This is a genomic window from Rubripirellula lacrimiformis, assembly GCF_007741535.1.
In the GTDB taxonomy this organism is placed as follows: domain Bacteria; phylum Planctomycetota; class Planctomycetia; order Pirellulales; family Pirellulaceae; genus Rubripirellula; species Rubripirellula lacrimiformis.
On record NZ_CP036525.1, the window covers coordinates 2,710,558 to 2,825,900 of the forward strand.

Genomic DNA, 115,343 nt, shown 5'->3' on the forward strand with positions numbered 1-115,343 from the left:
ACGTTGTCGTGAGCGGTCGGGAATCCCGCGTTGCGCTGTTGCCCGTGGCATCAAGGCCAGCGGCTCACCATTGCCGTTGGATGTTCGACCAAATCAACAGAACACTAGCCCGCGGTTCTTGGGTGACGAAACCGAGGCTAGCGCCTAAACGCTAGCGCTGCGAAGCATTTCGTAGCGGAAGTCGTCAAGACTTTCGGTGATCTCACATCCGAGGCCGAAACTCTTGACGAGTTCCGCTACGAAAAAACGCCCCTAGCATGGGGAATGAATGCTTCACAGCGTTCGCCTAAACGGCTCACTACATCAACAGGCGGCTAGTGCTTCGTTCTAGTTTTTCAGAGCCATGATCACGTCGTCGGGTTCGGCGCGACTTCGATAGTCGACGTTGACGTATCGCCAGATCACCACGCCGTCGGCGGAAAGCACGAAAGTTGCCGGAATGGGCAGCACCGCAGCGTTGCCGTTGTTGATTTGTGCCAGATCAAGGCCACGGTCTTTTCGCATATGATCCAGGATCAGTTCGGGCACCTGCCATGCAACGCCAAACTGTGCGGCCACGCGAGCATCCTGGTCGGACAAGACAGGGAATTCCAGTTCGGCTTTTTCAATCATGCTTAAAGACTGTTCGGGAACTTGGGGGCTGATCGCCACCAGCTCGGCACCGAGTGCATGGATCTCGGACAGCCGCGTTTGCATCGCGCGCAATTGCAGGTTGCAATAGGGGCACCATCCGCCGCGATAGAACATCAACACCACTGGCCCTCGCCGCAGCAGTCCGGATAACTTCGTCGGATCTCCGTTGGAATTGGGCAGTTCGAAATCAGGTGCACGCTGCCCGACTGCGATTGCTTGGCCGCCTTGTTTGAATTGCGTTGCTTGAACCATCAATTCATCGATCCGATCCATGAATTCAGGTTTGGCTTGCCGCGTCTTTTCGATCTGGGCCTGGGTTTGCTGTTGAAGGCTTGTCACGGGAACTCTCCGATATTGTTTGGCAATCTCTGAATTTGGATTCGAAACGGCACTGGGACAGAAGTCCACCGTTGCCCAATAGTGACCAGGTCAGTGGGGGCGTTGCCCAAATGAGCGCAGTCCAAGGCATGCCTGACCCGCGCGGTCAGAGGATGATTGAGGCGAGTTTTGCGGTCGGTTGAGGACGTCAATCCACCGTTACAGGGGGGCTGCAACCACATTCTTGATTGCAGCATCCAGATCCGGCCCGCTGACCGGTTTGGTGAGGAAGGCCTGGATGAACTCAGAATCCTGTTCGGTGGGCCTTTCGCGTGCCGAGACGACGATGATCGGAATCGTCTGCGTCTGCCGAATCTGCTTGGCAGCGTCCAAACCGGACAACTCGGGCATGCGAATGTCGGTAATCACGACATCGGGCAATTCCGTCCGGCATAGTTCGACCAGTTCTGCACCGCTGGCCGCTTCGCCAACAACATTGCAGCCGAGTTTCCCCAACAGACGGCGGAAACCATCTCGAATATCAAGTTCATCATCAGCGATTACGATTCGAAGACGTCCTGTCATGTTGGCTTTCGTGGCAACTCAATGATGAATTCGGCACCAATGATCGATTCGTCTCGGATCTTGATAGTACCTTGATGCGCTTCGACGAACCTACGGGCAATTGCCATGCCAAGACCGGTGCCTTTGACCTTTGTCGTATGGAAAGCTTCGAAAACCTTCCCGCGAATCTCCTCGGGCAATCCGGGCCCATTGTCGCGAACGCTGATTCGCAGGTGGGGCGATGAAACGTCGTACAGATTTTGGCTCTGTACGGTTTCGCAGGACACGGTGATCTGGAGCGGATCTTTGCCGGCCGCCAGCGAGTTTTCGAACAGGTTTCGAAACACCTGCTCGATTCGGAACGCGTCGATTGGGCAGGTCAGATCGACATCCGCAATCTCTTCGACCAGTTGGGCATTGCGATCTTTCCTGGAAACCTGCAGGTTCGACCATGCTTGACGCCAAATTTCCGCGATATTGCACGTGGTGATGTTCAGCTGAATGGGACCGGCAAAACTGCGGAGTTCGTCGTGCAATTGCTGTAGGTCAGCTTTGGCCCGGCTGATTCGATCCAGGTCGTCGCGGGACTCGTTCTCTGGTTTGATTTCGTACTGCAGCATGTCCACGCCGACTTGGATTCGCTGAAGCGCGTTGCGGCTTTCGTGTGCGATCGCCGAGATCATCTGGCCCATCGCGGCTAGCCGCTCGGCCTGAACCAATTTAACTTGGCTGGCGGCAAGCTCAGCTTCGGCGGCCTTCCGATCGGTGATATCGCGAATCAGTCCCAGAAAACCGATCGCTTGGCCGTCATCGTCGCGAACAACGGTGCCAACCAGTTCCCCGAAAAACGTCTCGCCCGACTTTCGCCGCCACAGGATTTCGGATGCCTCCAGGTTATCGCTGTGTTTACCACTGAACCTCACCTTTAAATTAAGGATGTAGTCTTCTCGGTTCGCGTACAGGCGTTCCGTTTTTTTCCCCAGCATCTCTTCGATGGTGTAGCCGAACAGTTCAGTGGCACCGCGATTGAAATGAGTGATTCGTCGATCAAGTGTCGTTGAAATCAACGCATCGGGCACGCTACGGATGATCGTTTTGAACATGGCGCGTTCATGTTCGACTTGGAACTGATAGCGAACGCGTTGGATCGCCAGTGCGGCCAGGCTGGCGCCATTGGACACAAACGCCAATTCGTGTTCGTTGGGCGCACGCGGGCTCCGGTAGTACATCGCAAACGTGCCCAGCACTTCGCCGCTTGCACTGATGATCGGTTCGGACCAGCAAGCGTGTAGATTGGCTCGCTGGGCCAACTGGCGAACGTCTTTCCATAGCGGGTCGGTGGATATGTCTTTGACGATGACCCGCTTTCCGGTGAACGCAGCCGTCCCGCAGGAACCCACGCTTGGCCCAGGCCGCAGGCCATCGACCGCTTTACAGTAAAATTCGGGTAGCTGTCGGGATGCACCGTTTTCCAGGCAACCGGTTTGTTGATTGATCAACAATACCGACGCGATCATGTCAGGACGTGATTCTTCAGACACTTCGACCAGCGTTTGAAGCACTTCGTCTAGCGATGCCCCCTCGGCCAATCGCTTCAATACACGTGTTTGGCAGCGCAAATCGCTCTCCAACATCGCTTGGATTTTGCTCATTTCGGGTTCCATGTCGTTTGAGATCGATCCAAAGCGTACTGACTTTTGATATTGGCGACTGGCAGTCTGACTGTGCGACCTGCATTCTCGTACAATAACGTTCTAACCGCCCGAGAACTGTTTCGACCCCCGCGAATTTGGCCATGGCCGATAAAACTTTAGACCTTTTGTTTGTCGAGGACGATCCAGACTTTGTGGCTGGCTGCATTCGTTGGTTTCAACGCAATGGCCATTCGGTCACCCATACGACCAGCGGCCAGGATGGAATTGACCAGTGTGTCAAACATGACTTTGACGTCGCCGTGCTGGATTGGAATTTGCCGGGGCTCAGCGGACTGGAACTGGTCCAACGCATGCGGGACATGAATCCCGAGACTGAAATCATCGTGCTGACCGGCGAAGCGACGATTGAAAATGCTGTCGAGTCCATGCGCCAGGGTGTGTTCGACTTTTTGTCGAAACCATTTCCGATGGGCGAACTGGAAACCCGCTGCCTAAGGGCATTGGAGCGCAGAAGTTTGCGGAGAGAGAACGCGCTGCTGCGGGAAGTCATCGATCGGGCCATCCGACCGCAAACCCAAATGATTGGTCAGTCCGAACAAATCGCCAAGGTGTTCCGCTTGGTCGATCGCGTGGCCCCGACCGATAGCCCCGTTCTGATCGAAGGCGAAAGCGGGACGGGGAAAGAATTGGTGGCCCGGGCGATTCATTTAGGGAACGCTCGCGCCGGCCGCCCCATGGTCACGGTGAACTGCGCGGCTCTTCCTGAACAGTTGGTCGAAAGCGAGTTGTTTGGGCACGAAAAAGGATCCTTCACCGGCGCGACTGCCGCCAAGCCCGGTTTGTTCGAAGTCGCCAACGGCAGCACCCTGTTTATCGATGAAATCGGCGAATTGCCACTCGCCCTTCAGCCCAAGTTGTTGCGGGTATTAGAAGATGGTTCCTTGCGACGAGTCGGATCCGAGAAAGAACGTCATGTGGATGTGCGGATCGTCGCGGCGACCAATCGAAACTTGAAACAAGAAGTCGAAGAAGGCCGTTTCCGCGAAGATCTGTATTATCGGATCAATGTGCTGACCATCGGTTTGCCGCCACTACGCGAACGAAGCGGCGACATCTCGTTGCTGGTCAACCATTTCTTGGGCAAAGGGTACGAACTCGATGACGATGCCCGGTCTGCTCTTGAATCCTATCACTGGCCCGGCAACATTCGGCAACTGATCAACGTCATCAAACGAGCCAAAATCCTTGCCGATGACGTGATCACGATGGACGACCTGCCCGAGGAATTGGATGTTCCCACGTCGGCCAGTTCAACCGAATCGGTGGACGTCGAAGGATCTCTGATCTCGCTACAACGGGATCACATCCATGAAGTCCTGGGGCAAGTCAGCGGCAATAAGTCGGCTGCTGCACGTATCTTAGGGGTGGAGCGTCGCAAGCTGTACCGAATGATGAAGCAGCACGGAATCGAAACCTGATCGGGCCGCCGACGCAGCCGCTTTCTCTCTTTCACCCCGTTTCTACGTCTGATTGTCCGCTTAGTGACAACTGTGTTCGCGAAGGTGCCCACATCTGGGCACCGCGGCGGCACCACTCCGTTGGGATGTCCCCAGACGTCGCTTTTTCACAGGTTTGTTGTCGTTTTTGCGAATTGGCACACCAGTTGCTATACGTATGCTCAGAAGCCAACGGGTGAGCTGGGAGTGACTTAACGAGACGGGGCATGGTCAAGTTGACTGTCCTGCCAGATTCACATCGAAGCAAATTCAAAGTGGATGTTCCAGGGGCAAACTTGAACCTCATCTTGTTGGCTGAATACTAATCACTGCTGCACGGGAAGCGACGCTTTGACGTACAGCGAGACTTAGAAATGCATTGTTCTAGACGCTCGGCCGCATTCGCGACCAGTGATCATGGGGCAGCGGATTTTAGGTCATCGCGACGCATCCTAAAAAGCAATCACCCTCGGGATACTTCGAAGGGCCAGCCGACAACTCTTTCTGAATTGCTCCGCAATTGCGGTGGGTAGAGTTGCGTCGGAACCTCCTGCGAATCACCTGAAAACTGGATGGTCGACAACTCTATCGGTTGTTGAACTACACAGTCGGGATCTGCATGATCGTACTAGAAATCATCATCAGCGGCGCATTCTTGTACGCCGGGGTGAGCAAACTATGGGGCGCCCCTTCACTGGCGGATCAGTTCGATGACTTTCGACTTCCCCGATTCATGATGTACGTGATCGGAAGTCTTGAAATTATCGGCTCGATTGGTTTGTTTGTGGAACCTTTGACTTTATGGGCCGCGGTGGGCCTCGCTGCTTTGATGGCTTTGGCAGTTGCCAGCCACATCAAGGCAAGGCACACGTTTGATAAAATTGCACCATCACTGTCTTTGATGATCCTCGCCACCATGCTTGCCGCGATCATCTATCGCTAGAACGCGAAGTCGGCACACATCGGAATGTGTCGCATCGAAAGCTTGTATCAGTCTTGATCTGCGATGCAGATAATCTCTCGACTGGTGCGTTGATACAGACGTCCGTTGGCGGCCGCGAAAGGGCTTAGCGTCCACGTTTTGCCCGCTTCACCGAGGTCGTTGACTGCGACCAGCGAACGTTCATCAAATCGCTCGGTCGTCGCGTCGACCACGTAGACCGTTCCCAATACGGTTGAAAAGTAGATGTGGTTGTTGACGACGATTGGTGTGGCTGCGGAAATGTGTCCGAACCCGTGACCAAGCCGACGCTGATCCCCTTTGACAGAAAATCCAGATCCCGTGTCATCGCCGGATCGAAATTCTCGCCACGATGGTTTCCGCTTGCCGTCTTCGATCACGATCTGAACGGGCACCTGCAGATAGCTGACTTCGTCCGTTTCGATATCGATGCGACCCAAGATGCCCGGCTGACCGCCCATGAAAAAGTGGTACTTGCCGACGCCGATGTTGGTGCGGTGGGTCAACAGATGCTGCGACTTCAGAATCGAAGCAGCCGGTCGCTGTTGATAGCGGCCACTGGCTTCGTCAAACATGGAAACGTTGCCGACGTCGCGGATACGAATTTGCTTGATCGTCGCGCCCGTTGCCAGATCCAAGACGAAAAAGTCTTTCTTGTCGAAACAATAGGCGTGCTTTTCGTCGATGAAGTGCGTCCCTTCGAAATACAGACCGGGCCGTTCCCAGATCAGGTCGTGCGTGGGGTTCAGACGAGTCAGCCCGATGCCATAGGGTTTTTCAGGCGGGCTGTGACCACCACCTTTGGCGTGCAGCAAAACGGGCTCGCCATTCAGGGTTCCCAAGGCGCCTTTGCTGTGAACGCTGATGCCTTCGGGTAACACCGCCGTGGGCTGGCCGGTGAACGCGTCGAAGCATCGCACATGCATCCACGGCCATCCGGTCTTGCTGTTCTTGTCGTAGTCCGTTGCTGTTTGCGGGCGCCGCATCGGATCGCTCGCGTCACGCATCATGGCGTAATACAGGTTGCCGCCGTGCAGCAGTGGTTGGAACTGTTTCGCCGAGTGCTTCGTACGAACTTCGAATTCCTTGCCCCACACTCGCTGGCCGTCGAACGTGTGACATGCCATGAAGCCGCCCGCGTTGACGAACCAAACATGTTTGCCATCGGTCACCGGCGTCGGGGTCGTCGAATCGGTGAAGGTGCCGTTGACCTGGTTAGGCCGACGTCCCGGCAGATCACAGCTCCATAAGATCGCCCCCGAATCCGCCGACAGACAGTATCCCCGGGTTTCGGACACCGATGTACCATCGGGGCCCTGGTCCCCGTCGGTCAATGTTCGAAAGCAGGTCAGGAATAACTTGTCGCCTGCGATCGCGATGCCGCTGTGACCGGTTTCCGGCAGAGGCATTCTCCAGCGAATGTTGTCATCGTTGGCAACGCTCCACGATTTCGGGTAGGGATCATCCGAGGTCAGATGATAATTTTGATTGGGGCCACGGTGTTCGGGCCATTGATCTTGGGCTACCGCTGCGGAGACGAAAGCGGCGGCAAGCACGACAAACGCCAAGGATGTGCGAGGTGTCACTTTCGTGTCTGCCTGTGTTGAAAGGGGGGGCGATCTGTCGGCGCAGAACGTCTGCATCCGACGGCCCTCTCTTAAAATACACCAACGGGCCCCCGATTTCGGTCCGCTTCATACCATCGGCATCCATCAGGGCCAGAGCAGTTCGTTTGATCCCCGTGTTCGCACCGAAATAGGGGCCCACATTGGAACCAAATCGCAGACACGTCGCCGATCGCCATCCAACTTCTCTGGCCCAACAGGATTGCCGTTACGATACCTCGACCACTCGGTCGCCTAGAACATCCAACTTGGGAACCACACCCAATCCGGGGGCGTCGCTTGTCTTCATGAAACCGTTCTCACGCTGGGGCGCCCCATCGGCGGTGCTGACCGTGACGTAGCTGTTGAAGTCCGTGCTTGTGAATCGCAGCGGTTCCGGTGTGCTGTGAGCCAGGTGAGCGATGGCGGCTGTCGTGACATCACCGCCCCAACTGTCTTCAAGCGTCATTGCGATTCCCATCGAAACGCAAAGATCGCGAGCTTGTGCGGCTTTGGTCAATCCGCCCAGTTTGCTGATCTTTAGGTTCACGACATCCATCGCGAGGTCGCCTTTGGCTCGCAGCAGCATGTCCAAGCAATCGATGTTTTCATCCAGCACGAACGGATGGTTGGTGTTGCGTCGAATGGCCAGGCATTCTTCGTAGCTGAGGCAAGGTTGTTCGATGTAGACGTCTAGGTCTGCAACGGCTCGGACCACTCGTTGGGCCTCGTGCTGAGTCCATCCGGTGTTGGCATCGGCAACCAAACGCTCTTTGTCCGAGAGGACGGCGCGGGTCGCTCGAATGCGTTGGATGTCCGTGTCGGGATCGCCACCCACTTTCAATTGAAAACGCGTGTACCCTTCGTCGCGGTAGCCCGCTAGGTTGCTGGCCATTTCGTCCGGTGCCGCCTGCGAAATCGCGCGGTAGAGCCGTACGGATTCGCCAAAACGTCCTCCCATCAAAACGCATACCGGCAGTCCACTGACTTTGCCCAGGATGTCCCAGCAGGCAATGTCGATCCCTGATTTGACGTAGGGGTGGCCCTTTAACGCCGCGTCCATTCGCAAGTTCAGAACCGACAATTGACGTGGGTCCATGCCGATCAGATGCGGAGCAAGTTCACGCATCCCAGCTCGGACGCCCTCGGCGTAGGCGGGCAGGTAAAACGGTCCCAGTGGACAGACTTCGCCATAGCCAATCAGACCGCATTCGGTTTCAACGCCCACAACCGTGCTGTCGAAAACAGAAACGGATTTGCCGCCGGACCAGTGGTAGGATCCTTCTTTAAGAGGCAGTTCGACACGATATGCAAAGATGCGAGCAATCTTCATGACGGGTAGTCTCGTGAATGTTAGGGTTTTTGTATCATCGACCGCAGTTCCCAATCAGTGTAAGAAGCCAAGCGGATCGTTTCTTGGTTCAGAAACAGCCGATTCGATGAATCCGCGCATAGCCCCCCCACACGTATCGATTTGAAATGGCGTTATCCAAGATCGACGTATCGCTGATGGGCGATCTGTTCGACCACGCCCCCGATGTCGCGTTCTTTGTAAAAGACGTCGATGGTTGCTACGTCGCAGTGAATCACTCGCTGGTCAAGCGTCACGGATTCAACGACAAGGCCGACGTGATCGGCAAGCGTCCCGATGACATTTGTTTCGGCGACTTCGGCCGGTTGCCCTGCGAACAAGACGATCGCGTCCTGCGAACCGGCCGACCATTGCTGGAACAATTGGAAATGCAGTGGTACCGTCCGAACGATCCCGTGTGGTGCATGACCACCAAGCTGCCGATTCGCGATGCGACCAATCGGGTGACCGGCTTGGTAGGGTTTTCCCGAGATGTTCGGGTGCCAGTTCAGCGAGACGAAATTCCACGGAAGTTCGCCGAAGCACTCAATGAGTTCGAACTGGGCCTGTTCGAAACGGTTACGCCCGCTTGGTTGGCGGAACGCAGCGAGATGACGTCTCAGCAACTGACGCGGTTGACCAAACGCGTGCTAGGACTGACGCCCAGCCAATTGATCACCAAGACGCGTGTCGCAACAGCGTCCCGGTTGCTACGAGAAACGGACAAATCTGTGGCGACGATTGCCCTGGATTGTGGATTCTATGATCACAGCGCGTTCACCCGCGCGTTCCGCACCGCCACCGGCGTCACGCCCATCCAATTCCGCAAGCAATAGACGTTGATAAACGGACAGTTGATTGAGTCGAACTTTCAACGGCAATGGTGAGCCGCTGGCCGTAAGGCCACGGGCAATTCCCGGCCGCTTACGAGCGGCCTCGGAGAGGCAAAGGTCGCGCCCCCTCACCCCAGCCCTCTCCCCCACGTTGAACGCGAGCGGAACTCGCGTTCAACGCGGGGGAGAGGGGGCTAAAAAGTGTGGCGGTGGTTGAGGCGGTTGGATTTTGCGTTGGACTTTTTTTGCCCCCTCTCCCCCTGGATTATCGAAGTGGAGCTTCGATTATCCAGGGGGAGAGGGTTGGGGTGAGGGGGCGGTGGTAACGCTGAATCCGTGGGGCCCGCCCACACCGCAGCATGCTTTCGCCTCTTCCGAGACTGCCGTAATCCGGACGCTCTCTGACGCTTCGCGGCTCACTCAATCGACCGGCCGCAAACGCCTTATCGGTCACTGGAATCGATTCACACCCCCAGCATGTCGCTCGTTTGTCTTCAGAGGGCCTTGGGAATTCCCCGGGCGCTAGTCATCGGAACTGGCTTCGGCAACGACTGGTCGGCTTGGCGTGCGGTATAGAAACGCGTCGGAAGTCAGCAGCGAAACCAACAGTGCATTCATGCTGCCGCCGCTATCTCGGTAAGCCCGGTGAGCTTCCTGTAAAACGGGAGCGTCGTTCAGGGTTTCGTTGCGGCCCATCCAGAATCGGAAGGCGTGGCGGACGAAGACTTGTTCGACGCGTTCGCTTTGGGCCAGTCGTTGGATCAGATCGATGGCGTTTGTGACTTTGCCGTCCAACGCCGGATCACCCGAGTCGATGATTTCCCCCGATGTATCGACTGGTTTGCCTTGTTCGATTTCTCGGTACAGACCAGCGTGGTTGTACATTTCGAACGGCAAACCAAGTGGATCCATCTTTTGGTGGCAGGTCCAGCAATAGTCTTCCCGAGTGACCCGCATCCGTTCACGCAGTGTGCTCTTGGGTTCGTCCGGCAGCATTGCGTCGACGGTAATCGGCACATCGGGAATACCGCCACCGAGCAGTCGTTCGTGGATCCAACGACCGCGGCGGATGGCGTGATTGTCCATGGCGTCGGAATGGGACACCAGCCAACTGGGGTGGGTCAGGATGCCCATGCGTTGGCCTTCGGGAGCGGTCGTCAGCATCCGTTCCGGTTTCATCGATCCTCTGCCGAAGCTGCGCCGACTCACTCGTGCAAAGATTTCGGGACCGGCAAGATGTGCTTGGTCGACGTTATGATTGACCGTCGACCGTTTCTTTTTCGTTTCCGGCGGTTCTTTCCCGGGATTGGCCAGTTTCCAGGCCTCCAGTTCGGCGGCTGCCTTCTTTGCCGCGGCGGCCAGTACCTTCTTTTCGGCGGCAACAGACGCTGCGATTTCTTCGGGGGTACGTTTGCTGCCGAAATAGACGCGATCGGTCGGGGTGGCCACGACCTTGTCGGTGGTCAGCAGTTGTTTCAGGACATCTTGGTCCTGTTGCAGAATCAGTTCAATTAGCCGGTCGGTGCTGGCTGCGGCATCGAACATCGCATTGTAGTGAGCCTGTCCGCGATTGCTGGCCCCGGTCTCGGCAAGCGCTTTCAAATCTTTGCAGATGTAACCGGCCAAGTCGTAATCGAAGTAGTCCCGAAAGAAACGCAAGATCCGAGGCTTTCGAATGCTGTCGTCGGCCAAGATTCGCTCGACTTCCCTTTTCACGTCGGCCCTGGTGCGCATGCGGCCTTGGGTCACAGCACTGCGCAGCTGTTCGTCCGGTCGGATGTATCGCAGCGCATGATTGACCGCCATGCCCAGTTCCCAGTCCTGCAGCATGACGCGGCCGTAGGAATCCGGGGTGCCCTCGTTGGCCAGTTCCGGTCGGAACAGTGCGTCGCGATCCAAGAAGATCGATGACAGTCCCAACACCACACCGTCCCGCTTGCCGATCTTTTCGATCGATTGTTTGACGATTTCTACGTACGCGTCCGATTCGTTCGGTTCAGGAGGCCGAAACGTCAATGCTTCGAACAAATAGTCGACCGCGTTTCGCAGTCCCTGGTCCGTGACGCCGTCTTGCGACATCAGGTCGTAGACAGGAGTCAGAGGCCGGACCACTTCGGTGCTGTACACCAAGCTGGTCGGCAGCCCACGAAGGTCGCCTTTCATTTTGTCCGCGATCGACTTGGGATCGTCGGTGATCTGATAAGGCTGGGCGATGCTTAGCGGACCTTCGGCCATGTATCGAAGGATGTCGCTGGCAACACCCATGATCTGGGTCGCTTCGGCGCTGTTGACGGTATAGAAATCGGGATAGTTTTCCAGTCCGTGATTTCGCGCCGACGATAGGACCGCAGGCACGCTTTTGACCGAAGTGGCATAGGCAACCGTTCCCCCTTGCCACTGGATGATGCGATCGGTGCCGAAGTACAGTTTCAGTTCGCCGCCGTGGTTGGTGGGGACGACGTCCCCGTGAGTGCGCAGGCCCGGTTTTTCTGGATCAAAATCGGGCTCTGTGTTGATCAGCTCGTTCAGCCGGGTGATGTGTTCTTGTGGGGTCACCCGCCAAATGCGTGCAGGTGACGATGTCGGTTCTAGTTGGATGCCATCGGGTAGCGAACCGAAGATCAATTCGTGATCGACGAAGTTGCCTTTGTCGGGATCCAGGTGCGCATGGAAGCCACCCTTGTCGCGCATGACCCGCGACAGCTCACTGACAATCCCATCGGAAAACTGCAGACGGTGCACGACCTCGGGCTGCGTCATATCGGGAGGCGGCATCTGTTGGATCGTGACCTGCGCCCAGACGCTGCGCCAGGTACTAGCGTTGATCTCGTCGACCGCGCCCAGACCTTCCAGCGAAAGATCGCCTTCGGGGTCCGTTTCGCCATGGCAATCGATGCAGTAGTCGGTCAGGAACGATTCCGCAAAACGATCGAAGTCCTGTGGGAACGCTTGCCCCGGCGTGTAGGTTTCGGCATGTGCGGTGGGCAGCAGCCCCAAACACTGAACCATGAACAAACCGGCGATCCGTAGGATAGGCTTCCAGCCTGTCGCTTCCGATGCATCCGATTGCAGGCTGATCCCGCCGAATTTCCGATCCCTGGTTTCGCCGGACGAAAGGCGACGCCGGGTCATGCCAACACTTCCTTCAGCGGGCCGGTGCTGTCGTCAAACTTCTTGGCCATCTTTTCGTCCATGTTGAATCGATCGACGTTCTGCCCGGCGGCCCGCAGCAGCGATGTGTACAACGCGTTGATCGGGCGCTTGCCATCCAGTTGTGTGAAGCAACCTGACTGGAAGGCGCCGTCCAAATTGCCCAACAACATGACGGGCCAGTTGGCGCCGTTGGTGTGCTGTTTGTCCGCATTGTTGCTGGTGTAAACGATCAGCGTATTGTCCATCATGGAACCATTCCCTTCCGGAACGCTTTCCAGCGTTTCCATGATCCGGACCAGCATGCGGCTGTTGTATTGGCGGATCTTGATCCAAATCGGATTGTCGGGCTGATCCATGTGGCCAAGGTTGTGTCCTTGTTGGTCGACGCCCAGTCCCTTCCAGGCACCAAAAATTTCGCCGCGGCCAGAGCCGATGGTCAGCGTATTGGTGATCCCCGAGGTCAACGCTGAAATCCCAAGGTCCAGCAGCACGTCGTGCCAATCGGTTTCAAACTTCGGCTTGGTGTATCGCTCGTCGACGGCCGGCGCGAATTTACGCAAGTGATCGGAAACGGTGTCCAGTCGGGTGCGCAGCCCGTTGACGTCCTTGAATCCCTGGACGTATTGGCCGTAACGCTGTTGGTCCGATTCCGGCAGTGACTGTCCCTTCATTGCGGCCAATTTTTCGACCTGACTGAACACACCGGATCGGGCTTCGTGTTGCTGACGAATGTTGCCAGACGAAATGCCACCGTACAGCATCTGGTACAGGTGGTTGGGGTTCGAATGCATGAAGATCGGTTGACCGGCACCGCTGGCCGACAACGTTGCGATCGTCGGCTTGGCTTTCATGTTTTCGATCGAATCCATGCCAATGCAAAGATGCGGCAGAAGCGTCTGCGGCAGAACCTTGCTCAGTTCATAATCAATCGTCGATGCACTGGGCGGCACACCATCGCTGCCGCGATAGCCACCAAGAGCACCAAAGAAAGCACTGTGTGACGGGCTGGTGTGGATGCCGTGCAATCCGTTGATGATGTGCAGTCGTTCTTTGTAAGGTTCCAGTGCGCTGATCGGTTCAGGCAGTTTTACCTTGGCAAGCGAACCGCTGTTTTTCATTCCTTCGGGGATACAGGTCTTCGGATCGAAGCCCTGGTTCTGCATGAAGAAGATGATCCGTTTCGCAGCGCCGTCCGCGGCCGGTGACGCAACGGCGCGTTCGGCAGCAATGGGGACGCCGAACGCGGCACCGGTGCTGGCTGCGATTCCTTGCAACATTCTTCTGCGGCTGAACATCATCGATCTTTCAACGTGTAAACGGTCGATTGTCTGGCGTCGGCTTGTCTGACGAACGGATGGACCCGTACAGACTCTGTTTCGGCTATTCACACCCCAGCCGCACAGGGAAATCGCCGCACAGGGAAATCGCCGCACAGGGAAATCGTCGCGGCGGGCAAACGTGGTCGCAGTGGAAGGCGGGGGTGAGGCGGGATTTGCCAGTCGATTTCGGAAACAACCGGACACAAGCATTCTACCAGTCCGGGGGGCTGCCGCAACAGAGTTTTTGGTAGGCGTGCTACGCCGCTCACGAAAGCTCGGACGCAACGCCTCGCACCGCCATACTGCGGCGGATTGGCCGCAATGTCCGCTTTTGGGGTGCTCGACACCGTACGTCCCGGTGGGATTTATCGGGGCGATCGGAGGCACTTCGCAGCAAGATTGCCCCCGATCGACCAGCATGTTTCGGCAGCCGCCCCGGATCGACTAACGGACGCAATTCGAGATTTTCTCCAGCATCGCGTCTCCGTCGCTGGCGATTGGGTTCCGCTCACTCGGCCGCAATCTCCCGCCGCAATCTCGCGCCGAACGACGTCACAGAGGGAGCGTCCCCATGCGGTTCGGGGGCGGCTACCGAACGCGTTCACGATGCAAATCGGTTTGTCTCTAGCGTCCCTGCAAGACCGCCTCGGCGATTCGTTTGCCAACTCCTTCAGCCGAAGCCGGATTTTGACCAGTGATGAGCCGACCATCCGCTACGACGCTCGATTGAAAGTTGGCTGATTTTTGCATCGTCGCACCACGTTGACTCAGCGAGCTCGACAGCAGGAAAGGAACCGTGTCGGCAAGCCCCACCGCGCGTTCTTCGTCGTCGGTAAACGCCGCTACCGTTTTTCCATCGACCAGATACCGACCGTTGGAAAGTTTGACATTCACCAGCGCTGCGGGACCGTGACATACGGCTGCAACCACACCACCGGAATCATATTGCTTCGCGAGGATCCCTTGCAACGCTTCGTTACCAGGCAAGTCCCACATCGCACCGTGGCCGCCGACGACAAAGATTGCCGAGTAGTCCGCTGGATTCACTTGCGCAATCGGCTTGGTCGATGCGAGTTGCTTGCGAACTTGCGGGTTGGTCCAAAACAGATTGACCACTGGATCTTCTAACTTCAATGCATCTGCCGGAGGTTCGCCGCCTTTGACGCTGGCGAATTCGACAGCGATGCCCGCATCGGTCAACACTTTCCAAGGATGAGCAGCCTCGGGAACGTAATAGCCGGTCTTGCGATCCAGGTCGCCCATCTTGGAATGACTCGTCAATACGAACAGGGCGGGCTGAACATCGACGCGGGCTGCATGGGGCTTCGTCGCCGGAGACTCCGCTTGAGACGAAGCAGTCAATTGAAACAACGAAAAAATCGTTACCGTGGAAAGTGCAATCAAAAGGGTGCGTTTCATCGTGGTTCCTTTGGGGGGGACTAAGTGGGTTTCAGTCGACGTGGCCTTCGATCACTGAAGCAGCGAAGTGAATGAGCGGACGATGAAGCGATCATCGATACGGAAGTGCCCATGAAGACGTTGGCCCGGTGAGGTGCCGTGCCGTGAGGTGCCGTGAGGTGCCGTGCCGTGCCGTGACACTTCGTGACCAAACCGAAGTGCTGATCCGAGTGGACGACACACCACGCTACCTCAATGCCGTCGGCGTGGTTCCGCCCGCCAAAAATTGTCAGTTTTTGTTTCGATTCGCTTGGTGGGGAGCGAATTCTGGCGAATCTCGCTGCGTGCAGTCACGCCACTTTTCGATCGCGAGTGAACCGACCGGCGCTGACGTGCGTGCTGATCGTCGGAACGCTACACCACGCGTTCGGGTTGAATTTCCACGGTCGACCGGAGGCACTTCCCCGCAACAATGCTCTCGATCGACCAGGATGTTTCGACAGCGGTCTCCGGATCGACTATTGGATGCTGTTCAGAAATTTCTCTAGCATCGTGTATCCGTCGCTGGCGATTTTGTTTCCGTCGGCGGCATCGTTGGGGTCCAGTCCGTTGGCCGTTTCCCACTGGTCGGGCATGCCGTCGTGATCGGCATCTTGCACCGCGACGGAGCTTTTCAATTCTGGCCAGCCACCAACATCATTTTGCGAATCGATGATGCCCGTGACCTTCGATGGGTCGGCCACTTTTTTCACCGTGTCGTAAATGCCCTCGTAGGTTGCTGTCCCCGTGCGTGTTTCCTCGACAATTCGTGTGTCGATTGAATCACGCCGCGGCAGGTTCGCGCCGGCAGTGGCCAGGACGGACTGAAACGCGTCGGCCGGCGTCTGCTGATGGATCGGCATCGCGTCCCACGGTTGGTCAAGCTTAACGAAGTTCCCGCCGCGAACTCCCGTCCAATTGTCGTCGGATACCGAAGGGCTGCCTTCGACGAAGTTTCCGGCAACGTACCAGCTGCCTTTGTCGTCTGGTCCGCGCGATGATGGATCGGCTATTTCGGCCTTACGCGCTGGATCCGTTGCGGGCCCAGGCTTGTAATAGTTGGCCACCATATTGATGTTCGAAAAAGTGAACTTGTCGCTGCCCTTCTGGACGGCTTCCCCGCCGTAACAACTGCGATACCCCCAGTTGTACAGAACATTGTTGCGGTAATCGGTGTTGCCACAGCCGGATGCGAAACGCGGATTACGGCTGGAGTGATTGGCGATCAGGTTGTGGTGGTAGGTGCTGTGGTTGGATCCCCAGATGCCGCCGAATCCATGCTGGCTCTTGCTGTGGTTCGAATTGAACATGCTCTCGGAAATCAAGCACCATTGCACCGTCATGTTTTCACAGTGGTAGATCGACATCGTTTCGTCGACGCTCCAGCTTGCCGAGACATGGTCCAGAATCAGATTCTTGACGTACCTAGCCGAGATGGCATCGGCGTCTTTCCCGGACTCGTCACCGAATCGCACTCGGATGTATCGAATGATCACTTCATCAGCGCTGATCATCAACGGATAACGTTTGATGCAGATGCCATCGCCCGGTGCCGTTTGCCCGGCGATCGTGATGTGAGAGTTTCGGATCCGCAGGTCGCTGTTCAAATCGATCGTGCCGGAGACTCGGAACACAACCGTCCGTGGACCCTTGGCTTCGACGGCGTCGCGCAGGCTGCCTTCGCCAGAGTCATTCAGGTTGGTGACTTCGAATACCTTTCCACCGCGTCCCCCTACCGTGTGCTTGCCGTATCCTTCGGCACTCGGGAATGCCAAAGGGCTCGCCGCAAAGCAAGCGGAACCTACCGCCGCGAAACCCATCAGCGTCATGGTCATGAAAATGGTTTTTAGAATCATTCGTTTTCTCTCGGGGTGGACTTGGTCGATGGAAGCGATCGGTCGATGAAAAATCATGGATGCTTTGGCCTGGCAATGGCGGCAAAAGTCTTGCCGATCGTTCATCGCCGGCGCTATGTTTCGCTGGCTACTGGATTTCGATCACCACGCGTTGGTATCGGGACAACGCTGGCGTGCCGTTGTCTGTCACCTCGCAAATGACATGGATGGTTTGTCCCTGTTTGCCTTGGTCGGGAACGACCACGGATGCCATTGGGGTGCCGGCATTTTGAATTTCGACTGCACCGCCGTAGGTGCCCGCTTCCTGGTACTGCCACCATCGGTAGGTCAGCAGGTCATTGTCCGGGTCGACGGTCTCTTCGGCGTTCATCGGGATCGTCGTCCCAGGCGGCGCCTGGAAGTCCAACGGATTGGTCAACGTAACGACCGGCGGATGGTTGGCACCATCGAACGGTTCGACACACCAGTCGGCCCGTGCTGCGAAGTCGTTTTGCATCGCTGCGGTCCAACGCCAAATCGGCTTCAAGTATTGCGTCAGCTCGCGGTCATCGGGGATTGCTTGACGCAGCCGAACACGCCCCCATGCCGAATCGCCATACCATCGGCCTGCGGGATACTCGTACGTTGGATCGGCCACTGGATCCAACCATGTGTTGTCTCGAACCCGGGTATAGCGACCACCCCAGCCACCCCAGTCGGGAGATTCAAGACTGCGCAACCCTGTGGGGATCGTGTGCAAGAATGCTGGCGAATCGCCTTCGGATCGGAAGTCGCCATCGACAAAATTGCCTTCGTCCGAATCGCGATTCGCCGTCGTGTGCGATTGGTACAGCGAACACAGTGGGCCGTGATCGGCCAGCACGTTTTGCTTCATCCACTGGCCCGCAAAGTATGTCTGCTGTTCGGCCGGAAGATACTTTTTCCAGTGATAGAAGATGGCGATGAATTGGTCCGAGATGATCGTCGGAATGTTGTACTTGCCCCAGTGCGGACGGATGTAGGACTGGTAAGTCGAATCCTGTTCCCAGATGAAAAAGAACCGCAGTTTTTGCGCCACGTAGGCCATCTTGTCGGGATGGTCGTCTTCGATCGTTTTCAGCGCTCGGGCGATCGTGTTGGTACCACCCCACGCTTGAATCCAGATCGGACGGTCATCGGATTCATCCAGCAAGACTCGGGCGATGTGCTGGGATCCCGGCGTGATTTCATCCATCTCGCCCTCGGTTTTTACGTTCCCCAGAAACGTTCTTGCTTGCAGGAAATCGGCTGTCGGATAGCCACTGTCATGCTGAATCAGGTTGGGGTGAACCGCGGCGTAGGCTTTCAAGTACGGCTGAACCCAATCGTCACCAGCCCATTTATGCCCATGCCAGTGATACTGAGAACTGGACGTCACGATCCCTTCGATATCCCATTGGTTGGCATACAGCAAGAATCGAACCATCGAGCATTCGTCATCAATCTCGCCGTCACTGGTAACGATGACACGCGGCTTGTCGGAAGATTTGGATGGATTCGAATCGCGAAGCAATTCAATCTTCGGGATCCAGTCACCGTCGAAGTTCACAGCGGTCGTGTTACGCGCCTTGAAGATGTTTTCCTTGGTGTATTCGGCCGCTTCTTCGTCGGTCAATTGATGAGTCCAAGGAAGGCGATTGTCGCTTTGAGACCCCGGTCCGTGGTTTTTGTATTCAGCGTAATACGCGGTTTGGTGGTTGGGGCGGCCTTTCCACGGCGACCATCCTTCGGCTCGGATATGCGATCCAAGATCGCAGTTCAAAAAGACGACTCGCGCCGCGTTTCCCCATGGTCGGCCCAGTGCCGCGCGGGTCACATCTTCGTCGGCGTGCTTTTCGATCTTGCAGTTTTGGAAGACGTACCCAAATTGATTGACGTGCTTGCCGTTTTTTAATTTTTGGCTGTGCGCCGTGATCGTCGAATTTTTGCGACAGACGATCGTGCAAGCTTCGAACATTGCGATGCCATCGCCGTAAATGAAATCCGTTGTGCCTTCGATCCGGCAATCCTTGTGGTACGACCGGTTGTTGCCACCGGTGTAGTAAGTGTCTTGGAATCCCATGATTCGGCATTGAAAAAACACCGACCGATCACCATCCATTCGCAATGCTGCCGCCTGTCCTCCATCGATGCCGGATCGACTGTCGATCGTGTTTTGAAAGGTTACGTTTTCCGCGTAGAAACCATCCGCCATCACTCGAGTGCTGGCGTAGTCGGACGTCTTTCCGCCGTAGTTGTTGAAGGTCAGGATCGTTGTTTCGGACGATTCGCCCAGCAGTGAAAGGTTGATGGCGTCCGAAGGCACACGAATCTTCTCTTTGTACGTGCCTGGCTGGATGAAGATCGTCGTGCGTATTGATTGGTTCTTTGGCACTGCGTCGATGGCGTCTTGCACCTTGCGGAAATCGCCACTGCCATCGGCGGCAACGACGAAGTCGGCAGCTTCAGCAGTGAAACCCATCAAGATGCCAAGCAATGCGAATACGGACAAACCGATCCACGCAAGTTTTCGTTTCAAGTGCGTCATGGTCATGCGATCCTGGCCAGTTGGCGTCAGTTTTTTGCTTCTCGGGGGCGAATTTTGGGGCCGCGTTTGAGGCGGGAGGCCGGGAGGGTTAACGAGAAAGAGCGATTCGGTTGGTTTGGTTCGTTGTGGATGGGAAGTTCAAGTTCAAGTTCAAGTTCAAGTTCAAGTTCAAGTTCAAGTTCAAGTTCAAGTTCAAGTTCAAGTTCGAGTTCGAGTTCGAGTTCGAGTTCGAGTTCAAGTTCAAGTTCAAGTTCGAGTTCAAGTTCGAGTTCAAGTTCGAGTTCAAGTTCGAGTTCGAGTTCAAGTTCAAGTTCGAGTTCAAGTAGGGATACAGTTCAAAAACTTAAACTCGAACTTAAACTCGAACTCGAACTTTCTTCCCCCGCACCCACTCCCGCACCTATCCGCTACCCCGGTCTACCGGTCTCCCTCGATCACCTCCTTCACCCGTCCCACGTCCGATCTAATCAGTAACATCAACGATCACGCGGCTATACCGCGTCAACGCTGGGGTCCCTTGGTCGGTCACCGCCAAGATGATGTGCATCGTTCCCGTTTTGGGTTCCATGACCAAGCGATCGGGGACGGTGAACGAAGCCTGGGGCTGATCAAAGTTGTCGATCGCCAATGGCTGACCCGAGCGCGCCGTTGAAGTCGTGAACGTGCCGACTTCGGGGTAATAGAACCACTGGAACGAAAGTTCATCCCCGTCCGGGTCCGTGCTGCCAGCGGCGCCAAGTTTGACGACGTCGTCGCGTTTGGCGGTGATGGTCGACGGGTGATCCAGCTTGACGATGGGCGGGTGATTGGCCTGGGCGTACGGCTGTGTGGTCCAGTCGATGCGGGCGGCGAAGTCATTCTGATAGGCACTTCGCCAACGCCAAATCGTTGCATGGTTGCTGGTGTGCCAGTTACCGTCAAAGCCTTTCACTTCGTCGACAGTGTTGGTCCATAGCGGCCTCGTTTCGGGTTCCTGGAACCACTTTTGCATTCGCGGTTGGTACAGTTCATAACGACCGCCCCAACTGCCCCAATCGGGATGTTCTAGGTCGTTGAGTCCATTTTGGACCAGGCCCAGAAAGCTAGGGGTATCGCCTTCCATCAAGTATTCGGTGTGGGGATGTTGTGCGCCCAACGGGCCGTGGTTTTGGCGGATGTGCTGGTCCAGCCAATCTTTGTCAACGATGCTGAAGTCGGCTCCGGTGAAACGAGCGTGAAATTGATCGCCGCTAATGCCGCTCCACGTGGCATAGTGATACGCACCGCCGGCGTGAATGCCGGGACTGGCGATGTAGAACAGGTTCGGAAAGGTTTTGCGGATCCACGGTCCGCTATTGTCCTGATCCGAGATCGTGTAGACACGCAGTTTGGCAACGAACTTGGCAAGCTGTTCCGGTGTTCGTGTGGATTGAACTTTCCACAGCGCCTGGGCCAAGACGTTCGGTCCGCCCCATACTGTCACCCATAGCGGCCGCGCGTCGTCGCGATCGACCGCTGCGATCAGCCATTCCGACCCCGTGGAATCCTGGCCTTCCCCCACCGCGTTCATGCCATAGTCAGGTCGCCCCTGGCGTATCACCGATAACAGTTTGTCGGCCGTCGGGTAGCCCGGTTCATGCAACAACAGGTTCGCTTGCACATCGCCATAAGCCTTGACGATTTTTCGGATGCGATCCGGTGCCGTGCGTTTCTGTTGATGGATGGACGTGGTGGCGACCAAACCTTCGATGTCAAATTGATTGGCGTACGTCAGAAAACGCACCATCGATTGAGCGTCGTCGGGTTCATTCTCGATATCCGTCAGAACAAACACGCGATGTTTGGACTCCTCGGCATACGAGAATTGGCCCAAGCCCAGAATGATGACGACAAACAGCCAAAAGGTCGAACAAGATTTCATCGCACGGTAACTCACGTGATAGCCGGTGACTGGTAAACGTTTCGCTTGAAGCAATCCGTGCTCTGGGGCAAACTCACAAAATGGATCGCATCGCTTTTCACTGACTTTGCCAGCGAAATCAAATTCACTCGGTCGGTTCGAAAATGATTCGGCGATAGCTGGATAGATGGTGATCTCCGTCGTCCGTCACTTCACAGATCACATGGAACGTCTTTCCTGCCGAACCATGGGGGACTTCGATGGAGGCAACGCTCTTGTCGCCGTTTGTGATTTTGACGTCGCCGGGCAAGGTGCCAGCGGCGGACAACACCCACCAATGGAACGTGAGCTTGTCGTCATCGGGATCGGAGGAACCGGATGCGTCCAGGGTGACGGTCGATCCTTGCTTTGGATTCCGGGTCAGGATTTCGATGCCTTCGCTGTCGTCGATCGTGACGTTTGGATTTCGGTTTCCGGTTCCATCATTGGCCCAGTCCATGCGAGCGGCAAAGTTATTGAACGTGGCCGGATAGAAGTGTCGGTGCAGTGATGTGCACGTTGCTTTGGCGTCGCCATCGTGGTTCGTATAGCAAAACGTCGTGCCGTCTTCACCTTTGCCCCAGGTGGAATATCCACCCCAACCGCCTTGATTGGGAACGTTGGGATCGTTCAGCCCAACGGGCATCAGATGCAGAAACGCAGGCGTATCGCCTTCGACTCCGTATTTGTATTTCGGGTACACCTTTCCCAGGTTCCCGTGGTTTTGGATGTGCTTGGCGTATTCAGGCCAGTTCTTTTTTCCAGTTCCGTTTTGGAGTTTCCAGGCGCATTCGTCCCAGATGAAAAACAGGTCGTCGGCGAATTCCTTTCGTAACCACTGATGCGAACTGTCGGAATACGGGGTGCGTTGTTCGCGATCCTGGTCCGTGATCGTATACACGCGAAGCTTGTTTAGAAACTTTTTGAACTCCTCTTCACTGCGGTCTTGCTGGACGCGCCAAACGGCTTGGGCAAGCGTATTGCCGCCACCCCAAACGGTGATCCAAACCGGGCGGTCGTCATCTTCGTCAGCCAATTCGATGATCAGTTTGCTGCCGGGGGAATCGTTTCCTTCGCCGACATGTTCTGCGCCGCGTTTTTTACTGCCTAACATCGTGCGGTCACGAAGATACTTTGGACTAGGCCAGTAACCGATTTCTTGCCGCGTTTCGTCTTTCTGGTGCTGGGTTTGGCTGGACCGTTTTTGGAGATTCGGCAGGTCCTTTTCGTACGCGTTGACCGCGTCATGGATCAGTCCGATGAAGTCATCGCGAGTCTTGTCCAGGCTCCAACCCGTGCTGAAGACCAGACCTTCGATTTCCAGCATGTCCGCATGAACCATCAACCGAACCAGGGATTCGCTGTCATCGGTTTCCCAGGTGGAAACATCGGTCAACACGACCATTCGAGGTTTAGGCGGTGCCGCATCTGACGTCTTGGCTATAGCGAAAAACGCAAACAGGACGGCGAAAGTTGTAACGGCTTTCGGCATCGATCTTACCCATCGATATCTCTCAGCGGCTTTCGCTGCGGGGTTCGGTTTCTGGTTGGTCGAAGTCTTCATTTGCTGATCCATGGGGTGAGTTCATCGGAAGTGGGAAATGACGTTTGTGTGCCGATTCGAGTGACGGAAATGGCGGCGACGATGCGGGCGATGCCGGCCGCGTCTCGTAATTCCAGGCCATCTGCCAACGACACGGCTAAGGCTGCGGTGAAGGCGTCTCCGGCGCCCGTGGTGTCGACCGCGGCTACGCTGATTGCGGGAAGGTGTGTAGGACCAGTGTCGTCCAGCACCAATGCGCCTCGACTGCCCATCGTCAGGACGACCTGCTGGACGCCTCGCCCTCGCAGACGCTGTGCAGCACCGATCGCATCGTCGAAACCTTCGAGTGTCTGAACCTCGCGTGACGGTATCTCGGGTGCCTGAATCTCGGGTGCCTGAATCTCGGGTGAAGGGCCGACCCGTTCGGTGTCAGCCGGTTTTGTGGTCGTCTGTGGACAATCGGCAAGCACTGCGATCTCCGTCATGTTCGGAACACAAACATCGCAGAGTTCCAGAAGTTCGTCGGTGACGCATCCCACCGGTGCGGGCGTTAGGACGGTCGTCACGCCCGCGGCACGCGCGATTCGCATCGCTGCTAGGGATGCTTCGATCGGGGTTTCCATCTGGCACAGAACCAAGTCGGCTTGTTCAATGAATGACGCTGCCGCCTGGATGTCGGTGGCAGTTAAGCCGTCGTTGGCACCGGCGACCACGATGATGCAGTTCTCTGCGTGATCATCGACAAGGATCGCGGCGGTGCCGGTGGGCAGATTGGCATCCTTTTGAACGAAAGATGTGTCGATGCCATCGGCTTGGTAGCCGTGGATCGCCTGATCGCCGAAGACATCGTTTCCGACGCGTGCGACGAAGGTGACTTGCGCGCCCAGTCGGGCTGCTGCGACAGCTTGATTGGCACCTTTGCCACCCATTCCCTGATGCAGCGAACGGCCGGCCAATGTTTCCCCAGGCAGCGGTAGTCGCGGTGTGCGGAACGTCAGATCAACGTTGGCCGAACCAATGACACAGATACGACTGGATCTCTTGAATTCATTCATGGGATGCTAGTCTTCCTGTTGATTCATTCGGTCAATTGCAACGGCCGCTAGAATCACAAAGCCTTTGACCACTTGTTGCCAGAACGGCGAAACGTTTAGCAGGAACAGGCCGTTATTCAGGATGCCGATGATCAAACAGCCCAGCACAGTACCGATCACACTGCCACGCCCACCCGAAAGCGAAGTGCCACCAATCACTACCGCAGCGATCGAATCGAGTTCATAGCCGAGTCCCGCGTTGGGCTGGGCGGAATCGAGTCGGGCGGTGACGATCAATCCGGCGACGGCCGATAGCATCCCGCCCAGGGTGTAGACGGCGACCTTGACCCGTTGGACCGGCAGTCCCGTCAATCGTGCTGCGCGTTCGTTACCGCCGACGGCATAGATGTATCGGCCGAACCGCGTCTTGCGTGTCAACACCACAAAGACACCGACCAACGCGGCCGTGATCCAAACCGGTACCGGAATGGAAAACAGGATCCCTGTACCAAGGAAACCGAAGGACGACCCCAGGCCCGTCACGGGGAACCCGCCAGTCCACAACATCGTCAGACCTCGAGCGATGCTGAACATGCCCAACGTCGCGACGAACGGTGGAAGCTTGAACCGGGTGATCGCCAATCCGTTGAACAAGCCACAGGCAGCACCGGCCAGTAAGCCCGCGACGATCGATCCGAATACCGTGAAGTCCAACCCCACACCCAGTGTTGGAATCGCTACACCGTTCTTCAGAAGGCCCGCGGCGATCGCACTGGAAAGTGCCAGGATGGCGCCGACGGAAAGGTCGATTCCACCGGTCAGGATGATCAGTGTCATGCCAATGGACAAACACAGATTGACGGAGATCTGGCGAAGAATGTTCAGACCATTGTCGGCCGTCAGGAATCTGTCCGACAGCATGCTGATGGCAACGACCATTAGCACCAGCGCGATCAGCGACTGGAACTTCATCAGTTGTTCGCGGTTGATCTTCAACATGGCCTGGGGATTGGTAGGGTTCGTTTTTTGGGGGGGCGAATTTGTTCGACGGTTTCGACGGGGGTGGGGTGAGTGTGGCCGAAATCCGAAGTGATTTTGGTTATGGGATTGTGGCTGAACTGCATGCCACGGATGGCGGCGGACTGGAACGGTGGCTTCCCGGCAATGCCGCACGCATGATCTTTTCTTCCGTCGCATCTTGGCGGCTGAATTCGCCGCTTACGCGGCCTTCACAAAGCACCAGAATGCGATCGGAAATCGCCATGACTTCGGGCAGTTCGGAAGAAACCGCCAACACCGTCAAACCTTCGCCGGTCAACTCGTTGATCAAGGAATAGATTTCGTTTTTGGCTTGGATGTCGATCCCGCGTGTGGGTTCATCCAACATCAACACCTTGGGCTCGGTCGCGAGCCATTTGCCGAGAATGACTTTCTGTTGGTTCCCGCCGCTTAGATTGCGGATCTTCTGGTGCAGTGACGGCGTCTTTACCCGGAACCGCTGCAGTGATTTTTCAACTTGACGAAGCTCTTTACGGCGGTTCAAAAATCCGAAACGCTGGGCACCATCAAGGCTAGCCAAGTTGGCGTTTTCGGCGACGGTCATCGGCAAGACCAACCCATCACGTTTCCGATCCTCGGGGACCAACGCCAACCCGTGCGCGATCGCGTCGCCCGGCGAACGAATCGAAACGGGATGACCACCGATCAAGATGTCGCCGCTGCAAGATCGATGGTGCAATCCAAACAAACATTCCAGCAACTCCGTTCGGCCCGCACCCATCAATCCGAAGATGCCTAAGACTTCGCCTTGCTTGACGTTCAAACAAACTCGGTTGACTAAGAAATCGCCAGGCCGTGTTGGATGTTTTAGCATCATGTTTTCGACCCGCAAAACCTCCTGGTCCGTCGCTGACGACGTCTGAATCGATGTTTTGACATCGCGGCCAGCCATCATTCGTACGATTTCATCGCGACTAATGTCACCGATCGCGGCGGTGCCGATCGTGTGACCATCTCGCATCACGGTGACTTCGTCGGCAATGTGATTCAGCTCTTCTAACCGGTGAGTGATATAGACGATGGCGACGCCCTGTTTTTTCAGGTCGGCGATTCGTTGGTACAGCACTTCGGTTTCATGTTCCGTGATCGCCGATGTCGGTTCGTCCATGATCAGAATACGGACGTCGCCGGCAAGCGCCCTTGCGATCTCGACAAGCTGCTGTTGCCCAACTCGCAGACGCCCGACCGGTGTCGTCGGTGACACATCCAAATCCAGACGCTGCAACCATTCCGCGGCATTGCGATTCATGACGCGGTAATCGATCATCCCAGTCCGCGCAAGTGGTTCCCGTCCTAGGAAGATGTTCTCTGCCACCGTCAGGTCGGGGACCAGGCTTAGTTCCTGGAAAATCATGGCGATACCGTGGTCGCGTGCATCACGCGGGGTGGTCAATCGCACAGGGTTTCCGTGAATCAGTAATTCGCCTTGATCCGGTGCCAGTACCCCCGCCATGACATTCATCAGCGTCGATTTGCCCGCCCCGTTTTCGCCCAACAGAGCTGTCAGTCGACCGCTGCGCAGCGTCAGGTCAACGCCCTCCAGCGCTTTCACACCGGGAAACGACTTCGATATCCCGCGCGCCTCGAACACGATATCGCTGATTTCCACGAACGTCATTCTTCCGAAATTGAGTGAGGGTGGGTCGTGCCAAATGCCATCACGACTCTTGGCGTCTTTGCTGAACCTTTCGGTCAAGCATCCAGCTGGGCCAAACGATCAGCCAGCCTCGATGATGAATGGGACGACACGCAACGGTTTCAAGTCCGTGTCTTCGTCGGTGATTTCCACGCAGCCAACAAAGCGAAGCTTGACGCCCGGTTTGGCAATCTTGCGAAGTCCGGGCAACACGTTGGTTTCAATGCGTCCATTGATCTGTGACGATACCGAGTTGAAATCTTGTGAATTGGCGAATCCATTCACGTCTAGTAAACCCGTTCCATCACGGACCGCATTGCCGAAAATGTTGCCCGTTTCCAACACCAGCGGAATCTGTGTCTGGTCTTCTTGCAGCGACAAACCGATCGAATTCTTGTCGACCGAAACAACGTTGCCCGTACCGGCGATGAAATAGTAATAGGTGCTACCCAGTCCCACGCTGTGACCATGCGTCTTGCGAGCCGAGTGGTGATCTTGTTGGATGATCGACACCAATTCCAACGCGTCCACGGCACCGTCCGATCCAGGAATCAAACGTGTTGTCCAAAATTCATCGACAAACGCAACCGGATCGAAGGTGGCGGCGGCCGACGACTGCTGCGGTGCGTCGCCGCGCGGGAATGGAACCACGTGGAACAGCGGCATCCAAGACAGCAAACCAGCGGTTCCCGCCGCGATGCCGACACCCCACGCCCAACGACGTCGCGACCCTGTCACTCGGAATTCTCCCGGCCATAGTCGCTGTACTTGCTGGCGTTGCCCTGATGGACCAGTTCGACTGCGACAGGAATTTTTTGAGGAAGTGTGCGGTCGCCATTCAAATATTTGTCCGCGGATTCCGCAGCGGCGCGAGCCATGACTTTGGGGAACTGCATCCCCGTGGCAACGATCTTTCCTTCGGCGATCAGCTTGACCGCATCGTCCGCCCCATCGAATCCGAACACCTTTACCTGTTTGTCTTTTCCCGCGGCCAGTAGGGCTTGATAAGCTCCCATCGCCATCGCGTCGTTGCCACAGAAGACAGCGTTGATGGTCGGGTTACCCTGCAACATCGCCTCCATCACCTCCAAAGCCTTCGCGCGATCAAAATCACCGCTCTGTTGAGCGACCATTTCCAGTTCGGGGTAACGATCGACAACACTGTGAAATCCCTTGGATCGGTTCCAGGTGTTGTTGTCGCCAACCAGTCCAAGCAGTTCGACGTATTTTCCGGATTCGCCCACCTCCTTCACGAAATGTCGCCCCAACGCGACGCAGCCAGAGTAATTATCCGAAAGGATTTGCGAGACCGCGGCATCGGTGGCGTTGATTTCTCGGTCCATGCAAAACACCGGAACGTCGGCCTCTTTGGCGCGGCGGACGTTCGCGACCGAACCATCAGCGTCGGTGGGGTTGAACAGGATGGCAGAGTATCCCGACGCGATCACGTTATCGAAGTGCGATGTTTCTTTGGCCGGATCGTTCTCGGAATCAAACACGACCGTTTCGTAACCCAGTTCGATCGAACGCTGCTTGGCGGATTCGGCCAACACGACAAACCAGGGATTGTTCAGCGTCGAAATGATGACCGCGACTCGTGGCTTTGCATCCGACGTCTCTGTGCTGTTGTTGCAACCGACCACCGTGATGACCAAGGTCAGCAACAGCGTCACGGGCAGTGAATAGTAGATCGATCTCATTCGCGTCGTCTCCGTGTACCGTTGCGAAAGCCGTCACGACTTTCGGATTGCAAAGGAACTGAAACTCGGTTCGAGTTCTGTGTTCCAAATCAATGAATCATGGTCGTCTAGAATACCACGCCCGATTTCAGCAGGACGTTGGCGTAAGGGGTGCATTCACCAGTTCGCACAATCGCTTCGCTTTGGCATGTCAGTCGCTTGAATTCATCATGCGAAACCTCGGTCACGCGAGGTGACATCTGATGCGATTTCAGTATCTGGATCATCTCTTGAAACAGTGTGTCATTCTTTTCGTGGATTTCGCTGGCCACCACGATTTCTTCTACCATCATCTCGCTAAGCATCGCATCCAGCGTTCGCAAGAAAGATGGATACCCGGATTCAATCGCAAGATCGATGCGTTTCACACCCGCGGGGATTGGCAGACCGGCATCGCACAGCGTGATCGATGCGGTATGCCCAATCCGACTGATTTCGTAGCTCAATTCGCTGTTCAATAAACGATTGCGTTTCATCGGTCAGTCGCATGCGATTTTTTGGGGGCAACGGCAGGTGTCGTGATCTCAATTAGCGTGCGGAACGACTTCGATCTTCACACACTCGTCAAACTTGGTGACCGTTCCGAACTCTTTGACCAATTGGTCTAGCCCCATGCGGTGCGTGATCAGCGATGCGAAGTCGTAGCGACCGGACTGTTGGTTCAGGACTTTCAGCACAGGCCGCCAATTGGTCCCACAGTGGAACACCGAATGAATGTGCAGGTTTTTCGAACTGATATGCTTCATCACGTCCAATGCGACCGGTTTGCCAAGATCAACCCAGTTGCCGACCTCGATGACCGTACCGCCTTTGCGCACCATCCGCAGGGCTTCGACGAACGCCTCGGGTTCACCTGCCGATTCGATCACCAAGTCGGGGCCGACTCCTTCGGTCAGATCCTTTATCTGTTCGATCCGCTGTTCCGTTGGCACCCGCGAAGCGTTGATCGTGACGTCGGCATACAGGTCTTTCGCTTTGGAAAGTCGCAGGTCTGACAGGTCCGTTGCGATGCTCAGCCCGCCACCGTGAATGCGAGTCATGATGCCGTGCAAAATCCCCAGCGGGCCATTGCCCAGCACGGCAACCGACATCCCCGGACCGAATCCTTCGTTCACTGGCGCAAACGGTGCGCAGGCGCGTCCGACCGAGTGAAATGCGACCGCCATTTCCTCGACGAACACCGCCACGTCGGTCGGCATCTCTTCAGGGATCTTGAACAGATGGGTCCCCGGGACGATGTGCATGTACTCCGAAAAACCACCGCGTAGAAACGGCGCGGTGTCGGCGTTGGGATGCAGTCCATAGGCCATCACCTGATGATCACAGGTTGTGTTGTTGTATTGATTGCGACAATAAAAACACTCTCCGCAATTCACTTCGACGGCTATCGCTACTCGGTCGCCGGGCTGCAAAAGTTGGCCGTCATAGTCCATCGTTCGTGCAGCGGTGTCACCGATCTCGACGATCGTTCCAATCACCTCGTGACCACCGACATAGGGAAAGATCGACTTGCCCCGCAACATCGGGGCTTCACCCTTGTAGATGTGACGGTCGGTGCCGCAGATGCCCGTCATTTCCACCTTCAAAATCGCGGTGTCGTGACTCATCGTCGGGTACGGATACGTCCGCATCTCGGTCTGGCCAGGCGCTGTCATCGCCACGGCCCGGACGGTTTGTGGCTTCGTCTCGGACACCGAAAGCTGTTGTTTGTCGTGGGACAATGTTGATGACGCGTCGGCCATGCTTCGTGCCTCTGTCAGGAAAGGGGGCAAGCAAATCGCTCGCTGGGTGTTCAGTCAGTTTTTGAATCTTAGCCTAAGGATTTGCGAAGTTCTTCCTGTTTGGGGCCGTTAACTAACGGTATCCTAATGCTTATGAGCCAGATCCAAACTTCGCCACCGGAATTCTCTGCTTACGGTTTTACCTGCGAACAGTGGGAACCGGCCCGCATGCAACGCCCGGACCGCCACAACGAAATTGAACTGAACCTGTTGATGGCGGGCTCGCTGACCTATTTGCTGGGCGGCCGTCGAACGACGATCGAAGCGGGAAAGCTGGCGATTTTCTGGGGCGCGATTCCTCATCAGATCGTGGAGTTCGACGGAAACGCACCGTACTTTGTCGTGACGGTGCCGCTGATCGAATTCCTGAGGATGGGGCTGGACCAAAGCGTGGTGAACCCCATTCTGCTGGGGACAGTGTTGACCGATTCCAAAGGCAACGATCTGGACGATTCCAGGTTCCGGCAATGGGAACGGGAACTACGTGGTCAGGATCTGGCGTGCAAACGGGCGACTCGTTTAGAGGTCCAAGCACGATTGCTTCGTTTCGCCAGCGGCACCTCCAACGCGCCCGATCACCATTCGATCCAACTGCTATCGAACGCCGACCAGTTGGCTTGTTACATCGCGCGGAACTACCAAGAACCGTTGACGTCGAAGTCGATCGCCGAATCGATCGGTGTTCACCCGAACTATGCAATGAATCTGTTTCGCCAAACGTTCGGCACGACGATGACGACCTTCATCACCCAGCACCGAATCTCGCACGCCCAACGCCTACTGGTCACGACCAGCGAAGCGATTCTTGACATCGCGTTGGAATCAGGTTTCCAGAGTCTCAGCCGTTTCAACGAAGCCTTCAAAGCAACCTGTGGCTGCTCGCCGCGCGACTATCGGAAGTCGCACAAAGCCAAGCCGGCCTGAATCGGTCACGGCCGCCATGACAGCGTTGCGAAGTTGTCATTCAATTCAGCGGAAGCCAGACGGTCATCTCGCCGCGCTGTCGATTGGCCCAGGCGTAATAGGGAACGAACGTTGCCGGCACGGTGGTTACGGGTTTGGGTGAGTACTGGCGATACAGCGTGCCTTTCCAATCACCTTCGGGCCGCGACGATAGGTTGCCTTCTAGGACCGTGACGCCCTGAAGCAGGTCGGCGTCGAATCGCGGTCGCAACACTACATCGGCTGGCACGCGGATGTCGGCCATCGACGTTCCATGGGGCAGATCGCTGGACTCTAGGCAATACACCATGGGGCCGCGTTTGACGGCGACGTGATTGCGAGTCTCTTCGACCATCGGATGCGTTTCGATCAACATCACAGGCATCGGGATTCGTAGGTCAATCGACATCCCCTGACGCAGACTCTGATCAATGGTCGCATAGGAACCTGGAACGGCAGCTTTACCCGTTGGTACCCCGTCGACATGGATCGTTGCTGAATTTGCCCAACCCGGGATTCGCAGCTTTAGTCCAGCCGAATCTGAATCGCACTGCATCACTGTCAAGCGAACTTTCCCGTCCCAGGGATAATTCGATTCTTGCTTCAAACGGACACGGCTGCCATCTTCCAGCGTGGTGTCCAGCGTGTTGCTGCCGTACAGATTGACCCAAACCGTGTTCGTTGACTGACCATAGGCATAGCCGTTGGTTGCCGCGATGGTCCGAGCCACATTGGGTGGGCAGCAAAATGCCGTCATGAATGGGACGCGTGAACGCGACCAACGAAGATCGACGGGGCCGCCATCGTAGTGCCGCAGCGGGTTGGTGTAGAAGAACTCGGTGCCGTCCAGGCTGACGCCCGAAAGAACGGAGTTGTAAAGCGTTTGTTCCAGCACATCGATGTATTTCGATTCGCCACTGGCAAGGAACATCCGCCAGTTCCACAGACAGTTTCCGATGTTTGCACAGGTTTCGTTGTGAGCGGTGATGTTGGGCAGTTGGTAATTGCGTCCAAACGCTTGGTGGATTCGCGTGATGGATTTTTGGTTGCGAGATCCATCGGGGGATGCACCATCAAAAAGAGCACCGCACCCGCCGGTCAGGTACATCTTCTTTTCAACCACGTTCTGCCAGATCGGTGTCAGAGCTGACCACAAGTTCGCATCACCGGTTTCAGCGTACAAATCGGCAATCCCGGCGTACAAGTAAGTCGCCCGAACCGCATGCCCCACCGCTTCGTTCTGATCGGTAAACGGAATGCGATCTTGATTGTCGTCGCCACCATCGACCACCAGATCTCGCATCTGGATCAGCCGCTTTGCGAGTTCCAGATACCGCGGTTCTTTGGTCGTTCGATACAGATCGATGATGCCCATGTAGTGCGATGGGCAAATGGCGTGTCGAGCGTTCTCTGGCGTCGGATTTCGAAACGCTTCGTCCAGGAAGTCCGCAGCCTTTCGAGCGATCGCCAGCAGATCATCCTTGCCGGTGACCTCGTGATGCAGACAGGCCGTCGTCATCAGATGCCCCATGTTGTACATCTCGAAATTGAAACGATCGCCGAACGGGATGGCGTTGAAGTCTCCGTTGCGAGCCGCCACTAGGACAGGGGTATGGAGATAGCCGTCGGCGCGCTGTGCCTTGCCGATGACCGCAATGATTTCATCCAATTGCTTGTCCCGGGCTGGATCGGGGTCGACAGCCTGAATCGCACATGCCGCTTCGATCCATTTATAGAAGTCGCCATCATTGAACTGTGCACCGTGGTACTGACCTTCGGCGAGCCCGGCGGCGATACGAAAGTGTTCTAGGTACGGCTTGTATTTGGTGCCCTTCATGATTTCCCACATGGCGGGAACCAGCTTGTCGCGGCAGGTCGAATATCGTTGTTGCCAGAATCCGTCCGTCCAATGCACACCGGACAAAGGAACGCGCGCGACCACCGAATTCGGCCGGGGTTTGTTGGTCTGTACGGTCGCATCTGGTACCACGGCGGCCATGCAGCGATCCATCCGATCGGCAAAGTCGCGAAGGAAATCTTGACGCCATCGATTGACGGTTTTGGCTCCTGGATGAACGCTCTCGGCCATCGCCGGATCGGGATCGTCAATCCACCAATGGGGGTGCACTTTCGATACAGATCGGGTGCGGGATGGCGGCGGTGCGATCGCGGTGACTTTCCCTGACTTGCCGTCAAGTTCCTTGCAATCGCTTTCAACCACATAGGACCAAACCTTGGCGTCGCGTGGTGCGAATCGGAACCGCAATGTATCGCCTTCGATCGCAGCGGCGGCGGTGGGTCTGCCCCGATTGAAGACCATTTGGGCAGTGTGGTTGGACGTGAATCCATCCGGACGAGGCAGTCGGAATTCTGTCACGCCAAAAACTTCGACGGTATCGGACGCGGTGGTCAGTCGATCGAAAATCGTTTTTCGTCCATCCCAAATCGGAACGTACTTTCCGCCCCAACCGGGTTTCGTTGGATCGTCGGAAACGCCGTTTAGCAAACGCGCAACCGAAGGCGTGTCGCCCATTTTGATGTCGGCTTTGGCGTCGACGAAGACTTTGCCAAGGTGGCCGTGCCCTGCGATGTGCTTGGCCACAAAGCCCTTGTTTCTCCATTCGCCTTGCTGCTTGCCACCGACGAACCATCCGCGATAGGTCGCGTTGGCTTCGATGATCCAAAGTTTGGGATGGTTTTGTTCGACGTAGTTGTACGCGTCGACACACCATTTTTTGTTCGGTCCACCGATAAAGTAGACTCGCAACTTTGGCAAGATGTCAGGCGCATCGTGCAGTGCTTGCGCCAGATCCTCGATGCCGCCCCAAACCAGCACGTGCAGCGGTCGCGGATCATCCGCTCGGGCTCGCTGGACGATCCACTGCGAACCTTCGGTTGGTTGTCCCACCCCTGACGCGTCGGGCGTGTCGATCGCGCCTTGTTTGCATATCCCACGCAGCGTATCCGGTGTGGGGTAGGTGCCGTCGTGTGAGTGAAGCTGCGGAAAGTCTTTGGCATATGCGTCAATGACGTTCAGGATATCCCGCTTGCGTCCGGGCCCGTACGGTGACGAAACTAAGCCTTCGATGTCGATGCAGTCGGCATAGACCAGCAGATGCACCATCGACTGGACATCGTCTGGATCCGTGCCACCGATATCGGAAGACACCAGCACTCGGTGCCGCACTCCGGTCAGTGCACCGTCGTCGGCCCTGGCTGTCAGTGCGATCGAAATCAGGAGGCAGGTTAACGCGGCGGAGGAGACAATACGACGTGCCAGCGGTCCAGGGATGATTCGTTTCATGGTCTTGGAGTCGTTCTTGGAAAAGAGGCGGTGGACGCCAGCACTGGAATGCAAGAAACCATAGTATCGATTCCCGCTGCCCCACACGTCTTCCTGGATTGGGACGCGAAGTAGCCGTATTCACAGATGCATCGATCGTGCCCGAAGCTCCATGGGGGCCCGACCGCGAAGGAAGCGGTGTCCGAGCATTCGGGGCTGACGGAATGCGGGCTGCTGATTTCGTTAACCGTTTAGTCGCTAGCCTCGGTTTCGTTGTTCAGGAACTTCGTCATCCCGGAACTGGGGCTCGCGCCCAAACCGCTAACATTCGAATTTCTGAACTGAATGTCCCCCCTCACCCCCGACCCCTCTCCCCCACGTTGGACACGAGAAGAATTCGTGTCCAACGCGGGGGAGAGGGGAGGCAGTACTCGTGTACTTTCCCCCTCACCCCCGGCGCCTCTGCCCCATGTCGGACACGAGAAGAATTCGTGTCCAACGCGGGGGAGAGGGGAGGCAGTACTCGTGTACTTTCCCCCTCACCCCCGACCCCTCTCCCCCACGTTGGACACGAGAAGAATTCGTGTCCAACGCGGGGGAGAGGGGAGGCAGTGCTCGTACTGGTGCACTCTCCGCCCCCACCTCAACCTGTCGCGTCAGCGACAAGCCGGCAGTCCGCCGTTGCTTCGCGGACTGGCCAGATCGCCCAGCGGTCTCGCTTCCTTGCATCGATTGATTTCTGGTGCATTTGCCTCTGTTACCGCCAGTCTTTAAGAAACTGGCGATTGCGCCGATAGCGGCCGACCTCCGGTCTGTTCTAGAATCGAGAGCAGCTGATCCGCCGCCTCTTTCCACGTCCAGAGACGTGACCGATTTGGCAACCAATCCAAGCTCCGACGACCCGACATCCCGAAAGACTGTCCTGATGAAATCAAAATTAGCGTCCCCTTTGCTCGTACTGGCCCTGACTATGGTTGGGTGCCCAATCGGTCGAGCGGCGGAGGTGACCCCGGCCGAAGTGACCTCCATTGCGAAAGAGGCCTACATTTATGGCTACCCGTTGGTGGACAGCTATCGCATCCAGTACGCCTACTTCGTCGATCAAGACAGCCCGTCGTTCAAGGCTCCTTGGAACCAGCTGACCAATATTCCGAACGTCTACACGCCAGCGGACACCGCGATCCAGACGCCGAACTCGGACACTCCGTATTCATGGGCAGGTTTGGACCTCAGGGCCGAGCCGATCGTGATCTCTGTGCCCAAAATTGAAAAGGATCGCTACTACAGCATTCAGTTCATCGACGCGTACACGTTCAACTTCGCCTACGCCGGCAGCCGCACCACCGGCAATGGCGCCGGATCGATTCTTGTCGCAGGGCCAAACTGGAACGGGGAAAAGCCTGATGGGATCGAGGAAGTGATTCGCTCGGAAACCGATTTCATTCTGGCGGCCTTTCGTACACAGTTGTTCGATCCAGCCGATATCGACAACGTCAAGAAAATTCAGTCGCAGTACAAAGTTCAGCCGCTGTCGACGTTTCTTGGCACAGCCGCTGCTCCGGCAGCGCCAACGGTTCAGTGGGTCAAACCGCTGACGACCGAACAACAGAAGACATCTCTGGATTTCTTCAATGTCCTGAACTTTGTGCTGGGCTATTGCCCGGTCGATCCTTCGGAAGTGGAACTTCGTCAACGCTTTGCCAAGATCGGCATCGAGGGCGGCAAAGCTTTCGACCCCGCCAAGCTGACACCTGAAATGAAGGCTGCATTCGAACAGGGGCGGTCCGAAGCGTGGAAGGCTTATGCTCAGGACGCCAAGAAGCTGCAGGAAGGCTTGATCACGTCAGGCGATATTTTCGGCACTCGTCAATTCATGGATGGCAATTACCTGGGACGTTGGTTGGCGACGATCGGCATCTATGGCAACTCGAAACAGGAAGCGATGTACCCGGTGTATCAGGTGGATTCCAGCGGCGATCCGTTGACCGGCGCCGACCGTTACACGTTGACGTTTCAACACGGTCAGTATCCTCCTGTGAAGGCATTCTGGTCGTTGACCATGTACAAGCTGCCGTCCAGCCTGCTGGTATCCAACCCCATCAATCGCTACCTGATCAACTCGCCGATGTTGCCACAGTTGAAAAAGAACGCCGACGGTGGAGTCACGATTTATGTCCAGAATGAATCGCCAGGCAAAGATCTGGAATCGAACTGGCTGCCCGCACCCAACGGACCATTTTCGATGTACATGCGACTGTATTGGCCCGCCCAAGCCGCGTTGGATGGATCGTGGAAAGCACCCAAGTTGGAAAAGGTGAACTAACCGAGTCAACCAATCTGCGGACAGCCATTCCAATCCACACGAATCCTGACAGTAGCACACTGGACACAAGCAATATGAAAACCACTCACCAACGATACGCCCCATGCTTAATCGCGGGCTTCATTACCATGCTGTCGTTGACCGCCTGCGACCAAAAGGGCGACCCGATCACCGAGGCGGCAAGTGCCGACCAACAGGCGGGCATCGACGCATCAAGCAACGCCATGCCGAGCTTCGGCGAAACCAAGGCGATCGCCGAAGAAGGCTTCATCTACGGCCTGCCGCTGGTGATGAACTATGCGGTCATGAACGAGTTTTGCGTGGACAAAGAATCCGGACAGTACAAAGCTCCGTTCAACCAGATACTCAACGAAGCTCGCGTGTTCACCTACAAGGACACCGCGGTGGTCACGGCGAATAGTGATACGCCCTATTCGAGTCTATGGTTGGACCTGCGCGCCGAACCCATGGTGATCTCTGTGCCGGCGGTCGAGAAAGAACGCTATTATTCGGTTCAGTTGGTGGACGGCAATACCTTCGTCTATGGCTACATCGGCACTCGCGCAACGGGCGTCGAACCGGGCGACTATCTAGCGGTGGGACCCGATTGGAATGGGGAGACACCGGCGGGGATCAAGAAGGTGTTTCGATCCAGCACTCCGTTCGGCCTGACCATTTTTCGCACCCAGCTGTTCAGCCCCGACGATATGCCGAACGTGGTGAAGGTGCAGTCGGGCTACAAAGCCCAGCCGCTTTCCGCCTTTCTCGGTCAACCCGCGCCACCGGCCGCCGCGAAGATCGATTTCGTCCCGGCCACGACGAAGGGGATCAAGGACAACTTTTACGAATACCTAGACGCCGCACTGCAGTTCGTGCCGGAGACGCCGGAGAACAAGTCCGTCCGGGCAAAGCTTGCCACCATCGGCATCGGACCTGGGAAAACCTTCGACTTCAAAGACCTTTCACTGGAACACAAAGCAGAAGTGCTGTTGGGCATGAAGGCCGGTTCCGACAAGGTGGACGCCTTTGTTGCCAGCGGTGGCAAGGACCAGAACGGATGGCAAGTCGGTGGACTCGCGGGCGGAGACGAAGCGTTCTTTGGCGGCAATACTCTGAAGCTTGCAGCGACCGCAAAGGCGGGGATCTACGCCAACGTGCCGGCCGAAGCCATGTATCCCGCGACCCGCAAAGATATCCATGGCGATGCAATCGAAACCAGCAAACACAACTACACGCTGACCTTCCCCGCCGGACAACTCCCGCCGGTAAACTCGTTCTGGTCAGTCACGATGTACGATGGCAAAAGCCAGTTGCTGATCCAGAATCCGATCGATCGTTACTTGATCAACGCACCGATGCTTCCCGACATGAAAAAGAATGCTGACGGATCGCTGACGCTGTACATTCAGAAGGACAGCCCGGGGGCGGAGAAAGAGAGCAATTGGCTCCCGGCGCCCAACGGCACTGCTTACCTGGTGATGCGTCTCTATTGGCCCGAGACCAAGGCACCGTCCATCCTGCCGCCTGGTGAAGGCACTTGGTCGCCGCCGGGGATTGTGAAAGCGAACTAATCGGGCCGCACGTTGGATTGCTGCCGATCTGTTCGAACACGCAGGCAAGTCGCTGCTGGACGATTCCAGTCAAGCTGCCATTCGGAATGCGGCGTCGCAAACTCGCCGCAAAGTACAGTGATGCTTCAGTGCTTGCCGCCACCGTCCGATCGGGAAGTTCCAACCGTCTAGACGATCTGTCACGATCGAACTGATCTCGGTTACTGTGAATTCACTCGATCCATTCGCTGTTTCCAGTCTTCCAAGTATTCCCGCCGCCACTGGTTGACCGTTTTGGCACCGGCCCGATTGCCGGTGGATAGTTTGCGATCGGGGTTGTCGGTCCAGTAGTGCGTGCCGTGGTCGGTCGCTATGAACGCGCCACCCCAATGCGGCGCTGTGGGGGCGTCTGGGTTGCCGCGCAGTAAGTACAGGAATGACGGGGTATCGCCCATCTTGATGTCGCGTTTTTTCTGGACGAACAGATCCCCTAGTGATCCGTGTCCCTGGATGTTCTGTTCGACGAAACTTTCGTTTCCCCACTCGCCTTGCTGCTGACCGCCCATGTACATCCCGCGAAACGTGGTGTCGTTCTCGATCCACCACAAATCCGAATGCTGATGGAATAGGTAGTCCCGTGCAGCGGTGTCCAGTTTGGTGTTCCATGATCCAATCGAATAGACACGAACTTTGCTTTTGATCGACGGGTCATCGTGGACTGCCTGTGCCACATCCGTGATGCTTCCCCAAACCAAAATCCACAACGGACGTTCGTCGTCGGCGTGAGCCTGCTGGACAATCCATCGTGACCCGTCGGTTGGTTCGCCCCAACCTTCTTGCGGCGCCTTGTCGACGGCCCCTTGCTTTGTGATGCCACGCAGTGCATCCGGACTGGGGTAATCTTTCGAATGACGTTTCAGCTGTGAGTGGTCGCTGGCGTAGGCATCAATCACTTCCAAAATGTGCTTTGATCGCCCAGCGTGTGGCGGTGATGAAATCAAGCCTTCCAAGTCGATCACGTCGGCGTAAAGAAACAGGTGGACCAGCGATTGAAAGTCGTCCGGATCGGATCCGCCCACATCCGATGAAACGATCACACGCGGTCTGTCGCCGTCTAACGCGCCGCCCGGAGGTGACGCCGAAACCACTCCTCGGTCACCCATCGCGATCACGTATAGGAAAGCAAGCAGGATGGTTTGAGTGATTGGTTTCATGTGGTTGCTTTCGTAAATGGTGGACAGGTTGGATTGCGGAAGGGTCACGCTGGCTACGGTCACGCAATGCGTGGCGATGGAAATGAAAGCGGCGAACCGAGGTTCGTGTTTCGACGGCCTGGAAAGGCCGTGCTACGGGAATCACAATGTAGGATGGCCTTTCTAGGCCGTCGGTGACTTTTTTTCACACCAAGACGGCCTAGAAAGGCCATCCTACGACTGTCACAATGTAGGACGGCCTTTCTAGGCCGTCGACTCATTCATGCACTAAGCTGACGGCCTGGAAAGGCCGTCCTACTTGGAGAGGATCGATGACGAATGGCACCTTCAACCTTGAATCGCCTGCCGGGTTTCGGGGGTTACAGCCGGACATCCCGGTCACGATGTATCAGCGCCACTTGCCTCACTGGCGACAGAAAGGTGCTACTTATTTCGTCACCTTTCGACTTGCCGATGCCCTGCCCCAATCCAAACAACTGGAACTCAAGCGTTGGCGTGCCGAATGGGAACGCCAGAATCCGGAGCCTCGCACAGAGCAGCAGTGGGATGACTTTGCACGTCAGCAAGCGATCGATGTAGAGCGGTGGTTGGATGAAGGGTTCGGTGAATGCGTTTTTGCATCCGCCGAGATCGCAGATGTTTTGTCAGGTGCCATGTTGCACTTTCAGGACCAACGCTGCGTCACCTACGCGTCCGTTGTGATGCCCAACCATTGCCATGTTGTTGTAAAACCTCGAGGTGAATGGGATCTGGAACAGATACTGGACAGTTGGAAGGGCTTCGTCGGACATGCGGTGAACCGGCTGCTTGGACGTGCCGGGCGGCTGTGGCAAGAAGAAAGCTATGATCGCATCGTTCGGGATGAAGAGCACCTGTATCGCGTGATCCAGTACATCGGCAACAATCCGCGAAAAGCAGGCCTGCCGAAAGATGCTTGGTTCCGCTGGATTCATCCGGACTGGGAAGAAGCTGGTTGGGGATTTCGAGATCCGCAGTGAACCACATTTCCGACCCACAAAGTAGGACGGCCTTTCCAGGCCGTTGTTGAGTTTTGTCTAGTTCAAGACGGCCTGGAAAGGCCATCCTACGTTATCCAACTGCTAATCGACGTCTTGCCGCGCAGAGGGTCACTCGTCCGGTCCGTCGTGAATCGGAAGAGGGATCGGTACGTGTTTCCTGAACTTCTGTGAGCCGATGCGATGGTGTTTTTTAGACTGATCCCATGTTGGGGCCAGTCCTGCTTATTGGCTGCCCAGCCGTAGGGAACGAGCAACAACTCTGGTCTCTGTCGCTTCATGCGATCGACGACGGACGCGTCAAAGGTGTCTGCACAGATGACCAATCCGATTCGACCATACTTCGTCTCGACGGTTTTGACATCGCTTCCGGGTGTGTAGGGAGGAGACATCAGATGGTCTAACGTGTTGATCTTGCGATGCTTGAGCGCCTGGTTTCCCTTGTCGTCGATCAGCACGGCAGAGTCGTGCAGGTGATCGCCTTCTTTTTCGGCCAATCCAATCGATAGATAAACGCCGTATCGCTTTGCGAGAGCTGCAAGAGCGTCGAAGTCTTTGCCAGGGATCGGTTGTGCTCGTTCGTGGGCTTCAGGATTCACCCATCCGTAGATCGCTGTTTCCGGAAAGCAGACGATCTGAGCCCCTTGTTCGGCAGCCTCGGCGAGCGCATTTTCGATCCGTACAAGGTTTCCGTCTCGATCGCTATCGATGCAGGAAATTTGTGCGATCGCGACCTTCACAACCACCGTCTCGCCCAGGCAGGTTCCCGTCGTGATCATGGACAGCAGGCAAACCGTGATCCATCCCCAATGGTTCATCATCGTCTTCCGTCGAGTAAACATCGTCAGCTTCGATCTCGAAAAAAAGGGTTGCGGTGCGATTGATTGGGCAACAGGGAACGATTCAATCAATCCAGATCATTCAGTTCCAAGTGCCAACGTCCTGTCAATGAACGACTTGCCGGACTCATTCTGAACGGCAAGTCGGTGGTGGATCCCATCCGTCGCGATGGTTGGCAGTCACTTTCGGCTGGAGCGGAAAATTCGTCGCCTGATCAAAGCGTGTAGTATTCTTCCCAACCTTTTCTGGGCGGATGCCCCTTTAGCAGTTGGTTGGCTCGTTCGTTGTTAGTGATCTGCTTCTTCTCGGTGTCGAAACTGAGCGTTCCGCCGAGTCGCTGTGCGATGCAGCCGAGCATGAAGACCTGTGTCAGAGGGCCTGAGACGGCGAACTTCGAGTTGCACTCTTCCTTGCCCATCGCAGCTCGGAGAAAGTTCTGCATGTGATTCTGGTGGGTGTCGCCGGCGGGGATTTCCGGCAACTTTTGCTTCGGATCGATCTTCGACAGAATGCCCAGCTGCGCGCTGTGAGTGGCGCCCATGAACGTCAAGTCGTCGCTATAGATCACCTTGCCGCACGCTGGTACCGAGTTCTTTCCGCCAAGTTCTTTCGGCTGCGGAGGCTTGTTGTCGACACCATCGTACCAGTTGATCGACATCGCCGGCATGTCGGGGCCGCGCTCGGCAAATTCGAACGCGATGGTCGTCGCCATTGGGTAGATGAAATCGTTCTGGCCTTCGAGCTTGTCGGCTCTGATTTCATAAGGCAGTCCCAGTTCTAGAAAGCGATGAATGGTGTCCAGCGTGTGCGGTCCCCAGTCGCCGAAGGCGCCGTTGCCGTAGTCATACCAACCTCGCCAATTGCCGCCGTCAAGACGTTTGCTGTAGTCGTGCATCGGCGCCGTTGCCGTCCAGACATCCCAGTTCATTTCGGCGGGCATCGGTTCCGCAGCGGGAAAGCCGGTGACGTTTCCCCAAGGGTGCCAACGTCGTGGTTTGTTCATGCACGCATCGACCCGACGCACGTTCTTGATGATCCCCTGATCAACCCAGGTCTTGAATTGCATTCGTTGGGATGATGAGTGTCCTTGGTTCCCCATCTGGCAGATCGCGTTGTGTTTCTTCTCTGCGGCGATCAGCAGTTCGCATTCTTCGAAGGTATGCGCCAGTGGTTTTTCGACATAAACAGCGACGTTTTCTGCGATTGCACGCATCGTGATCGGAAAGTGGGTGTGATCGGGCGTGCCTGCGGTACAGGCGTCGATCTTGTCGCCCATTTCATCGAACATCTTTCGGAAATCGTCATAAACCTTGGCCCCGGGATGTCGCTTCTTGAAACCCGCCGTGCGTGTCGGATTGACATCGCAAAGGGCGACGACATTCACCATCCCTGACTTGATGGCCTCGTTGCCGATGCTTCCACCGCGGCCGCTACAACCGATGATCGCCAGGTTCACTTTGTCGCTGGACTCTGCCGCGTTGGCGGTAGGAATGCTGCGGGTGCTGATCGCCGCCGATGCGACGGCGGCAGTCTTTAAAAATGATCGACGGTTGGATTGGTTCATCGTGTTGCTCATTGCGTGATCTTCCATTCTTGGGGTGGCGACGTTTCGAAAAAAATCGCCAGGTGTGAGGTCTGCTGTCGATTGATTTAAGGCAGATCATGCTAACCCATCGACCAGCCCAATGGAAAACGTGCCTGTGGACTGGCCCCGAAGGGCCGGTTTTTTCGCTTGGAAGTGCGCAATCGAGCGTTATTTGCCAGCTGAACATCAATAGCGATGTCAGTTTGTCGATGTCAGTTTGTCGATGTTCGGTGGAACCTAGGAAAGGATCTGTTGGATCACTTCGCCGGCAACGTCGGTCAATCGGTAGCTGCGGCCGTTGTGGAAGTACGTCAGTCGCTCGTGGTCGAGTCCCAGCAGTTGAAGGATGGTGGCGTGAAGATCATTCACGCTGACCGGGTTCTCGACAGCCTCGTAGCCGATCTCGTCGGTTTCCCCGTGACTGACACCTCCCTTGATCCCCGCGCCGGCCATCCACTGCAGGAACCCTTTTGGATTGTGGTCGCGTCCCTTTCCGTTTTGCGAGATCGGCATGCGGCCAAACTCACCACCCCAAATTACGAGTGTCGAGTCGAGCAATCCGCGGGCCTCTAGATCGGACAACAGACCGGCCACGGGTGCGTCGGTGGCGGCACAATGATGCGTGTGGTTTTCTTCGAGGTCGTCGTGGGCGTCCCATTCCCCGTCGCTGTAGACCTGCACAAATCGAACACCACTTTCGACTAATCGTCTTGCCATCAAGCACTTCGACCCAAACGACTTGGACGCCGGGTTGTCGATCCCGTAAAGGCTTTGCATGGCCTTCGTCTCTTGCGAAAGATCCACCACTTCGGTGGCCTCTTTCTGCATCCGAAACGCAAGTTCGAACGATTGCATGCGGTTTGCGAACTCGGCATCACGCGTGTAACTGCGCATGTGTTCGTCGTTCAACTTTGCCATCAAGTCAAGCTGTGCACGTTGGTCTTGCTTGGTAATCTTCGGTTGCCGGTTCAGATTCAGGACCGGGGCGCCCTGAGATCGGAAAAGGGTTCCTTGGAATGTCGAGGGCAGGAAACCGGCGCCCCAATTGTGCGGACCGCCTTTGGCGCCTTGGGTGTTGCCCATCACGACGTAGCCTGGCAGATTCTGGTTTTCGCTGCCCAAGCCATATGTCGCCCAAGCGCCCGCGGTAGGAAATCCAGGTCGCGGCAGTCCACTGTTGATTTGGTAGATCGCAGGGACGTGGTCGTTCGATTCGCTGTAGCACGATTTGATGAACGCCATCTTGTCGACGTGCTTGGCAACGTGGGTGTACTTGTCGCAAACCCACTGTCCGCATTCACCGTATTGTTTGAAAGAAAACGGTGACTTCATCAACGGTCCAGGGTTGCCAAAGAAGGCCTGGATGTCAGTGGTGTCACCGTCTCGTTTGTCGAGTTCTGTTTTGCGGTCGAACATGTCGACAGCACTGGGGGCACCTTCCATGAACAACCAAATGACCGACTTTGCTTTGGCCGGAAAGTGGCTTGGACGCGGAAGCAGTGACGTCACTGGGGCGGATGGGCTTTCCGATGCCGGTGCACCCAACAGATTCTGGTCTGCCATCAGGCCCGCCAGGCCAATCATCCCTGCTCCCGCACCGGATCGGCAGAGACACTCGCGGCGACTAAGCATGTTGGCGACGCGACCGCAGGGAAACGATTGTGATTTTCTAGTCATATCAGCTCACTCAATCGATGTAGATGAATTCATTGAGTCCGAACAGCGACTGACAAAAGTCAGTCAGTGCTTCGATGGGTGGATCTTGTTCTGATCGTGCGGTTCGTGCTTTCGTTTGTGCCTCGATGAATTGGATCGAGGTTGCGATTTCACGTTCTGTGGGCCGCCGCGCGAAAGAGATTTCAAAAGCTTGTTCGATGATCGGCCGAAGATCGGATTTTGCCGAGATCGATTCACCTGGTTGCGTTTTCACCAGCCGATTTGCAAAGTCGCCTGCAACGGTGCGGACAAAGCGATCGTTCAGGATCACCATGGCTTGGGGGGCCACCGTCGTGTTTTGCCGGCGATCACAAGTGGTCATCAAGTCCGGGCGATCGAAAGCCTGGAACATTGGATATGGAATCAGACGCTTGTGGAACATGTAGACGCTGCGTCGCCGGGTGGTCGCGTCGTCCTTTGCGTCTTTGGGATAGCCTTCGCCCTGGATGTTTCTAGCCAGGTTGGCCTCGGGAGAAATGTAGGGCTTGAATCCGGGACCACCGGCTTGAAGATTCAGCGTATCGCTGACTGCCAACATCGCATCTCGCATCGCTTCGGCCTCGAGACGCTGTGGGATCATTCGCCACAGCAAATCGTTGGCGGGATCGATTTCGGGGCCCCGTTGGTCGGCGGCATCCTGCGTGCTGGCCTGCTGCCAAACGGCGCTGGTCAGAATGTTCCGGTGCAGCGATTTGATTTTCCAGCCGCTGTTGATGAAATCGTTTGTCAGGTATTCAAGCAGTTGAGGATGAGAGGGGGTGTCGCCGTTGACGCCAAAGTCGCTTGTCGTGCGCACCAATCCTTTGCCGAAGTGATGATGCCAAACTCGGTTGACGATCACACGAGCCAGCAGGGCTCCACCGCCTTGCTTGGTGTCGGTGATCCAATCGGCCAGGGCGCGACGCTGAAGCGTGCTTCTCGCCTCGCCGATTTCGCCATACGCCTCCTTGGCCTTCTGCCAATAGTCGTCGGCCGCTGGGCCGGACGACAGCATCGCCGGAAACCCGATGCCCACTTCGATCTCCCGATCGTAGAAATCGCTTCGGCGAAACAACCAAGTGGTCTGACGCTTGGCGTCAAAGTCTTGGAAGAAGAAGCCGTCTTTCCCGCTGGGCAGTTTGGCCGATACGCGGTCGCCGCTGTGAAAGACGCCCATCAATTGGTAGTACTCTTTCGCCGAAAACGCGTCGTATTTGTGATCGTGACAGCGAGCGCAAGCGACGGTGATCCCTAACAGTCCGGACCCCAGCGTCGAGATCACGTCGTCCATCTCGTTGTAGCGATTTGCCAGACGCTCGCTTTCTAGGAACGAATCGGGCAACTTGAAGGCAGGCCCCGAGGTCAGGAATCCAGTGGCCGAAACCGCCACGTCATCGTTCGGTTCGAATTCGTCCCCGGCAATTTGCCAACGCACAAACTTGTCGTACGGCATGTCGTCGTTGAACGCCTGGATCACGAAATCGCGATAGTGATACGCGTGCGGACGGTCCATGTCGGCTTCTTGTCCGTCGCTGTCGGCGTACCTGGCTACGTCCAGCCAATGTCTCCCCCAACGCTCGCCATGGCGGGGCGAATCCAACAATTGGTCCACTAGATTCTGCACCGCCTTGTCAGGATCTTTTGAATGCGAGCGGATAAATCGAATCGTTTGTTCTGTCGTAGGCGGCAACCCAGTCAGATCAAAATACAATCGCCGTACCAGCTTTCTCGCATCGGCAGGTTGCGATGGTCGAAGCCCCGCGCCATCGAGTCGCCGTAGCACAAATCGGTCGATCGGCCCCTTTGACCAATTGTCATCGGGCCGCAGCTCAGGTGCTTTCGTCTGTTCGAGTCGTTGAAATGCCCAGTGGATTTTGGCACGATCTAGTTTGGGATCCACGACGTTTGCGTCATCGGGCCAATGCGCGCCTTGGTCGATCCAGGCACGAAGCAGGCCGATCTGCTGTTCGGTCAGTGGCTTGTTTCCATCCGGCGGCATCATGCGGTCTTCGTCGCCCCCGGATACCAGTTCGATCAGCAGGCTATCGTCGCTGACGCCTGGCACGATCGCAGCTTCACTGTCTCCGCCCAGGATGGTTTTGGCCTGGATGCCCAGGTTCAGGCCGCCCTCTTCCGTAGTCCCCGCGTGACACTCATAACAGTTCTCTCGCAAGATCGGTTGAATCTGCCGTACGAAGTCCACCGGATTCGAACCTGTTGTCGGTGGTTGTGCGGCGGCACTGTTTTCAGCAGTGACGCCCGTGTCCTGCGCAAAGGCGATGCCGTTAAGCAATCCAAGGCCGATTGCCATCACCGCGATGCGGCGATCAAACGAAAGAATCAAAGGAAGGACCTTCATGCGTATTCGCTGAGAGGTGGGGAGGAACCAAGGCGGGAGCCAGCGAACCGCATGGGGTTCCGTGGTGAATGTCGCCTTTCCAACATAGGTGAACTGAGCCGCACAGCAATTCGCAAATGCGCAAATCAATTGCGATTTTTGCACTCCGTCAACTTAAGTCGGCCGGTTGCGTCGTCGGTATTCGCTAGGCGTGGTGCCAAAATGCTGGCCAAAGGCTTGGGACAACGACGCACCCGTCGCGAAGCCTGCTTCGGCTGCGATCGACGCGATCGGTTTGTCGGAATCGATCAGCAGTTGGCCAACATGGGCCATGCGAATTCGGCGAATTTCTTCGGCCGGGCTGCGATTGAGCTCCGCTCGAAAACGCTGCTCCAACCTTCTGCGAGAGATCGGAAACGTCTGCAGCAAGTCGGATACCGTCATGCCAAAAGGCGCCCGCTGGCGAATGTACCGCAATACTTCGGCGATTTCGTCGTCTGACATTGCGAGGACATCGGTGGAAAGCCGGCCCCGAACCTGAAGCGGTGGGATCAGAGTCGCGTGCTTCGCCGTGGCACCACCATTCATCATTCGCTGCAACATCTGTGCTGCGGTTTCACCGATCCGATGACTTGCCAGTTCGATCGCCGAAATCTGTGGTGAAGCTACATTGCACAGCAGATCATCATCGTCTCCGGACAGCACAGCCACTTCGCCGGGGATACGAATCGATTCTAGCGAACAGATCTCGACAAGTTGTCGTGCCGGGTAAGGATCGGCGGCAAAGATTCCCAATGGTCTCGGCAGAGTCGCCAGCCAACGACGCACGTTGGAATAGTTCGTCAACCAACCTGCGGCGTCGTCGCCGGTCGATTCGTACATCGCACATTCGTATCCGCCTGTCGCTACCGCGTCTGCGAAAGCGGTGGATCGCAGGTCCGAGTAACGGCCGATCGGGGGCGCATAGCACGCAAAGTGGGTGAGCCCACGATCGCGAAGGTGGTCAAAAGCCATTTTGCCGCGTGCAGCATCGTCGGTCGCGACGCGCGCCAACCAATCATATTTGGGAACCATGATGCCGACATCAACGACCGGTAGATTCAGGTTCTTCACATGACGGACCGAAGATGTGGTTCGCAGGGAAGCGATGATGCCGTCGCCGTTCCAAACCTTCGGTAACCGCAAGCGGCCCTGTGAGTCGCGCGGCGCGATTAGATTTGTCCAACCGCTTGAACGGCCGAACCTACAAACGGCTTCGACGACTTTTCGACCCCAGGAATCGTCGGTCTCGACAAGAATGCCCACATGTTGTGGTCGTTGGGTGGTCGTCACGGAGCATGATCCTATCAGAGGTGGTCAATGCGCAATAACGTAACAAAAGTGCGCAGCTGCGCAGGCACGCGGTGGTGAACTTAGGTAAAGTTCCCTGCAAGTCAGCTGCTGAAAATCTTGCTGATCCACATCGTGCCATTGGTCGATCGACCGAGTCCGAAGTCGTTCAAATTGTTATCGTGAATGTCTGGCTGGTTCACAAGCCAAACGGTTCTATCCATTGACGGCGCCCGGTTTCGATCCATGAAATCGGAACCGCCGCCAAGCATTGCTATTGGGAAGAGGGGGGGCTGCCGATGACGACTGCCGCACAGATCGCTGTGATTGGATTGGGGGCGATGGGCTATGGGATGGCATCGTCCTGTTTGCGAGCCGGGCATCCCGTGTGGGGCACCGATCTTGCGCCCGAACCGGTCGAGCGGTTTCGTGCTAGCGGTGGCCAATCGGGGAAAGTCACGGACATCGCAGACACGCTGGATATCGTGGTTGTTTCGGTCCTGAACGCCGACCAGACAGCGGCGGTTTTGTTCGGGCCGGATGGGGTGGCGCCGTTGATGAAAAAAGGGGCCGTGGTTGTGGCTTGCGCAACCGTATCGCCCGATTTCGCTCGTGCGATGGCTCGCCAATGCAGTGATCACGGATTGCACTACCTGGACGCGCCGATCTCTGGTGGCGCTGCAAAAGCCGCCAACGGTCAACTTTCGATCATGGCGGCCGGCTCGGATGCAGCCTTTGATGCGGCGGCTCCCGCCCTTGATGCGATGGCCGAAACGGTGTTCCGGCTAGGGGATGTTGGTGCAGGGTCGGCGATGAAGGCGATCAACCAACTGTTGGCGGGAGTCCACATTGCTGCGATGGCCGAAGCGATCACCTTTGGCATGACCCAGGGGGTGTCGCCGGAAAAGTTTCTGGAAGTGATCCCGCAATGCGCCGGAACCAGTTGGATGTTGGAAAACCGAGCACCCCATATCGTCGCCGGCGACTATACCCCGCTAAGCCAGATCAATATCTGGCCCAAGGACCTGGGCATTGTTCTGGACATCGCACGCGATGCCAAATTTGCCGCTCCGCTGACCGCTGCGGCATTGCAACAGTTTCTGGCTGCCGCCGGCATGGGAATGGGCGGGATGGATGATGCGGCCGTTGCCAAGGTCTACGCTCGAAGTGCTGGGCTAACCTTGCCGGGGGAAATGTGATGCTGTTGGGTTGGATCGACGATGATTGGACCGACCGTTCCGATCTGGGCAACACCGTGATTGACGCCTTGGCAAAGTGTGACATGCCAGCGGATCGTTGCCGCCACTTTCCCCACGTTGTGGCTGCACAATCGGTTCAGGTCGTTGTCAAAGCCTTTGATCAAGAGTGGATGGCATGACCCGATTTTCCGCCAATCTTGGATTCTTGTGGACCGATCGACCTTTGCCCGACGCGATCCGCGCCGCCAAGGCAGCCGGTTTCGACGCAGTGGAATGTCACTGGCCTTATGACACCCCCGCAAGCGAGGTGAAGAGGGCGTTGGTGGAAACCGGTCTTCCCATGTTGGGATTGAACACCGTTCGCGGCGATGTTGGTGCGGGCCAGATGGGGCTCAGTGCCCTGCCCGGCCGTCGCGATGACGCGGTGTCCGCCATCGAACAGGCGGTGTCCTACGCGGACGAAACGGGGACAAAGGCGGTGCATGTCATGGCCGGCATATCCGAGGGTGCCGAAGCCGAGGCGATCTTCATCGAGAACCTTTCCGTCGCCTGCGATCTGGCGATGCGCCGTAGATTGACCATTTTGATCGAACCGTTGAACGCCTTCGATGCACCAGGATACTTTCTTCGATGCACCCAGCAGGCGAAGTCTCTGATCGAGCATGTTAACGCGCCGAACCTGAAACTGATGTTCGATTGTTATCACGTCGGTCGCACCGAAGTCGATGTGCCCACAACGCTGAACAAAATGATGCCGGTGATCGGACATGTTCAATTTGCCGCCGTCCCCGATCGCGGCCCCCCCGATCACGGTGACGTTGATTACCGACCGATATTTTCCCAGATCGCGGGTCTTGGTTGGGACCAACCCTTGGGCGCCGAATACAAGCCCGGCGGTGACACCGATGCGTCGCTTGGTTGGATGGTCAAGTTTCGCTGATCGATTGCACGCTTTGTTGTGCATAGGTTTGCAGGCGATCCTTGAAGGCCTCGACCAATCGGCTTTGAAACCGATAAGGATTCCAGATCACGGCGATCTTTCGAGTCGGCTTCTTTCCACTCAGCGACCGGTAAACACGTCGGTTGCTGTCATCAAGGATTCTTGCCATCGCTGGGATCATGGACACACCGTGCGACAGGGATACCAGTTCTTGAACCATGGTCAGCTGACTGGTCCGTTCGACCGCCACGGGTTGAAACGATCGTTGGCGACAGAAGGTAACGATGTTGTCCGAAAGGCAGTGGGCTTCGCCAAGCAGCACAAATGGCAGCGGCTCGATGTCGCTTAACCGAATCTTGGACTTCTGGACCAATGGGTGATCCGGGGGAAGCACCAGTAGTAATTCTTCCTCGAACAGTTCGGCGACTCCCAGATACTTCGTCGAAACCGGCAAGGCTAGAATCGCTAGATCAATTTCATTTTGCGTACAACTCTTGATCAGTGCGTCGGTCGTGTTTTCTTGCACGATCAAGTGAGCCTTGGGAAACTCGGACGAAAACTGCTGCAGCAGGTTGGGCAGAAAGTAGGGAGCGATTGTCGGGATCGCTCCCACCCGCACGCGACCACTTTGGCCATCGTCGGTGATCTCGGCTTTGGTGTCTTCGATGATCGTCAACACCTGCTGAGCCCGCGACTGCAGCAGGACTCCGGCTTCGGTCAGCGAGACCGATCGGGCCTTGCGTTGAAAGACTGGCTGGCCGAGCTCTTCTTCCAGCTTCTGAATCGAACGGCTCAGTGCCGGTTGCGAGATGGCTAAGTCCTCCGCTGCCCGCGTGAAGTTGGCTCGTCCGGCAACCCGCAGGAAATAACGCAACTGATCGAATTCCATGGCAAGTGCTTTCGCGTGTGGGTCTATACCTTGAGTGCATGGCAGATAGTAACACAATGCATTCGACATATCGAAGTCGGGCGGTGATACTGCAGTGGCGAAGAATGGCCAGCTGATTCGCAGTGTAAGCGTCGAAATTCACCTTGAACCTAGGACTGATCATGAATTCCACCACTCGCCTCGCTCGTGCAACGACGGGGATAGCGGTGCTATGCATCGCCAGCACCGCGTTAGCGCAAAACTCACAATCACCTCGTGGGAACGAGGATGCGAAAATGGAGGCCACGGGTCAGTGCCCGGTCATGGGCAATGTTGCCCCGGCCATGGCCAGGCAAACTGCGGCCGGCGCCATGTCCAACGGCGATTGGTGGCCCGAACAACTGAACCTTCGGATCCTGCATCAAAATTCCGCCAAGGGCAATCCGCTGGGCGCCGGCTTCGATTATGCCCAGGAGTTTCAAAAGCTTGATTTGGCGGCGCTGAAGAAAGACCTCGAATCATTGATGACGACTTCGCAGGACTGGTGGCCCGCCGATTACGGTCACTACGGTCCTCTTTTCATTCGCATGGCTTGGCACAGCGCGGGCACCTATCGAGTCACCGATGGTCGCGGAGGGGCCGGGTATGGCACGCAGCGTTTTGCGCCGCTGAACAGTTGGCCCGACAATGCGAACCTGGACAAGGCTCGCCGTTTGCTCTGGCCGATCAAGCAGAAGTATGGCAACAAGATCTCGTGGGCGGACCTGATGGTGCTAACCGGCAACGTGGCTCTGGAATCGATGGGCTTCGAGACATTCGGTTTCGCCGGAGGTCGCGCGGACGTGTGGGAGCCTCAGGAAGATATCAACTGGGGACCGGAGAGTACTTGGTTGGGGGACAAGCGTTACACCGGTGACCGTGAACTGGAAAATCCGCTGGCCGCCGTTCAAATGGGTTTGATCTATGTCAATCCGGAAGGCCCCAATGGCAAGCCGAGCGCATTGGAAGCAGCGAAAGACATTCGTGAAACCTTTGGCCGGATGGCGATGAACGATGAAGAAACCGTGGCCCTGATCGCTGGCGGACACACCTTTGGCAAGTCGCATGGCGCCGCGAGCGCGGAGAATGTCGGACCAGAACCGGAAGCCGCGGGTATCGAGGCACAGGGATTGGGCTGGATCAACAAGTACGGCAAGGGAAACGCGGGCGACACGATCACCAGCGGCTTGGAAGGCGCTTGGAGCACGACGCCAACCGAATGGTCGAACCATTTCTTCGACAACCTGTTTGCCTACGATTGGGATCTGGTCAAAAGTCCGGCCGGCGCATGGCAGTGGACTCCCACCGACCCGGCTGCGCAGGGGACCGTTCCCGATGCACACGACGAATCAAAATCCCATGCGCCGATGATGTTCACGACCGACCTAGCGCTGCGGATGGATCCGATCTACGGAAAGATTTCGAAGCGTTTCCACGAGAACCCGCAAGACTTCCAGGTTGCCTTTGCCAAGGCGTGGTACAAGCTGACGCATCGTGACATGGGCCCCGTCACACGCTGTCTAGGACCGGACGTCGCCGAGCCGCAGTTGTGGCAAGACCCGGTTCCCGCAGTCGATCACGAATGGATTGGTGATCAGGATATCGTTGGTTTGAAGCGACAGTTGCTGGCTTCGGGAATTTCGATTTCTAGCCTGGTTGAAACCGCCTGGGCATCTGCATCGACTTTCCGCGGCAGCGACAAACGGGGCGGAGCCAATGGGGCCAGGATCCGTCTGGCGCCTCAAAAAGATTGGGCCGTGAATCAGCCCGAGGAACTTGCAAAGGTCTTGGCGAAGCTTGAAGCAATTCAAACGAAGTTCAACGACTCTCAGGCCGGCGGCAAGAAAGTTTCGATGGCGGACCTGATCGTGCTGGGCGGTTGTGCAGCCGTTGAACAAGCTGCGAAGAACGCTGGGCATGATGTCCAAGTCCCCTTCGTTCCGGGCCGCACCGACGCAACACCGGAGATGACCGACGTGGAATCCTTCGCCGCTCTTGAACCGAAGCTGGACGGGTTCCGCAACTTTTTCGCACACCAGCTGGATCGACCGGCTCCCGAATCGTTGGTTGACCGGGCTTCGCTGTTGACGCTGACTGCACCCGAGATGACGGTCCTTGTCGGCGGCATGCGAGTTTTGAACACGAACGCCGGAAGCGGGCCACTCGCCGATCTGGGTGTCTTGACCGAGCAACCACAGACGTTGACCAACGACTTCTTCGTCAACCTGCTGGACATGAGTACTCAGTGGCAGAAGTCGCCGGTCTGTGAACACTTCTTCGAAGGACGTGATCGCAAGACGGGGCAGGTCAAGTGGACGGCGACTTCGGTCGATCTGGTGTTTGGTTCCAACTCGCAACTTCGAGCGATCGCGGAAGTCTACGCCAGCAAAGATTCGCAGCAGAAGTTCATCAACGACTTCGTAGCGGCTTGGAACAAGGTGATGAACCTGGATCGATTCGACTTAGATCCAGCAGTCCGAAATGGCGCGAAGCTTGTGGTACTTCGGTAACACAAGAATTTCGCGACGGAGTCTTCAACCCAGTGGGTCGCCGGTCGGCTCGGCGCCCGATTGGTGGCAACTGGCAACTGGCAACTGGCAACTGGGGCGTCACGATCGGAAATTCGCCGCGAGGATTGGATTGTTCCGGCGAAGCCAAGGACGGCTTTCGCTATCCGGAATCCAACGTTGTTGAACCTGCCAGCGCATCGGTTGCAAAATTCAGGCTACCGTTGCCACGGAACAAAAAAAAACAGCCCGCCGCAACTGAATGCGACGAGCTGTTTTTTCGTTCAAGTCGGGCCGACAGGATTTGAACCTGCGACCTCCACCACCCCAAGGTGGCGCGCTAGCCAGGCTGCGCTACGGCCCGATGGAGACCAAGGACGTGAGTCCCGGTCACCGATTGAAGATGCAGATGCTAATGAACGTTGGCTCGCTTGACTAGGTGACCTTGGACGATGTTTCGAAGCGTTTTAGCATTCGGCTAATTCATCGGCTGCAAACTCCGCAGCGGATGACCTGTTTTCCCCATTTTGGACGTTCAAATGAGTTTTGCGGATCGATTGGCAGCAGCGGTCAAAGCCACGGGTTCGGTCACTTGTGTCGGATTGGACCCGCGCAAGGCCCAGTTGCCGGCCCCCATCCGCGACGCTGTTTCCGGGGATTCGCCGGATGCTTGGGCAGCCGCCTACACCCAGTTTTGCAACGAAATCATCGATGTTGTGGCCGGCCGGGTCGCTTGCGTGAAACCACAGGCGGCCTTTTTTGAACAACTCGGACCCGCCGGCATGGTGGCTCTGGGCGAAGTCATCGCTCACGCCCGCCAGGCTGGGTTGTTGGTCATTACCGACGGCAAACGCAACGACATCGGCAGCACGGCCACGGCCTATGCGGACGCCTACCTGGGCCAGCAAAGCCCCTGGGGCAGCGATTCGTTGACGGTCAGTCCCTATCTGGGCCGCGATTCGCTAGAGCCGTTTGTCGAAGTTTGCGATCAACGCGAAGCCGGCATTTTTGTGCTGGTCAAGACTTCGAATCCTGGTGGCGGACTGCTGCAGGATCGTAAAACCGATGGCCAGACGGTGTATTCGGCGGTCGCCGAGTTGGTGACGGAGTTCAATTCGACCCGATTGGGGCAAAGTGGATATGGGCCGGTCGGAACCGTGGTCGGGGCAACCTATCCCGAACAATTGGCGGAAATGCGAGCCGAGTTGCCGGGAAGTTGGATCTTGATCCCCGGTTTTGGGGCTCAGGGAGGCGGTGCAGCCGACGTCCAGGCCGGGTTCGACGAGCGCGGACTCGGAGCGGTCGTCAACAGTTCGCGGCACATCATTTTTGCTCACGCCCGCCCGGAATTTAAAGACAAATTTGGGGACGCCCAATGGCTCGATGCTGTTTCGGCAGCAACCGACGACATGAACGCCCAGCTGCGGTTTTAAAACCGACCCGATCGGGCGGCGATTGGATCTCGATGGCGACTTCTTGAAAGTTGTCGGCAGGCATCGGAATTGGGTTGGAACGCCCATTTTCGTCGACAATTTTCGTCCTTCTTTAAAATTCCGCTCAAGTTTCGCCGTTGGTGACGCGGCGGAAGTGCCCGATCACTCTTGCCTCACCTTTGGCGTTGTCGGTATAGCCACCCTTGGTCTCTGTAAGGATCCGATGGTCTAGGAATCGAATCGATGCGTCGTCTTGTCACTTTTCTACTGCTTGCTTTCGTCGTCATGTTGGGCGTCGAATCTTCGCACGTCTCTGGTCAGGGGATGGGGCTGCCCGGTGGCACGACTGCCGCGGTCCCACGTACGCCTGACACGCCGCCCAGCATGCAGGGGCAAACACCCAATCCGAATAACAACAACGCATTTGCCGGGCGTGCAGCTGCCGCTCCGGCAACGTCGGCGATGGCCCCACCGAGTTCCGGCGGCAAACTGCCTCGCACCGCCGGCCAAGTGCACCGCGTGTACGATCTTCGCCCCTACACGGGCTATCTGACCAAGCACGATCATCCCGAACAAGCGATCATTGACTGGGTGTTGCGAGAGACGGGGACCGACGTTTGGTTCACCGAACCCTTTGGTTTCTTGAACGCCGACCGCGATTCCGTATCGGTTTATCACACCGACGAAATGCACGAAGTGGTCAATGGTGTCGTGGACCGATTTGTGGCTGGCGAAAAAGAGCCTCAGGTGATGCACCTGCGGGTCATGACGGTCGGCAACGCCAACTGGCGCAGCCGGGCTCACATGTTGATGCAGCACGTGTCGGTGGATTCGCCGGGCGTGCAAGCATGGTTGTTGAGCAAGGAAAACGCCGCGTTGGTCTTGAACCTGCTTCGTCAACGCACCGATTCGCGCCAAGTCCATGATCTGAACATCGTCACCTACAACGGGCAAACCGAGACGCTGGCTAGCACGCGAGGCCGCAACTATGTCCGGAATGTGCGTCCGGCCCCTCAGGCATGGCCTCCCTACGAGCCGGAAACCGGCGAAGTCCAAGAGGGATACCGATTGTCGATCAGCCCGCTGCTTAGCACCGATGGTCGAGCGATCGATTGCATGATCAAGGCTGAAATCGATCAGGTCGACAAGCTGAACCCGGTCGACTTGGAATTGCCGCTGCCCAACAATCAAGTTCACCGCGCCCGTATCGACGTTCCACAAGTGGTCAGTTGGCGTTTGCACGAACGTTTCCGTTGGCCGTCGGACATGGTGCTGTTGCTCTCTTGCGGCGTGGTGGCCAGTCCGGAACGCGCCCAGTCGGCGATTCCGATGTTGAATATGAGTGCCTTCACCGGGGCGACGGCCGGTCGCGCCGACGCTCTGATGTTCATCGAATTTCGCGGTCGCGCATCCGAAAACTTGACCACCGGGCTGACACCATCGTCATCGGTTCCTCAGGTAGCCACCCAACCGGGCGGTGCGAACCGAGGCCGTTACTAGGGGATTTGGTCGGTCGGATGTCGCTCTGACCCTCTTTGGATCAGGCCCCCTCAAAGACGCGGGGTTTGCTGTTTACAATCGCGGTCTCTGCACTTTTCCGCCGCCTCGAATATGCGTCAATCGTCCATGGTTACCCCTTCGTCTCGCCGTGTCGTTATCACGGGCATCGGAATCGTCAGCCCCCTTGGCAATGATCCCGACCAAGTGCTCTCTGCCCTCCGCGACGGCGTCAGCGGCATTCGCCCGTTCACTCAGGTGCCGCAGGGCGTGCTGGGGATCGACCATGGGGCGGAAGCCGTCGAATTCACCGGCGACATCAAGGACTACGGTCCGATGGAAAAGACGCTGGCTCGCACGATCCGCAAAGGCAGCAAAGTGATGTGCCGCGAGATCGAAATGGGGGTCGCGGTGGCTCAATTGGCTCTGAACGATGCTGAACTGAACCAGGAAAATCGTGATCGTGACCGCACCGGGGTCCTGTACGGTTGCGATTACATCATGTCGCTGCCCGAAGAATTTGCTGGCGGAATCCAAAAGTGTTTGGACGAAGACGGCAACTTTCATTTCGAAGATTGGGGTGCGAAGGGCAAGCCCGAGGTGAACCCGTTGTGGTTGCTGAAGTACTTGCCCAACATGCCGGCAAGCCACATTGCGATCTACAACGACCTGCGTGGTCCCAACAACTCGATCACGGTCCGCGAAGCGTCCGCCGGCGCGGCACTGGCCGAAGCATTTTCGACGATCCAACGTGGGCATGCCGACGTTTTGGTTGTCGGTTCCACCGGATCGCGTATCCATACGCTGCGAACCCTGCACGCTTCGCTGCAAGAAAAGTTGGCGGCCAACCAAGACGATCCCGCGACGATGTCACGCCCATTCGATAAAACACGCGATGGCAGTGTCGTTGGCGAAGGCGCCGCGGCCCTGGTTTGCGAAACTCTGGAACATGCGCAGGCACGCGGTGCGACGATCTTAGGCGAAGTCGTCGGTTACGCCAGCAGTGCGGTGGGCCCGACCGACCAATACAAAGATTCGCACATCCAACAATCGATCGCAAACGTTTTGCGAGGGGCCTTGGGCAGCAGCGAAGCGACGTCCGTTGGACATATCCACGCCCATGGTTTGGGCACGATTGAATCGGACCAGCAAGAAGCACAGGCCATCGCTGCGGTGTTTGGTCCCGCTGAATCACAGCCTCCTGTGACGACGGTCAAAGGCCACATGGGGAATCTTGGCGCAGGTGGCGGGATGGTCGAGATCGTGGCCAGCCTACAGTCGCTGGGCGGCAACCTGTTCCCCATCCGGAACCTATCCGAGTTGGATTCCGATTGCCCGATCAACGCATGCCAGGATTCCAGCACGCCGGCCGGTGATAGTTTCATCAGCGTCAACGTGACGCCACAGGGCCAAGCCTCTGCGATCCGCATCGCAGCCTTCACAGCCTAGCGAGAAGTGGCGTTTGTCGCTCGAAAGTTCTCGTAGCGCAAGTCGCCAAGACTTTCGGCTGGCGTCGCGTCAGGCGTTCAAGCGTCGAGACACTCGCCAGCGGCGAACGTTTTTGTCGTAGCGCAAGTCGCCAAGACTTTCGGCTGGCGTCACGTCAGGCGTTCAAGCGTCGAGACACTCGCCAGCGGCGAACGTTTTTGTCGTAGCGCAAGTCGCCAAGACTTTCGGCTGGCGTCACGTCAGGCGTTCAAGCGTCGAGACACTCGCCAGCGGCGAACGTTTTTGTCGTAGCGCAAGTCGCCAAGACTTTCGGCTGGCGTCACGTCAGGCGTTCAAGCGTCGAAACACTCGCCAGCGGCGAACGTTTTTGTCGTAGCGCAAGTCGCCAAGACTTTCGGCTGGCGTCACGTCAGGCGTTCAAGCGTCGAGACACTCGCCAGCGGCGAACGTTTTTCTCGTAGCGCAAGTCGCCAAGACTTTCGGCTGGCGTCACGTCAGGCGTTCAAGCGTCGAAACACTCGCCAGCGGCGAACGTTTTTCTCGTAGCGCAAGTCGCCAAGACTTTCGGCTGGCATCGCGTCAGGCGTTCAAGCGTCGAAACACTCGCCAGCGGCGAACGTTTTTGTCGTAGCGCAAGTCGCCAAGACTTTCGGCTGGCGTCGCGTCAGGCGTTCAAGCGTCGAGACACTCGCCAGCGGCGAACGTTTTTCTCGTAGCGCAAGTCGCCAAGACTTTCGGCTGGCGTCGCGTCAAACGTTCAAGCGTCGAAACACTCGCCAGCGGCGAACGTTTTTGTCGTAGCGCAAGTCGCCAAGACTTTCGGCTGGCGTCACGTCAGGCGTTCAAGCGTCGAGACACTCGCCAGCGGCGAACGTTTTTGTCGTAGCGCAAGTCGCCAAGACTTTCGGCTGGCGTCGCGTCAAACGTTCAAGCGTCGAAACACTCGCCAGCGGCGAACGTTTTTCTCGTAGCGCAAGTCGCCAAGACTTTCGGCTGGCATCGCGTTGCCCGATTGGCTACTGTGCGCCGTGGTGGCGGCGATTGAACAGGTCGGGGCTGAATGGGTCACTGACACGAGGCAACCGTGCGGGGCCTGTGGGGCTTGGTCCATCGGCTTGGTCTGCCAACGATGGATGTGTGCCCACGCTGGGGCGTTCGGCTAGGTAGGCGTCGGGTCCATGGGCGTCGGCTCCATCGACCATTTCGTCCAGCGGTTGGCGGATCGTAGTCCCCTGTTCGAAGGCGGCGGTATCCGGCGTGTCCAATCCAGGGGCAACGTTTTCGGCTGCGCTTCGTTGCGGATCCGCGGGGACTGCTGCGTCATCGCTGGGCGTCGAGGCAGGGTCCGGAGCGGTCGTCATCTGCGCCGCAACGGACAGCCACAGCTTCAATGCTTCGATCGATTTGGCGTGTCGTGGATCCAGCGGTGTTTCGGATCCACCGTGCGGCGTCATCGCTTTCTGCAACAGGGGGCTGTTTTCGGGGTTCGTGCCATCCACGAACTCCAATGCCGCGTTCAGGTTTTCTCGCGTGATCCGGGACGATGCGCGAGTCCCGCGGCCGGGGACGATCATGGACCAGGGACGCTGAGAATCCTGGCTGTGGCAGTTTCCACAGCGATTGATCAGGGTGGGTTGGACGTGCCCGGCGAAAAAACGCAGCGTGGGCAGGTCGATTTCGATGGGCTTGGGGACAGGGTCTTGATGGTCGACCAGATGGACGTTGCCGGCGACGTCGTGGTGGTGAGCGGCTGCGACCTGCGCTTCGCTCGGTTGGGGCGACCTCGCTCGCGCAATCTGAGCTCGAATCGAAGCGGCTTCAGCATTGTTGGGGGCATGCTGACGAATGACTGCCAATTCTTGGTCGGCCAAGTCAAAGAGGTCGTAACGGACGCACCAACGCGCGTCTCGGAGCCGCGTCGAAAGGTCGTTTCGCGTGCGGTGGTCGACGCGATATCGATACAGATCACGAACCGATGGAGCCCAACAGGCGACTTCTTTTCGGGGAAGTCGAACTTCACCGCCCAAGCCGTCTCGGATGACCACGTATTCGCCTACCTGCTGGGCCAGGCCGAACAGAACATTGTCATTTTGCAGCAAAACACAGGGTTTGGCGGCATGGACGCCATCGGTGGCCGACACCATCGCCGGCCCGTTGGCCTGGATGGGGGCAGACGTCGACGGTGGCATCTCCGACTGCGCAGACGCCTCAGCGCATGGCACGGATGCAAGCAATAATGCGGCCAAGGCCGTTCTTTGGATGGTTTGATTCGCCATAATGCGTTGCAACTAGCATTTGGCGGCCCCCGCCGTCAACGGAAAAAAACGCATCGCTCAGCAAATGTGGCAGCGGATTTCGCAGCGGTGCCCGAGACATGGGGGCTGACCGGCGTACGGTTTGGCAAACGATTAGAGCCGGTCCAGGCCTTCGGGCAGCGTTCCGGCGGCGACTTCGTCATCCCATTGGTCCATCAGTGGCCAGCTGTCGGCAAGCGTTCCAAAGTCTGCCATCTTCAAGTATCCGCGAACTCGGTCGATCGTGCGGTTCATGAATTCAGGGTTGTTCGCGAAGATCGGACCATGGCTCGGTGCCAGCCATTTGACGTCACTGTCACGAATCCGTTCGAGGGACCGCACAAAGTCCTTGATGTCGCTGCCGTGGTGAGCGTCGATCGCGCCGATGCAACCGTCGCGATAGATATTGTCACCGCTTAGCAGGACGTCTCCGATTCGGAATGCCAATTGGCTGTTGGTGTGACCCGGCGTGTGCCAAACTTCTAATTCCAGCGATCCGACGGTGATGATGTCGCCGTCGTTGACTTGGTGTTCGATTTGGACAGGCGGCATTTCCAGTTTTAGATTCTGGGCGGTGATTTCCGCCAACGTGATCAGCGTATCACCGGTTTGCAGAGGCTCGACCGCATTGGGGTGAGCTGTCACCGATGTCTTCAGGATCGATTTGGCTTTTGCCAGACCTTGGATGTGGTCGACGTCCGCGTGGGTGGCCACCAGCGTTTTGCAGCGTGAAAGCGGAAAGTCCAGTTGCCGAATGATCTCGATAAAGTCGTCCACGGTTTCTTCGTAGCCGATATCGATCAACAGCCATTCACCGGCGTCGTGGACCAAATATACGTTGCAACCGAGCACTTCCCCCGCTTGGAAGTTCAGTTCAATGACGCCGGGGAAGATCGGTTTAGGGGTCAACATGTGTGGAGTCGTTTTGAAAAGTAGCGATCGGAAGGAGTGGCAGGCATTGTAGGTAGCAAAGTAGCAATCGGAAGACCCGGCAATTCGCCGCTGGCGACCGGTTTGCCCCGTGATCTCAGTTGCGGGGTTCCAGTTCCCCGTCGTCATCGACTTCGTCATTCTAAATTTGTTTGATCGCTGGAAGGGATCGGTTCGGTGCCGGCATCGAACCGATGTTGTGTTACAGCACCGCCGCCAGACCTTCGCGGTAGGTTGGAAACGCCAATCGCGAGACCAAGTCGGATTTCATGCGTCGATTCCAGATCCGTTTGTCACTATCGGATCGCATTCGATCGCTGGCCCCGGCAGGCGGCGAGGTCGAAAAGCTGGGCTCGGCCGCACCCACTTGGCGGGCGATTTGGCGATAGAAATCGGATCGGTGCATCGGTTGATCATCGCTGATCAAATACATTCGGCGTCGATCCAGGCCGCCGCTGTGGCGATCCCAGTTCTGCACCACGGCCCTGGCACCGTCGGTGACGTGGATCAGGTTCAGGTACCCGTTGCTGGGCAATGCGATCGGTCGGCCGGCGATCACGTCGGCTGATCGGGGAACGCGGCCCGGGCCATAGATTCCGGAAAATCGCAGCACGGACCAGGGGGAATCAGGCCGCATGCGGTGCAGCAGCGATTCGGCCTGCAAATGAACTCGGCCGCCCATCCGGTTGGGATGACAGGGCGATGTTTCGTCCACCCAGCGTCCGTCGGTTTGGTGATAAACGCCGGTCGTGCTGATGTAGCAAACGTCGGTGCTAGGCGGCAAAACTTGAAGCAAATTCCGGAGCCCGCCGACTTGGGAATCGTAGCGGCTGTGGGGGCTGCGGGAATCGTAGCTGACCGATACCAAGACCCGATCGACCTCGGGGAGTCCGCGTAAAGTGCGTCGATCGGTCCAGTCCAGATGCAGTGGCTGGATCGGCCCGCCAGACATTTGGCGCATTTTTTGAGCGTTGCGGGTGGTCGCCCAAACCCGATCACCGGCAAGGTCGGCCAGATCCGCAACCTGGCGACCTAGAAATCCGTAGCCAACAATCAGGGTGCGTTTCATGAAATTACCAGTCGAAAACGAATGAAAGACGGGGAAACAGGCATCTTCGGATACGGTCCAGGGGCCGATTCTTTTCTGTCGAGGACGTCGGGAACCGTTTTTTCAATCCATCCGAAACAGGGTACAATGGATCCGCGGCAAGATTGAGCCCCAGCGATCCTGCTAGCCGCGTTCCAGCGGGGCTGCGATGCCGATGGTTCCGACATCATTGCTGTTTCGCGATGCGGCAAGCATCCTGGTGCGGTGTCCGTTGATCGGCTGACCCGTTTCGTTGCTGAACCGTTTCGTTGCTGAACCATGTCTGTTGTACCGTCACTTGATTTTCTGAACTGAGTCCGCCGTGCGCCGCGTACCTCTCTACTCGCCGTCTGCCATTGTGCCCGATTCCGTTGCGGCGATTGTTGGTCATTGGGTCGCGGCGATTTCGGCCTTTGGAATTTGGGGACTTCTAGGTGGCTCGATCGCGTTGGCCCAGGCCCCGATCGTGTCTGGCAATTTCCCACCGGGTTATTCGTCGCCGCCGATCGTGATCGATCCCCCAGGATCCAGTTTTCAGTCGCCTGGAATTTCCTCGCCATCCGGTCCGGTACCGTCTGCGGGGGCGCCATCGGCCGGAGTTCCATCGGCCGGAGTTCGGGCTGACCGTCTGTCGCCGAATTCGCTGCCAGCGGTTCCGTCGTCGCCTGGTCAGCTAGATCGACTCGAATCGACGACTGCCCCTGGAACCGCATCGGGCAGTTTGTCCTCTGGCACACTGGTCACCGTGCCCAGCGAACTGCAGGCGTTGCTGCGTACCGGTGGTGTGCCGCGTTCGATCGACCATTTGCGTTTGATGGAAACCCAACAGAACAGCGTGTCCAAGGCCGCCGAATCGTGCACCGTCAGTGTGCAGATCGGCCCAGCCCAGGGCTGTGGAGTGATCATCACCGAAAGCGGTTTTATCCTGACCGCCGCCCACGTTGCGATGCGTCCGGGGAAGAGCGCGCTGGTGACCCTGTCGACTGGCCGGACCGTGCGAGCACGGACTTTGGGCATGTATCGAAAAGTGGACGCAGGCTTGATGAAGATTGATCCCGATCAGAACGGGGGCAATCCCTGGTCGCATGCGTCACTGGGAACCAGCGAAGACTTAATGGCGGGAATGTGGTGCATCGCCACCGGACATCCGGGTGGGTACGACCCCGATCGTGGCATCGTCACGCGAGTCGGTCGGATTTTGCGAGTTCGCGAAGGTGCGATCGAAACCGATTGTGCCTTGATCGGTGGCGATAGCGGTGGACCGCTGTTCGATCTGTCGGGGCGTCTGATCGCTGTCCACAGTCGCATCGGCAACGATGTTTCGGAAAACTTGCACGTTCCGGTCGATTACTACGGTAAATATTGGAATCAGATGCGTGACGGAGAAGCGTGGGGGTTCCTGCCCGGCTTTCGTCCCGTGCTTGGCGTGACCGGCAGCCCGAACTCCGAACGAGCGATCGTGGACGTGGTTCGGCCGGGGTCACCTGCTGAAGATGCTGGTATCGAACGAGGCGACGTTGTCGAGCAGTTTGGCGATGTACCGATCAAAGATTTTGCATCCCTGAAAGCCGCCGTCGACGACACGATGCCAGGGGAACGAGTCGCAATTTGGATCAACCGAGATGGCAGCCGTAAACGAGTCAGCGTCGAAGTGGGGCGTGCCGACTGAGACATCGTGCTAGAAAAAAGTGTCCGGCACGATTTTTTGCAGCGACGTCGATCGAAAACATCATGCGTCATTATTCATTCCGGTTCCCTCGCCGCGGATGCATCCCGTCCAATCATCCTTTTTGCTAGTTGCAAAGAACCCAAACATGAATTCATCCGTTCATCGTAGATTTGCTCGGTCGGTCGCTCGGGGGCTGGGCATGGTCATCGCAGCCGGATGGATCATGGTGGCTGCCGAAATCGCCGTGGCGGACGAACGCCGTGACAATTCCGAAATGATGCAGTTGATCCGTCCCTTATCGGATTCGGTTCAGTACTCCGTCGCTCAGGTGCTTTCCGGTGGTCGGCCGGTGGCGTTGGCAACGGTGGTTTCGTCGGACGGATATTTGTTGACCAAGCGTAGTGAACTGAGTGGTGATCCGATTCGCATTCGGCTGCACGATGGTCGCTTGTACCCGGCGCGAGTTGCGTCGGTGCGGCGACAAAACGATCTGGCTTTGTTGCGTGTTGACGCTGACGTTTCGTTGAAACCACTTCAATTGGTGGATCACAAGCCGTCGATCGCTAGCTTCCTGATCAGCCCCGGTCGGACCGGCCGCCCGGTCGGGATCGGTGTGATGGGCGTCGGTGCTAGGAAGATCGAACACCAGGGACGTTTGGGAGTGATTCTGAACGACAGTCCCGACGGTCGTGCGTTGGTCGAAGAGGTGTACCCCAACAGTGGCGCCGATAGCGCGGGGGTGGTTCGGGGGGATTTGATCATCGCCATCAACGGCATTCACGAATCCAATAAAACCAGTGTGATCGAGACCTTGCGAGACATGTTTCCCGGTGACGAAGTCCGTTTGACGATCCTGCGTACGAACCGTTCCAGCGGTTTGGATACGCTAGAGATGGACGCCCGAATTCGCGACTTTCACTTGATTCGCGAGTCCGAAAATGATTCGCGAGTCAACGGGCCTCGCAGCGATCGGCTCAGCGGATTCGATCGCGTGTTTCAGCACGACACGGTCTTGGATCCCGATGAATGCGGCGGTCCGGTGCTGGATACGTCGGGCCGCGTGATTGGCATCAACATCGCGCGTGCTGGACGCGTCGTTAGCTACGCTCTGCCATCGTCACTGGTGATCAGCGAATTGACCAGCATGTTGCAGGAAGCTCGCGGCGCCGAGTAATTTCCGCGGGCGCGCCGATCGTGTCCGGGAAAGTGCGAAAGTGCGAAAGTGGATGGCCGGTGATACCCGGCATCGCACTTTGGTGTGCCCCTTGGCAGGCTAAGCAAACGCTTTGCGCAGCATCGCGAGACTCTTGGGGATCGCGGTTTCGTGATCCTGTTTGCCTTCGAATTCTAGGCTGATGTATCCGCGATAGTCGACGTCCCGCAGGATTTTCGCCACCTTTGGATAGTCGATGTCCAGCGTGTACCAGGTACCGCCGCCATAGTAAGTCTTCGCTTGTACGAACACTGCTTCGGGAGCAAGCTTCGCGTATTGATCGTACTGGTCTTCCAGGAAATTGCCTGTGTCCATCGTCGCTCGCAGCCAAGGCGAATCGACTTCGCCGATCACACGCAAGACACCATCGGCGGTCCGCCCCAGACCCCAGTGGTTTTCCAATCCCATCACGACGCCGCACTTCTCTGCCACCGGCAAACACTTTTCAAATCCTTCGCGAACCCATCCGAATCCATCGTCGTCGGTGTAGCCTTCCAACCTCGGTTCAATTCCCTTGTTCGCCATCAGTTCATCGAAGTTGCCCGAAGTGCCCCAGCGTCCAGTGTTGACCCGGATGGTTGGGATGCCCATCGCGTAAGCCAGTTCGATGCAATGGATGGTGTGGTCGACGTTTTGCTGTCGTTTGGCCGGGTCGGGTGTCACAAAAGATTGGTGCGTTGACATCGCGCACAGGTCCATGCCATGGCGAAACGCCCGCTGTTTGATTCGCTGTAGCGTTGCGTTGGATTCGTCTTCCATTTGGACATGCAACACTTCGACAGCATCGAAACCCGCGTCGCCGGCCAGGTCGACGCATTGTTCGATCGTCAACTTGCTGTCGTCGCGGTAACGCCAATACGAATACGTCGACACGGCGATCGGGTTGGGTTTTCGCGGTGATGGCGTGGGTTCAACGTCGTCCGCTGAAACGCGGTCCAAATCCAGGCAAGAGGCGGCGGCGATCCCCATCAATGATGAGGCGAGCATTTGGCGGCGTGGAAGCGTGGACATGATGGATGGACTCCGCATGGAAACGATACAGAACAGACAGGTCAAGCGACCGTGGATTCTACCACGGCATCATCCGCTCGGATTGTCATTCCTATTGGCTGCGTTGGCCTGGGGTGCGCCGAATCACATCTCGAAATTCGGCGGCTTCGGCAACTACGAAGTCAAAATGTTTATGGACGCAGGGGTGACTGACGATAGAAAACCGCAACGAGGACACCGATGATGATGGCTGGTCGCTACAGGATCTTTTGCAGGATCGTCAGATCACACCATTTGCCATCCATGTGACCAATCTCTTTTTGCGTTCCCACCAATTCGAACCCATGGCGGTAGTGAAATTCCAAGCTTCGTTGATTGGTTGAAATGATGCGCGCGACCAGGTGATGGATTTGGTGTTGGCGGCAACGTTCTTCGACTTGTTGTTGCAGCGACTGGGCCACACCGCGGCCGACAGCGTCGGGCGACAGATAGATCGCACTTTCAAGACTCAGTCGGAATCCGTGTCGGACACTGAATTGCCGGGCCGATCCCCATCCCAAGATTTTGTCTCCATCGGCCGACACCAACCAACACTCGGGAACCGTCGTGGGCAACATTTCGGCGATCTGTTTCGCTTTCCACGTTTCGGCATCGAAGGTCGAACCGCCTGCGGTGATGTAGTGGTTGTAGATTTCCGCGATTGCGGCGGAGTCGTCGACGATCGCGTCGCGGACTAGCGGACGCGTTTCTGGAGGGGAGGCTGACATCAGATGGTTTCCGGGTTTGTTTGTTTCCATAGCCATTGGATCGCTGATCGAATCGTTTCGGCTTGTTCGTCGGTTGCGATTCCGTCGTGATCAAGGCCTGCTAGTTTCACCACTTGATGGTTGCCCGCGTACCGACGGATGACTTCATTTTGGATCGATGGCGGAACCAGGCTGTCGTTCAGGCATTGCAAGAACACAGCAGGTCGGTCGACCATGGGAGCCAACGACAGGGCGTTCATTGAATCCGTCAGGCTTTCAGCGATGGGGCCGACAAGTTTCCCCAGCGGGTACCGCTGGGCGATCCGTTGAACGACCGGTATCAAAGGCGGCGGGTTTCGGAGCACCAATCCAACTGGCAGCGAAAGATCGTCCAGCGTGGATGCGACGTGCAGCGCCGTATTGCATCCCAGACTGTTTCCCACCAACCACAGGCGTGTGGCGGTCGGGGCGTGCTCGGACAGGACCGTGCGTGCGAAGCCTTCGGCCGATCTTGCGATTTTGGTCAGGCTGGGCCGGCCGCTGCTGCCGCCATAGCCGGGGGGATTCCAGGTCCAGACCTCGCCGCCCATCGAGTTCACCATCGAAATGGGAAACTCGGACGATCGTTCGGCGCGGCCAGCGGTTCCGGGGAACTTTAGCACCAACCAATCCGGCGGCTGGTCCCCGATCGATCGACTGTGCACAAAGCACTCGATCTTTTCGCCGTGGACGTTCAGCACCTCCCGACGCTGCAACCCATGATCCACCAACCCTCGCGATGGGCGCAGCACCATCCTGTCCAATAGATATCGCCGCAGCGATTGAACGGGATGGGCTAGCATCGTGATCATAGATGACAGCAGCGACAGGGCGCTGCGAAAGCGTCGGAGGTGGAGTCCGGTTTAGTGGACGCGCTGTCCAGGAAGGGCCCCTTCGTCGATCCCCAACACGAATACATCGGCGCCACCTGGCCCGGCTGCCGTGACCATCCCTTCGCTAAGTCCAAACCGCATCTTCCGTGGTTTTAGGTTCGCGACCATCACGACCAACCGGCCCACCAAGGCTTCGGGTTCGTAGGCAGCCTTGATGCCTGCGAACACTTGACGACGTTCGTCGCCACCTAGGCTAAGCGTCAGCTTCAATAGTTTGTTGGCTTCGGGAACATGTTCGGCGGCCACCACTCGAGCGACTCGCAAGTCCACCTTGGTGAAATCGTCGATCGTGATCTCGTCGGCCAACGGTTCGTCCTTGAGCGGTTGATCGCTATCGTTGAACGCGTTGGCAGCTTGGGCTGCGGCATCTTGGGCGGCATCGGCTGCGGAAGCTTCGGCGCTGTCGTCAATCATCTTTTGCAAATCCTCGGTTTTAAGTCGGTCTAACATGCGCTGGAACTTCGCCACAGGCGTGCCCAGCAAGGGGGTTTTGCTTTGGTCCCACGCGGTGATCGGATCACCTAGCAGGTCGCCGCATTGATCGGCCAATTCCGGCAGTACCGGGGCCAGGTAAATCGCCAATTGGCGGAATAGGTTCAGTGCTACGGTGCAGACGTCACGAAGTTCGCCGGTCCGCTCGGGATCTTTTTTCATTTCCCAAGGCTTGGCGTGTTCGACGAACGGGTTGGCCGCATCGGCAAGTTCCATGATCCTGCGCATCGCCCGGCTGTAGTCGCAGGCTTCGTAGGCAGCCGCGATCTCGTCGCCGGCCGCCGCTGCGGTGGCAAACAGGCCGCCATCATCAGGATAGGTTTCCGATAGGCCCGTCTGTCCCGCAAACTTGCCAACTCGGCTGGCCAAGTTGACGACCTTGCCGACCAAGTCACTGTTCACCTTTTCAGCGAACTCTTCGATCCCTAAGTCCAGGTCTTCGACACGCGGCGATAACTTGGTGGCGTAAAAGTATCGCAGGTACGACGGGTGTGCGTACTTCAGATAGGTTTCCGCGGCGACCAGAGTGCCATCGCTTTTGGACATCTTCTTTCCGTCGACATTCAAGAAACCGTGAATGTGAACTTTGGTCGGCAAACTGAACCCGGCGGTCTTCAACATGCCTGGCCAAAACAACGTGTGAAAGTACTGGATGTCTTTGCCGATGAAGTGGTGAATCTCCGTCTGGTCACTTTTCCACCAATCGGCCAGTGATTCGCCGTTGGCTTGGCACCACTGAGCCGTGCTGGCGATGTATCCGATCGGGGCATCGAACCAGACGTACCAGTAGTTGCCTGGGGCATCGGGAATTTCAAAGCCGAAATACGGCGCAGGCCGGCTGATGTCCCAGTCGCGTAAATCGTCGGCCAGGAAGTGACCCTTCAAATAGTTGGCGACTTCGGTCTGCAAGGCGCCACTGGAATCGACCCATTCGGATAAGAATCCGTGCAACTTTTCCAGTTCGACAAACAGGTGTTTCGCTTCCTTCAGCACCGGCGTCGCACCGCTCAGCGTGCTCTTCGGATCGATCAGTTCGGTGGGCGAATACGTGTGGCCGTTGTTGCAGTTATCACCGGCTTGGTCGGTCAGTCCGCACTGCGGACAGGTCCCGCGTACGAACCGGTCGGCCAGGAACGTTTCGGCTTCGGGGTCGAACAGCTGCTCGATCGTCCGTTCGGCGATGAGGTCCGCCTCCCGAAGCGACTTCCAAAATTCGTGACAGATATCCCGGTTGGCTTCGCTATTGGTGCTGCCGTAGTGATCGAACTGGATTCCGAAACCGGCAAAGTCGCGCTGGTGATCTTCGCTCATCGCTGCGATCAAAGCTTCTTCGCTGCGCCCTTCTTTTCGAGCGCGAATCATGATCGCCGTGCCGTGAGTGTCGTCGGCACAGATGTAGATGCATCGTTGGCCGCGCAGTTTCTGGAATCGGACCCAAATGTCGGTCTGGATGTATTCCACCAAATGGCCGATGTGGATCGGCCCGTTGGCATAAGGCAGCGCGCTGGTGACCAGTAGTTTTCGTGTCATGGTTTCAGTTTCGCTGGATTGGTCGGGCGGTTTGGCTCGCTGGCCGTTTCTGTGGTCGCGGCCGGAATTGTAGTCGCGATGGTCCAACTCGACGACGTGTGGTGGATCGGACGACTGGCGATCGGGCCGGCGACGGGTTGGCGGCCGGTCCGGCCTGGAATGTTTTTGCTGTTTTTTGGCTGTGAAACACGAAAAAAAGTTAAGTTCGCGGCACCTTTGACCGTTTGCACTTGCCTTGCGATAGCCCCTTGCCGCACTATCGCCCACGTCGCTGCCGGTCGTCAGGAATGTTCAACCGGTGGGGATGGATCGCGAACGTCAGCCCAGCAGGATGCAGGACGGACGATAGCGAGAATCGAAATCAGAGACACTGTCCGACGGCGACAGTGGCCCGCAGAGACACTGGTCCATGGAGGGACGCACGTGACACGGCTGATGTTCGCTTGTTTGGCAATGGGATGTTTGGTTGCCAACGCTTTTTCAGGATTGGCTTCCGCTGCCGATGCCATCTTGATCGAATTTTCGTCCGCTCGGTGCATGCCGTGCCAGGCGATGAAGCCCGTGTTGGCTCAACTGGAACGGGCCGGCGTCCCGGTTCGCCATGTTGACGTCAGTGCCGAGTCCGCGGTTGCGGCTCGCTATGGGATCCGCCAGACGCCCACTTTTGTGGTCGTTTCGGGCGGCAAAGAAGTCACTCGCTTGGTGGGCGTCCAGTCGATCGAGCAGTTGTACACCGCCCTGCGAACCAATCCCGCTGGGCCCCTGTTCGACACCCGCAGCAAACAACGCGTCGCGGACGCATTCCCCGCTCCCCAGACTCGTTTAGCACCCGTCGGCCGAACCGGATTCGGTGCGGCAAATCAATCCAACCCCGCGACACTGAATCGTCCTCGCGATCCAAATGCGGGCTCCCAATCGCCTTCGCGAACTCTGGTTGCCGCGTCGCCCCCGGCGTTCGACCCACGCGGTGAAGCGATGCCAAGCATGTCGATGGCGGACGCTGTTCAACGAGCCCAAGGGGCCACCGTTCGTCTGCGAGTCCACGATGGAAACGGATACGGCGCCGGTACCGGCACGATCATCGACACCCATGGTGAAGACGCCCTGGTGCTGACCTGTGGCCACCTGTTTCGCGACAATGACGGCAAAGGCAAAGTCGAAGTCGACCTGTTCGTCGGCGGCGAAGTTCGCACGGTCAGCGGCGAAGTCATCGACTTCGATGCCGATAGCCGCGATATCGCTTTGGTCGCGATCCGCCCCGGATTCGCCGTCCAACCGGTCAGTGTGATCACCACCGATCAGATGCCTCGCAATGGCCAAACCATGTTCAGTTTCGGCTGCGACCGAGGCGACGATCCATCCCGCCGCGACACTCGCATCACCGGAATCAACAAGTACAACCAGCACCTTGGTGCATCGAATATCGAAATCGATGGTGCACCGATCGACGGGCGAAGCGGCGGAGGATTGTTCGACGCACAAGGTCGTTTGGTCGGTGTCTGCAACGCGGCCGACTACAAGAATGACGTCGGCATCTACGCCGGGCCGGGATCTGTGCAGTGGCAACTTGACCGCGTGAACCTGTCGCACCTGTACCAGCCCAAATCGGGATCCGCCGCTATCGCGGCCTCCGCATCGAACGCATCCGCACCCCTGGCGGCACCCCAAAACCAGCCACCGGCGGACCGAATGGCCTCGCTTGCACCGAATCCCCCATCTGGGTTTTCGGCCCAGCCATCGGCGATCGCACCGGCGGGATATCAGGAAACCGTTGGTGGTGCTGGCCAACCTAGCAGCGACCAAGAAGTGATCGTGATCGTCCGAGATCGCAACAACCCGGCTGCGACATCGCAGGTGATGACGCTTCACCAACCGACCGCGGATCTGATGCAAATGATCCAACGCCACGCTCGATAGTCGACAGATTTGCTTGGCGGTCTTGCTTTTTGATCGCTGGCGTCGCAAGCTGAGGGGGGCTGTTATCCCTCCCTTAAATTTTCGAGTGACGTCATGCGATTCGGTTGTTTCTTTGCACTGGTCTTGGTTGGTGTCGTCTCGGTCGCCGATGATTCAGCGGCAACCAGTGATGCTGGTCCGCCCGAAAGTCATCCGATCATCGCCGATGGGGTTCAACTGCAACTCGCTGGCGATGGCTACTCGTTCACCGAGGGACCCACTGCCGACGCAGATGGCAACGTCTATTTCACCGATCAGCCCAACGATCGGATCGTCTTCTTTGACTTTGCGACTCGAAAGGCGTCGACCTGGTTGCAGCCGGCCGGACGCAGCAACGGTCTTTACTTTGTTGCAAAGGACCGAATGATCGCGTGTGCCGACGCCGAGAATCAACTTTGGTCGTTCAATTTGAATGACAAGTCGCACAAGGTGCTGTTGGAAAACAACAACGGACAGCGGTTCGGCGGACCCAACGATTGCTGGGCCGATCAGGACGGATCGATCTATTTTACGGATCCGATGTATCAACGCCCCTATTGGAATACACCGTTACCAGCGGACCATCCGCGTGGCGTCTACCGTTTGTCAGCCGGCGGGGAACTGACGCAACTGCTAGACAATTTGGTACAGCCCAACGGCATCATTGGCGACGCCGAACGACGTCGGTTGTACATTGCCGATATCGGTGACAAGAAAACGTATTCCTACCGCATCGCTCAGGACGGATCGTTGATTGATCGCGAATTGTATTGCACATCCGGTAGTGACGGGATGACGATCGATATCAATCGCCGCTTGTACCTGACCGGCAGCGAAGGAGTCACGGTTTACAAAGACGATGGTACCTTGGTGGAAACGATCGCGGTCCCCCGAAAATGGACGGCCAACGTTACTTTTGGTGGTCCTGAAAACAAGCACTTGTTCATCACCGCCGGCGATTCGGTGTTCACGATCGAAACCACCACCGAGGGGCTGTAACCGATCCGAAGCTGGCCGGAATTCGCCAAGCCGCGTCAACCGTTGCGGCGGTAGTGATGCCCCAGCACGCATAGGCTGACCAACCATGTGGTGCCGAATATCAACGGGGCGTACAGAGGGCTGAACGCGGCCAGCATTGCGGCGCCTAGAAAAACAGCGCCCAGGATGGCGGCGCCACCCCAGATGTGCCCGCTCATCGCGATGAAACCAAATCCGCTGAGCACCGCGGCGATCGGAAACAGGTTGGCTTCGTCGATCTTCCCCGACAGTATCAAGACGTTCATCACCGACAGCGCTGCTAGGTAGCCGATCCAAATCGAATAGACCGGTCGCTCGGCGACGGTCCGCGGCGTGATGCCGCCGCCGCGAGCGCGCAAGATGATGACCAGGATGCCAACAAGCATCAGCAACCGGGGCGTCCAGAAAGAAATTGAATTTGGCAGTTCGCACAAATCCATGGCGAACATCGCGACGTGAAACGCAAAAATCGTTGCGCCCAACTTCACCAGAGTTCGCCCCCAATCGACGAAGTGGCTTTGATGCTGGTCACGTCGGATTTCTCGAGCCACCAGGTCGATCAACCCACTGCCTTCGGCGCTGGTCGTTTCGCCAGTGAGGTATTTGTCCAGGTCGTCTGCCAGCGCGTCGGCCGTGGCATATCGTTGCTGCGGTTCGAACCGGATTGCCTTCAAGCAGATTTTCTCTAGCACCACTGAAACATCACGACGGTAATGCCGCGGAGCCTCCGGTTCATCTTGAAGTACGCTTCGCAGCACTTCCGCGGCGCATGTCCCGGCGTGGGGCGGTCGGCCGGTTAGCATCGCGTACAGAATGGCGCCAAGCGAATAGATGTCGTTGGCCACATCACCATCACCACGCCCACAGGCTTGCTCGGGGCTCATGTAATTCGGTGTGCCAAGGACCTGGCCGGTGCGAGTCAGCATGGTGCCTTCGCGGTGCCATTTGGCCAGCCCAAAATCGGTAATCAGAGGGCGTCCATCCTCGCTGATCAGAATGTTATCGGGTTTTAGGTCCCGGTGGACGATCCCGCAGCGGTGGGCGTAGGCGACCGCGCGAGCGATGTCGTGGACGACTTTGGCAGCGTTATGATCGTCAAAGTGGTCGGATTCGACTTGTTGCTGCAAGGTCGGGCCGTCGACCAGCGTCATCGAAAAGTACTCGTACCCTTCCCAGGACCCGATTTCGTGGATCGCGATGATCCCAGGGTGATGCAGACGGGCGGCTGCTTCCGCTTCGATTCGAAATCGTCGGCGTTCTTCGCGGCTCGCTAGCACCCCGGTGCTGATCAGTTTCAACGCGACCGGGCGATCGAGTCCCTGTTGGCGAGCCCGGTACACGACGCCCATCCCACCACGGGCAATTTCAGATTCGATTTCGTAGGGGCCAACTCTTTTTCCAGCCAACGATGGCGGGGCCAGCGATGATGAATCACCAAACCATTGATGGTTGCGAAAAAAACTGCCCAGATCGTCCGCGAATTGCGGGTACGCACGCAGGTACGCCTCCGGATCGGGCGTTTCACCCCGCTCGGTCCGTTCCAGGTAGTCCGCCATCACGGACTCAAAATCGGTGAATTCAGAGGGCTCGGTGCTCATCCAGCCAATTATCGCAGATTCAGGCGAACTTTGCGCAGTCGATCCCAACGAAAGGGCTCCGTGAAAGGTAGCCTCGCAGTGCTGCCGCCGCTCAATGCCCGCCCCTTTTGACTGATCTGAATCATGGATTTCCTGCTGTATGCGATGTTGGTTTGGGGAGTGATCACCGTTCTGGGGCACGGAACTTGGGTCCTGATCCGCAGCATGGTCCAGTTCGTGACGGGCACCGACAGACCGCCGGCGGGCGACGTGTCCCAGCGTCAAGATCTGGCTGCCGCACGCCGTGTGGTTCAGCGACTGGAATTGCGAGGCGTTCTGGATGCAGCCACCGCGACCAAGTTCCAACGTGGAATCCAATCGCTGGAACTCTCCGGTGACGATCGGGCCACTCAATCCGACTCGAGCCCACTTGCCAAAAGAGCGCCGGGGAATGTCGTCCCACCGCTTCGAAATGCGGCTGCGGGAACAGCCGATCGAGGCATCGCGTACGATTTCTGTGACGACGAAGTCGTCGAAGCAGTGCTGGTCGAACCACCGGAATCACCGACGACTTCGCAGCAACAGTCGTTGGCCGCTGATCGCCAAACATACGATCGTTTGGATTCAGATCAGCCTGGTGTCGACCATCCATTCCATGCATCTGAGCAAGAACCCGTCGCGCCGGCGCTTTCAAAAGCAGAGGTGATCGGATCGTTCTTGGCCCGACGCAACATTCGTTGGGGGGAATTGGTTGCTGGGATGCTGATCGTGATCTGTTCGATCGGGCTGGTGATCAGTTTGTGGAGCACATTGGTGCAAACCCACCGCGCGATCCCTTCATTGATTTTCCTGGCAGCCAATGCGGCGATCTATGCCAGCGGGTTCTATACCCTAAGTCGATGGAAGCTGCGTCATACCAGTCGAGCGGTTCTGTTGATCGCATCGTTGCTGGTGCCGCTAAGCGTGTTAGCAGGGATGGCCGCATCCGGAACCGAAGCCAACGCCATTCGGCTCGGCGACCCGGTAACCCTGATCGCGATCGCCGTCGCAGCGTTGGTGTATGGCACTTTGGTTTATCGGGGCGGTCGGGCGCTGGTGCGTCGGCACTTGGCTTGGCCGTTCACCCTAGCCGTGATCGGGCCGGTGGTGGTGTTGCCGTTGTTGCCGACTGCGGTCCAGCGAATGGGATTCGATGCCGGATGGATCTTAGCGATTGGTTCCATTGCCGTCGCCGTCGCGGTGGTTTGGGTGACTCGGGTCGGGATGAAATATTCGGACCGATTCCAGCACCGACTAGGCCAACCCGAATCCGAGCCGCGGTCTTCGGATTGCATCGCTCGCGCTAGTTTTGCTCACGTTCGATCGCGGATGACTGTGATCGGGTTGGGTGTTTTCTCGCTAGCGGTATCGATTGGGTACGCCGTCTATTCATCGCAGTTGATTGCCCAGGAAACGTTGGGGCCACAGTTTTTACTGCTGATTGCGATCGCGACGATCCCCGCATGCTTGGCGATCGCCACGGCAGCGCGGTATTTGATGACGACGGCGCGGGGTGCGTTGGGATCCATGGCGGCAGCGGTGCTGCTAGTGATCGGTGCCGCAGCGCCGATGACGATACTGCCGGCCGCGATGACATCCGAAGCCTGGGTTTGGACTTGGGCTGTGATTTTTACGATCAGTGCTGTGGTCATCGGAGGCGTCTTGCGTCAATCGTTGATGACCGTGATCGCACTGCTGCCCCTTGGTCTGGCCGCGACTTTGACATCGCCCAACTGGATGTCTGGATTGGACTGGGCAAACGTATCGATGACGCGGCGGTTGATCGGCGGCGAACCAATGTTGGTCACGCTGACCTTGGCTACTGTATCCGGCATCATCGCTGCTTGGCCCGGTGCCAATCGTTATCGGCAATGGTTGGCGATCATGGGTTTCGGATGGATTGGTTGGGCCGCTGTGATGGCGATGGTGTTGTCCGTTTCGCCGCCATCTGCGATGGGGATCGTCCCGGCCGCCGTAGTCACGATCACTCTATTGGCCGGTGCGATCGTTGGCGTGGTCCTTTCAAGATCGCAGACGCGACTGCATCAGCAGTTGGGATTCACGCTGGGGGCAGCGGCAACGGCCCTGACCTGGGTGTCGATCCTGCGTCCGTTCCAGTTTGGCCAGGGACCGTTCATGGTCGCAATGGACACGAAGTTGATTTCCACATTGATGCAGGTGATGGCCGGATCAGCCGCGATGGGGATTCTGTATTGCGAAGGGCTGCGTCATTGGGACCGGCGGCGCGGAATGGCTGCTTCGGGATCCGAATCGGCGTTGGGGATGCCCGTGCCATCGTCGGCTGCCCATCGATGGTTGGGGATGTCGGTCAGCGTCTGGGGGATCGTTTCGGTGGTCGCCTGTGCTTCCGTACGATTCAATGCGTCGGTTTCGACTTGGATTTTGGGCGGGGCGGTGTTGGGGTTGCTGTGGGCAAACAGTATTCGCCAATCAACGACCTGGATTCGGATGACTCAGGTCGTCATGGTGGCGCTAGCGATCTTGATTGGATATCGGGCTGATTGGGATGGTCTGTTCGCGGTCCAGCATTGGCAAATGGGACGATCGCCATGGGTTTGGGCGATTGTATTGGCATCGGCTTCGGCCGTATGGTCGGTTTGCCGATTGGCAACGGGAGCGATCATTCGTGAACGTTGGCTTGGGCGGCAGGTCGCCGATGGCGTCTGCGGGCGCATCGGATTCGTTGCATCCGCAAAGAACCAAAGCAGCGGGATGCCAGTCACCGTGGCGTTTGATGCGGCGGTCGGGTTCGCCGTGCTGGGGGCCGTTTGGCCCTATGCATCGATGCTGGTTTCGGTCATGGGCAACGCCGTGGTACCGCTGTCTTTGGGATGGCTGCCGATTGTATCGCTGGTGGGATTGTTCGGCGTTCAGTACGTCACCTACGCGGTCGGAAAGTCGACATCGGATCGCGAACAACCAACTGCCATGGGAAGCCTGTACGGATTGATGATTGCCACGATCGTTTGGTCGGTCGCACAGGGTGTCTGGGCATTGTCGTCGGTTGCATCGTTGGCCATGGACGAAGCGCAAACTTTGGTGCTAGCGACGTCTTTGATCGCTGTGATTGCGTGGGTGGTGGGCCGCCGGCGTGAATCGATTCGCCGGATCCAGTGGGTCGCACCCGTTTCGGTGGCGGTGTCGTCGTTGGTGTTGATGTGGAAATTTTGGTGGTTGCCATTGTCGGTCAACGAATTGGCCGTCGCGTTTCCCGTTATGTCGGTGGCGGTCTGGTGGATTCTAGGAGCCGTGGTATCGTTGGATGCAAGCTGCAAACGAGACGACGACAGACTGCCTATGCTGTCCGCCGGATTGTTGGCGGCGGCCATTGGCATCACGGCGTCCACGATGGCTTTGTCACCGGTGATCTGGGTACAGGCGGCGTCGATCGGGTTGTTGTGCTGGGCTGTCGGAGTTCACCATGGGGGACCGTGGTTTGGCCGGCCAAACGCAGCAAGCGTGTGTGTGCCAGCGGTCCACGCAGCGATTGGCCTGGCAACGGTGACCGCGTTGATCACGGCGACCACCGTCACCATCGCAGTCCTGACTGCGATGTCGTCGATGATGGTGTTCGCCAGTCAAACGGGTTTGTTGTTGTCGGTGTCGACGATCTTGATCACCACTTGGCCACCGCTGCGACCGTTGTTGCCAAGTCGAAAATTGGGATCGATGGATCTCTGGCCGCTGGGCATTACCTGTGTGGCGGGTCAGTTGGCACATCAGGCCTATGCCATGGGTTGGGTGACGGCGGCGCAGGCGATCCCATTGATGGGAATGCTGTGGACGTTCGGTTCGGCGGCGGCCTGTGGGCGGTCGATGTTGCGATCATGGCGCGGCAACAAGGTTCGGCATCTGGAACTGGCGCTCAGTGTTCTTGTTACGGTCGGGTTAACCGCGGTTGCCTGGCAGCATCAAATTTGGAACCTCGGTGGAGCTACCGTCGGCGCCTGGGTCGCATTGATTGCTTTGCTGATCGCCGGTGTCCATGTGGCAGCGGTTCAGTGGTCCCAACCGAGTGATCGTGCGATGCAGGTCACCTCGCGACAGTTGGGATGGTGGGTCGTCTTGGCTGGCCCCACGATAGTGTGGATTTTGGACCTTTTTCCGGCCACCAGACAAGTCTCCGTGACGATCGCCGCGATTTGGGTTTCCAGTTGGTGGGGCATCTGGCGGATCAGCAGCACCCGCGTATCGGAATTGAAGTTGACGGATGCGAAAATAACGGATCCGAAGTTTCATGAACTGGCCAACGCTGCCCCAGACGCCGGCCTCGTCGGCATCCTGAGCTTGGCGCTTGTCGGCGAAATCGCGTGGCTGGTTTCGGATGGTGGTGGAACCGGATTCGCCGGGCTTGCCGGTGTCGCAAGCGGGCTGCGATTGTTGACCTACGGTGCGATTCCGATCATCGGATGGTTGACTCTTTCGCAACGTGTCCGCAGTGGGAATCTGTTGCTGCTTGCCGTATCCGCCGTCACCCTGGTAGCGGTTCATGTGGTCAACCTGTTCGATACAACGATGCAAATTCGCTGGATGGTGGCTGCCCTTTCAACGGGAATCGCGATTGCCATGATGTCCCATTGGTTGCCCTGGTTGGTCCGAAGCGGCGGCCTCAACGCGTCTTCACCGGACATGCGGGTATTGGCGCAAGAAAGACTCCGGCATTGGTCCTTGGCGGCATTCCGTATCGCATCGGCCAATGGATGCTTGGCGATCTTTGCCGCGGTGTTCATGATCGTTTATGAGGTGGCGGACCAACAGACTGCGTGGGTGACTCAGTTGACAATCCTATCGGTAGCCATGTCGGGTTGGGCGATCGCGGTGTTGGCTGACCTGACGGATCGGACGCGACTGCGACATGTCGCGGTGGCTTCCGTGATGATCACGGTTGGGTTATTGGCGAGCGTCGAATCCGTGCAAAGTTCCCACCCAGTGCTGGAAACTTCCATGCGTTGGTTGGTCGCGTCGGTTCTGGCAACCGCGACGTGGCTGATTGCGTTTCCCAAATTACTGGGGGATCGAATTGCCGTTCGCTGGTCCGACGCGTTTCGTGGCGGTGCAATCACGGCGGCAGTCGCGGGGATCGCTTCGCTGATGGTGATGCTGACGATCGAAGCCATCTTGCGATCCGAGGATCGCACGGGCGGGATATCGCAAGTCATGGTGATCGGGGTCGCCGTGACGCTAGCGGTGATGAGCGGATTGTCTGGATGGATCGGATTGGTCAGTCGACCGGGATCGCACTGGCAAACCAAATGGCAGTTGTCCGATTCGACACGCCGAGGGTTGGTCGTTGCGGCCCAAGGGATTGCCGCGCTGTGTTGGTTGCACCTGTTTTTGTGTAAATCGCCCTTGGCGGTTTTGGGGCTTCGTCAGTATTGGCCGCTGATTGTGATGGTGCTGGCCTTTGTCAGTGTCGGTGCGACCGAGTGGGCGAGTCGCCGTGGAGACCAAGTGATCGCCGGTGTGCTAAAGCAATCAGCGCTCTACTTGCCCCTGATTCCGATCTTCGGATTCTGGATCAGTCTAGGTACCAGCGACCAGTCGGCGTGGAAGTTCATCGGCGACACCGTTCGGTACGATGTGGTGCTGGTTGTCGGCGCGTTGTACTACGCCGGTTTGTCGACGATCTGGAAAAGTGTCTTCCCACGTATCAGTGCGGTGGTCATGGGGAACGCGGCACTGTGGATGTTGTTGGCGCAAAAACCGGGATGGGGATTCTTGATGCACCCACAGGCATGGATCATTCCGCCTGCGGTATGCGTTTTGGTCGTCACCCACTTCTATCGAAACCGAATCAGCGGCCAAGCCGCCGCTGGCATTCGGTACGCGGCCACCTTGGTCATTTACGTCAGCAGTACAGCCGACATGTTGATCGGACAAATTGGAACGTCGCTGAGTGGACCGATTGTTCTAGTTGGGTTGGCATTGATAGGCATGATGGCGGGAGTGGTGCTGCGGGTAGGGCCGTTTTTGTACCTGGGTGCGATCTTTGTATTCTTGGGATCGGCCAGCATGGTTCGTCACGCCCAGCAATCGATCGATGCCGTCTGGCCTTGGTGGGTGTTCGGGATCACGACCGGGATGTTGCTGTTGGTCGGATTGACTTTGCTGGAAAAGAACAAGTCCCGATTGCGAAATTACGCTCGGTCATTGAATGGGTAGACCAACTTGCCGGGGGGGGCCAGCAAAACGTTCGTTGTCGTCATGCTTGGGATTGTACTTCGGTGGATGAGTCATCAGAATTTCCGGTGCACTTTCAACCTGGCACGAAGCTAGCGAGTCCCGACGGTTATGCTTTCTCGAATCTGTTCCAATGAATTTCTAAGCGGCGACCGCGCTCGTGGTTCGCGTCAGTCGCTTCGAAATCGAATCGACATCACCGAAATTGGTAGCTTGGGAGCGTTAGCTGTTACCGAAGGGTCTGCCGGTGAAGAATATATCCTGGGTGTCGATTTCCAAAAAATCGACGATGGCCAGTTAGGTGTTTCCTGTGATTGTCTGCGTTTCCAAGGTGGAAATCCGTGCAAGCATCTGTATGCATTGCTGAGCAAACTGGACCATCTTTACGACGCCGTTCCCAGCGGCACCAGCCGGCTTCGGTTCTTCGATATCGATTCGACGATATTGGACGTCGGTAGCAAACTCGATCGACGCCGCCCGAAAAAGGGGCTGGCCAAAAATCCGAGCAAGACGACGCCCGCTGGCCGTTCGCAAGCAAGCGATCGTGAAGCCTTCCGCAGTCGAGTGATGGAATCGATCCTTGAATCGATGAAGAAAGATGGTCACGTTGCTTCGAGGGCAAGCGCCATCGCAGACATTCCAAACACAGTCACCGCTTCGACTGCGACACAATCATCGTCCGGCAAATCGAATGCAAAGTCCTGGAAGGAAACTTTGCAACGTATCGGTGCTTCGATAGACGATCCATTGGAGTCCACGAATTGGGGGATTCCATCCAAGGTATTCGAGCAAGACCTGGTTCCAAAGCAGCACTGGTTCGTTTGGTCTTTGTCGGAACGACAAAGCGAATCATCGATGATCGTCCAAGTGATGCACAGCGTGCGAAAGAAAAACGGCCAGTGGGCGACTCCGGTGTCGGTCTCCAATTCACCCCCGTTGGTGGATCCGACGATTGGGAAGTTGGATCGAGCGGTGTTGGCAGCCTTGTCGCCATCCGAAAATCCCTCGCAATCCTATGGTTACCGAAGCTACCAAGCGAGATCGCATGACCGCTTGAAGGTGGATCCAGCGTCGTTGGAAGTCTCTTTGCGTGCGTTGGCGGCCACCGGACGGTTCGCGTGGAAACTAGGCCATTCGAAACGATTCGAAGATGCCCAAGCGATCCTCAGCGTCGACACGGGGCCGCGATGGAAACTCGCATTGGTGATCCGGCCCAATCCCGCCAAAGCAAATGGTTTGGTTGTCGAACCGGAATTGGTTCGTGGCAATGATGTGCTGCCGATATCGTCCGTGATGCTGGCCTGTGACGTTGGCTGCGGTGTGATTCAATTGCCGGGGCCGGTGCCAGCAACAGGCCAGGTTTCCGCCGGCGTCGTTTGCTTGGATCCGCAGGAAACCGCTGCCATCCGTGCCTGGCAATCGGTTGGCAAGGTCGCTGTTCCGGGGCGTAGCATCAACACAATGCTGACGGAACTTTCGGCCACACAGGGTCACTTGCCGTTGACAATCGACCCGTCGATCGCAGTGACGGAAACGACCGGAACGCCGATGCCGCAATGTCACCTCAGTCAGGTCGAGCCGGGGGTTGCTCGTTTTTATGCTGAACTGATGGTGCGTTACGACGACCATTCTCACTCCTATGACGCTCCACGTCGCTGGTGGTTTGACCGTAAAACGAAGACCTTGGTGCACCGCAACGTGCAGGCCGAGTCCGAGCAACTGGCAAAAGTTGATGCCGCGGACTTTGATGTGAACTTGAACGATTACGAATCGAAGCTGATTGTCGGCCGTGATCGTTTTTTGACCGTGGTCGAACGACTTCGATCCGACGGTTGGGAGGTTTTGGCGGACGGTGTGGCGATCCGGTTGGCGACCGATTTCAATGTGTCCGTCAATTCCGGAGTGGATTGGTTCGATCTACACGCCGATGCGGACTTCGGCGGTGTGTCGGCCGCGTTGCCAGAACTGTTGGCCGCACTGCGCAGCGGCGATCGCACTATCCTGTTGGATGATGGTACGTTGGGGATGCTGCCCGAAGCCTGGCTGAAACGCTTTGCCAGCTTGGTGGACAGTGGCAACACCGTCGACGGGGCCGTTCGGTTCGGACGCAGCCAAGCGATGTTGCTGGACGCGATGTTGGAAACGCAAGGAGACGTTTCCGCCGATCGATCCTTTACCGACTTTGTTGGCAAGCTAAAATCGTTCGATGGCGTCAAGTCGGCACTGCCCCCGAAATCCTTCACCGGGACTCTGCGGCACTATCAAGAGGTGGGGCTGGGGTGGTTCCAGTTTCTGGAAGAATTCGGATTCGGTGGCTGCCTTGCGGATGACATGGGGTTGGGCAAGACGATCCAGGTGCTGGCATTGTTCGAACACCGGCGGCTCCGGAACTTGCCGAAGAAAATCGCTCGCAAGCCATCCATTGTCGTTGTCCCCAAAAGCTTGGTGTTCAATTGGATCCAAGAAGCGAAACAGTTCACCCCCGGTTTGCGAGTCATCAATCACACCGGTGTTGATAGACAACAAGAACCGCAATCTTTGCTTGAAAGTGACTTGATTGTCACGACCTACGGAACGTTGCGGAACGACGCACCGTGGCTAAATGAAGTTGAATTTGACTACGCCGTGTTGGACGAAGCACAGGCCATCAAGAACCCCAGCAGTTTGTCGGCCAAGGCGGCGCGTTTGCTAAAAGCCGATCATCGTTTGGCCATGACGGGAACGCCCGTCGAAAACCACTTGGGTGACCTCTGGTCGTTGTTCGATTTTTTGAATCCGGGAATGCTGGGCAAAGCACCCAAAACGGTGCAGTTGGATGACGAACAAGATCGATTGCGTATCGAACAGGTCAGCCGATCGCTGCGGCCGTTCATCTTGCGGCGAACGAAAAAACAGGTGTTGACCGAGTTGCCGGAAAAGAGCGAGCAAACTCTGGCCTGTGAAATGAGCAAGCCGCAGGCGAAATTGTACGACGAAATTCGCGAACACTATCGTTTGCACCTGAGCAAGAAAGTTGCCGAGCTGGGGATCAAGCGATCCAAAATCCATGTATTGGAAGCGCTGTTGCGGCTGCGTCAGGTTGCTTGTGATCCGCGTCTGGTGGATCCGACCAGCAAGGTTTCCGGCGCCAAAATCGATTCGCTGTTCCAGCAGCTCGAAGAGATCACCAGCGAAGGACACAAGGTGCTGGTCTTTTCGCAGTTCACCAAGCTGCTGGGGTTGATCCGAAACGAAGTTCAACAACGCGGTTGGGATCATGAGTACCTGGATGGCAAGACGCGGCGACGCGACAAGTGCGTCCAACGATTCCAAGATGACGATGATTGCAAACTGTTTTTGATCAGTCTGAAAGCAGGCGGCAACGGCCTGAACCTGACCGCGGCGGACTACGTGTTTATCTTGGATCCGTGGTGGAATCCGGCGGTCGAAGCCCAAGCGATCGATCGCGCCCATCGGATGGGGCAAACCAAGCCGGTGATGGCTTATCGAATGATCTGCACGGGCACCGTCGAGGACAAGATCATGGAACTGCAGAAGTCAAAACGAGACTTGGCGGACGCCATCATTTCGCAGGACAAGAGCCTGATTAGCGGGCTGACGGCGGATGATTTACAGGCGTTGTTGGCTTAGACGTCATCCTTCCCATCACGATCGATGACCTTCGTTGGCCTGGATCAATCTTGCCTGAGCGTCGCAGCGATGGTTGGCGAATCGGGATCAGTTTGGAAGGATGGCGACTTCGTGACCCGCACGGGTGGACAGGTGTTGCCAGAGTTCGCGATCGATCGAATCGTTCACCATTCGTACCGAACCGTCCATCAGCGACGTGATGACGCCGCCTTGGTGATAGCTTCGCGAAGTCACCGCTGCGTAGGTTCGCGGGATCGGCGAACCGGATGACTTGCCTTCGCGAAAATTGGTGAAATCAAGGTCATATTCAATGCCCGATTCGGTGCAAATGACCTTGGTGTTGGGTGTGAACGTGGTCGTGAATCCGCTCTGGTGAACGCGGCCGTCGACCCATTCGGTGTGCCCTGTATCGGTCTTGAATGAACCCGCCAATGCGCAGATGTCGGTTTCAACCACCGGGGTGTCGATGTTGCCGGCTGTCGCGGCGTCGCGGTAGTACGGAGTCCACGATTTGACTTCCGAAAACGCTAGCGTGTTGCTCAGACCGTCCAAGCAATCCCGGAACCGTCGTCCTCGTTGGGCCGTGAACATCCCATCGCCTACCCGGTTGTTGTTGGCATCGTAAACGAACCAAACACCTGCGTTGTAGGCGTAGCTAAGGGGGTAGTGTTCCGGCCCGTTGTCGCCCGGCCGTGGTCGGTCATTGACGTCGCTGGGGCACTGGTAGGTGGGGACGCGGAAGCTGGAAACCGGTACGTCCTGGCCGTCGATGTGAAGCGTTGCGGCGCCGTATCCGGCAGCGAAGTCGACAGCCGTCGATAGTGCCAGGGCTTCGATGTATGGCAGCAACCGCGCCTGTGTCGACCATCCGTCACCCGTCATCGCCGGTTGGCTCCAAGCCGCGGGCAATTGCTGGGTGGCAGATTCGTAGTTGTGACAGGCCAATACGATCTGTTTCATATTGTTCTGGCAACTCATCCGCCGAGCCGCCTCGCGGGCTGCCTGAACCGCTGGCAACAACAGCCCCACCAGCACGCCGATGATCGCGATCACGACCAGAAGTTCGACCAAAGTGAAACCTTGGCGATTGAATTGACGCATCAGCGGAAGCCTTTGGGATTCGTTTCAGAATCACACTAATCGTATTGAGAATCAGTCGCAACAGACCGTGTTTTAGTCGCTGACCTTATTTGTCGCAACGATCCTAGCGACAATTCCGGGTACAGAAAGTCAAGGTTTTTGCCGAACGGGTCTTTCGGATAGTTCTGGCGAGGGGGGGGGGGGCGTGCGCGGCGGCTCGATCGCCAGTGCAGCGTGCCAGCGTGCAGCGTGCAGCGTGCAGCGTGCAGAGTGCAGAGTGCAGAGTGCAGAGTGCAGAGTGCAGAGTGCAGAGTGCAGAGTGCAGAGTGCAGAGTGCAGAGTGTCAGGCGACGTTTTAGGCGATCGATCCGGATCCGAATCCAGCTGCGCCGATCAGGCCGCCACGGGCCCCTACAGCCCGGCGGCCGAGGATTTCAGCCAGGCTTCGACTGCCAGCCGGTTCGATTCGAACGCCATGTTGTCCAGATGATCACGCGTTGGCCGCACCCACAGATGGTGATCGAGTTCATCATCATCCAGTGCAAACGAATCCAGGGATCCCGGCCGGCACTGGAAAAAGACATCGATCACGGGGGCCGTCACACCGCCGTAGCAGTACTGGTTCGGTCGCGACATCAGATACTGAGTCTCGCGGAGAGTCAGTTTGGTTTCTTCGTGAACCTCGCGCCGCAGCGCCTCTTCGACCGATTCGTTTCGGTCCACGAATCCGCCCGGCAAACCCCATTGGCCGAGCCCAGGGTTACGAGCTCGGCGAACCAGCAGCAGTTCGCCCGAATCGTTCACGATCAACCCACCGACGGCCGCCACCGGGCCTAGATAGAGGGTCATCTGGCATGATTCGCAGTGGAATGGAATCTGGCCAACCGAATCGTGGGCGTGACCACACCGAGGGCAGAATCGATAGGAATCTTCGATCGGGAGGTCGGTCATGGCCGGTCGTTCAAACATCCAGTGGGCAGGCGATCGGCAACGAAGGGGTGGCCGCAAACAGCGTTAGCGAATTAGGCTCATGTAAAAACTGAAGACTCGCACATCGTCGGTCTCCGCTTTGGTGACCGGATAGGCAAAGTCGAACGCCAGTGGTGCGGGGCCCAACATCGGAATGGCAACGCGAAGTCCCAAACCGGGTGCGACTCGGAATGAATCGGAGTCCAGTTTCGCTTTCTCTTCGACCGTCCCGAAGTCGACGAACGCGACGCCGCGAAAGGCATCGTCCGCCGTGATCGGGAACATGTATTCGACACTGTTGAGCCATTGGAAACGCCCACCAAGTTCGACACCGTTGACCGGGTCGACGGGGCCAGCCCCACGGAAATCAAAACCGCGAATGGTGGCGTAACCGCCGGCAAAGAAATTCTCGAAGATCGGGGTTTCTTCGCCGCTGTATCCGACCTTGGTCGAATACGACAGCGTTTGTTTTCCGGATCCGTCGGCACGTTCGCGAACCAACCAGTACTGACGGAATTCGGTTTCGAAGCGAGCGTAATCGTAGTCGCCGAAGGCTTCGGAGAATTTGAACTCGAAGTAGTGTCCCTGGCTGGCTTGGATCGGGCTATTCCGCGTGTCGTGCGTCAGCGAAACTTCGCCTGAATACAGTTCGTTCTCGCCGACCGATTGGGTCAGCAACGCGGGGCCGGTACGGTTGGTTTCTAGGTCAACCGACTGTCCCGTCATGCCGAACGAGATCGAAAGGTCGGGAGTGATTCGATATCCGAATGCCAAGCGACCGCCCAACCGTTCTTCGTCCCAGTCGTTGAATCGACGGTCATACAAGAAACCGCTGACCGACATGCTTAGCGGCAGGTAGCCGAACAGGTTGGGGTCCACGAACTGGGCCGTATATCGTTTGAAGTCGCTGCCCGGTGCCATTTCGATTCGGAACGTCTGACCGGCACCGCGGAATGCTGTGCCGCTGAACAGATCGCTGAACGATCGCGGGAACCGCATGATGTCGAAGTTGCGTTCGTCAATCGTGACTTGACCGGTCACACCGGCGTCGCTGTTGACCGCACCGCCCAACATGATCCGGCCGGTACGAGCAGGAAATCCGTTGATCACCAAGTCGGCTTCGCGGATCCGGGGACCCTGGACCGCTTGCGTGATCGTGCCGTAGGGCATCGCCGGGGCGTAGGGGTCTGCCAATCCGGTGCCGTCCAACGAGTTTGCGTTGGGGACGCCATTGTACTGAGGTGCTGCGTTGTATTGGGGTGCAGCGTTGTATTGGGGTGCAGCGTTGTACTGGGGTGCAGCGTTGTATTGGGGGGCCGCACCATTGGGGGCAGCCGGGTTGTACGGTTGTCCGGTGTTGTATTGGGGCGCGTTGTAGGTCGGGGGTGGCGACGGGTTTTGCGGGAATTGGCGGGCCGTATAGCGTTCGTCAGCGACCGGTTTGGCGGCGACCGTTTGGCCGACTGGTGTGTAGGCGGTTTGGGCGACTGCGCTGCCCGGATTGTCAGCAAAAGCCGGAATCGGGGTCATCGATAGTGCCGCATCTGTCCCCCCGATATCGGATGCTGCGGTGTTGGATGCCGTGGTCATGCCCGGCGTCGCTTGGGTTTGCCAACCCGATTGCGTGGCCCAACCCGGTTGGGTCGAGGGAACGCTTTGCAGCTGGGCGCAGCCGGCTGTCCACACCAACGATCCGAAGATCGCAAGTCGGCCGATGGAACGAGCCATGGGCGAGTGGTTGGAATCCTTCATGCGGTCAGCTTTGACGGAGGTAGGTTGGAGATGCTGCGGTCGATTCATCGGTTGCCCAGCGGAGGACTGCCCTCGCAGAGCAATCTGCGTCGACGGATGGTTCTCGGTGTCGTTCATCAGAAACGCTTGCCGTCCTCGTCGGTCGGGACAACTTTGATGTCGGGTGGTTCTGCGACTTGCGGATTGGTTTCCAGCAGTTGACTTCGTTCCAAACGGGAACGGTTCATTTCCAATGCTCGTCGATCGATGAAATCGCCTTCGCGAAGGTCGATCAGGTTCAGCATCGTGTTCTCTTTCATCAGATGCGGATCCCCATCGATTTCGACTCGGATCTTGTCGATCTTCCAACGATCGCCTTCGGCAATCTTGTAGACCAGGTCGACGATGTTGTCTTCGTCTCGCATCACGGTTTGCGGTTCGACTTCGGCATAGATGAATCCAAGTTCGCCGTACCCGTAGACGATCTCGCCGACGTCTTGGCGAAGCTTGGTGCCGTCAAACGTGTCACCGGGTTTAAGTTTCAACCGTGACCGAATCGAATCTTCGCTGGCGTATTGGTGCCCGATGATCTGGACGTCATTGACCGTGAACCGAGGTCCTTCGTTGATCACGAACGTGACGTAGATCCATTTGCCGGAATCGTCGTACTTCAACGTCCGTCCGACCGTGGCGGTCAGGAACCCAAGGTTGTGGTAGTACGCGGCCAAGATGTCCACGTCCTGGTCGACTTTGGCTAGGTCGGCGGTGTTCCCGATGTACGAGATCACGCCGGCGAACCCATCGCGGCTCTTGATGATTTTTTTCAGTCTCGCTTCGGAGACGATCGTGCAGCCTTCGATTGCAATGTCCCAGATCCGTTCTTTGGGACCTTCGTTGATGCGAAAGACAACCGCCGATGCATCGCTCTTGATTCCGGTGTTGGCTTGCACCGAAACCTGGTTGAAGCCTTCTTCTTTGTAATAGTCGACCAGGCGTCGCCGCGCCGATTCGATCGAAAATTCGCTCAGCGGATCCGCGGCGCTCACGCCGGCACGTCCTTTCAATTCGCGGTCGTTCATGGCGCGGTTGCCATGGAAGATGACCTGCGAAATGGTCGGTCGTTCGTGGACTTCGAATGTGACGTAAAACCCGCCCGGTTGTTCGTTCAGTTTGAACGTGACGTGATCGAACGCGCCCATGTCGTTCAGACGCCGGACGTCGCCCAGGACGGTTTCGTAATCATAGAAACGGTCTTGGCGAGTTTGGATGTTTTGCAGGATGCGGTGGCTGGTGATGCGTTGGTTACCGACGATGCGGACCCCTAGCACCAATGCATCGCCCTTTTCTCGCCGCAGTGCGATGCCCGCACCGTCGTGAACGTGTTCACGAAATTTCGGTTTGTTGTCCGGACCGGGAACCGAGGCTCCGCCGCCACCGGCACCGCCCATTCCGCCGCCACCAAACTGTGCTGTGGCAGGCATCGACATCGGTACAGCCAGCATCAACCCCAATGCATATCGCCGGTAGCCGACGGTTCGGTAACGGGAAACAAGGGGAGATGGCAATAGGTTGGGTAACCGTCGTGGCATACCGGCAATCCGCGTAGACGAATAGGCTTCTAAGGGATGAGACCAAGCGTCTGAAACCAGACACTCGGCTCACTGCCATCGGTAACTACCAACGGTTTGCCGGCTGCCACAAGCCGGATTTAGTCCTACCGAGATGATTTACGAAGAAACTGGACCGTGAAACTGATTTTCGCCGGATATTTCGATTCGCTAGGCCGATTCCCGGCGCATTGCGGATCTCCACCGACGTTGCCATCGATCGGGTGGTTCAGCGGCTGCGGCGCGTGAATCGCGGACTCGGAAAGCCCTGAAATGAAACGCGGGTGCCGGATCGGTTGCCAGCTGGAATCTAGGAGGATGCCAGCTCGCTGGACCCCATCAGATTGACCTCCACATTCTGGATTGGCAGCTCCAACCAGTCGGTGATCAGCACTCGCTGAACCAGCGGTTCGTCGAGGTGTTTGAGGACAATTTCCATCAATCGTTCGCGAATCTGTGTCTGTGCCGGGTCATCCAGCCATGCCGAATCGACTTGGCGTAGCAGTTGTTCGGAGTCTTCGCGGATTTCCATCCTCATCTGTGTCATCCGTTCCATACCGCGGTGCAGTTTGGACGGATCGAGCACCGCATGCAGCCGGAAATGATAGACGGTGCCTAAATCTTCGACGCTTTGGAACCGGAAATTGCCGATTTCGACCGCTGGCGATTCCATACCGGTCAGCCGAGCAACCCGGCTGCGAACGTATCCAATGACCGCAGCGTGAATAGCCACGATCAGCAAAATCAGGCAAGCACCCCAATAGCGTCGAAGCATCGTCACGGAAACAGGCTCTTTTGAAACGGAGGAGGTCAGCGTCCAGGGTGTCGGGTCATTCCGGATGGTTGGAATTTAACGACCGCCCCATCGTGGTGTGTCGGAACGATTCCGAGATCCCACGCTGAAGAAAGCTAGGTCACCATTTCGATCAAGTCCACGCGTTTCCCACTTTCACGGTAAAACACAATGACAATGGTTGCCACTTCGATCCCCCGACCACCGCAGCCCGGCGGGACGACGCAAGTGCGGCATCCACCGGCTGCCGCGATTCCGCATTCCTCGCTTGAATCGATCTTCCCCATGGACCGTTTCGCCATTTCGCCCACCAACCGCTTGCCATCGTCGCAGATCCCGGCATCGGAATCTGCAATGCCCGATGTCGTGATTTTCACAAGCCCCAACGCGGGCACCGGTGCGGGACGCCAACAGCTGCCCCGTTTGGTCGACCGGCTGCGGGAACATCACGTCCGATCCACCATCGTCGATTCGGTGGCCCAGTTGGTGGCGGCCGTCGACGGTTCGCCCAACCCGATCGTCGTGGCGGCCGGTGGTGATGGCACGCTGTCGCTCGCCTGTGAATCGATCGGTGCCGACGTGCCGATCGTGCCGATGCCGATGGGGACTGAAAACCTGCTGGCAAAACATTTTGGTCATCGATCGGCCGCCGACGCGGTATTGGAAACCATTCGCTTTGGCCGCGAAGTGCGTTTGGACGTTGGCCAGGCGAATGGAAAGCCGTTTCTGATCATGGCGACCTGTGGCTTTGATGCCGAGGTCGTGCGAGGGATGCATCTGACGCGGCGAGGCCATATCCACCGGCTCAGCTATCTGCGTCCGATCTTGCGAGCAGTTCGTCATTACTCGTTTCCGGGATTGGAAATTCGAGTCGATGGCGGGCCGCCCATCCATGCGGGTTGGGCAATGGTTTTCAATCTGCCCCGCTACGCGACGTCCTTGTCGATTGAACCCGACGCGATGGGCGACGATGGGCAATTGGACCTGATCGCTTTTCAGGGTCGCTCGGTGTTGACTGGCCTGCGGTATTTGGCGGGGATCACGACAAGCCGACATCTGAATTTTTCGGATGTGATCCGCCGACGTGGCACAGCGTTCCAGATTTCCGCGTCGCAGGACGTCAATGCCAGTGGGTCGTTCAGCGGGGCTGGATCGGTCAGCACTGACGGGCGGCGGAAAGTACGTGTGCCGGTCCAGCTAGATGGTGATTTCGCCGGACGCTTACCGGTCACGATCCGAACGTTACCCGGTCGAGTGCGATTGTTGGTTCCCGCGGAAGTCCAAAATTTTGCACGCTGATCGCAATCTACCTGTGATTGCTCAGGCGCCGACGATCGTCGAAGATTGAGGGATGAATACCTCATCAACGCCGCCACCGGCCATCTCTCCTGTCCAAATCGGTTCTTATGTTTGCGGACCCGGTCAGCCATTGTTGCTGATCGCTGGCCCCTGTGTTCTGCAGTCGATGGAATTATCGATGCAGATCGCTGACGTGCTGGTTCGGATCAATCAGCGTGACGACGTGAATGTGGTCTTCAAGGCGTCGTTTGACAAGGCAAACCGAACGTCGCTGGCGGCCAAACGTGGCCCGGGGATCGACGAGGGACTACGGATGCTAGAGGAGGTCGGCCAGCAATCGGGATTGCCGACTACCACCGACGTCCATTTGCCCGATCAGGCTGCGGTGGTGGGACAGGTTTGCGACCTGATTCAAATTCCGGCCTTTCTGGCTCGTCAGACGGACCTGTTGGTGGCCGCTGCGATGACGGGCAAACCGTTGAACGTCAAGAAAGGCCAATTCATGTCGCCGGAGGACATGCAGTATGTGGTCGAGAAGGTTCACGGGACCGTGCCCGAGAATTGCAGCAGCGGCGTGATGCTTTGCGAACGAGGCACTTTTTTCGGCTATGGGCGGCTGGTCAACGATATGCAGTCGATCCCGCTGATGCGGGCTCTGGGCGTGCCGGTCGTGTTCGATGCGACCCACAGCGTCCAACGGCCAGGCGGTTTGGGCGGCGCCACCGGCGGAAACCGGGAAATGGTCGAACCATTAGCCCGTGCGGCCGTAGCAATGGGAACCGATGCGCTCTTTTTCGAGACTCATCCGCAGCCCGAGTTGTCGCCCAGCGATGGCGCCAACATGATCCCTCTGGAAGCTTTCGAGTCGACCGTTGATCGGTTGTTGGCCCTACGCAAGGTCGTCGCCCAGATGGATGCGTCTGCGGGCTGAACCTGGGTCGGCCCCCCCCTGACGACGTCGACGCGATTTTTTCCTATTTCGATCAAGCAAATTTTCCGATGATCGCACTCTACCGGTTGATGACTTCGCGTCCTGTTTTCTCGCTGGCCTGCCCCGCGTGGCTGATCACCGCCATGGTCGCCGTGGTTGGCATGGCCACGATCGGTGGATGCTCGGACGACTCGGATACGGTCCGACGGATTCGCGCACAACGCCAGTCGCGGATGCAGACCGAGTCCCAGCAGGATCACATCGGCGAAACGGTCAGCTTGCTAAGCCGGTTGGTGGAATTGAATCCTGACGAAGCGCGTCGTCAAATCGCCTATCACCTGAATCGGTGGTCCGACGAACGGTCGCCACAGCCCGGTGATGACATCAGCGAATTCATCAAGACGGTCAGCGAACTGCTGCCGCCCGAAGTCGTCGCCGAACGAATCGATCGCGAAAGTTACACCCGCGATGATGTCGATCATTTGCGGGATAGTTATCTGTTCAGCCGAGTCGCCGAATGGGTCAACACGGACGCCAGTGATGATCCCGTGCTGGCAGACTGGTTTGCCGAATTGGAACAACAGGATGCATCGGCGGCGCTCCAGCTTCGCACTGCGAGTCGATTGTTTGATTGGACGATGCGTAACGTTGCGTTCGAACCGCTAGTGCCGACCGCTCCTGCACCGCCGGCGCCTCCGCTGGCGTTCGACATGAAATTCCAAGGGGCTGGGTATCGCCAATCCGACTACCAAACACTTTGGCGCGGGACCGGCGATTCGCTTCAGCGTGCTGGTGTGTTCATCCTGTTGTGCCGCCAAGCCGGAATCGATGCGGCTGTGTTGGCGATCCCGTCGACCGATGACGGATCGCTTCAACCATGGTGCACCGGAGTTCTGATCGGCAAGGATATCTTTCTGTTCGAACCCGAATTGGCCACCTTCGTTCCAGGTCCGAACCAGACCGGGATTTCGACGCTAGCCCAGGCTCGAAGCGATGCATCGGTGCTGCGTCGGTTGAACGTACCCGGATTTTTTGACTATCCGATCAGCAAAGATGATGTCCAGCAAAGCGTCGCCTTGCTGAACGTCGTCCCGGAAGCCGTCAGCCCGCGGATGAAGTCGCTGCAATCGGGATTGGCTGGCGATCGCCGGATGGTCACCTACGTGGATGTGAACGATCTGGCAAAACGTTTTGATGCGATCAGCGGGATTTCCGGCGTTCGTTGGTGGTCGGTCCCGCTGTTGGCCGAAGCCTACGCCCGCGACCTCGCCGCCGCCGCCCAACGCGATCCCCTGTTTTCGTTCTGGTACCAATCGCGATGGGCCATCTTGGAAGCTCAGATCGAAAATTCACGTCAACTGGCCAGCGCCAGGTGGCGACATCTGCATGGCCAGTTTGACAACGATGACGAGGCCAATGTGCCCGGCGCTCGGGGACTGTATCTCGGACAGCGGGCACCGGAATTTGAAATCGAAGACCTGCGTATCGATGTCGATCTGCAAAAGGCCTACGGCATCCGACGTGAACTGGGAACCGATTCGAAATTGTACGATCGTCAGGTTCAACAGGTGCAAATGATGATGCGACAGGGCAAGCGGACGGCGACCTACTGGATCAGTCTGATTCAGTACGACGACCAACGTTATGACACCGCCAAGACATGGTTCGAAAAACGCGTGCTGGATCCCAATCAACCATCGCCATGGGAACCTGCGGCACGCTACAACCTGGCTAGAACAGCCGAGCATTTGGACGAAATCGATCAGGCTATCGAACTCTACAAGACCGCCGGCGACCCACAGGAACACGGCAATCGGATTCGAGCTCGTTTGGTATCGAAAGCGTCCGAGTAAAGATCGTCCGACTGCTAGACAATCGGTTTCGCGGCCGATCGGTGATCCGCTACGGCAATCGTTCGACTCGCAAGTTTCCGGTTCGTGGCATCAGGATTGCGGTCGCGCGGTCGATGATGCCTGTTTCGATGCACTGCGAAACGGTGATTCCCTGCGGAACATCACAGGACTTCAACAGCACCACCTCGTCAGCCCGTGTCAGTGTCCCCAGATAGGCGGCGATCGCGTCCGATGTCGTGTCCCAATCATTGGGAAGACCCGAACCGCATCCCGGGAAATAGAACGCCGGGATGGATATCAGTGTGTTGGCTGCTTCTGTGTTCCCTGATCCATGCGGTGGGCACTTGGACCAACGGGTAAACGCGTCCCTATCCTGGATACGATTCAAGCCGTCGACGATCTCAGCCACGACTTGCTCGGTTTGTCGCAATAGGTCGATGCACATCCAATGAACGGTTTCCGGATCCAGGTTGTGCACCATCGCCAACTTGCGAACGGCATCGATCATCTCGCCGCCGCCGACGATCAACGCATGCTGGGCCGGCGGTTGTCGCAGCAACCATGTCGACAGTGACCGACCCAGGTCGGGGCGAAGCAGCAGACTGCCGCCGACTTTGACAACACGGCGCATCATTGCTGACCTGCTTCGGACGCGATTGGCGTTGCAAGTCGCGTCCACCGTTCGGCGACGGCCCACGCCGGTGCGCATCGTGACCGATCGCGGCCAAGCACAACGCCCAGATCGATCACCTTGCGTTGGCGAGGGACATCTAGCAGATCGCCGCCATGCCCGCTGATCACAATCGGGGCATCGACGTCACCGGAATCGACTCGTTCCAGTGCGCCGTTGATCTCACGTTTGGCGGCGGTGATGATTTGTTGTGCCAGCGGTTCAGCGGCCTTGGTTGTCATCGTCTTTCGATCGTGCCCGACCATTCGCAGCAGGCGGTTCGCTGCCCGATCACGCGTCCGTGGACCACCGTCTGCGCTGTCGCAATCCGCATCGTCCTGGGCTTCAAGTCCCAGCACGATCCGAGCATCATCGATCGTTGCAAACCACTCGTTCATCACCGGTGTGGTGATCCCGTTCAGCGTTAGTCGATGGACCAGTCCGCAGACGGGAGTTCGCCGACATCCGACATAGACCAGGGATCCTTCGGTCAATCGATCGTAGTCTGTCATGGCGTTGGTGCTGACGCGGCCATCGGCAAACGGAATGATATCGGTCGTCGTGGATCCGATGTCCACCAACGTCCCGCTGGATGTGACGACGCTGGCGACCGCACTGGCCAAGGCGTGCCAATTGGCTGCCGCAATCGTATTGGGAATCTGCTTGGCCTGGGCCCCGTGATGGAACCGACCGTCGACCCCATAAAAAACACATGCGGGTGCGGTGGTGTCGATCGGGCCTGCCAAACGTTTCGACGCTTCGTGGCACGCATCGACGATAAATGCGACCCCCTCGGATCGGTCCACAAAACAGTCCGCCAATTCGCCCGTCATCGTGATGGCCAGGCAATCGGGCGTTCCCATCGCTGCGATATCGTTGGCGATCGCCTCCGCTAATTCGGCAGAACGCTTCCACATTTCGAAGCCACGTGAAAATGCTTGGCCGTCCAAAGACGCATATTTCAAATTGGCTCCCCCGATATCGACTCCGATCACGCTCTGGGGATCAGGGCGTTTGTTCGTCACGCTGTCGTTAGAAGTGTTCATGGGCAGGGGACGTGCCGGTAAGCCGCCAGGTCCTTGGGGGGTGGTTCCGGACCGCTGGGGGGCCAGCGGTGAAAAATGCAAATACAGGATGGTTACGATGATTCCGTGATTCGACACACCGCGTTAGATTGACGATAGCAGGCCGGAAATCGCCGGTACGAATGAATGGCAACCGATAGTCGACTGAGCATCAGGATCGATTTGATGAAAGCACTCGTAAAGCGTGACCGGGCTCCTGGATTGTGGCTCGAAGACGTCCCCAAGCCAACCGTCGGGATCAATGACGTCCTGATCAAAGTGGATCGTACCGGCATCTGTGGCACGGACATCCATATCTACAAGTGGGATTCTTGGGCTCAGAAAACGATCCCGGTCCCGATGGTCGTTGGCCACGAATTTGTTGGCGAAATCGTCGAAACCGGCGACAACGTGACGGATTTCTATCCAGGCGAAATCGTCAGCGGCGAAGGTCACGTGGTGTGTGGACGCTGCCGAAATTGTCTGGCAGGCCGACGCCATTTATGTGCCGATACCAAGGGCATCGGCGTCAATCGACCCGGCGCGTTCGCCGAATTCATCTCGTTGCCGATGACGAACGTTTGGCACCACGACCCCAGCGTCGATCGCGATGTCGCGGCCATCTTTGATCCGTTCGGCAACGCCGTGCATACCGCACTTAGCTTTCCTTGTTTAGGCGAGGATGTACTGGTCACCGGATGCGGACCCATCGGTTGCATGGCCGTTGCGGTGGCAAAGCATGCGGGCGCCCGGAACGTGGTCGCCACGGATGTGAATCCATGGCGTTTGTCGTTAGCCAAGAAAATGGGCGCAACGCGAGTCGTGGATGTCCGCAGTGAAAGCCTGACCGAGGTGCAGGCGGAATTGGGGATGCGCGAGGGGTTCGATGTTGGACTGGAAATGTCGGGCAACCCGGATGCGTTTCGCAGCATGATCGATCAAATGTGTCATGGCGGGAAAATCGCGATGCTTGGAATTCCGTCGGAAGATATCGCGATCGATTGGAACAAGGTCGTCTTCAACATGTTGACGATCAAAGGCATCTACGGCCGCGAAATGTACGAAACGTGGTACAAAATGCGAGTGCTGCTGCAAAGTGGCTTGAACCTTTCACCCGTCATCACGCACCGCTTTCCCTATCGTGATTTTCAAGCTGGTTTTGACGTGATGATGTCGGGCCAAACCGGCAAAGTGATTCTGGACTGGAACGACGCTCCGGCGTCCTGACTCTTCTGCGAACGAGCAACGATGTACGGCGATTTTCAAAACCATCTGAAAGACCAGATTCAACAAATTCGCGATAGCGGTCTGTACAAGTCCGAGCGAACGATCACGTCGGCCCAAGACGTGCGAATCCGCGTGGGCGACGACCGGTCGGTGTTGAATCTATGCGCAAACAACTATCTGGGGCTGTCGGATCAACCGGCCGTCCGTGAAGCGGCTCATCAGGGGTTGGACCAATGGGGATATGGTCTGTCGTCGGTGCGGTTCATTTGCGGAACGCAGACGATTCATAAGGACCTGGAAGATCGGTTGAGCACTTTTCTGGGGATGGAAGACACGATTTTGTATACATCGTGTTTCGATGCCAACGGTGGTTTGTTCGAGACGATGTTGACCGCCGAAGACGCGGTCATATCGGACGAACTGAACCATGCGTCGATCATTGACGGCATCCGGTTGTGCAAGGCCCAGCGGTATCGATATCGCAACAACGACTTGGCCGACTTGGAAGCTCGATTGCAGGAATCCCAATCGGCGCGGTTCCGCATGATCGCCACCGACGGCGTGTTTTCGATGGATGGCACGATCGCCAACCTGCCGGGAATCTGCGATTTGGCGGACCGATACAACGCGATCGTGATGGTCGATGATTCTCACTCAGTCGGTTTCATGGGACGCCGTGGACGCGGGACTCACGAACATCACGACGTGATGGACCGAATCGATATCATCACCGGGACACTCGGCAAAGCGCTTGGCGGAGCCAGCGGCGGATACACCAGCGGGCGACGTGAAGTCGTCGATCTGCTGCGACAACGGTCGCGCCCCTATCTGTTTTCCAATTCGGTTGCGCCGCCGATTGTTGCCGGATCGATTGCTGCGATCGATTTGCTAAACGAATCCACCGAGCTCCGCGATCGGCTGGAATCCAACACGCGGTTCTTCCGAGCTGGGTTGGAAAAAGCCGGCTTTGACTTGGTGCCTGGCGAACATCCCATCGTGCCCATCATGTTGGGCGACGCGGTGATCGCGACTCAGATGGCTGACATGATGCTGGAAAAAGGCGTCTACGTCATCGGTTTCTCGTTCCCCGTGGTGCCCAAGGGCAAGGCACGAATTCGAACGCAAGTTTCAGCCGCGCATTCGCAAGAAGATTTGGCGATGGCGATCGAAAAGTTCACCGAAGCGAAGCATGAACTCGGGCTTTAAAGCAGTTGGGCAGCAGTCGTTCGGTGGATTAGCCGTTTGGGAAAACGTAGCGAAGCGTTCATTCCCCAAGTCTGGAGCATTTTTTCGTAGCGGAGCTCGCCAAGAGTTCGTCGATTGAGTGAGCCGTGATCGCGTGAGCGGCCGGGAATCCCCCTGCAAAAAATTCCCGTGGCCTCACGGCCAGCGGCTCACCGTTGCCGTAGAGCGTTCAACTACATCGACGAGCCGCCACGATTTTCGGTCGATGAGTGTGAAGTCACCGAAAGTCTTGAGGGTTCGTCGATTGAGTGAGCCGTGATCGGGTGAGCGGCCGGGAATCCCCCCCCGCAAAAAATTCCCGTGGCCTCACGGCCAGCGGCTCACCATTGCCGTTGAGAGTTCGACAACATTAACGAGCCGGCACGAGTTTCGGTCGGTGAGTGTGAGTCACCGAAAGTCTTGGGGGTTTGTCGATTGAGTGAGCCGTGGTCGCGTGAGCGGCCGGGAATCCCCCCCGCAAAAAATTCCCGTGGCCTCACGGCCAGCGGCTCACCATTGCTGTTGAGAGTTCGACAACATTAACGAGCCGGCACGAGTTTCGGTCGGTGAGTGTGAAGTCACCGAAAGTCTTGGGGGTTCGTCGATTGAGTGAGCCGTGATCGCATGAGCGGCCGGGAATCCCCCCCGCAAAAAATTCCCGTGGCCTCACGGCCAGCGGCTCACAATTGCTGTTGAGAGTTCGACAACATTAACGAGCCGGCACGAGTTTCGGTCGATGAGTGTGAAATCACCGAAAGTCTTGGGGGTTCGTCGATTGAGTGAGCCGTGATCGCGTGAGCGGCCGGGCATCCCTCCCCCGCAAAAAATTCCCGTGGCCTCACGGCCAGCGGCTCACCATTGCTGTTGAGAGTTCGACAACATTAACGAGCCGGCACGAGTTTCGGTCGGTGAGTGTGAAATCACCGAAAGTCTTGGTGGTTCGTCGATTGAGTGAGCCGTGATCGCGTGAGCGGCCGGGAATCCCCCCCTGCAAAAAATTCCCGTGGCCTCACGGCCAGCGGCTCACCATTGCTGTTGAGAGTTCGACAACATTAACGAGCCGGCACGAGTTTCGGTCGGTGAGTGTGAAATCACCGAAAGTCTTGGTGGTTCGTCGATTGAGTGAGCCGTGATCGCGTGAGCGGCCGGGCATCCCTCCCCCGCAAAAAATTCCCGTGGCCTCACGGCCAGCGGCTCACCATTGCCGTAGAGCGTTCGACTACATCGACAAACCGCCACGATTTTCGGTCGATGAGTGTGAAGTCACCGAAAGTCTTGGGGGTTCGTCGATTGAGTGAGCCGTGATCGCGTGAGCGGCCGGGAATCCTCCCCCGCAAAAAATTCCCGTGGCCTCACGGCCAGCGGCTCACCATTGCTGTTGAGAGTTCGACAACATTAACGAGCCGCCACGAGTTTCGGTCGGTGAGTGTGAAATCACCGAAAGTCTTGGTGGTTCGTCGATTGAGTGAGCCGTGATCGCGTGAGCGGCCGGGAATCCCCCCCTGCAAAAAATTCCCGTGGCCTCACGGCCAGCGGCTCACCGTTGCCGTAGAGCGTTCAACAACATCGACAGGCCGCCAACAGTTTCGGTCGGTGAGTGTGAAATCACCGAAAGTCTTGAGGGTTCGTCGATTGAGTGAGCCGTGATCGCGTGAGCGGCCGGGCATCCCTCCCCCGCAAAAAATTCCCGTGGCCTCACGGCCAGCGGCTCACCATTGCCGTAGAGCGTTCGACTACATCGACGAGCCGCCACGATTTTCGGTCGGTGAGTGTGAAATCACCGAAAGTCTTGAGGGTTCGTCGATTGAGTGAGCCGTGATCGCGTGAGCGGCCGGGCATCCCTCCCCCGCAAAAAATTCCCGTGGCCTCACGGCCAGCGGCTCACCATTGCTGTTGAGAGTTCGACAACATTAACGAGCCGCCACGAGTTTCGGTCGGTGAGTGTGAAGTCACCGAAAGCCTTGGGGGTTCGTCGATTGAGTGAGCCGTGATCGGGTGAGCGGCCGGGAATCCCCCCCGCAAAAAATTCCCGTGGCCTCACGGCCAGCGGCTCACCGTTGCCGTTGAGAGTTCGACTACATCGACAAACCGTTGGCGAATTCCACTACGCGAAGTGCCTCGCTTTCGTTTGGATACTTGACGCATCACTCGTCCTGATCTGCCAAGTCCAGGTACTTCGATAGTGCCGCGTCGAAACTGGTGAAGTGATCGCCGGGCACGATCTCGAGGTGCAAGTTCGATTCGCCAGGGGCTTCGGATTCTGCGATGGCGATCGAATCGCGTAGATTGTCTTGTTCGCCCAGGTAGGCATAGTGGTCACGCTGCATGTGCGAAATGTTCCCTAGCAGCAGTCTTGCCATGCGTTCCTCGGGCGTGTTGTTGAACGGCACATCGCTGGCCCAGCCCAGGAAAACGACTGGCGGATACAGGCCGCCGGAACTGCCGCTGTGTCGGATCGGCACTTGGTCCAACAGGCTTAGCATGGCCGACACGCCGCCGCCGACGCTGTGTCCAAACACATAGACGCGGTTCGGGGCGACGTCTGGTTGCGATGCCAACCACGTCGCAGCAGCCTTGGCATCGTCAGCTTCGCCCAGGAACATTTCGAAGTTCCCAGGGTTCCCGTTTTCGCCCCGAAGTGCCGGGGCCATCACGACGTATCCTCGATCGGAAGCTTCCTGGCACGCCAACAGGTCGCCTATTCCAAACGCAAAACCGCCATGCAGAAACACAAGCCCTGGGCGCTTGGGGGGGCTGCCCGGTTCGGCACCCGTTGCGGTTTGCTGCGGTCGCATCACCCATGCTTTTAGCGATAGGTCACCCGATGGATAGCTGACCTGTTCGACGCCCGGTGGCAACGGTTCGTCGTCGTAGTCTTGCGGTGCCGGGCCAGGCGTCAACAACTGAGTTTGAAAACCGTCACGCCACTGCGTGTACGTCATCCCATCGGGCAGTTCGGCCGACCCCAAAGACTGCTGATAGAAGCTGTTTGCAAACCAGCCTCCGACACCACAGCAAACCAACAACATCGCGGCAATCACGCCGCCGATGATCAACCACGTTTTGCCTGAACCGATAGAACTAGCCACGATAAGTCTGCTTAGCGAAGTATGAAAAGATGAAATCAGGAAATCATCGTACCACTGACCAAGTGGCAACGTCAGCGTTTGTTGCCACGATCCATGGGGTCAAGCAAACTCTGCCACAGCATTGTTGATCCATACCTCGCCTTCGGAATTCCACCTGACGGAATCCACTGGCGTGCAGCAAGAAACCGGGCCGGTTTCTAGGTCAAACAAACGCGCAGCCAGGTTGCCGTGGATCATCCGTCGCAGACCCACATAGGACGTCGTCAATCGTGGATTGATCTCGATCACGAAGTCTTCGCTGGGACGTTCGCCCAGCAGGATGTCCAGGCCGACGATGCCTCGTACCGTTGGTGGCATCACTTCGATCGTTCGCATCGCAAGCGCGGTCGCACGACGTTGCGCGTCGTCATCCAGCGGCCCTTGGCCTCCGGTGTATTCGCAAGTGTTGTCGCAAAGTTGCTGAGAAACTGCGGGCAGGAAAACCGTATGAGTTTTCGAAGCAACCAGTGCGATGGAGATCGACCGGCCGGGCATCCAGGCCTGCAGGATGCCGTTCTTTTCCAGCGACGCGCGGGCTTCTTCTAGCGAATCAAATTTCTTGATCTCTTTGGTTCCACAGCCGTCGCGTGGTTTGACCACAAATTTGTTGTACTTGGCGAGTTTCTTGACGAACCGCTTGTCGTTCAACGTCATGTAGATCGGGTGGGCAACGCCCGCGGAAATCAGTGTCTTGGCGGTCAGCCATTTGTCGCTGGCGACTCGCAAGAAATCTCCGCTGCCGGCGATCACGTCGACCCCGCCGGCGCGAAGCATCGCAACGGCTTTGGCCAGGACGCCATCGCTTTCGGGGGCAACGATGAGGGCTGCATCGCAGTTTTTAGCGGCCTCGATCCACTGCCCCCACAAAGGTGCGCTGGGATCGATTTCGATGGTTTCGGTGACGTTTAGCGGCATCGACGCAAAGCGAGCATCCAACGGGACCACCGTCTCTGCAACGCTGGCCAAGTCGGTTGACACACTGCGCAGCATTGCAGCGCCTTCGCGCCTTAGGGATAGCGGAATCTGATCAATGGCGTGCCCCGCCAATCCACCGCCACAAACATACTCTCCTACAAAGATACGCATCCATTTCTTCCCAACTGGGAACACGAATCACGGCAGCGCCGTGCGGTCGCATTTATCATAACAAATGCAGCGAGGTCTGATGGCGAAAGCCCCCAACTGTCGAATCCCCCAGCTTGGGGTAGCGGTCTGGGCGAAATCGATCATCGAAAGGCGAGCAAAAATGGCCCGGTTTGGCGTGTTTGGCCGGGTGGCGATTGGGGCGTTCGTTTTGGGGGCGCGCGGGGCGTTGCCCACGCGGTTAAACGATTGAAGTGCACCGCTGTTCGCGCGGGGCGATGCCCCTCTTTATCCTACACATCTATTTTAAGCCTTTGATTGCCAAATAGGCTTCGTGGTAGGCATGGGCTTTGAGCAGACCACGCCAGATGGTCGTCGAGCCTGGAGGTCCTTGCCCGTGTTGGTCTACGTAGCCACCTAGTTTGGCAATCACTCGACAAAAATCTTTCAGCGTCGGTGGGGTATCGCTGTGCAAAACACCGCCTTCAACGACCGTCATCACCGCTTGCCAAAACGTCGCATCGTAGATCGCCCCGCAGCTTGCCTCCGGAGTGACACGCGAAGCGCTTTTAAGTTGCTCGACTCGGAATGCCGTGATCATCAAGGCGGCCACAGCGTTCAAATATGCGTCAATACTTTGATACTTCAGCTTCTCTATCCTCATCCCGCTCTTGAGCGTCTTGAAAAAAACCTCGATGTCCCAGCGCCTGCAGTATGCTGATAAAACTAGCTCGATCTGAGCCAAACTGGTCACCGCGAGTGAAGTAAAGAGTACCCAGTGGATCGGCTCGCACCCCACCGGAGGATCAAGCTCAACCGCTTCGACAACTTGAAGCTCCACGCGAGCAACCTTTCCGCCGGGACGCTGCGGGCCATGCACTTGAACCGTCTTCGCACGAACCGAGATCGTTGCAGTGCGGCCGTCGCGGTTGCTTCGGCGTTTGCGGCTTTCACCGCTAATTAACGACTTTCGTGGCGAAACACTGACTTCAAATTCGTGCGAAAAAGGGACTTCGGCAATCGCCTCGCTCAGCACCTTGGGTTGTTCAGCAGAGCCAAGATAGACTCGCCGATCCTGACATCCGCGGATAACGAAATCATAGTTTTCGGCCAGATCATTGTTCTGGATGAGCAACTCGTAGATGTCTGATTCGCTGTCCGAGACGCCGATGTAATGAGTTTGAGGGTTTGCCAGAGCGATCTGTTCGCCGCTTTGCATCAGTTCAAGCCAACGAGCGCTTTCCTTTTCTTCAAACGCCATGGTCCTGATCTCGCGATCGCGTTGAGCTTTGCCCACGTTTTGGCGAATCGAGTCACGTGTCCAGATAAGTTGGTCAACGCAACCCAAGACGAGACCATCGAGAGTGACGGCATAAAGCGGATGCAGAAAGAATCCCCGCTTTTTTACGTCCTCCAGAGGCCCGGCACCGACGACTTGACGCGAAGGTTTGGTGAGATCGCAAACGGTGGTGTCCTGTGCCAGCACGACGACATCGTACTTGGCTGACCGCTCCATCGTGGCTTGATTATGGGGCTGCAGAATTGCCATCCAGTTCACACTGGGGGTGTTGAAAAGCCGGTAAGTGGCAGTGAGGTCTGCAACTTCTCCGCACGCCGCCGGTGTCGAGGGCGCTACCTGATCGAACTGCTCAAGAATTCGCCTGAAGCGTTTACTTCGACGCTTGTCACCCAGGTCCAAAGTCCGAGTCTCTTCCTCAATCCATCCTGGACACATCGAATCATCTCCGTCCCTTGAAGAAATGTCAGGGACGGAGTGTCTCAAGAAAGATGTGTAGGATAAAGAGGGCGATGCCCACGCGGTTAAACGATTGCAGTGCACCGCTGTTCGCGCGGGGCGTTGCCCACGCGGTTAAACGATTGAAGTGCGCCGCTGTTCGCGCGGGGGGATGCCCACGCGGTTAAACGATGCAGGCCTAAAAGATGCCCAGGTGGTCTCTTGCGTCGTCGGACATCATGTCTTGGCTCCACGGTGGCTCCATCACGACTTTGACTTCGCAAAGGTCCACTTCGTCCAGGCCTTCGGCGGCGCCCTTGGTACCGGCAACCAGTTGTGGGCCGGCTGGGCACATCGGGCTGGTCATCGTCATTTCGATGTTGACGTCGTGACGCCCGTCTTCTTTTTCGTCGCCCACTGCCACCACGTAGATCAACCCTAGGTCGACGATGTTGACATACAGTTCAGGGTCGATGACTTGCTTTAAAGCTTCACGGACTTTGTCTTCGGCAAGTGCCATGGCATTCTCTCTTACGGAACTACAGTTGGGGGATCAGTGGGTAGCGACAGGGATCACTCGTACTCGCGTACTTGGCGAGCGATCGCTTGACCGAGTGCGTCGCGAACGCTTTCGATCGAAATGCGGTCAAAGATCTGTTGGAAGAATCCAATCACGATCATTCGGGTCGCTTCCTTTTGGGTGAAGCCACGGCAACGGGCGTAGAAGATCTGTTCTGCGTCGACCTGTGCAGTGGTGCTACCGTGTGTGCAGCGAACGTCGTCGGCTTCGATTTCCAATCCCGGAATCGAATCGGCTCGCGATGATCCCGAAAGGACAAGGTTGTCATTCCGTTGATAACCGTCGGTCTGTTGCGCGATCTTGTCGACCTTGATCATGCCCTTCCAGACGGTGCGGCTTTGATCTTGCTGGGCGGCCTTGTACAGGAAATCACTGTGGCACTGTGGTGCACGGTGATACTGTTGGGTGTGGTACGCCAGGTGTTGGCGACCTTCGGTGAACATCACGCCGTTGACTTGGCAATCGGCGCGTCGTCCGATCATGTCGACCGATTGGTTGACCTTGGACAGATGGGACCCCATCGCTGCGATGGTCCACTGCAGTGTGGAATCGCGATCGATGACGGCTTTCTGGTGCGCGAAGTGGTACGTCTTCAGGCCCCATTCTTGCAAGTTGACGTAACGCAGGTGGGAACCAGGCTTCTGGATCAATTCGACCGAACCGATGTGCAGACCCTTGGCGTCTTCGGACACGCTGTTGGATTCATGCAGCACGGTGGCTTCGGCGCCTTCGTCCAAGACAACCAGCGTGTGGGTTGTGTCCGTTCCGCCGTCGGACAGGATCGAACCAATGTGGATCGGTTTTTCGATCACGACGCCACGTGGAACGTACAGGAATTGTCCGCCGGAAAAGAATGCCGCGTGCAGGGCGGCGAACTTGTCGTAATCGGGATCGAATGCCGTGAACAAGTGCTCGCGGACGAGGTCCGGATGTTCGGCAGCGATTCGTTCCAGCGATCCGAAAACCACGCCCTTGGCCGTCAGTTCAGGATCGATCTGTTCGCTCGTGACGCGGCTGTCGATCGTTTCAAGAGAACCGGCCAGGTCGACACCCTTCAGCAGTTGGTGGATCTGTGTGGTGTCGATCGATGGCAAGTCGCCGTCGATCACGGGAACGCCAAATTTCTTGATTTGAAACGCTCGGATGTCAGTGCGGATCCATTCCTCGGCGCGCCGCTCGGGCCACGCCATGGCGTCGGCGTGTTGCCACGCTTCCCGGCGCATGTCGGTCAGCCAGTCAGGTTCGTTGCGAGATTCGATGAACTGGTCGAATCCGGCCGCATCGAACGAAGTTTCAGTGGTTGGGGTCATCAGGTTGGTTGCACGAAGTAAAGCGAGTAAGTGGAGGACCGATTCTGCGCCGGCGACGCGGGGTGAGCGCCATCGCCGGTGATGGGATTGGAACGTCGGGTTAGCCGACGCTGCCTTCCATTTGCAGTTGAATCAGTCGATTCATTTCGATGGCGTATTCCATCGGCAACTCTTTCACCAGTGGTTCGATGAAACCGTTGACGATCATCGTGCTGGCTTCCTGTTCGGTCAGCCCGCGACTTAGCAGATAGAACATCTGTTCTTCGCCGATTCGCGAAACGCTCGCTTCGTGACCGATCTGAACGTCTTGTTCAGCGATTTCGATGTACGGGTACGTATCGCTGCGGCTTTCCGGATCCAGAATCAGAGCGTCGCAAACGACGTTGTTCTTGCTGTTGTGAGCACCCGGTTCGACCTTGACCAACCCGCGATAGCTGCTGCGGCCACCGTTCTTGCTGATGCTCTTACTGATGATTTGGCCCGTCGTGTTGGGGGCCGCGTGAACCAGTTTGGCGCCAGCGTCTTGGTGTTGCCCGGCGCTAGAAAACGCGATCGACAGGATCTCGCCACGGGCGCCCGGTTCCATCATGTGGACCGCTGGGTACTTCATGGTCAGCTTGCTGCCCAGGTTGCCGTCCACCCATTCCATGGTCGCGTCGCCGTACGCATAGGCACGCTTGGTGACCAGGTTGTAGATGTTGTTGGCCCAGTTTTGGATCGTCGTGTAGCGGCAACGCGAATTGCGTTTGGCGACGACTTCGACGACCGCACTGTGCAGACTTTCGGTCGAATACATCGGGGCGGTGCAGCCTTCGACGTAGTGAACGCTGGCACCTTCATCGACGATGATCAATGTGCGTTCGAACTGTCCCATGCTTTCCGCGTTGATGCGGAAATATGCTTGCAGTGGGAAATCAATGTGAACGCCCTTGGGCACATAGATGAACGATCCACCCGACCATACGGCGCTGTTCAGAGCCGCAAACTTGTTGTCGTTTGGCGGGATGATCTTGCCGAAGTATTCACGCAGCAATTCAGGGTGTTCCCGAACGGCGGTGTCGGTATCGGTAAAGATAACGCCCTGTTTGGCCAAGTCTTCTTCGAGCGAACCGTAGATCACTTCGCTTTCGAACTGAGCCTTCACGCCGGAGAGGAATTTCTTCTCGGCTTCGGGAATTCCCAGCTTGTCGAACGTGTCTTTGATTTCCTGAGGAACGTCGTCCCAGGTCTTGCCCTGTCCGGCGGTCGGTTTCAGGTAATAGAAGATGTCTTGGAAATCGATGTCGATCGATCCGCCCCAGGTGGGCATCGGACGTTCTTCAAAGATCTTCAGCGAATCGAGTCGGAACTTACGCATCCAGTCCGGTTCGTTTTTGATATCCGAAATCTGGTGCACGACTTCCTTGTTCAAGCCTTTCTTGGCTTTGAAAACACCGGTGGTTTCGGTGCGGAAGTTGTACTTGTTGATTTCACCGACTTGGTCGGCTTCTGATTCGGTAATGTCCGTAGCCATGTCGTATTCCTAAAGTTGATGTTCGGTAAATGGATCGGTGGGCGAAACGACAGTCTGTTTAGACGGCGGTTTCTTCGGCCAACATTTCTTGGTTGGCGGCTTCGGCGTCCGGGTACGCATTGCGAATTCGCTCGTAGCCCTTTTCGTGCAGTTCTTCGGCCAGTTCTTTGCCACCGGTTTCGACCAACCGTCCGCCCAACATCACGTGGGTGTACTGTGGCGGGTTGTGGACCAACAACTTGTCGTGGTGAGTGATGATCAGTAGGCCCATTTTTTTATGGCCGATGTCTGCAATCGACTCGCTAGCCAATCGGACCGCGTCGGCGTCCAGGCCGCTGTCGGTTTCGTCCAAGATCGCAAACTTTGGCTGCAGCATTGCCAATTGCAGGATCTCGGCTCGCTTCATTTCGCCACCCGAGAAGCCGTCGTTGACATAGCGACGAGCGAACTCGACGTCCATTTGCAGGTGAGCCATCTTGTCCTTCAGTTCCTTGCGGAATTCCCGCATCGGAATCAGTTCTTCGCCTTCTTTGCGGTCCGGGCGGCGTACGTTCGTGGTGGCATGACGAAGGAAGTCAGCCATCTTGACGCCAGGGATCGCCATCGGGCGTTGGAAGGCCATGAAGATTCCCTTGCGGGCTCGTTCGTCAGGTGCCATTTCCAAGACGTTTTCACCGTCCAACGAAATCGATCCACCGGTCACGGTGTAGCCTGGGTGTCCCATGATGGCCAAACCAAGCGTGCTTTTGCCGCTACCGTTGGGGCCCATCAAAGCGTGTGTTTCGCCGTGATTGATCGTCAGGTTGACGCCGCGAAGGATGGGCTTGTCGCCGACTGAAACTTGCAGGTTTTCGATTTTCAAAACGTGTGTCATCTTGAACCGTTATCTAACTGAGTGGTATGGATCTAAAGTTGTTGCAAAAATGGATTGTTTAGGCTTTGTCAGTCGCTGCACTGGACTCTGCGGTATCCGATTGGGACCCCGCGGCCGAGAACTGACAGCACGAGTCACCGTCGAGTCGGCAACTGCTTAGATGAACCGGCGTTCCGAGCGCTTCGGAGATCATCTCTTCTTCTAATCGACACATCGCTCGATCGTCCGTCGTGCCAGTCAACGACGGATACGGGCAGGCCCCGATATCCAGAACCGGCAATTCACCGGTCTGGGTAACCACCGTCACCATGTGGCGAGCGGTCATGACCTCGGAAAGTCGGGTGATGCGACTTTCCAGCGATTCGTTCGTGTCACCATCGGTGCCCATCTCGGCGGCAAATTTCTTGCCCAACCGCGACGCTACACCGCTTAGAACTTGACGACGAACCGGTTGGTCTTCGATCAACAGGATTTCCCGCCACATCGAATCGGCCAGTTCGACCGGGTTCGCACCCGCCGCACTATGCCCGGCGACCGTTAGGAAATACTTGTACGTAGGGCGTCCCCGGCCAGCGACCAATTTTTCGCGATCGATCAGGCCCAATTCCAACAATCGCTCGATCCGTTGCCGGATCGCTGTCGCCGTCACGCCCAGGATATCCGTCAGTTCACCAACGCCAATCGCGTCGCCACCCCGCATCGCCAGCAGCAACTTGCGATCGACTGTTCGCAGTTCTTCGGTCAGTGGAGCGGAGTGAGACATGGCATCCATGGGGTGGACGAAAGGACCGTTGGAATGTCCAGTAATGCGTGCCGCCGATCCATTCTTGACGTGATCGATTCAGCGACTGCTGTGCCCTAACTGTTACGCAGTTTGCTATTTTTGACAAGATCCGTAGCGAAAAATGCTGAGCGATTGCGATTCAGAGATCCCCAAGACGCCCGCAGCGGTCGTTTCTTAGCCTTCAATTGGCTGTTACTGCGACGATTTGGCCGTTAATCGGTCTCAGATCCCCTCTCACGCAGACTTGCCCTGCCTGATACCATCCCTGCCTACCGCCGGTGGAAATGGCAAATGAGTGCATCAAGACAGGTGAACTGTGTGCGTTTTCACGCCAAATACCGCCGCTGGCCTTTCTATCCAACCCTTCCCGAGTCGCTTGAGTTTCTGACATGAAAGCTGTCGCTGTTACCCCCGGAACCCCCCACAGCGTCCACCTGACCGATATCGAAAAGCCGACTCTTGATCAGGTCGACGATGGTTTGGGTGTGTTGGTGAAAGTGTTGAAGGTTGGTGTGGATGCTACGGATCGCGAAATCAATGACGCGCTGTACGGCAACGCGCCGACCGGCGACAAGCATTTGGTGATCGGTCACGAGAGTTTCGGGATCGTCGAAGCGGTCGGTCCAAACGTCAAGCGAGTCAAACCGGGTGACTTTGTCACCGCGACGGTGCGTCGTCCGGGTGGATCGATCTATGACCTGATCGGCACCAACGACATGACCAGCGAAGAAACCTATTACGAGCGCGGGATCAATCTTCGCCACGGTTTTTTGACGGAGTACTTTGTCGACGAAGAAGAGTACATCGTCCGAGTTCCTGCGGGCCTGAAGCACTTGCACGTGCTGATGGAACCGATGAGCTGTGCTGCCAAGGCGATTCATCAGGCTTACGAAGCCCAACGTCGAATGAAGGTTTGGCGTCCCAAGTTGGCCTACGTCCAAGGGGCGGGCCAGATTGGTTTGCTGGCGACGTTGGTGCTGAAACTTCAAGGACTCGAAGTCTTCACGATCGCCCGCGGCGAAGGACCCAACCTAAAGTCCGAGATCGTCGAAGGAATGGAAGCGACCTACGTCAGTACCAAGCAGACGCCTCTTGCGGATCTGGTCAAACAGACTGGCAAACCAGACTTGATCGTCGACGCGACCGGCAGCAGCCGATTGGCGTTCGAAGCGATGGAGCACGTCGGACACAATGGCGTGGTGGTCTGGACGGGAATCACCGGCGGCGACAAGAAGACCGAGATCCCATCGGACAACATCAACTTGGATTGGGTGCTTGGCAATAAGTTGTTGCTAGGAAGTGTGAACGCGAACCGAACACACTTCGAAAGCGGCATCCGTGACCTAGCACTGGGCGACATGATGTACCCCGGCGTGTTGGCCAAAATCCTGACCAACCCGGTCGATGGGTTAGACAACTACGCCGAAATGATGCGTCTGTTGGTCGAAGACGATGACGCACTAAAAGTGTTCGTCAACGTCGCCGACGAATAGACCACAACCCAGTGCCCCAATCGGCAAACGTAGGACGGCCTTTCCAGGCCGTCGTTGGTGTGGATTCAGCGTGCAAGACGGCCTAGAAAGGCCATCCTACGGGCGTCGCATGCACCGATCTAATTTCGGCCCCTCACCGACCATCCCAACTCGAGTCGTCGAACCCAACGTCTCTAGTGCACGATTCAACTGCAGCGACTGGCCAGCGTTTCGATCGCTTCTCGCATGGCATCCGAATCGATTTCATGCACGTTGATGGGTTCGCCGACGGCTTTTAGCATCGTGATGGTCAGACGGCCGCCCAGGTGTTGGCGGAACTCCTCTAGGCCTTGCAGCAGTCGATCGATCGGGTGGATCGAATCGTGCCAAAGTTTCATGCCCATCGTCGTCAAACAGTGGATGACACGATCGGCATCGGCCGCCGGGAATCCGTGCTTTTTGACCGAATACAGGCAGTCAATCGCGACGCCGATCGCGACCGCTTCGCCATGGCGAAGGCTGTATTGAGTCAGTGGTTCTAGTCGGTGCGCCGACCAGTGGCCGAAATCCAGCGGACGCGCCTCTAGCATTTCGAAAGGGTCGCCGCCTTCGGTGATATGGTCCAAGTGCGACAAGCAAGATTGATGGATCGCCTTTTGCGTGGTCGCGGTTTCGCGGTCATGGATTAGTTGGGCGCGATCGCACAGCCACAGAAATTGGCTACGATCTTTCAGCAGTGCGACCTTGACCGCTTCACTGAATCCGCTGTGGAAATCGCGATTGGGAAGCGTCGACAAAATCGACATGTCGTTGACGACCGCCCAGGGAACGGCAAACGTTCCGATCCAGTTCTTCTTTTCGAAGTAGTTGATCGCGTTTTTGACGCCCACGCCGGAATCGGCTTGAGCCAAGACGGTTGACGGGATGCGGATCAAACGAATCCCGCGGTGCGCGATTGCGGCGGCGAATCCGACGGCATCCAACATCGCTCCGCCACCGACGGCGATGATGTAGCTGCGTCGATCCAGGCCATATTGGTTGATCTTGTCCAACATCTGACGAAGCATCGATTCGCCATTTTTGATCGCTTCGCCGCCATCGACCATCGTCAACGGTGTGACTAAGTCGACCTCCGGTGCAGCGGCCAAGCGCGACGAGAGACGTTGGGCGATCGGTTCCAAGACCGACTCGCCAATCAGCAGCACGCGCGCTGGTCCGGCTTCGCCACACTCCAACAGGTTTTGAAGCGCATCGAAGTCGCGGCCAGCCACGTCGTTTGTCACTCGCAAGCGATGCACAAACGGCACTGCAAACGAACGGTCGTTATTTTTCGAAAGATCAGGCATCAAGTCGGCAGATATTTTCTAGTACGTTTCGTCTAGTGCGTTTCGTTGGTCCATCCACGCCACAACCATCGCAGCGAATCGGGAAAGATCGCTCCGCCATGGTTGCCGTTGTGGCCGCCCGTACCATAAACGAACTTGTAGTCGTAATCTGCGAACGCCAGGGACTTGGCCAACTGTTGATTCGCAAGCGGCCAGTTGCCGTAACGATTGTCAAGGTCTCCGGAACCGTCTTGCAACAGGATCCGCAGCGGCTTCTTGTCGGACTTACGTACTTGGGCTTGGTAATCGTGGCCGCCGCGAATGTCGGTGAAGCTGCCGATGTGGCTAAGTACTTTGCGGAACGAATCGGGACGATTCCACGCGACTGAAAACGCACAGATCCCACCGCTGCTGTTTCCACAGATGGCACGCAGTTCCGGGTTCTTGGTGATCCGATAGTCTTTTTCGACGATCGGCAGCAGATCCTTCAACAGAAACTCGGCATAGTCGCCGCTGACGGTGTCGTATTCGACGCTGCGGTTCGACGGGGTCGGGCTCCATCCACGCTTGGGGCCGAGTTCTCCTTTGTGGCCGGGGTCCACCATCACCGCGATGGTGACCGGCATGTCGCCCTTGGCGATCAGGTTGTCGAACACGACTGGCAAACGAAAATCGCCCTTGGTCCCTTCGAACGCGTGTCCGTCCTGGAACACCATCAAAGCGGCTGGGGTTTTGCCGTCGTATTGATCCGGCACGTAAACCGAATAGCGTCGACGAGTGCCTGGATAGACGGTGCTGTCGTCGAGCCTGTGTTGGGTGACTTGGCCATGCGGAACCGAATCATTGGGCTGGGAATCGGGGCCGTGTTGGTAGCGTTCCGGTTCAGCCGCCATCAGGTGGGGCAGGTTGGATGATCCGGAAATCAACAACAGGCATCCAGCGAGCAGCAGGCTGGGGCTTGAGAAACCAGCGAAACGCAGGCCGGGCAAAAGGCGGCAGGTGGGATTCATGTTTGCGGCGACAACGTGAATGGGTGGGGGGGGAGGCAGGCAGGGTGCGTGGGAGGATTGGCACCGTTCCGCTATTCTAACAGCGATCGCTGAGGTTACAGCGATACGGGGGCGAATTTTTGCTGTCCGGCTGGTTTTCGGCCCCCCACTTCCACATCTGATTTTCTCTGTTGTGAAAACGATTTGATGCAGCGACGACGACTTGGCGGCAGCGGTTTGGTGGTATCCGACATCTGCATGGGCACGATGACGTTCGGATCTCAGTGCGACGAAAAGACCAGTCACGAGATTTGCGACCACGCCTGGGACGAGGGGATCGATTTCTTTGACGCCGCAGAAATCTATCCGGTGCCACCCCAAGAAGAATCGTTCGGCGTGACCGAAGAAATTTTCGGGCGGTGGCTGAAAACCAAGCCACGCCAGGCCGTCATTGTCGCGACAAAGGTCACCGGTCCCGGCCACGGTTGGTTCACCCCCCCGGTCCGGCACGGCAAGACCGCACTGGATCGCCGCCAAATCGTCACCGCCTGCGAAGATTCGCTTCGCCGGTTGGGCACGGACTACATCGATCTGTACCAGATCCACTGGCCCGATCATGGCCTGCCCTACGAAGAAGTGTTGGGCGTGCTGACGGAACTTCGTGACCAAGGCAAAGTTCGCGTCATCGGGTGCAGCAACGAAACCAGTTGGGGGCTGATGAAAAGCTTGTGGGCGGCCGATGCCTACAATGTCGATCGATATCAGACGGTTCAGAACAATTTCAGTTTGATCAATCGCCGTTGCGAGAGCGAACTGGCTCAGGTGTGTCGCCGCGAAGGCGTCAGCTTGCTGCCCTATTCGCCACTGGGCGGCGGGGTTTTGACGGGCAAGTACGAAAATGGTCCGCCGCCCGGAGCTCGTTTTTCTGCTTATCTGACGGACGGAAACGAGCGTCAGAAAAAGATGGCTAGCCGGTTTGTGAACGATCGTACGGTGGAAACAACACGGCGACTTGCCCAGATTGCGGATTCGATCGGTGTCTCGGTCACCGCATTGGCAGTGGCTTGGAGTCGCCAACATGACTTCGTCGCATCCACGATCATCGGGGCAACTTCGATCGACCAATTGGTCGAATCGTTGGCCGCCAAGGACCTGATTTTGGATTCCGAGACGATGGATCGTATCGATCAGGTCGATGCGGAGATCCCCACACCGATGACCGAAGACGGGTTACGACGGTTGTAGGGATTGGAGGGACGGCTTTGGGATGCTGGACCAGAAAAGTGGATCGAATGAACGCCTGTCGCGAAAACGCGAACTATTTTGGCGTTCATGCCT

At 57.2% G+C, this 115,343-nt stretch carries 80 protein-coding genes and 1 tRNA gene; 28 read left to right on the forward strand and 53 right to left on the reverse strand.

Annotated elements, in window-relative coordinates; genetic code table 11:
• Positions 1-327 precede the first annotated feature (327 nt).
• From K227x_RS09600 to K227x_RS09610, 3 genes are all read right to left on the reverse strand, one after another.
• Positions 328-972: a peroxiredoxin-like family protein gene (locus tag K227x_RS09600; RefSeq protein ID WP_145169305.1), complete on the reverse strand. Its 645-nt coding sequence runs from the start codon at positions 970-972 to the stop codon at positions 328-330.
• 198 nt (positions 973-1,170) lie between these two features.
• Positions 1,171-1,536, reverse strand: a complete 366-nt coding sequence (locus tag K227x_RS09605; protein ID WP_145169306.1) for a response regulator — start codon at positions 1,534-1,536, stop codon at positions 1,171-1,173.
• A complete protein-coding gene (locus K227x_RS09610) occupies positions 1,533-3,167 on the reverse strand; it encodes a PAS domain S-box protein (protein WP_145169307.1) in 1,635 nt (544 codons plus the stop codon). Before K227x_RS09610 ends, K227x_RS09605 begins: the two co-directional genes overlap by 4 nt.
• A gap of 143 nt (positions 3,168-3,310) precedes the next feature.
• On the opposite strand from K227x_RS09610, the gene K227x_RS09615 reads away from it, so the two are divergent.
• Both K227x_RS09615 and K227x_RS09620 read left to right on the forward strand, forming a co-directional pair.
• Positions 3,311-4,648 carry a sigma-54-dependent transcriptional regulator gene (locus K227x_RS09615; RefSeq protein WP_145169308.1) on the forward strand — a complete coding sequence of 446 codons (1,338 nt, stop codon included), beginning with the start codon at positions 3,311-3,313 and terminating at the stop codon, positions 4,646-4,648.
• 637 nt (positions 4,649-5,285) lie between these two features.
• Complete coding sequence (locus K227x_RS09620) at positions 5,286-5,609, forward strand: DoxX family protein (protein WP_145169309.1); 324 nt, start codon at positions 5,286-5,288, stop codon at positions 5,607-5,609.
• Positions 5,610-5,656: 47 nt separating this feature from the next.
• Here the strand turns inward: K227x_RS09620 and K227x_RS09625 are convergent, their stop codons facing one another.
• Both K227x_RS09625 and K227x_RS09630 read right to left on the reverse strand, forming a co-directional pair.
• Positions 5,657-7,213 (reverse strand): outer membrane protein assembly factor BamB family protein, encoded by a 1,557-nt coding sequence (locus K227x_RS09625; protein ID WP_246146702.1) that lies wholly within the window; start codon positions 7,211-7,213, stop codon positions 5,657-5,659.
• 247 nt (positions 7,214-7,460) lie between these two features.
• Complete coding sequence (locus K227x_RS09630; protein WP_145169311.1) at positions 7,461-8,564, reverse strand: cis-3-hydroxy-L-proline dehydratase; 1,104 nt, start codon at positions 8,562-8,564, stop codon at positions 7,461-7,463.
• Between the two features lie 146 nt (positions 8,565-8,710).
• Between K227x_RS09630 and K227x_RS09635 the strand changes: the two genes are divergently transcribed.
• Positions 8,711-9,418 carry a helix-turn-helix domain-containing protein gene (locus K227x_RS09635; RefSeq protein WP_145169312.1) on the forward strand — a complete coding sequence of 236 codons (708 nt, stop codon included), beginning with the start codon at positions 8,711-8,713 and terminating at the stop codon, positions 9,416-9,418.
• Between the two features lie 519 nt (positions 9,419-9,937).
• Here K227x_RS09635 and K227x_RS09640 read toward each other — a convergent pair.
• The 5 genes from K227x_RS09640 to K227x_RS30385 all read right to left on the reverse strand — a co-directional run bounded on the left by K227x_RS09640 (position 9,938) and on the right by K227x_RS30385 (position 19,725).
• A complete protein-coding gene (locus K227x_RS09640; protein WP_145177579.1) occupies positions 9,938-12,424 on the reverse strand; it encodes a DUF1588 domain-containing protein in 2,487 nt (828 codons plus the stop codon).
• A gap of 119 nt (positions 12,425-12,543) precedes the next feature.
• The gene (locus tag K227x_RS09645) at positions 12,544-13,863 is read right to left on the reverse strand and encodes a DUF1552 domain-containing protein (RefSeq protein ID WP_145177582.1); all 1,320 of its coding nucleotides are present in this window, start codon (positions 13,861-13,863) and stop codon (positions 12,544-12,546) included.
• Between the two features lie 648 nt (positions 13,864-14,511).
• Complete coding sequence (locus tag K227x_RS09650; protein ID WP_145169313.1) at positions 14,512-15,306, reverse strand: type 1 glutamine amidotransferase domain-containing protein; 795 nt, start codon at positions 15,304-15,306, stop codon at positions 14,512-14,514.
• Between the two features lie 497 nt (positions 15,307-15,803).
• Positions 15,804-17,180: a pectate lyase family protein gene (locus K227x_RS09655; protein WP_246146703.1), complete on the reverse strand. Its 1,377-nt coding sequence runs from the start codon at positions 17,178-17,180 to the stop codon at positions 15,804-15,806.
• Between the two features lie 127 nt (positions 17,181-17,307).
• Positions 17,308-19,725 (reverse strand): pectinesterase family protein, encoded by a 2,418-nt coding sequence (locus K227x_RS30385; protein WP_218933888.1) that lies wholly within the window; start codon positions 19,723-19,725, stop codon positions 17,308-17,310.
• Positions 19,726-19,835: 110 nt separating this feature from the next.
• Here K227x_RS30385 and K227x_RS09670 point away from each other — a divergent pair, with 110 nt between their 5' ends.
• Positions 19,836-20,051, forward strand: coding sequence for a hypothetical protein (locus K227x_RS09670; protein WP_218933889.1), 216 nt, complete (start codon positions 19,836-19,838; stop codon positions 20,049-20,051).
• A gap of 137 nt (positions 20,052-20,188) precedes the next feature.
• On the opposite strand, the gene K227x_RS09675 is transcribed toward K227x_RS09670, so the two are convergent.
• From K227x_RS09675 to K227x_RS09715, 9 genes are all read right to left on the reverse strand, one after another.
• Complete coding sequence (locus tag K227x_RS09675; RefSeq protein WP_145169314.1) at positions 20,189-21,625, reverse strand: DUF1593 domain-containing protein; 1,437 nt, start codon at positions 21,623-21,625, stop codon at positions 20,189-20,191.
• 124 nt (positions 21,626-21,749) lie between these two features.
• Entirely contained in the window at positions 21,750-23,135 is a 1,386-nt protein-coding gene (locus K227x_RS09680; RefSeq protein ID WP_145169315.1) for a DUF1593 domain-containing protein, read from the reverse strand.
• A gap of 68 nt (positions 23,136-23,203) precedes the next feature.
• Complete coding sequence (locus K227x_RS09685; protein ID WP_145169316.1) at positions 23,204-24,241, reverse strand: ribokinase; 1,038 nt, start codon at positions 24,239-24,241, stop codon at positions 23,204-23,206.
• Positions 24,242-24,247: 6 nt separating this feature from the next.
• Positions 24,248-25,219, reverse strand: a complete 972-nt coding sequence (locus K227x_RS09690) for an ABC transporter permease (RefSeq protein WP_145169317.1) — start codon at positions 25,217-25,219, stop codon at positions 24,248-24,250.
• A 100-nt stretch (positions 25,220-25,319) separates the two neighbouring features.
• Positions 25,320-26,897 carry a sugar ABC transporter ATP-binding protein gene (locus K227x_RS09695; protein WP_145169318.1) on the reverse strand — a complete coding sequence of 526 codons (1,578 nt, stop codon included), beginning with the start codon at positions 26,895-26,897 and terminating at the stop codon, positions 25,320-25,322.
• Positions 26,898-26,996: 99 nt separating this feature from the next.
• Complete coding sequence (locus K227x_RS09700; protein ID WP_246146704.1) at positions 26,997-27,653, reverse strand: DUF2291 family protein; 657 nt, start codon at positions 27,651-27,653, stop codon at positions 26,997-26,999.
• Complete coding sequence (locus K227x_RS09705) at positions 27,650-28,615, reverse strand: D-ribose ABC transporter substrate-binding protein (RefSeq protein WP_145169319.1); 966 nt, start codon at positions 28,613-28,615, stop codon at positions 27,650-27,652. The genes K227x_RS09700 and K227x_RS09705 overlap by 4 nt, the downstream gene beginning before the upstream one ends.
• A 107-nt stretch (positions 28,616-28,722) precedes the next feature.
• Entirely contained in the window at positions 28,723-29,130 is a 408-nt protein-coding gene (rbsD, locus tag K227x_RS09710; protein WP_145169320.1) for a D-ribose pyranase, read from the reverse strand.
• Positions 29,131-29,178: 48 nt separating this feature from the next.
• Positions 29,179-30,396, reverse strand: a complete 1,218-nt coding sequence (locus K227x_RS09715; protein ID WP_145169321.1) for a zinc-dependent alcohol dehydrogenase — start codon at positions 30,394-30,396, stop codon at positions 29,179-29,181.
• Positions 30,397-30,528: 132 nt separating this feature from the next.
• Here K227x_RS09715 and K227x_RS09720 point away from each other — a divergent pair, with 132 nt between their 5' ends.
• Positions 30,529-31,359: a helix-turn-helix domain-containing protein gene (locus tag K227x_RS09720; RefSeq protein WP_145169322.1), complete on the forward strand. Its 831-nt coding sequence runs from the start codon at positions 30,529-30,531 to the stop codon at positions 31,357-31,359.
• 40 nt (positions 31,360-31,399) lie between these two features.
• Here K227x_RS09720 and K227x_RS31115 read toward each other — a convergent pair whose 3' ends face one another.
• A complete protein-coding gene (locus tag K227x_RS31115) occupies positions 31,400-34,681 on the reverse strand; it encodes a beta-L-arabinofuranosidase domain-containing protein (protein WP_145169323.1) in 3,282 nt (1,093 codons plus the stop codon).
• Between the two features lie 904 nt (positions 34,682-35,585).
• Here K227x_RS31115 and K227x_RS09730 point away from each other — a divergent pair.
• Both K227x_RS09730 and K227x_RS09735 read left to right on the forward strand, forming a co-directional pair.
• The gene (locus K227x_RS09730) at positions 35,586-36,983 is read left to right on the forward strand and encodes a DUF1254 domain-containing protein (protein ID WP_145169324.1); all 1,398 of its coding nucleotides are present in this window, start codon (positions 35,586-35,588) and stop codon (positions 36,981-36,983) included.
• A 74-nt stretch (positions 36,984-37,057) separates the two neighbouring features.
• A complete protein-coding gene (locus K227x_RS09735) occupies positions 37,058-38,554 on the forward strand; it encodes a DUF1254 domain-containing protein (protein WP_218933890.1) in 1,497 nt (498 codons plus the stop codon).
• 200 nt (positions 38,555-38,754) lie between these two features.
• Here the strand turns inward: K227x_RS09735 and K227x_RS09740 are convergent, their stop codons facing one another.
• The gene (locus tag K227x_RS09740) at positions 38,755-39,747 is read right to left on the reverse strand and encodes a DUF1593 domain-containing protein (protein WP_246146705.1); all 993 of its coding nucleotides are present in this window, start codon (positions 39,745-39,747) and stop codon (positions 38,755-38,757) included.
• Between the two features lie 311 nt (positions 39,748-40,058).
• On the opposite strand from K227x_RS09740, the gene K227x_RS09745 reads away from it, so the two are divergent.
• On the forward strand, positions 40,059-40,745 hold the full coding sequence (locus K227x_RS09745; protein ID WP_145169325.1) for a transposase: 687 nt from the start codon (positions 40,059-40,061) through the stop codon (positions 40,743-40,745).
• Positions 40,746-40,831: 86 nt separating this feature from the next.
• Here K227x_RS09745 and K227x_RS09750 read toward each other — a convergent pair whose 3' ends face one another.
• From K227x_RS09750 to K227x_RS09770, 5 genes are all read right to left on the reverse strand, one after another.
• Entirely contained in the window at positions 40,832-41,584 is a 753-nt protein-coding gene (locus tag K227x_RS09750) for a carbon-nitrogen hydrolase family protein (RefSeq protein ID WP_246146706.1), read from the reverse strand.
• A gap of 233 nt (positions 41,585-41,817) precedes the next feature.
• Positions 41,818-43,179 carry a Gfo/Idh/MocA family protein gene (locus tag K227x_RS09755; protein WP_145169326.1) on the reverse strand — a complete coding sequence of 454 codons (1,362 nt, stop codon included), beginning with the start codon at positions 43,177-43,179 and terminating at the stop codon, positions 41,818-41,820.
• 246 nt (positions 43,180-43,425) lie between these two features.
• On the reverse strand, positions 43,426-44,865 hold the full coding sequence (locus K227x_RS09760; RefSeq protein WP_145169327.1) for a DUF1501 domain-containing protein: 1,440 nt from the start codon (positions 44,863-44,865) through the stop codon (positions 43,426-43,428).
• A 10-nt stretch (positions 44,866-44,875) separates the two neighbouring features.
• The gene (locus tag K227x_RS09765) at positions 44,876-47,242 is read right to left on the reverse strand and encodes a PSD1 and planctomycete cytochrome C domain-containing protein (RefSeq protein WP_246146707.1); all 2,367 of its coding nucleotides are present in this window, start codon (positions 47,240-47,242) and stop codon (positions 44,876-44,878) included.
• A gap of 153 nt (positions 47,243-47,395) precedes the next feature.
• Positions 47,396-48,295, reverse strand: coding sequence for a substrate-binding domain-containing protein (locus tag K227x_RS09770; RefSeq protein ID WP_246146708.1), 900 nt, complete (start codon positions 48,293-48,295; stop codon positions 47,396-47,398).
• Between the two features lie 554 nt (positions 48,296-48,849).
• Here K227x_RS09770 and ltnD point away from each other — a divergent pair.
• Genes ltnD through K227x_RS09785 form a run of 3 tightly spaced genes read left to right on the forward strand, consistent with a single transcriptional unit; the run spans position 48,850 to position 50,689 of the window.
• Positions 48,850-49,749, forward strand: coding sequence for an L-threonate dehydrogenase (ltnD, locus tag K227x_RS09775; RefSeq protein WP_145169329.1), 900 nt, complete (start codon positions 48,850-48,852; stop codon positions 49,747-49,749).
• Complete coding sequence (locus tag K227x_RS09780) at positions 49,749-49,928, forward strand: hypothetical protein (RefSeq protein ID WP_145169330.1); 180 nt, start codon at positions 49,749-49,751, stop codon at positions 49,926-49,928. Before ltnD ends, K227x_RS09780 begins: the two co-directional genes overlap by 1 nt.
• Positions 49,925-50,689, forward strand: coding sequence for a hydroxypyruvate isomerase family protein (locus K227x_RS09785; protein ID WP_145169331.1), 765 nt, complete (start codon positions 49,925-49,927; stop codon positions 50,687-50,689). The genes K227x_RS09780 and K227x_RS09785 overlap by 4 nt, the downstream gene beginning before the upstream one ends.
• Here K227x_RS09785 and K227x_RS09790 read toward each other — a convergent pair.
• On the reverse strand, positions 50,676-51,578 hold the full coding sequence (locus K227x_RS09790; RefSeq protein ID WP_145169332.1) for a LysR family transcriptional regulator: 903 nt from the start codon (positions 51,576-51,578) through the stop codon (positions 50,676-50,678). The genes K227x_RS09785 and K227x_RS09790 overlap by 14 nt on opposite strands.
• A gap of 161 nt (positions 51,579-51,739) precedes the next feature.
• Here K227x_RS09790 and katG point away from each other — a divergent pair, with 161 nt between their 5' ends.
• Positions 51,740-54,106 (forward strand): catalase/peroxidase HPI, encoded by a 2,367-nt coding sequence (gene katG / locus K227x_RS09795; protein ID WP_145169333.1) that lies wholly within the window; start codon positions 51,740-51,742, stop codon positions 54,104-54,106.
• Between the two features lie 286 nt (positions 54,107-54,392).
• On the opposite strand, the gene K227x_RS09800 is transcribed toward katG, so the two are convergent.
• Positions 54,393-54,467: transfer RNA gene (locus K227x_RS09800), tRNA-Pro, on the reverse strand.
• Positions 54,468-54,642: 175 nt separating this feature from the next.
• Between K227x_RS09800 and pyrF the strand changes: the two genes are divergently transcribed.
• The 3 genes from pyrF to K227x_RS09815 all read left to right on the forward strand — a co-directional run bounded on the left by pyrF (position 54,643) and on the right by K227x_RS09815 (position 58,482).
• Positions 54,643-55,536: an orotidine-5'-phosphate decarboxylase gene (gene pyrF, locus K227x_RS09805; RefSeq protein WP_145169334.1), complete on the forward strand. Its 894-nt coding sequence runs from the start codon at positions 54,643-54,645 to the stop codon at positions 55,534-55,536.
• Positions 55,537-55,779: 243 nt separating this feature from the next.
• Positions 55,780-57,036 (forward strand): hypothetical protein, encoded by a 1,257-nt coding sequence (locus tag K227x_RS09810; protein ID WP_246146709.1) that lies wholly within the window; start codon positions 55,780-55,782, stop codon positions 57,034-57,036.
• A gap of 126 nt (positions 57,037-57,162) precedes the next feature.
• Entirely contained in the window at positions 57,163-58,482 is a 1,320-nt protein-coding gene (locus K227x_RS09815; protein WP_145169336.1) for a beta-ketoacyl-[acyl-carrier-protein] synthase family protein, read from the forward strand.
• Positions 58,483-59,498: 1,016 nt separating this feature from the next.
• Here K227x_RS09815 and K227x_RS09820 read toward each other — a convergent pair.
• The 3 genes from K227x_RS09820 to K227x_RS09830 all read right to left on the reverse strand — a co-directional run bounded on the left by K227x_RS09820 (position 59,499) and on the right by K227x_RS09830 (position 62,775).
• Positions 59,499-60,758 (reverse strand): hypothetical protein, encoded by a 1,260-nt coding sequence (locus K227x_RS09820; RefSeq protein ID WP_218933891.1) that lies wholly within the window; start codon positions 60,756-60,758, stop codon positions 59,499-59,501.
• A 132-nt stretch (positions 60,759-60,890) separates the two neighbouring features.
• Entirely contained in the window at positions 60,891-61,688 is a 798-nt protein-coding gene (locus tag K227x_RS09825; RefSeq protein WP_145177606.1) for an MBL fold metallo-hydrolase, read from the reverse strand.
• 220 nt (positions 61,689-61,908) lie between these two features.
• Positions 61,909-62,775: an NAD-dependent epimerase/dehydratase family protein gene (locus K227x_RS09830; protein ID WP_145169338.1), complete on the reverse strand. Its 867-nt coding sequence runs from the start codon at positions 62,773-62,775 to the stop codon at positions 61,909-61,911.
• 376 nt (positions 62,776-63,151) lie between these two features.
• Here K227x_RS09830 and K227x_RS09835 point away from each other — a divergent pair, with 376 nt between their 5' ends.
• Positions 63,152-64,462 (forward strand): S1C family serine protease, encoded by a 1,311-nt coding sequence (locus K227x_RS09835; RefSeq protein ID WP_246146710.1) that lies wholly within the window; start codon positions 63,152-63,154, stop codon positions 64,460-64,462.
• Between the two features lie 145 nt (positions 64,463-64,607).
• On the forward strand, positions 64,608-65,636 hold the full coding sequence (locus tag K227x_RS09840; RefSeq protein WP_145169339.1) for a PDZ domain-containing protein: 1,029 nt from the start codon (positions 64,608-64,610) through the stop codon (positions 65,634-65,636).
• 99 nt (positions 65,637-65,735) lie between these two features.
• On the opposite strand, the gene K227x_RS09845 is transcribed toward K227x_RS09840, so the two are convergent.
• The 4 genes from K227x_RS09845 to metG all read right to left on the reverse strand — a co-directional run bounded on the left by K227x_RS09845 (position 65,736) and on the right by metG (position 70,365).
• On the reverse strand, positions 65,736-66,686 hold the full coding sequence (locus K227x_RS09845) for a sugar phosphate isomerase/epimerase family protein (protein ID WP_246146711.1): 951 nt from the start codon (positions 66,684-66,686) through the stop codon (positions 65,736-65,738).
• Positions 66,687-66,922: 236 nt separating this feature from the next.
• Positions 66,923-67,432: a GNAT family N-acetyltransferase gene (locus K227x_RS09850; protein WP_218933892.1), complete on the reverse strand. Its 510-nt coding sequence runs from the start codon at positions 67,430-67,432 to the stop codon at positions 66,923-66,925.
• A complete protein-coding gene (locus tag K227x_RS09855) occupies positions 67,432-68,262 on the reverse strand; it encodes an alpha/beta hydrolase (protein ID WP_218933893.1) in 831 nt (276 codons plus the stop codon). Before K227x_RS09855 ends, K227x_RS09850 begins: the two co-directional genes overlap by 1 nt.
• Before the next feature lie 51 nt (positions 68,263-68,313).
• The gene (gene metG, locus K227x_RS09860) at positions 68,314-70,365 is read right to left on the reverse strand and encodes a methionine--tRNA ligase (RefSeq protein ID WP_145169343.1); all 2,052 of its coding nucleotides are present in this window, start codon (positions 70,363-70,365) and stop codon (positions 68,314-68,316) included.
• A gap of 423 nt (positions 70,366-70,788) precedes the next feature.
• Between metG and K227x_RS09865 the strand changes: the two genes are divergently transcribed.
• Together K227x_RS09865 and K227x_RS09870 are read left to right on the forward strand one after the other, a co-directional pair.
• Positions 70,789-72,282, forward strand: coding sequence for a trypsin-like peptidase domain-containing protein (locus K227x_RS09865; protein ID WP_246146712.1), 1,494 nt, complete (start codon positions 70,789-70,791; stop codon positions 72,280-72,282).
• Between the two features lie 93 nt (positions 72,283-72,375).
• Entirely contained in the window at positions 72,376-73,299 is a 924-nt protein-coding gene (locus K227x_RS09870; protein WP_145169344.1) for an SMP-30/gluconolactonase/LRE family protein, read from the forward strand.
• A 35-nt stretch (positions 73,300-73,334) separates the two neighbouring features.
• Here the strand turns inward: K227x_RS09870 and K227x_RS09875 are convergent, their stop codons facing one another.
• The gene (locus K227x_RS09875; protein WP_145169345.1) at positions 73,335-74,915 is read right to left on the reverse strand and encodes a serine/threonine protein kinase; all 1,581 of its coding nucleotides are present in this window, start codon (positions 74,913-74,915) and stop codon (positions 73,335-73,337) included.
• Positions 74,916-75,038: 123 nt separating this feature from the next.
• Here K227x_RS09875 and K227x_RS09880 point away from each other — a divergent pair, with 123 nt between their 5' ends.
• Both K227x_RS09880 and K227x_RS09885 read left to right on the forward strand, forming a co-directional pair.
• Entirely contained in the window at positions 75,039-81,116 is a 6,078-nt protein-coding gene (locus K227x_RS09880) for a hypothetical protein (RefSeq protein WP_145169346.1), read from the forward strand.
• 129 nt (positions 81,117-81,245) lie between these two features.
• Positions 81,246-84,764 carry a DEAD/DEAH box helicase gene (locus K227x_RS09885; protein ID WP_145169347.1) on the forward strand — a complete coding sequence of 1,173 codons (3,519 nt, stop codon included), beginning with the start codon at positions 81,246-81,248 and terminating at the stop codon, positions 84,762-84,764.
• 87 nt (positions 84,765-84,851) lie between these two features.
• Here K227x_RS09885 and K227x_RS09890 read toward each other — a convergent pair whose 3' ends face one another.
• The 5 genes from K227x_RS09890 to K227x_RS09910 form a co-directional block, all read right to left on the reverse strand.
• The gene (locus K227x_RS09890; RefSeq protein ID WP_145169348.1) at positions 84,852-85,865 is read right to left on the reverse strand and encodes a DUF1559 domain-containing protein; all 1,014 of its coding nucleotides are present in this window, start codon (positions 85,863-85,865) and stop codon (positions 84,852-84,854) included.
• A 390-nt stretch (positions 85,866-86,255) separates the two neighbouring features.
• Complete coding sequence (locus tag K227x_RS09895) at positions 86,256-86,795, reverse strand: NUDIX hydrolase (protein ID WP_145169349.1); 540 nt, start codon at positions 86,793-86,795, stop codon at positions 86,256-86,258.
• Positions 86,796-86,858: 63 nt separating this feature from the next.
• Positions 86,859-88,682: a BamA/OMP85 family outer membrane protein gene (locus K227x_RS09900; protein WP_246146713.1), complete on the reverse strand. Its 1,824-nt coding sequence runs from the start codon at positions 88,680-88,682 to the stop codon at positions 86,859-86,861.
• Positions 88,682-90,133, reverse strand: a complete 1,452-nt coding sequence (locus tag K227x_RS09905; RefSeq protein WP_218933894.1) for a BamA/OMP85 family outer membrane protein — start codon at positions 90,131-90,133, stop codon at positions 88,682-88,684. The genes K227x_RS09900 and K227x_RS09905 overlap by 1 nt, the downstream gene beginning before the upstream one ends.
• 328 nt (positions 90,134-90,461) lie before the next feature.
• On the reverse strand, positions 90,462-90,926 hold the full coding sequence (locus K227x_RS09910) for a hypothetical protein (RefSeq protein ID WP_246146838.1): 465 nt from the start codon (positions 90,924-90,926) through the stop codon (positions 90,462-90,464).
• A 189-nt stretch (positions 90,927-91,115) separates the two neighbouring features.
• Between K227x_RS09910 and K227x_RS09915 the strand changes: the two genes are divergently transcribed.
• The 3 genes from K227x_RS09915 to K227x_RS09925 all read left to right on the forward strand — a co-directional run bounded on the left by K227x_RS09915 (position 91,116) and on the right by K227x_RS09925 (position 95,027).
• Positions 91,116-92,243, forward strand: coding sequence for a diacylglycerol/lipid kinase family protein (locus K227x_RS09915; RefSeq protein WP_246146714.1), 1,128 nt, complete (start codon positions 91,116-91,118; stop codon positions 92,241-92,243).
• Positions 92,244-92,295: 52 nt separating this feature from the next.
• Positions 92,296-93,174, forward strand: coding sequence for a 3-deoxy-8-phosphooctulonate synthase (kdsA, locus tag K227x_RS09920; protein ID WP_145169350.1), 879 nt, complete (start codon positions 92,296-92,298; stop codon positions 93,172-93,174).
• A gap of 68 nt (positions 93,175-93,242) precedes the next feature.
• Complete coding sequence (locus K227x_RS09925; RefSeq protein WP_246146715.1) at positions 93,243-95,027, forward strand: tetratricopeptide repeat protein; 1,785 nt, start codon at positions 93,243-93,245, stop codon at positions 95,025-95,027.
• A gap of 49 nt (positions 95,028-95,076) precedes the next feature.
• Here K227x_RS09925 and K227x_RS09930 read toward each other — a convergent pair whose 3' ends face one another.
• Together K227x_RS09930 and K227x_RS09935 are read right to left on the reverse strand one after the other, a co-directional pair.
• Positions 95,077-95,661: an amino acid kinase family protein gene (locus tag K227x_RS09930; protein WP_145169351.1), complete on the reverse strand. Its 585-nt coding sequence runs from the start codon at positions 95,659-95,661 to the stop codon at positions 95,077-95,079.
• The gene (locus K227x_RS09935; protein WP_145169352.1) at positions 95,658-96,743 is read right to left on the reverse strand and encodes a hydantoinase/oxoprolinase family protein; all 1,086 of its coding nucleotides are present in this window, start codon (positions 96,741-96,743) and stop codon (positions 95,658-95,660) included. Before K227x_RS09935 ends, K227x_RS09930 begins: the two co-directional genes overlap by 4 nt.
• Positions 96,744-96,947: 204 nt before the next feature.
• On the opposite strand from K227x_RS09935, the gene tdh reads away from it, so the two are divergent.
• A complete protein-coding gene (tdh, locus tag K227x_RS09940; RefSeq protein WP_145169353.1) occupies positions 96,948-97,988 on the forward strand; it encodes an L-threonine 3-dehydrogenase in 1,041 nt (346 codons plus the stop codon).
• 21 nt (positions 97,989-98,009) lie between these two features.
• A complete protein-coding gene (locus tag K227x_RS09945; RefSeq protein WP_145169354.1) occupies positions 98,010-99,194 on the forward strand; it encodes a glycine C-acetyltransferase in 1,185 nt (394 codons plus the stop codon).
• Between the two features lie 2,162 nt (positions 99,195-101,356).
• Here K227x_RS09945 and K227x_RS09950 read toward each other — a convergent pair.
• The 8 genes from K227x_RS09950 to K227x_RS09985 all read right to left on the reverse strand — a co-directional run bounded on the left by K227x_RS09950 (position 101,357) and on the right by K227x_RS09985 (position 110,198).
• Positions 101,357-102,301, reverse strand: a complete 945-nt coding sequence (locus K227x_RS09950; RefSeq protein ID WP_145169355.1) for an alpha/beta hydrolase family protein — start codon at positions 102,299-102,301, stop codon at positions 101,357-101,359.
• A 99-nt stretch (positions 102,302-102,400) separates the two neighbouring features.
• Positions 102,401-103,426, reverse strand: coding sequence for an ATP-grasp domain-containing protein (locus K227x_RS09955; RefSeq protein WP_145169356.1), 1,026 nt, complete (start codon positions 103,424-103,426; stop codon positions 102,401-102,403).
• Between the two features lie 298 nt (positions 103,427-103,724).
• Positions 103,725-105,263, reverse strand: a complete 1,539-nt coding sequence (locus K227x_RS09960) for an IS4 family transposase (RefSeq protein WP_145169357.1) — start codon at positions 105,261-105,263, stop codon at positions 103,725-103,727.
• A gap of 94 nt (positions 105,264-105,357) precedes the next feature.
• Positions 105,358-105,678, reverse strand: coding sequence for a metal-sulfur cluster assembly factor (locus tag K227x_RS09965; protein ID WP_145169358.1), 321 nt, complete (start codon positions 105,676-105,678; stop codon positions 105,358-105,360).
• Positions 105,679-105,731: 53 nt separating this feature from the next.
• Positions 105,732-107,048, reverse strand: coding sequence for a Fe-S cluster assembly protein SufD (gene sufD / locus K227x_RS09970; RefSeq protein WP_145169359.1), 1,317 nt, complete (start codon positions 107,046-107,048; stop codon positions 105,732-105,734).
• Between the two features lie 100 nt (positions 107,049-107,148).
• Positions 107,149-108,561, reverse strand: coding sequence for a Fe-S cluster assembly protein SufB (gene sufB / locus K227x_RS09975; RefSeq protein WP_145169360.1), 1,413 nt, complete (start codon positions 108,559-108,561; stop codon positions 107,149-107,151).
• A gap of 58 nt (positions 108,562-108,619) precedes the next feature.
• Positions 108,620-109,435, reverse strand: coding sequence for a Fe-S cluster assembly ATPase SufC (sufC, locus tag K227x_RS09980; protein WP_145169361.1), 816 nt, complete (start codon positions 109,433-109,435; stop codon positions 108,620-108,622).
• A gap of 58 nt (positions 109,436-109,493) precedes the next feature.
• A complete protein-coding gene (locus K227x_RS09985; RefSeq protein ID WP_246146716.1) occupies positions 109,494-110,198 on the reverse strand; it encodes a helix-turn-helix transcriptional regulator in 705 nt (234 codons plus the stop codon).
• Positions 110,199-110,608: 410 nt separating this feature from the next.
• Here K227x_RS09985 and K227x_RS09990 point away from each other — a divergent pair, with 410 nt between their 5' ends.
• Entirely contained in the window at positions 110,609-111,712 is a 1,104-nt protein-coding gene (locus tag K227x_RS09990) for a glucose 1-dehydrogenase (protein WP_145169363.1), read from the forward strand.
• A 185-nt stretch (positions 111,713-111,897) separates the two neighbouring features.
• Here K227x_RS09990 and K227x_RS09995 read toward each other — a convergent pair whose 3' ends face one another.
• Complete coding sequence (locus K227x_RS09995) at positions 111,898-113,037, reverse strand: 3-dehydroquinate synthase (RefSeq protein WP_145169364.1); 1,140 nt, start codon at positions 113,035-113,037, stop codon at positions 111,898-111,900.
• A gap of 32 nt (positions 113,038-113,069) precedes the next feature.
• On the reverse strand, positions 113,070-113,909 hold the full coding sequence (locus K227x_RS10000; protein WP_145177630.1) for an alpha/beta hydrolase: 840 nt from the start codon (positions 113,907-113,909) through the stop codon (positions 113,070-113,072).
• 303 nt (positions 113,910-114,212) lie between these two features.
• Here K227x_RS10000 and K227x_RS10005 point away from each other — a divergent pair, with 303 nt between their 5' ends.
• Positions 114,213-115,250, forward strand: coding sequence for an aldo/keto reductase (locus K227x_RS10005; RefSeq protein WP_145169365.1), 1,038 nt, complete (start codon positions 114,213-114,215; stop codon positions 115,248-115,250).
• The last annotated feature ends 93 nt before the right edge of the window (positions 115,251-115,343 follow it).

Excerpts from the sequence above, each read along its gene's own strand:
- K227x_RS09900 (WP_246146713.1), bottom strand. The coding sequence starts at position 88,682 with ATGAACGACACCGAGAACCATCCGTCGACGCAGATTGCTCTGCGAGGG.
- kdsA (WP_145169350.1), top strand. The coding sequence starts at position 92,296 with ATGAATACCTCATCAACGCCGCCACCGGCCATCTCTCCTGTCCAAATC.
- K227x_RS09870 (WP_145169344.1), top strand. The coding sequence starts at position 72,376 with ATGCGATTCGGTTGTTTCTTTGCACTGGTCTTGGTTGGTGTCGTCTCG.
- K227x_RS09610 (WP_145169307.1), bottom strand. The coding sequence starts at position 3,167 with ATGAGCAAAATCCAAGCGATGTTGGAGAGCGATTTGCGCTGCCAAACA.
- K227x_RS09825 (WP_145177606.1), bottom strand. The coding sequence starts at position 61,688 with ATGTTGACCCCTAAACCGATCTTCCCCGGCGTCATTGAACTGAACTTC.
- K227x_RS09780 (WP_145169330.1), top strand. The coding sequence starts at position 49,749 with ATGCTGTTGGGTTGGATCGACGATGATTGGACCGACCGTTCCGATCTG.
- K227x_RS09965 (WP_145169358.1), bottom strand. The coding sequence starts at position 105,678 with ATGGCACTTGCCGAAGACAAAGTCCGTGAAGCTTTAAAGCAAGTCATC.
- K227x_RS09890 (WP_145169348.1), bottom strand. The coding sequence starts at position 85,865 with ATGCGTCAATTCAATCGCCAAGGTTTCACTTTGGTCGAACTTCTGGTC.
- K227x_RS09790 (WP_145169332.1), bottom strand. The coding sequence starts at position 51,578 with ATGGAATTCGATCAGTTGCGTTATTTCCTGCGGGTTGCCGGACGAGCC.
- K227x_RS31115 (WP_145169323.1), bottom strand. The coding sequence starts at position 34,681 with ATGAAACGAATCATCCCTGGACCGCTGGCACGTCGTATTGTCTCCTCC.
- sufC (WP_145169361.1), bottom strand. The coding sequence starts at position 109,435 with ATGACACACGTTTTGAAAATCGAAAACCTGCAAGTTTCAGTCGGCGAC.
- K227x_RS09930 (WP_145169351.1), bottom strand. The coding sequence starts at position 95,661 with ATGATGCGCCGTGTTGTCAAAGTCGGCGGCAGTCTGCTGCTTCGCCCC.
- K227x_RS09995 (WP_145169364.1), bottom strand. The coding sequence starts at position 113,037 with ATGCCTGATCTTTCGAAAAATAACGACCGTTCGTTTGCAGTGCCGTTT.
- K227x_RS09935 (WP_145169352.1), bottom strand. The coding sequence starts at position 96,743 with ATGAACACTTCTAACGACAGCGTGACGAACAAACGCCCTGATCCCCAG.
- K227x_RS09945 (WP_145169354.1), top strand. The coding sequence starts at position 98,010 with ATGTACGGCGATTTTCAAAACCATCTGAAAGACCAGATTCAACAAATT.
- K227x_RS09745 (WP_145169325.1), top strand. The coding sequence starts at position 40,059 with ATGACGAATGGCACCTTCAACCTTGAATCGCCTGCCGGGTTTCGGGGG.
- K227x_RS09765 (WP_246146707.1), bottom strand. The coding sequence starts at position 47,242 with ATGAAGGTCCTTCCTTTGATTCTTTCGTTTGATCGCCGCATCGCGGTG.
- K227x_RS09645 (WP_145177582.1), bottom strand. The coding sequence starts at position 13,863 with ATGTTCAGCCGCAGAAGAATGTTGCAAGGAATCGCAGCCAGCACCGGT.
- K227x_RS09680 (WP_145169315.1), bottom strand. The coding sequence starts at position 23,135 with ATGCCGAAAGCCGTTACAACTTTCGCCGTCCTGTTTGCGTTTTTCGCT.
- K227x_RS10000 (WP_145177630.1), bottom strand. The coding sequence starts at position 113,909 with ATGGCGGCTGAACCGGAACGCTACCAACACGGCCCCGATTCCCAGCCC.
- K227x_RS09760 (WP_145169327.1), bottom strand. The coding sequence starts at position 44,865 with ATGACTAGAAAATCACAATCGTTTCCCTGCGGTCGCGTCGCCAACATG.
- K227x_RS09730 (WP_145169324.1), top strand. The coding sequence starts at position 35,586 with ATGAAATCAAAATTAGCGTCCCCTTTGCTCGTACTGGCCCTGACTATG.
- K227x_RS09915 (WP_246146714.1), top strand. The coding sequence starts at position 91,116 with ATGACAATGGTTGCCACTTCGATCCCCCGACCACCGCAGCCCGGCGGG.
- katG (WP_145169333.1), top strand. The coding sequence starts at position 51,740 with ATGAATTCCACCACTCGCCTCGCTCGTGCAACGACGGGGATAGCGGTG.
- K227x_RS09690 (WP_145169317.1), bottom strand. The coding sequence starts at position 25,219 with ATGTTGAAGATCAACCGCGAACAACTGATGAAGTTCCAGTCGCTGATC.
- K227x_RS09785 (WP_145169331.1), top strand. The coding sequence starts at position 49,925 with ATGACCCGATTTTCCGCCAATCTTGGATTCTTGTGGACCGATCGACCT.
- K227x_RS09720 (WP_145169322.1), top strand. The coding sequence starts at position 30,529 with ATGAGCCAGATCCAAACTTCGCCACCGGAATTCTCTGCTTACGGTTTT.
- K227x_RS09655 (WP_246146703.1), bottom strand. The coding sequence starts at position 17,180 with ATGATTCTAAAAACCATTTTCATGACCATGACGCTGATGGGTTTCGCG.
- rbsD (WP_145169320.1), bottom strand. The coding sequence starts at position 29,130 with ATGAAACGCAATCGTTTATTGAACAGCGAATTGAGCTACGAAATCAGT.
- K227x_RS10005 (WP_145169365.1), top strand. The coding sequence starts at position 114,213 with ATGCAGCGACGACGACTTGGCGGCAGCGGTTTGGTGGTATCCGACATC.
- K227x_RS09750 (WP_246146706.1), bottom strand. The coding sequence starts at position 41,584 with ATGATGAACCATTGGGGATGGATCACGGTTTGCCTGCTGTCCATGATC.
- K227x_RS09620 (WP_145169309.1), top strand. The coding sequence starts at position 5,286 with ATGATCGTACTAGAAATCATCATCAGCGGCGCATTCTTGTACGCCGGG.
- K227x_RS09705 (WP_145169319.1), bottom strand. The coding sequence starts at position 28,615 with ATGAGATCGATCTACTATTCACTGCCCGTGACGCTGTTGCTGACCTTG.
- K227x_RS09830 (WP_145169338.1), bottom strand. The coding sequence starts at position 62,775 with ATGAAACGCACCCTGATTGTTGGCTACGGATTTCTAGGTCGCCAGGTT.
- K227x_RS09850 (WP_218933892.1), bottom strand. The coding sequence starts at position 67,432 with ATGTCAGCCTCCCCTCCAGAAACGCGTCCGCTAGTCCGCGACGCGATC.
- K227x_RS09840 (WP_145169339.1), top strand. The coding sequence starts at position 64,608 with ATGAATTCATCCGTTCATCGTAGATTTGCTCGGTCGGTCGCTCGGGGG.
- K227x_RS09755 (WP_145169326.1), bottom strand. The coding sequence starts at position 43,179 with ATGAGCAACACGATGAACCAATCCAACCGTCGATCATTTTTAAAGACT.
- K227x_RS09955 (WP_145169356.1), bottom strand. The coding sequence starts at position 103,426 with ATGCGTATCTTTGTAGGAGAGTATGTTTGTGGCGGTGGATTGGCGGGG.
- K227x_RS09715 (WP_145169321.1), bottom strand. The coding sequence starts at position 30,396 with ATGGCCGACGCGTCATCAACATTGTCCCACGACAAACAACAGCTTTCG.
- tdh (WP_145169353.1), top strand. The coding sequence starts at position 96,948 with ATGAAAGCACTCGTAAAGCGTGACCGGGCTCCTGGATTGTGGCTCGAA.
- K227x_RS09875 (WP_145169345.1), bottom strand. The coding sequence starts at position 74,915 with ATGAGCACCGAGCCCTCTGAATTCACCGATTTTGAGTCCGTGATGGCG.
- K227x_RS09855 (WP_218933893.1), bottom strand. The coding sequence starts at position 68,262 with ATGATCACGATGCTAGCCCATCCCGTTCAATCGCTGCGGCGATATCTA.
- K227x_RS09810 (WP_246146709.1), top strand. The coding sequence starts at position 55,780 with ATGCGTCGTCTTGTCACTTTTCTACTGCTTGCTTTCGTCGTCATGTTG.
- K227x_RS09740 (WP_246146705.1), bottom strand. The coding sequence starts at position 39,747 with ATGAAACCAATCACTCAAACCATCCTGCTTGCTTTCCTATACGTGATC.
- K227x_RS09770 (WP_246146708.1), bottom strand. The coding sequence starts at position 48,295 with ATGGTTCCCAAATATGATTGGTTGGCGCGCGTCGCGACCGACGATGCT.
- K227x_RS09605 (WP_145169306.1), bottom strand. The coding sequence starts at position 1,536 with ATGACAGGACGTCTTCGAATCGTAATCGCTGATGATGAACTTGATATT.
- K227x_RS09895 (WP_145169349.1), bottom strand. The coding sequence starts at position 86,795 with ATGACCGACCTCCCGATCGAAGATTCCTATCGATTCTGCCCTCGGTGT.
- pyrF (WP_145169334.1), top strand. The coding sequence starts at position 54,643 with ATGAGTTTTGCGGATCGATTGGCAGCAGCGGTCAAAGCCACGGGTTCG.
- K227x_RS09910 (WP_246146838.1), bottom strand. The coding sequence starts at position 90,926 with ATGCTTCGACGCTATTGGGGTGCTTGCCTGATTTTGCTGATCGTGGCT.
- K227x_RS09820 (WP_218933891.1), bottom strand. The coding sequence starts at position 60,758 with ATGGCGAATCAAACCATCCAAAGAACGGCCTTGGCCGCATTATTGCTT.
- K227x_RS09845 (WP_246146711.1), bottom strand. The coding sequence starts at position 66,686 with ATGTCCACGCTTCCACGCCGCCAAATGCTCGCCTCATCATTGATGGGG.
- K227x_RS09925 (WP_246146715.1), top strand. The coding sequence starts at position 93,243 with ATGATCGCACTCTACCGGTTGATGACTTCGCGTCCTGTTTTCTCGCTG.
- sufB (WP_145169360.1), bottom strand. The coding sequence starts at position 108,561 with ATGGCTACGGACATTACCGAATCAGAAGCCGACCAAGTCGGTGAAATC.
- K227x_RS09905 (WP_218933894.1), bottom strand. The coding sequence starts at position 90,133 with ATGCCACGACGGTTACCCAACCTATTGCCATCTCCCCTTGTTTCCCGT.
- ltnD (WP_145169329.1), top strand. The coding sequence starts at position 48,850 with ATGACGACTGCCGCACAGATCGCTGTGATTGGATTGGGGGCGATGGGC.
- K227x_RS09685 (WP_145169316.1), bottom strand. The coding sequence starts at position 24,241 with ATGAATGAATTCAAGAGATCCAGTCGTATCTGTGTCATTGGTTCGGCC.
- K227x_RS09815 (WP_145169336.1), top strand. The coding sequence starts at position 57,163 with ATGGTTACCCCTTCGTCTCGCCGTGTCGTTATCACGGGCATCGGAATC.
- K227x_RS09630 (WP_145169311.1), bottom strand. The coding sequence starts at position 8,564 with ATGAAGATTGCTCGCATCTTTGCATATCGTGTCGAACTGCCTCTTAAA.
- K227x_RS09880 (WP_145169346.1), top strand. The coding sequence starts at position 75,039 with ATGGATTTCCTGCTGTATGCGATGTTGGTTTGGGGAGTGATCACCGTT.
- K227x_RS09635 (WP_145169312.1), top strand. The coding sequence starts at position 8,711 with ATGGCGTTATCCAAGATCGACGTATCGCTGATGGGCGATCTGTTCGAC.
- K227x_RS09735 (WP_218933890.1), top strand. The coding sequence starts at position 37,058 with ATGAAAACCACTCACCAACGATACGCCCCATGCTTAATCGCGGGCTTC.
- K227x_RS09885 (WP_145169347.1), top strand. The coding sequence starts at position 81,246 with ATGCTTTCTCGAATCTGTTCCAATGAATTTCTAAGCGGCGACCGCGCT.
- K227x_RS09675 (WP_145169314.1), bottom strand. The coding sequence starts at position 21,625 with ATGAAATCTTGTTCGACCTTTTGGCTGTTTGTCGTCATCATTCTGGGC.
- K227x_RS09615 (WP_145169308.1), top strand. The coding sequence starts at position 3,311 with ATGGCCGATAAAACTTTAGACCTTTTGTTTGTCGAGGACGATCCAGAC.
- K227x_RS30385 (WP_218933888.1), bottom strand. The coding sequence starts at position 19,725 with ATGACGCACTTGAAACGAAAACTTGCGTGGATCGGTTTGTCCGTATTC.
- metG (WP_145169343.1), bottom strand. The coding sequence starts at position 70,365 with ATGACACGAAAACTACTGGTCACCAGCGCGCTGCCTTATGCCAACGGG.
- K227x_RS09695 (WP_145169318.1), bottom strand. The coding sequence starts at position 26,897 with ATGACGTTCGTGGAAATCAGCGATATCGTGTTCGAGGCGCGCGGGATA.
- K227x_RS09650 (WP_145169313.1), bottom strand. The coding sequence starts at position 15,306 with ATGAAACGCACCCTTTTGATTGCACTTTCCACGGTAACGATTTTTTCG.
- sufD (WP_145169359.1), bottom strand. The coding sequence starts at position 107,048 with ATGACCCCAACCACTGAAACTTCGTTCGATGCGGCCGGATTCGACCAG.
- K227x_RS09985 (WP_246146716.1), bottom strand. The coding sequence starts at position 110,198 with ATGTCTCACTCCGCTCCACTGACCGAAGAACTGCGAACAGTCGATCGC.
- K227x_RS09990 (WP_145169363.1), top strand. The coding sequence starts at position 110,609 with ATGAAAGCTGTCGCTGTTACCCCCGGAACCCCCCACAGCGTCCACCTG.
- K227x_RS09640 (WP_145177579.1), bottom strand. The coding sequence starts at position 12,424 with ATGGTTCAGTGTTTGGGGCTGCTGCCCACCGCACATGCCGAAACCTAC.